General features: G+C 54.9%; 105 protein-coding genes and 1 pseudogene (2 of these 106 cut by a window edge). 51 read left to right on the forward strand and 55 right to left on the reverse strand.

Translation table 11 applies throughout. The features are described from left to right. Both fecD and fecE read left to right on the forward strand, forming a co-directional pair. Positions 1-21, forward strand: the 3' portion of a protein-coding gene (fecD, locus tag F3J30_RS06795; protein WP_166716750.1) for a Fe(3+) dicitrate ABC transporter permease subunit FecD. The gene continues 936 nt to the left of window position 1, outside the view; the window shows 21 of its 957 coding nt (coding positions 937-957); its start codon lies beyond the left edge, outside the window; its stop codon occupies positions 19-21. After that, on the forward strand, positions 22-789 hold the full coding sequence (gene fecE, locus F3J30_RS06800) for a Fe(3+) dicitrate ABC transporter ATP-binding protein FecE (RefSeq protein ID WP_166716751.1): 768 nt from the start codon (positions 22-24) through the stop codon (positions 787-789). Positions 790-893: 104 nt separating this feature from the next. Here fecE and F3J30_RS06805 read toward each other — a convergent pair whose 3' ends face one another. The 26 genes and pseudogenes from F3J30_RS06805 to F3J30_RS06930 form a co-directional block, all read right to left on the reverse strand. Then, on the reverse strand, positions 894-2,279 hold the full coding sequence (locus tag F3J30_RS06805) for a VasL domain-containing protein (protein WP_166716752.1): 1,386 nt from the start codon (positions 2,277-2,279) through the stop codon (positions 894-896). A gap of 102 nt (positions 2,280-2,381) precedes the next feature. Further along, positions 2,382-2,852, reverse strand: a complete 471-nt coding sequence (locus tag F3J30_RS06810) for a hypothetical protein (RefSeq protein WP_166716753.1) — start codon at positions 2,850-2,852, stop codon at positions 2,382-2,384. A 14-nt stretch (positions 2,853-2,866) separates the two neighbouring features. Further along, positions 2,867-3,322: a type VI secretion system baseplate subunit TssE gene (gene tssE / locus F3J30_RS06815; RefSeq protein WP_014070089.1), complete on the reverse strand. Its 456-nt coding sequence runs from the start codon at positions 3,320-3,322 to the stop codon at positions 2,867-2,869. Next, a complete protein-coding gene (tssJ, locus tag F3J30_RS06820; RefSeq protein WP_166716754.1) occupies positions 3,322-3,867 on the reverse strand; it encodes a type VI secretion system lipoprotein TssJ in 546 nt (181 codons plus the stop codon). The genes tssE and tssJ overlap by 1 nt, the downstream gene beginning before the upstream one ends. Next, positions 3,845-4,930: a type VI secretion system baseplate subunit TssG gene (gene tssG, locus F3J30_RS06825; protein WP_166716755.1), complete on the reverse strand. Its 1,086-nt coding sequence runs from the start codon at positions 4,928-4,930 to the stop codon at positions 3,845-3,847. The genes tssJ and tssG overlap by 23 nt, the downstream gene beginning before the upstream one ends. Beyond that, positions 4,894-6,648 (reverse strand): type VI secretion system baseplate subunit TssF, encoded by a 1,755-nt coding sequence (gene tssF, locus F3J30_RS06830; RefSeq protein ID WP_166716756.1) that lies wholly within the window; start codon positions 6,646-6,648, stop codon positions 4,894-4,896. Before tssF ends, tssG begins: the two co-directional genes overlap by 37 nt. 43 nt (positions 6,649-6,691) lie before the next feature. Beyond that, entirely contained in the window at positions 6,692-8,293 is a 1,602-nt protein-coding gene (gene tssA / locus F3J30_RS06835) for a type VI secretion system protein TssA (protein ID WP_166716757.1), read from the reverse strand. Next, complete coding sequence (locus F3J30_RS06840; RefSeq protein WP_166716758.1) at positions 8,293-11,730, reverse strand: ImcF-related family protein; 3,438 nt, start codon at positions 11,728-11,730, stop codon at positions 8,293-8,295. The genes tssA and F3J30_RS06840 overlap by 1 nt, the downstream gene beginning before the upstream one ends. After that, positions 11,714-12,853 (reverse strand): hypothetical protein, encoded by a 1,140-nt coding sequence (locus F3J30_RS06845; RefSeq protein ID WP_348771114.1) that lies wholly within the window; start codon positions 12,851-12,853, stop codon positions 11,714-11,716. Before F3J30_RS06845 ends, F3J30_RS06840 begins: the two co-directional genes overlap by 17 nt. Beyond that, a complete protein-coding gene (locus tag F3J30_RS06850; RefSeq protein ID WP_014070082.1) occupies positions 12,850-13,107 on the reverse strand; it encodes a PAAR domain-containing protein in 258 nt (85 codons plus the stop codon). Before F3J30_RS06850 ends, F3J30_RS06845 begins: the two co-directional genes overlap by 4 nt. An 18-nt stretch (positions 13,108-13,125) precedes the next feature. Further along, positions 13,126-15,576 carry a DUF2235 domain-containing protein gene (locus F3J30_RS06855; protein ID WP_166716759.1) on the reverse strand — a complete coding sequence of 817 codons (2,451 nt, stop codon included), beginning with the start codon at positions 15,574-15,576 and terminating at the stop codon, positions 13,126-13,128. After that, complete coding sequence (locus F3J30_RS06860) at positions 15,564-16,097, reverse strand: DUF3304 domain-containing protein (protein WP_166716760.1); 534 nt, start codon at positions 16,095-16,097, stop codon at positions 15,564-15,566. Before F3J30_RS06860 ends, F3J30_RS06855 begins: the two co-directional genes overlap by 13 nt. 96 nt (positions 16,098-16,193) lie before the next feature. Then, entirely contained in the window at positions 16,194-16,343 is a 150-nt protein-coding gene (locus tag F3J30_RS06865) for a hypothetical protein (protein ID WP_166716761.1), read from the reverse strand. Continuing rightward, the gene (locus tag F3J30_RS06870; RefSeq protein WP_166716762.1) at positions 16,331-16,864 is read right to left on the reverse strand and encodes a DUF3304 domain-containing protein; all 534 of its coding nucleotides are present in this window, start codon (positions 16,862-16,864) and stop codon (positions 16,331-16,333) included. The genes F3J30_RS06865 and F3J30_RS06870 overlap by 13 nt, the downstream gene beginning before the upstream one ends. A 96-nt stretch (positions 16,865-16,960) precedes the next feature. Beyond that, a complete protein-coding gene (locus tag F3J30_RS06875; protein WP_166716763.1) occupies positions 16,961-17,110 on the reverse strand; it encodes a hypothetical protein in 150 nt (49 codons plus the stop codon). Beyond that, positions 17,098-17,630 (reverse strand): annotated as a pseudogene (locus tag F3J30_RS06880) (DUF3304 domain-containing protein). The gene F3J30_RS06875 and the pseudogene F3J30_RS06880 overlap by 13 nt, the downstream one beginning before the upstream one ends. Before the next feature lie 57 nt (positions 17,631-17,687). After that, on the reverse strand, positions 17,688-18,473 hold the full coding sequence (locus F3J30_RS06885) for a DUF4123 domain-containing protein (protein WP_166716764.1): 786 nt from the start codon (positions 18,471-18,473) through the stop codon (positions 17,688-17,690). After that, complete coding sequence (vgrG, locus tag F3J30_RS06890) at positions 18,474-20,852, reverse strand: type VI secretion system tip protein VgrG (protein ID WP_166716765.1); 2,379 nt, start codon at positions 20,850-20,852, stop codon at positions 18,474-18,476. It abuts the gene before it with no gap. Then, positions 20,849-23,503, reverse strand: coding sequence for a type VI secretion system ATPase TssH (tssH, locus tag F3J30_RS06895; RefSeq protein WP_166716766.1), 2,655 nt, complete (start codon positions 23,501-23,503; stop codon positions 20,849-20,851). The genes vgrG and tssH overlap by 4 nt, the downstream gene beginning before the upstream one ends. Before the next feature lie 173 nt (positions 23,504-23,676). Continuing rightward, complete coding sequence (gene hcp, locus F3J30_RS06900; protein WP_166716767.1) at positions 23,677-24,168, reverse strand: type VI secretion system effector Hcp; 492 nt, start codon at positions 24,166-24,168, stop codon at positions 23,677-23,679. Between the two features lie 4 nt (positions 24,169-24,172). Continuing rightward, complete coding sequence (locus tag F3J30_RS06905; RefSeq protein ID WP_166716768.1) at positions 24,173-25,885, reverse strand: OmpA family protein; 1,713 nt, start codon at positions 25,883-25,885, stop codon at positions 24,173-24,175. Beyond that, complete coding sequence (gene tssL / locus F3J30_RS06910) at positions 25,882-26,571, reverse strand: type VI secretion system protein TssL, short form (protein WP_166716769.1); 690 nt, start codon at positions 26,569-26,571, stop codon at positions 25,882-25,884. The genes F3J30_RS06905 and tssL overlap by 4 nt, the downstream gene beginning before the upstream one ends. Further along, positions 26,568-27,908, reverse strand: coding sequence for a type VI secretion system baseplate subunit TssK (tssK, locus tag F3J30_RS06915; protein WP_166716770.1), 1,341 nt, complete (start codon positions 27,906-27,908; stop codon positions 26,568-26,570). Before tssK ends, tssL begins: the two co-directional genes overlap by 4 nt. Positions 27,909-27,925: 17 nt before the next feature. Continuing rightward, complete coding sequence (gene tssC / locus F3J30_RS06920) at positions 27,926-29,473, reverse strand: type VI secretion system contractile sheath large subunit (protein WP_041162054.1); 1,548 nt, start codon at positions 29,471-29,473, stop codon at positions 27,926-27,928. A 33-nt stretch (positions 29,474-29,506) separates the two neighbouring features. Next, the gene (gene tssB, locus F3J30_RS06925; RefSeq protein WP_014070066.1) at positions 29,507-30,004 is read right to left on the reverse strand and encodes a type VI secretion system contractile sheath small subunit; all 498 of its coding nucleotides are present in this window, start codon (positions 30,002-30,004) and stop codon (positions 29,507-29,509) included. A gap of 366 nt (positions 30,005-30,370) precedes the next feature. Then, positions 30,371-31,255: a LysR family transcriptional regulator gene (locus tag F3J30_RS06930; RefSeq protein WP_166716771.1), complete on the reverse strand. Its 885-nt coding sequence runs from the start codon at positions 31,253-31,255 to the stop codon at positions 30,371-30,373. Between the two features lie 113 nt (positions 31,256-31,368). Here F3J30_RS06930 and F3J30_RS06935 point away from each other — a divergent pair, with 113 nt between their 5' ends. The 3 genes from F3J30_RS06935 to F3J30_RS06945 all read left to right on the forward strand — a co-directional run bounded on the left by F3J30_RS06935 (position 31,369) and on the right by F3J30_RS06945 (position 34,483). Next, the gene (locus F3J30_RS06935; RefSeq protein ID WP_166716772.1) at positions 31,369-32,496 is read left to right on the forward strand and encodes an alpha/beta hydrolase; all 1,128 of its coding nucleotides are present in this window, start codon (positions 31,369-31,371) and stop codon (positions 32,494-32,496) included. A 48-nt stretch (positions 32,497-32,544) separates the two neighbouring features. Then, positions 32,545-33,723 carry an MFS transporter gene (locus F3J30_RS06940; protein ID WP_166716773.1) on the forward strand — a complete coding sequence of 393 codons (1,179 nt, stop codon included), beginning with the start codon at positions 32,545-32,547 and terminating at the stop codon, positions 33,721-33,723. 136 nt (positions 33,724-33,859) lie between these two features. Next, positions 33,860-34,483 carry a glutathione S-transferase gene (locus F3J30_RS06945; protein ID WP_014070062.1) on the forward strand — a complete coding sequence of 208 codons (624 nt, stop codon included), beginning with the start codon at positions 33,860-33,862 and terminating at the stop codon, positions 34,481-34,483. A 31-nt stretch (positions 34,484-34,514) separates the two neighbouring features. On the opposite strand, the gene F3J30_RS06950 is transcribed toward F3J30_RS06945, so the two are convergent. Beyond that, positions 34,515-35,015, reverse strand: coding sequence for an Lrp/AsnC family transcriptional regulator (locus tag F3J30_RS06950; protein WP_014070061.1), 501 nt, complete (start codon positions 35,013-35,015; stop codon positions 34,515-34,517). An 83-nt stretch (positions 35,016-35,098) separates the two neighbouring features. On the opposite strand from F3J30_RS06950, the gene F3J30_RS06955 reads away from it, so the two are divergent. Then, on the forward strand, positions 35,099-36,268 hold the full coding sequence (locus F3J30_RS06955) for an MFS transporter (protein WP_014070060.1): 1,170 nt from the start codon (positions 35,099-35,101) through the stop codon (positions 36,266-36,268). A 13-nt stretch (positions 36,269-36,281) separates the two neighbouring features. On the opposite strand, the gene F3J30_RS06960 is transcribed toward F3J30_RS06955, so the two are convergent. Continuing rightward, the gene (locus tag F3J30_RS06960) at positions 36,282-36,680 is read right to left on the reverse strand and encodes a MerR family transcriptional regulator (protein ID WP_166716774.1); all 399 of its coding nucleotides are present in this window, start codon (positions 36,678-36,680) and stop codon (positions 36,282-36,284) included. A 101-nt stretch (positions 36,681-36,781) separates the two neighbouring features. Between F3J30_RS06960 and F3J30_RS06965 the strand changes: the two genes are divergently transcribed. The 6 genes from F3J30_RS06965 to clcB all read left to right on the forward strand — a co-directional run bounded on the left by F3J30_RS06965 (position 36,782) and on the right by clcB (position 42,852). After that, positions 36,782-37,723, forward strand: coding sequence for an NAD-dependent epimerase/dehydratase family protein (locus F3J30_RS06965; RefSeq protein ID WP_166716775.1), 942 nt, complete (start codon positions 36,782-36,784; stop codon positions 37,721-37,723). Between the two features lie 280 nt (positions 37,724-38,003). Continuing rightward, on the forward strand, positions 38,004-38,717 hold the full coding sequence (gene osmY, locus F3J30_RS06970; RefSeq protein WP_166716776.1) for an osmoprotectant ABC transporter permease OsmY: 714 nt from the start codon (positions 38,004-38,006) through the stop codon (positions 38,715-38,717). A gap of 18 nt (positions 38,718-38,735) precedes the next feature. Then, a complete protein-coding gene (osmX, locus tag F3J30_RS06975) occupies positions 38,736-39,635 on the forward strand; it encodes an osmoprotectant ABC transporter substrate-binding protein OsmX (RefSeq protein ID WP_166716777.1) in 900 nt (299 codons plus the stop codon). A gap of 8 nt (positions 39,636-39,643) precedes the next feature. Continuing rightward, positions 39,644-40,291 (forward strand): osmoprotectant ABC transporter permease OsmW, encoded by a 648-nt coding sequence (gene osmW, locus F3J30_RS06980; RefSeq protein ID WP_166716778.1) that lies wholly within the window; start codon positions 39,644-39,646, stop codon positions 40,289-40,291. Beyond that, positions 40,291-41,439: an osmoprotectant ABC transporter ATP-binding protein OsmV gene (osmV, locus tag F3J30_RS06985; RefSeq protein ID WP_014070054.1), complete on the forward strand. Its 1,149-nt coding sequence runs from the start codon at positions 40,291-40,293 to the stop codon at positions 41,437-41,439. Before osmW ends, osmV begins: the two co-directional genes overlap by 1 nt. Before the next feature lie 102 nt (positions 41,440-41,541). Beyond that, positions 41,542-42,852, forward strand: a complete 1,311-nt coding sequence (clcB, locus tag F3J30_RS06990; RefSeq protein ID WP_014070053.1) for a voltage-gated ClC-type chloride channel ClcB — start codon at positions 41,542-41,544, stop codon at positions 42,850-42,852. On the opposite strand, the gene bioD is transcribed toward clcB, so the two are convergent. The 3 genes from bioD to F3J30_RS07005 all read right to left on the reverse strand — a co-directional run bounded on the left by bioD (position 42,787) and on the right by F3J30_RS07005 (position 45,860). Further along, complete coding sequence (gene bioD / locus F3J30_RS06995; protein WP_166716779.1) at positions 42,787-43,482, reverse strand: dethiobiotin synthase; 696 nt, start codon at positions 43,480-43,482, stop codon at positions 42,787-42,789. The genes clcB and bioD overlap by 66 nt on opposite strands. Before the next feature lie 131 nt (positions 43,483-43,613). Then, positions 43,614-44,834, reverse strand: coding sequence for a sugar metabolism global transcriptional regulator Mlc (mlc, locus tag F3J30_RS07000; RefSeq protein ID WP_014070051.1), 1,221 nt, complete (start codon positions 44,832-44,834; stop codon positions 43,614-43,616). A gap of 120 nt (positions 44,835-44,954) precedes the next feature. Then, positions 44,955-45,860 (reverse strand): LysR family transcriptional regulator, encoded by a 906-nt coding sequence (locus F3J30_RS07005; RefSeq protein ID WP_166716780.1) that lies wholly within the window; start codon positions 45,858-45,860, stop codon positions 44,955-44,957. A 122-nt stretch (positions 45,861-45,982) separates the two neighbouring features. Between F3J30_RS07005 and F3J30_RS07010 the strand changes: the two genes are divergently transcribed. The 5 genes from F3J30_RS07010 to F3J30_RS07030 all read left to right on the forward strand — a co-directional run bounded on the left by F3J30_RS07010 (position 45,983) and on the right by F3J30_RS07030 (position 51,305). Further along, positions 45,983-47,236, forward strand: coding sequence for an MFS transporter (locus F3J30_RS07010; RefSeq protein WP_166716781.1), 1,254 nt, complete (start codon positions 45,983-45,985; stop codon positions 47,234-47,236). Positions 47,237-47,370: 134 nt separating this feature from the next. Continuing rightward, on the forward strand, positions 47,371-48,858 hold the full coding sequence (locus tag F3J30_RS07015; protein WP_166716782.1) for a carboxypeptidase M32: 1,488 nt from the start codon (positions 47,371-47,373) through the stop codon (positions 48,856-48,858). A gap of 162 nt (positions 48,859-49,020) precedes the next feature. Further along, complete coding sequence (locus tag F3J30_RS07020; protein WP_166716783.1) at positions 49,021-49,563, forward strand: thioredoxin fold domain-containing protein; 543 nt, start codon at positions 49,021-49,023, stop codon at positions 49,561-49,563. A 178-nt stretch (positions 49,564-49,741) separates the two neighbouring features. Beyond that, a complete protein-coding gene (asr, locus tag F3J30_RS07025) occupies positions 49,742-50,206 on the forward strand; it encodes an acid resistance repetitive basic protein Asr (protein WP_166716784.1) in 465 nt (154 codons plus the stop codon). Positions 50,207-50,483: 277 nt separating this feature from the next. Next, positions 50,484-51,305, forward strand: coding sequence for a serine protease (locus tag F3J30_RS07030; protein ID WP_014070042.1), 822 nt, complete (start codon positions 50,484-50,486; stop codon positions 51,303-51,305). Between the two features lies 1 nt (position 51,306). Here the strand turns inward: F3J30_RS07030 and F3J30_RS07035 are convergent, their stop codons facing one another. The 3 genes from F3J30_RS07035 to mdtJ all read right to left on the reverse strand — a co-directional run bounded on the left by F3J30_RS07035 (position 51,307) and on the right by mdtJ (position 54,230). Further along, complete coding sequence (locus tag F3J30_RS07035; protein WP_166716785.1) at positions 51,307-53,469, reverse strand: EAL domain-containing protein; 2,163 nt, start codon at positions 53,467-53,469, stop codon at positions 51,307-51,309. An 82-nt stretch (positions 53,470-53,551) separates the two neighbouring features. Continuing rightward, positions 53,552-53,881 (reverse strand): multidrug/spermidine efflux SMR transporter subunit MdtI, encoded by a 330-nt coding sequence (mdtI, locus tag F3J30_RS07040; RefSeq protein ID WP_014070040.1) that lies wholly within the window; start codon positions 53,879-53,881, stop codon positions 53,552-53,554. After that, complete coding sequence (gene mdtJ / locus F3J30_RS07045; protein ID WP_166716786.1) at positions 53,868-54,230, reverse strand: multidrug/spermidine efflux SMR transporter subunit MdtJ; 363 nt, start codon at positions 54,228-54,230, stop codon at positions 53,868-53,870. The genes mdtI and mdtJ overlap by 14 nt, the downstream gene beginning before the upstream one ends. A gap of 423 nt (positions 54,231-54,653) precedes the next feature. On the opposite strand from mdtJ, the gene F3J30_RS07050 reads away from it, so the two are divergent. Further along, the gene (locus F3J30_RS07050) at positions 54,654-55,688 is read left to right on the forward strand and encodes an AI-2E family transporter (RefSeq protein WP_166716787.1); all 1,035 of its coding nucleotides are present in this window, start codon (positions 54,654-54,656) and stop codon (positions 55,686-55,688) included. A 24-nt stretch (positions 55,689-55,712) separates the two neighbouring features. Here F3J30_RS07050 and F3J30_RS07055 read toward each other — a convergent pair whose 3' ends face one another. The 8 genes from F3J30_RS07055 to F3J30_RS07090 form a co-directional block, all read right to left on the reverse strand. Then, entirely contained in the window at positions 55,713-56,660 is a 948-nt protein-coding gene (locus F3J30_RS07055; RefSeq protein WP_166716788.1) for a zinc-dependent alcohol dehydrogenase family protein, read from the reverse strand. A gap of 126 nt (positions 56,661-56,786) precedes the next feature. After that, positions 56,787-58,049 carry a translesion error-prone DNA polymerase V subunit UmuC gene (gene umuC / locus F3J30_RS07060; protein ID WP_166716789.1) on the reverse strand — a complete coding sequence of 421 codons (1,263 nt, stop codon included), beginning with the start codon at positions 58,047-58,049 and terminating at the stop codon, positions 56,787-56,789. Next, a complete protein-coding gene (umuD, locus tag F3J30_RS07065; RefSeq protein ID WP_166716790.1) occupies positions 58,033-58,518 on the reverse strand; it encodes a translesion error-prone DNA polymerase V autoproteolytic subunit in 486 nt (161 codons plus the stop codon). Before umuD ends, umuC begins: the two co-directional genes overlap by 17 nt. A 134-nt stretch (positions 58,519-58,652) precedes the next feature. Then, complete coding sequence (locus tag F3J30_RS07070; RefSeq protein WP_166716791.1) at positions 58,653-60,176, reverse strand: cyclic diguanylate phosphodiesterase; 1,524 nt, start codon at positions 60,174-60,176, stop codon at positions 58,653-58,655. Between the two features lie 132 nt (positions 60,177-60,308). After that, a complete protein-coding gene (locus tag F3J30_RS07075; RefSeq protein WP_166716792.1) occupies positions 60,309-61,697 on the reverse strand; it encodes an aminopeptidase P family protein in 1,389 nt (462 codons plus the stop codon). 42 nt (positions 61,698-61,739) lie between these two features. After that, on the reverse strand, positions 61,740-62,756 hold the full coding sequence (locus F3J30_RS07080) for an ROK family protein (RefSeq protein WP_166716793.1): 1,017 nt from the start codon (positions 62,754-62,756) through the stop codon (positions 61,740-61,742). After that, positions 62,746-64,134 carry a glycoside-pentoside-hexuronide (GPH):cation symporter gene (locus F3J30_RS07085; RefSeq protein ID WP_166716794.1) on the reverse strand — a complete coding sequence of 463 codons (1,389 nt, stop codon included), beginning with the start codon at positions 64,132-64,134 and terminating at the stop codon, positions 62,746-62,748. The genes F3J30_RS07080 and F3J30_RS07085 overlap by 11 nt, the downstream gene beginning before the upstream one ends. Positions 64,135-64,206: 72 nt before the next feature. Then, positions 64,207-65,751 (reverse strand): DUF1593 domain-containing protein, encoded by a 1,545-nt coding sequence (locus tag F3J30_RS07090; RefSeq protein ID WP_166716795.1) that lies wholly within the window; start codon positions 65,749-65,751, stop codon positions 64,207-64,209. Positions 65,752-66,041: 290 nt separating this feature from the next. Here F3J30_RS07090 and F3J30_RS07095 point away from each other — a divergent pair, with 290 nt between their 5' ends. Then, complete coding sequence (locus F3J30_RS07095; protein ID WP_166716796.1) at positions 66,042-66,257, forward strand: hypothetical protein; 216 nt, start codon at positions 66,042-66,044, stop codon at positions 66,255-66,257. Positions 66,258-66,315: 58 nt separating this feature from the next. Here the strand turns inward: F3J30_RS07095 and F3J30_RS07100 are convergent, their stop codons facing one another. Continuing rightward, entirely contained in the window at positions 66,316-67,182 is an 867-nt protein-coding gene (locus tag F3J30_RS07100) for an aldo/keto reductase family oxidoreductase (protein ID WP_166716797.1), read from the reverse strand. Positions 67,183-67,324: 142 nt separating this feature from the next. On the opposite strand from F3J30_RS07100, the gene F3J30_RS07105 reads away from it, so the two are divergent. Beyond that, entirely contained in the window at positions 67,325-68,989 is a 1,665-nt protein-coding gene (locus tag F3J30_RS07105; protein ID WP_166716798.1) for a methyl-accepting chemotaxis protein, read from the forward strand. Positions 68,990-69,016: 27 nt separating this feature from the next. On the opposite strand, the gene F3J30_RS07110 is transcribed toward F3J30_RS07105, so the two are convergent. Continuing rightward, on the reverse strand, positions 69,017-69,916 hold the full coding sequence (locus tag F3J30_RS07110; protein WP_166716799.1) for a LysR family transcriptional regulator: 900 nt from the start codon (positions 69,914-69,916) through the stop codon (positions 69,017-69,019). 110 nt (positions 69,917-70,026) lie between these two features. Between F3J30_RS07110 and F3J30_RS07115 the strand changes: the two genes are divergently transcribed. Continuing rightward, on the forward strand, positions 70,027-70,647 hold the full coding sequence (locus F3J30_RS07115; RefSeq protein ID WP_166716800.1) for a LysE family translocator: 621 nt from the start codon (positions 70,027-70,029) through the stop codon (positions 70,645-70,647). Here the strand turns inward: F3J30_RS07115 and smrA are convergent. Next, positions 70,644-71,207, reverse strand: coding sequence for a DNA endonuclease SmrA (gene smrA / locus F3J30_RS07120; protein WP_166716801.1), 564 nt, complete (start codon positions 71,205-71,207; stop codon positions 70,644-70,646). The genes F3J30_RS07115 and smrA overlap by 4 nt on opposite strands. A 351-nt stretch (positions 71,208-71,558) precedes the next feature. Beyond that, positions 71,559-72,470 (reverse strand): LysR family transcriptional regulator, encoded by a 912-nt coding sequence (locus F3J30_RS07125; RefSeq protein WP_014070022.1) that lies wholly within the window; start codon positions 72,468-72,470, stop codon positions 71,559-71,561. 175 nt (positions 72,471-72,645) lie between these two features. Here F3J30_RS07125 and F3J30_RS07130 point away from each other — a divergent pair, with 175 nt between their 5' ends. From F3J30_RS07130 to fnr, 5 genes are all read left to right on the forward strand, one after another. Next, positions 72,646-73,956: a M20 family metallo-hydrolase gene (locus tag F3J30_RS07130; protein WP_166716802.1), complete on the forward strand. Its 1,311-nt coding sequence runs from the start codon at positions 72,646-72,648 to the stop codon at positions 73,954-73,956. Continuing rightward, on the forward strand, positions 73,956-75,401 hold the full coding sequence (locus F3J30_RS07135; RefSeq protein WP_166716803.1) for a M20 family metallopeptidase: 1,446 nt from the start codon (positions 73,956-73,958) through the stop codon (positions 75,399-75,401). The genes F3J30_RS07130 and F3J30_RS07135 overlap by 1 nt, the downstream gene beginning before the upstream one ends. A gap of 41 nt (positions 75,402-75,442) precedes the next feature. After that, the gene (gene abgT, locus F3J30_RS07140; protein WP_014070019.1) at positions 75,443-76,969 is read left to right on the forward strand and encodes a p-aminobenzoyl-glutamate transporter; all 1,527 of its coding nucleotides are present in this window, start codon (positions 75,443-75,445) and stop codon (positions 76,967-76,969) included. Positions 76,970-76,979: 10 nt separating this feature from the next. Continuing rightward, complete coding sequence (ogt, locus tag F3J30_RS07145; RefSeq protein WP_014070018.1) at positions 76,980-77,495, forward strand: methylated-DNA--[protein]-cysteine S-methyltransferase; 516 nt, start codon at positions 76,980-76,982, stop codon at positions 77,493-77,495. A gap of 183 nt (positions 77,496-77,678) precedes the next feature. Further along, positions 77,679-78,431: a fumarate/nitrate reduction transcriptional regulator Fnr gene (fnr, locus tag F3J30_RS07150; protein ID WP_014070017.1), complete on the forward strand. Its 753-nt coding sequence runs from the start codon at positions 77,679-77,681 to the stop codon at positions 78,429-78,431. A gap of 59 nt (positions 78,432-78,490) precedes the next feature. Here the strand turns inward: fnr and F3J30_RS07155 are convergent, their stop codons facing one another. Next, positions 78,491-79,675 (reverse strand): hypothetical protein, encoded by a 1,185-nt coding sequence (locus F3J30_RS07155; RefSeq protein ID WP_166716804.1) that lies wholly within the window; start codon positions 79,673-79,675, stop codon positions 78,491-78,493. 249 nt (positions 79,676-79,924) lie between these two features. Between F3J30_RS07155 and uspE the strand changes: the two genes are divergently transcribed. Further along, entirely contained in the window at positions 79,925-80,875 is a 951-nt protein-coding gene (uspE, locus tag F3J30_RS07160; RefSeq protein WP_014070015.1) for a universal stress protein UspE, read from the forward strand. Positions 80,876-80,997: 122 nt separating this feature from the next. On the opposite strand, the gene pntB is transcribed toward uspE, so the two are convergent. Together pntB and pntA are read right to left on the reverse strand one after the other, a co-directional pair. Further along, the gene (gene pntB / locus F3J30_RS07165) at positions 80,998-82,386 is read right to left on the reverse strand and encodes a Re/Si-specific NAD(P)(+) transhydrogenase subunit beta (RefSeq protein WP_014070013.1); all 1,389 of its coding nucleotides are present in this window, start codon (positions 82,384-82,386) and stop codon (positions 80,998-81,000) included. Positions 82,387-82,396: 10 nt separating this feature from the next. Continuing rightward, positions 82,397-83,926: a Re/Si-specific NAD(P)(+) transhydrogenase subunit alpha gene (pntA, locus tag F3J30_RS07170; RefSeq protein ID WP_166716805.1), complete on the reverse strand. Its 1,530-nt coding sequence runs from the start codon at positions 83,924-83,926 to the stop codon at positions 82,397-82,399. 534 nt (positions 83,927-84,460) lie between these two features. Between pntA and ydgH the strand changes: the two genes are divergently transcribed. The 3 genes from ydgH to folM all read left to right on the forward strand — a co-directional run bounded on the left by ydgH (position 84,461) and on the right by folM (position 87,734). Next, the gene (ydgH, locus tag F3J30_RS07175) at positions 84,461-85,405 is read left to right on the forward strand and encodes a DUF1471 family protein YdgH (RefSeq protein WP_166716806.1); all 945 of its coding nucleotides are present in this window, start codon (positions 84,461-84,463) and stop codon (positions 85,403-85,405) included. Between the two features lie 185 nt (positions 85,406-85,590). Next, positions 85,591-86,973 carry an amino acid permease gene (locus tag F3J30_RS07180; protein ID WP_166716807.1) on the forward strand — a complete coding sequence of 461 codons (1,383 nt, stop codon included), beginning with the start codon at positions 85,591-85,593 and terminating at the stop codon, positions 86,971-86,973. A 38-nt stretch (positions 86,974-87,011) separates the two neighbouring features. Beyond that, entirely contained in the window at positions 87,012-87,734 is a 723-nt protein-coding gene (gene folM / locus F3J30_RS07185; RefSeq protein ID WP_166716808.1) for a dihydromonapterin reductase, read from the forward strand. Here folM and F3J30_RS07190 read toward each other — a convergent pair. Beyond that, complete coding sequence (locus tag F3J30_RS07190) at positions 87,731-88,066, reverse strand: GlpM family protein (RefSeq protein ID WP_014070008.1); 336 nt, start codon at positions 88,064-88,066, stop codon at positions 87,731-87,733. The genes folM and F3J30_RS07190 overlap by 4 nt on opposite strands. A gap of 128 nt (positions 88,067-88,194) precedes the next feature. On the opposite strand from F3J30_RS07190, the gene rstA reads away from it, so the two are divergent. The 5 genes from rstA to tus all read left to right on the forward strand — a co-directional run bounded on the left by rstA (position 88,195) and on the right by tus (position 92,767). Continuing rightward, entirely contained in the window at positions 88,195-88,911 is a 717-nt protein-coding gene (rstA, locus tag F3J30_RS07195) for a two-component system response regulator RstA (RefSeq protein ID WP_041162223.1), read from the forward strand. Positions 88,912-89,304: 393 nt separating this feature from the next. After that, positions 89,305-89,562 carry a YjhX family toxin gene (locus F3J30_RS07200; RefSeq protein WP_166716809.1) on the forward strand — a complete coding sequence of 86 codons (258 nt, stop codon included), beginning with the start codon at positions 89,305-89,307 and terminating at the stop codon, positions 89,560-89,562. 21 nt (positions 89,563-89,583) lie between these two features. Beyond that, complete coding sequence (locus tag F3J30_RS07205; protein ID WP_166717140.1) at positions 89,584-90,330, forward strand: class I SAM-dependent methyltransferase; 747 nt, start codon at positions 89,584-89,586, stop codon at positions 90,328-90,330. 133 nt (positions 90,331-90,463) lie between these two features. Further along, positions 90,464-91,762 (forward strand): two-component system sensor histidine kinase RstB, encoded by a 1,299-nt coding sequence (rstB, locus tag F3J30_RS07210; protein WP_014070004.1) that lies wholly within the window; start codon positions 90,464-90,466, stop codon positions 91,760-91,762. A gap of 75 nt (positions 91,763-91,837) precedes the next feature. Continuing rightward, the gene (gene tus / locus F3J30_RS07215) at positions 91,838-92,767 is read left to right on the forward strand and encodes a DNA replication terminus site-binding protein (RefSeq protein WP_166716810.1); all 930 of its coding nucleotides are present in this window, start codon (positions 91,838-91,840) and stop codon (positions 92,765-92,767) included. Here the strand turns inward: tus and fumC are convergent, their stop codons facing one another. Both fumC and fumA read right to left on the reverse strand, forming a co-directional pair. Next, positions 92,768-94,162: a class II fumarate hydratase gene (gene fumC / locus F3J30_RS07220; protein WP_166716811.1), complete on the reverse strand. Its 1,395-nt coding sequence runs from the start codon at positions 94,160-94,162 to the stop codon at positions 92,768-92,770. 184 nt (positions 94,163-94,346) lie between these two features. Next, positions 94,347-95,993, reverse strand: a complete 1,647-nt coding sequence (fumA, locus tag F3J30_RS07225) for a class I fumarate hydratase FumA (RefSeq protein WP_166716812.1) — start codon at positions 95,991-95,993, stop codon at positions 94,347-94,349. A 198-nt stretch (positions 95,994-96,191) separates the two neighbouring features. Here fumA and manA point away from each other — a divergent pair, with 198 nt between their 5' ends. Then, entirely contained in the window at positions 96,192-97,367 is a 1,176-nt protein-coding gene (gene manA / locus F3J30_RS07230; RefSeq protein WP_166716813.1) for a mannose-6-phosphate isomerase, read from the forward strand. Positions 97,368-97,466: 99 nt separating this feature from the next. Continuing rightward, positions 97,467-98,999, forward strand: a complete 1,533-nt coding sequence (locus F3J30_RS07235) for a YdgA family protein (protein WP_166716814.1) — start codon at positions 97,467-97,469, stop codon at positions 98,997-98,999. 28 nt (positions 99,000-99,027) lie between these two features. Here F3J30_RS07235 and F3J30_RS07240 read toward each other — a convergent pair whose 3' ends face one another. Next, a complete protein-coding gene (locus tag F3J30_RS07240; protein WP_166716815.1) occupies positions 99,028-99,543 on the reverse strand; it encodes a phospholipase D family protein in 516 nt (171 codons plus the stop codon). A gap of 140 nt (positions 99,544-99,683) precedes the next feature. Beyond that, entirely contained in the window at positions 99,684-100,712 is a 1,029-nt protein-coding gene (locus F3J30_RS07245; RefSeq protein WP_014069997.1) for a Mal regulon transcriptional regulator MalI, read from the reverse strand. Between the two features lie 178 nt (positions 100,713-100,890). On the opposite strand from F3J30_RS07245, the gene malX reads away from it, so the two are divergent. The 3 genes from malX (at position 100,891) to add (ending at position 104,802) form a co-directional block, all read left to right on the forward strand. Continuing rightward, complete coding sequence (malX, locus tag F3J30_RS07250) at positions 100,891-102,483, forward strand: maltose/glucose-specific PTS transporter subunit IIBC (RefSeq protein WP_166716816.1); 1,593 nt, start codon at positions 100,891-100,893, stop codon at positions 102,481-102,483. Between the two features lie 48 nt (positions 102,484-102,531). Beyond that, a complete protein-coding gene (locus F3J30_RS07255; protein WP_166716817.1) occupies positions 102,532-103,704 on the forward strand; it encodes a MalY/PatB family protein in 1,173 nt (390 codons plus the stop codon). Between the two features lie 96 nt (positions 103,705-103,800). Next, positions 103,801-104,802, forward strand: coding sequence for an adenosine deaminase (gene add, locus F3J30_RS07260; RefSeq protein WP_014069994.1), 1,002 nt, complete (start codon positions 103,801-103,803; stop codon positions 104,800-104,802). 40 nt (positions 104,803-104,842) lie between these two features. Here the strand turns inward: add and F3J30_RS07265 are convergent, their stop codons facing one another. Next, a complete protein-coding gene (locus F3J30_RS07265; protein WP_166716818.1) occupies positions 104,843-105,883 on the reverse strand; it encodes an oxidoreductase in 1,041 nt (346 codons plus the stop codon). 243 nt (positions 105,884-106,126) lie between these two features. Here F3J30_RS07265 and blr point away from each other — a divergent pair, with 243 nt between their 5' ends. From blr to dtpA, 11 genes are all read left to right on the forward strand, one after another. Next, positions 106,127-106,252 (forward strand): division septum protein Blr, encoded by a 126-nt coding sequence (gene blr, locus F3J30_RS07270; protein ID WP_168162139.1) that lies wholly within the window; start codon positions 106,127-106,129, stop codon positions 106,250-106,252. 234 nt (positions 106,253-106,486) lie between these two features. Further along, positions 106,487-106,702: a transcription modulator YdgT gene (gene ydgT, locus F3J30_RS07275; RefSeq protein WP_006174966.1), complete on the forward strand. Its 216-nt coding sequence runs from the start codon at positions 106,487-106,489 to the stop codon at positions 106,700-106,702. Positions 106,703-106,789: 87 nt separating this feature from the next. Beyond that, on the forward strand, positions 106,790-107,230 hold the full coding sequence (locus F3J30_RS07280) for a DUF2569 domain-containing protein (RefSeq protein WP_014069991.1): 441 nt from the start codon (positions 106,790-106,792) through the stop codon (positions 107,228-107,230). Between the two features lie 76 nt (positions 107,231-107,306). After that, complete coding sequence (gene rsxA, locus F3J30_RS07285; RefSeq protein WP_008500564.1) at positions 107,307-107,888, forward strand: electron transport complex subunit RsxA; 582 nt, start codon at positions 107,307-107,309, stop codon at positions 107,886-107,888. Beyond that, a complete protein-coding gene (gene rsxB / locus F3J30_RS07290) occupies positions 107,888-108,466 on the forward strand; it encodes an electron transport complex subunit RsxB (protein WP_166716819.1) in 579 nt (192 codons plus the stop codon). Before rsxA ends, rsxB begins: the two co-directional genes overlap by 1 nt. Continuing rightward, complete coding sequence (gene rsxC / locus F3J30_RS07295; protein ID WP_166716820.1) at positions 108,459-110,579, forward strand: electron transport complex subunit RsxC; 2,121 nt, start codon at positions 108,459-108,461, stop codon at positions 110,577-110,579. Before rsxB ends, rsxC begins: the two co-directional genes overlap by 8 nt. Beyond that, the gene (gene rsxD / locus F3J30_RS07300; RefSeq protein ID WP_166716821.1) at positions 110,580-111,632 is read left to right on the forward strand and encodes an electron transport complex subunit RsxD; all 1,053 of its coding nucleotides are present in this window, start codon (positions 110,580-110,582) and stop codon (positions 111,630-111,632) included. It begins immediately after the preceding gene. A gap of 9 nt (positions 111,633-111,641) precedes the next feature. Further along, positions 111,642-112,262 carry an electron transport complex subunit RsxG gene (gene rsxG / locus F3J30_RS07305; RefSeq protein WP_166716822.1) on the forward strand — a complete coding sequence of 207 codons (621 nt, stop codon included), beginning with the start codon at positions 111,642-111,644 and terminating at the stop codon, positions 112,260-112,262. 2 nt (positions 112,263-112,264) lie between these two features. Continuing rightward, positions 112,265-112,951 (forward strand): electron transport complex subunit E, encoded by a 687-nt coding sequence (locus F3J30_RS07310; RefSeq protein WP_166716823.1) that lies wholly within the window; start codon positions 112,265-112,267, stop codon positions 112,949-112,951. After that, positions 112,948-113,583 (forward strand): endonuclease III, encoded by a 636-nt coding sequence (nth, locus tag F3J30_RS07315; RefSeq protein WP_014069985.1) that lies wholly within the window; start codon positions 112,948-112,950, stop codon positions 113,581-113,583. Before F3J30_RS07310 ends, nth begins: the two co-directional genes overlap by 4 nt. Positions 113,584-114,197: 614 nt before the next feature. After that, a protein-coding gene (gene dtpA / locus F3J30_RS07320) for a dipeptide/tripeptide permease DtpA (protein ID WP_166716824.1) crosses the window boundary here: on the forward strand, positions 114,198-115,343 show its 5' portion. Its footprint extends 363 nt past the window's final position; the window shows 1,146 of its 1,509 coding nt (coding positions 1-1,146); its start codon is at positions 114,198-114,200; its stop codon lies beyond the right edge, outside the window.

The raw sequence follows: 115,343 nt of genomic DNA on the forward strand, positions 1-115,343 counted from the left end.
CTGCTTGTGAGAATGCGATAAATGACATTACGAACTGAAAATCTGACAGTCAAGTACGGTACGAACACAGTGCTTGACGGCATTTCGCTCGTACTGCCAGCGGGGAAGATTACCGCCCTGCTCGGCCCAAACGGTTGTGGGAAATCGACGCTGTTAAACTGTTTTTCGCGGCTGTTAACGCCACAGTCCGGCAGCGTATTTCTCGACAATAATCCGATCAACGCACTTTCATCGCGCCTGCTGGCTCGCAGGCTGGCTCTGCTGCCACAGCACCATTTAACGCCAGAGGGGATCACTGTCCGGGAGCTGGTTTCGTACGGTCGCAACCCGTGGTTGTCACTCTGGGGACGTCTTTCCGCTGAAGACAATGCGCGGGTCAATGCCGCCATGAGCCAGACCCGGATCCATCATCTTTCCGAACGTCGGTTAACCGAACTTTCCGGCGGTCAGCGCCAGCGCGCCTTTCTGGCGATGGTCCTGGCCCAGAATACACCCGTCGTACTACTCGATGAGCCAACCACCTATCTCGATATCAATCACCAGGTGGAACTGATGCGGTTGATGGGCGAACTCCGGGATCAGGGGAAAACGGTGGTCGCAGTGCTGCACGACCTTAATCAGGCCAGCCGGTACTGCGATCATCTGGTCGTCATGGCGAACGGACAGGTTATGGCGCAAGGCACGCCAGAAGAGGTGATGAACCCTGGATTGCTGAGAACCGTATTCAGCGTAGAAACGGAGATACACCCCGAGCCAGTATCTGGCAGGCCGATGTGTGTTGTGAGGTAGATGGTGCAGGCCGTAATTCAGCCATTAACATGCCAGACAGGTTCAGTCCCCTATGGTCTGCCTGGCACGATGACGATGGTATCAGACTGAATCACTGATAATTTTCACTCTGATGCCTTCTGTTTTATTTCAGCATAGCGGGCTGCCAGTTGTTTCAGATGCATCTCCAGTTGAGACTGCGCTGCGGCAGATAAAGGGTCTCCAGCGGGGTTTTCTGACAATACACGCAGTTGCTCTTCCGCCGGAATGGACTGGTTAAAAGACTGTCGGATGGAAAATACAACGGACTTCAGTTCGCTGACCGTCATGTATTTGCCCTTCTGCTCATCAAGCCCGTTCAGGCGGTCACTCAGTTTTTGTAACGTTGTCATCCCCTGATACCAGCCATTGAGTTGTTCTGTGGGTAGTGCGGAAGCATGAAGTTGTTGCTGCCACTGTTGAACCAGGGGCTTAGCCTGTTCCGGCCACAGCATCAAAGCCTGTTCTGTCAGTTTTCGGCTGTAAGTAATATTCCAGTCAGGCGGTAATTTCGCCAGTCGGGCAAGCTGCTGCTGGGTTTGTGTAATCACGGTTTGTGATAATGGCGACTGCTGACGCAACACACCCAGCTGTTCAGGGGTGAGCGTCGCAGGTAACGGTGTCAGAGATGCGGCAAGCTGAGTTTCTAACGGATCAGGCCGGTGAAGAGACAGCCAGCCCCACACGGCAAGGGAGCCGATCACCAGCATGGTACCCATGCCGGCAACAAAGGATTTCCACTGTTTTACCGGCGCGGGCAGTGCCGTCAGCACGTCCACGTTCGCTTGCTGTGGTTGCTGCGCAACGTACACCCACTTCATGGCGTTGCCTGGCGTATCGTCAGGCGTACTACCGGCGTGGGCGCCTGACGAGATCCCGACACCATGTATTTCGGTAGCAGGCAACACGTTACCCGACTGAATGGCCGCCCCGGAGCCGGTTACGTCATCGAGGTTTTCCAGCCTGACAGCACTGTTGTGCATCAAAGTACGCAACGTATCGAGCTGACTGAGATGCTTAAGCTCCAGGCGCTGCAGCACCTCTCCCAGCCCCGTAAGTAACTGCTCTGCCCGGTACAACTGGCTAAGGTCGTTGTAATTGAGCGGAAGCGAGCGCATCCGTTGCTGCAGGCGCTGACTCAGACTGCTGAGGATTTCCATGCGGGCATGGACGGGCTGCGGCCAGAGTACGCCCCACTGATGGCTAATCAGTGCCTCGAGTATCGCCAGCCCTTCATTTAGCCCGAATAAACCGGCCAGCTGCGTCCGCGCCAGCGTATACCATGCCGCTGTCTGTAGCTCCACCCCGTTCTGCTCAAACAGTGAAAGACAGCGTTTTTCGACAGACTGCCAGTTCACATCCGGACGCGCCGGATGGGCCAGCTTACTCAGTTCATCACGCAGGGCGGCATAATCCGGCAGCGTGCGCGGATCGCCACCGGTTTTTAATTTACGTGGAATAATGTCATTCATGACCCGTTGTCCATTAGGTATATCAGGAATTGTTGAACGTTGTCGTTTATGCAGCGTCGCTTTCTGCATATTCAGAGGGGACGGGTACTGCAATACCCGCAGCTATGGCAGAAGCCTCAGGATCAAACTGAAAAATGTGCTTTCATCAAAACCCTGTCCAGAGCGGGATAACGCACCGGATGGAGCAAAGGTCCAGGCACTCACGGTACCTGACCGCATGAATAAACGCCCCAGTGACGTCACATGCCCTCCATCATGGAAGGTCGCCTCCACGCCCCCGGTCACGCTTTGTCCGTACAAAAAAACTGGCGAAAATTTTACAAACCGACCATCGACACGCAGAACGATACCGGCAATCTCAAAAGCCCCGCACCCCACCAGCAGATCTGTAACAGAGACGGTTAACATCTCCACGTTCAGTCCGGAGCCCTCCAGCCACGCGTCCATCTGCTCCTGAAGTTGCGTCATTCGCAGGCGAAACTCTGCAATATCAGCCTGAGTCTTGCTGACAGATGAAGCCGGAGCAGGTTGTCTGGCTTGCAGTTTTTTGAGGAACTGTGATTTTACTGACATGATGTTATCTGACCTCACAGACGGGTAGTCGTGTCTAGATACTGCTGTTGCCTGAGATGCCTCAACAGGACACGTCCTTCGGGCATAAACTCGGTGCCGTAACGCACAAGGCCAATCCCCTTAAGCTCAGCATCAATGGCATAACGCAGCTCGCCCGGGACACTCTGCTCCAGCAGGACAACGGCTATTTTTTTCAGTCGCGGCTCATATCTGAGCAGAACAGCCGACAACGTGCCCATTAACTCATGGGCGGTACCTGGCATACCCTGAAGGATTTTGGTCATATCCGGTAGCCCGAAGTCCGGCAGATGCGCCAGCGTACCGGCGCGGCAGTTGAGGATACGTTGCATGTTATCGAGTACGGACAGAATCACCTGGTTCTGTTCGCTGACCTGATGGAGAGCAAGGCCGCCGGTGAAGTTGCCGGTCAGCATTTCATACAGTGAAGGTGTGTTATGTCTCTGGGGCATCAGTCGTCCTTGAGCGGTTGCAGCGTCAGATGATTGTTACCGGCTTCCAGAATGCGCGGCGTATCCGGGTCAAGGTCTTCGCGCCCTATCACCAGCTTCCAGGTGTTGTTGACCATATCCGGGTGACGGAACAGCCCCACCACTGCCACAAACTGTGCATCGGCCTCCATCGGCATATTCAGGTTCGCATCACCACCCGGCTTCACCACCACATCACGGCTCGCCAGCAGGTCAGCTTTCAGAATGGTCTCCCCATCTTTCAGCAACTGCGGGTAGACCGTTTTGTCGAAGGTTTTGCGGTCTTTCAGCTGATAGATTCGAATCATTACCGGCTCAGACAGTGAATGACTCTCGCGGGAATCGGTGTTTAGCGCTTCACGCGCCGTGAAGTCCAGGTGCAGCACCTTAATCTTTTTGTAGAACACGGCGTTAAATGCCGATTTAGTGCCATCGGTGATGCCCTGCGTCACCCCGCACCCCACCAGGCTGAATGCCAGCAGGGGTAACAGCCAGCGCGCTGTTTTAGTTAAACTTGTACGTAACACGTCGGTTTCCTTGTTGTGGTGTCGCAGGCTCCAGCCCGGCGTAGTAACCCAATTCGGTGGTAAAGGTCTGTGGAATATCCTCGGGGAGGTCTTCGTCTTCTGCGCCCAGCACACCATTCATGCCGAGCCAGAAAGGACCGTCACCAAGCGGCGGAGCGGCCAGCAGGCGGGTTCGGGCGGTCAGGGTGATTTTGGCCTTGAATCGCCAACCGAGGTAGACCCGTAGCATCACCAGAAAGTCCTGATAAAGCAGGCTATCCGGTTTCCAGCCCTGTGATTCCTGCTCGTTATCGGTGAACAGGGCAATCAGCAACTGGCTGTTGGCATCCATTGCTTCGTCACCCAGTGGCGTATTGCCGTCCAGCAGGAAATCATCGTCACCGTAAAAACCCAGAGGTCGACTGACCTCCACCGGACGCAGACAGTAAGGACTGACCCTGACGGTGGTCTCTGGGGCCAGCAGACTCACCAGGGCCTGCATCCCCTCCTGGGTTTTCCCGGGCTGCTGTAGCACACCCAGCAGCGACAGAAAGCGCGACACCGGTGTGGCAATATGGTTTGCCGTACCGGGAATACCCAGCCCCACCAGGCCAAGCAGTGACTGTGAAATGCTATCGGTGCCGCCGGGTTCAAACGTAGCCGGATAAGAGTATTTACGCCAGATGCGGTAAAACTGCGTCAGGATGCGGTGGCTGAAGATATCGAGGAAACTCTGCAACGCCTCGTGCCCTTCCCGGCGCTGGGTGATGTCGTCGAGATAGGCTGTCGGCAGCGGCGAATCCACGCCGTACATCCCCATAAAGGTGGTGCGTACTACCGGCGGCTTGCCGTCATCCTCTTCGTCATATTCCACCGCTTTCAGCTCGCTCGCCGGAAAGCCCATCCCGGGGTGCGGTGCAAAGCGCACCGGGTCGTCACCAGGATGGCTAGTTGAGCCCATCAGCGGCCGGTTCGGATTCAGTTTCTCCAGCAGCTGGCAGAAACGGTAAAAGTTTATCCGGTTAAGATCAGCTTCCAGCCGCGGGGTCAGCCGGGAATACGGCGATTGTGCTTCTCTTCCCATTCCAGGCGTTCTCCGGTCGGTTGCAGGATGATAATCAGGCGGTTAAACAGATAGATATCGGTGTACAGCGCAAAGAAGCGACTCAGCATTTCACCAAACAGGCAGATATCCCCACGTCCGGCAAAGCCGTGACTATCGAGCGTCACCTCAATCTGCACGCCGCGCACCAGGTAACCCTGCTCAAAGCGCTCGGTTTCGCTGTGCTTTACGTCGATAATCGCTTCCAGACGGCGGCGGTTCATCTCGCTATCAGTCCACTCATACAGCGCCAGGGTGCCTCGAAGCACGTCAGCGTTGTCCATCATCGACAGAAAACTGCTGCCAAGGTGGCTCAGCACGCGCCAGTGGAAGCGATCCTGATCCGGCGGGTAACAGGGCAATGTCGGTGCACAAAGGTTGCGCACGGCAATACTGGCTGAGGTCGTTTTCATCACCGTATCCAGCACTGTGCTTTGTAGCGCGCGACGTGGCAGCTGGCCGTTAGTGCCGGTGAGCATCAGCGACAGGCTTTCATTTTCCGGTACCGTGTGGTTATCAAAGGCTTCTCCACCAAGGATAAGCCAGGTGTTATGCAGCCCGGATGGACCCCGTCGCACGCGGGTGTGGTAGTAATATTCCGGGGCCTCATGGCGCATCATTCCACCCTTGTGGCGGAAGCTCGAGAACGGCACGTAGGTATGCTGGCTTGATGACATTACCGAATCGACCGCATATATCTCGGTATGGCCATCCTGCACCCGCATCGGGCGCAATATGTATTCGGTTTGCAGGGAGTTGAGCGTCAGCGGGTCAGATTCCAGCGGGAACAGGTTAATTACCGGCACGCAGTTCAGGCGCAGATGCTTTTCGGTAAAGCTGAAGTCATGCTCCCAGCGATCCGCCAGTACCACGTCGATTTCAAACCAGGGGAGCTCAGCCGGGAAGTCCACGCTCTCCAGGCCACGCAGGCCCGTAAACATGAACTTCTCGCGGAAGGTGAAATACTCCAGCAGCAGCTGATAGCCGCTAAAGCTGCTGCTTACCTTCGGCCACAGGTCATCGTCATCGCCAAATCCCAGCGCAGTGAAATATCCGTCGAGCGGCCTTCTGTCCGTGTCACCCGGCATACGCAGCCAAAGGCGCGCAGTGTTCATGGTAAAGGCTTCATGCATGGCGCAGGCCAGCGGCGCGTCGGCATTGAAGTAGAACGGGATTTGACTGAGATCGACACGACTCCAGTCGGCAAGGTGGCTGCAGTTAAACCGCAGGCTGATAACCGAACGCCCGTCAGAGTCAGTCGACAGGCGAGCGTGTTCCAGCGACAGCGGCTGAAGAGTGATCTCTTTGGTGGTGGTGTAGCGGCAACGCGTGCCCTTCTCCCCTATCGGACGCGAGTTCACCTCAAAGCCTTTGACGATACGCATCTGCTCTTTCATTTCGCGCCAGTCAGGGGTGAATTCCACCACCGACATCGACGGAATGGTGCGCAGGTAATGCGGCCACAGTAAGCTCACCAGCCCTTCGGTCAGTTCCGGGAGGTCGTCGTCAAGCTTCTCCCGCAGGCGACCCATCAGGAAAGCAAAGCCTTCGAACAGGCGCTCTACGTACGGGTCGCGCGCCCCCGCTTTATCGAGATTGAGCATTGCCGCCTGCTCGGGGTGAGCGCGGGCGAACTCTTCGCCAGCTTCCAGCAGGTATCGCATTTCTGCGTCGTAGTAACGCAGGGTTAAGTCGTCCATAAAAAACCTGAATATATGAATTTTAAAAGTAGGCCAGGCGTTTTTACCCGCACAGCACCGCACTGCTTGCCGGGTCGAGCGCAATCAGACCGGCCAGAAGCTGGTCCATCTCCGGCTGAAGGCGTGATTTATCGGTTTCACTGCGTGTTGCTTTCATACGCAGTAGTCTGAGGCGACGGGATTTCACTTCAAATAACAGCGCCGGTGTCCACTGCGTGAGGGTGATGGACTGTGCAGCGCTATCGAGCGCCCCCAGCAAATGCAGCGCCAGCTCATTCTTACCTTTCTGCTCGGCCACGCGGGCCATCAGCAGACGCAGCAGCCATTTTTCTTTTGTGGAGTCGGTGCCCGGACGCGTCTGCAGCCATTGGAGTGTGGCATCCAGACCTTCGCTGTCTGCTTTCTCCAGCGCTTCAGCTTCAAGCGCCAGAATATCGTTGTCACCCGTGCTGATAGCGCTGACAGGTTCATCGCGCCAGCCGGACATATCGTCCAGCACGCTCAGGTTTATCCAGTTCAGCGTGACCTCATCGGCAAACGGCGTCCCGTCGTTAAAAGCCAGGGTTTCAAGCCCGTGGAGGCGGAGCAGCAGTCCTTTCAGGTCAGCTGTGATGATGTCGGCCAGCACATCCTGCCCTGACTTCATCAGAGCCTGGTGGGTATACCACTGCAAATCCAGCCAGAGGTGATTAGCGCCGCGCGAGAAGGTATTGTCCACCTGCTCCAGGATCTCCAGCCAGCTCTGTTGCAGGTACAGGCGTTTGAGCATCGCCCGCTGGTCAGCCCGCGGTGGTTCGATGCGCGTTTTCCCCTCTGCATCCGGTGCCGGAATAGCGCTCAGGGTGTCATGCCGCAGGCTTTTCATCAGCCGGTGCGCCGCAAGCCAGCCACCGGGTTGCTCACGCAGGTACCCCGTCAGGGTGCGAGCCTGAGCCAGCAAATCCTGACCGGAGGTAATGCGGCTCAGAACCGGCGCGTCCTGCTCTGTCGTGTGAGATGGCTGCTGAGTACGTGTCTGATTGCTGGCGTTCTGTGGTACCACGGCATCCACGCCCCCGCCTTTCATCAGGCGAGACTCAAGAGCGATGTACAGGGCATTCAGCTCCGCCCGTGACGCTTCAGGCTCTGTCTCCAGGCTGTCAGAAATGAGCAGTAGCGCCCCGGTGGTACGCTGCGCATCCTCGCGTACGACCTCCGGGTACAGTGACAAACTGTCCAGGACGCGGGTACCGCCGAGCCATTCCAGCGCGGCCTTGCGGCTGCGGTCCCGCTGCGGGTGAAGCTGCATGCCGTAGCGCTGCAGTAATCCCGCCAGCAGTTCAAGCCCTTCGGCAAAGCCGGCTTCGCCATCCTGGTGGAGACGCGCCCAGCAGTAGTAGGTAGCAATCCGGATGTCTTTTGCCGTGGTGGTCAGCAGTTTTTCGGCAAGCGTACAGATCAGTCCGGTATCAATGCCGGAGAGCTTATTGACCTCTTCGCGGATGCGCTGAAAATCATCGTCATATCCTGGGTCTTCCCCGGTCGGACTGGCAGCGCTTACCGGAGTAAGCCAGGGCTGCCAGTTATCCGTGCGCGTCTGCGCCTGTTCCCGAAGCTGAGCATTGTCAGCCTGACAGGCGGCAACCAAATTCTGCAGTGTGCTCATTACTCGACTCCCTCCATGTCATTGTTTTCCGTATTAGCCATCAGCGCCTGAGCGGTGGCCGCGCTGTCGACACTGAAAATTTGATCCGGCAGCGTAAAACCACGCAGATCCAGCAGCGCGAGCGGACCTTTTCCAAGCTGTGAACGCAGTATCCACTGCAGGGTACGACCATCCGGAGCAGTGAAGCTCATCATCCACTGGCTGCGGTCAAGCTGCTGTCGCTTGCCCTGATCCAGCCAGCGAATAAAGCCCCAGGTGCCGCTGTAATCGCCGAACAGGCGCGCGCCCGCGCTGGTTGAAGTCCAGGTAAGCATGGTGCCCGGCTTATAGGTATCCCCCGGCCAGCGGAAGGACTGCCAGTCAGCCATCTGGTTGAAATAATGTAGCTGCTGTCCGTCAATCGTCAGTTGGGTTTCCACCACCTGTGCTGCCGGGCGGGCCTGTAACTCGAAGCTAATCCCCTGGCTGCCGTCGGTGAAGAGGATGTCGGACAGCTGACTCAGTTGGTTAACCGCCCGCAGGAAGACCGGGTTGAACGTGAGACCCTGGCTGTGGGCGCTATCCGGCACCCACTGGCTGCCCTCTTTGTGCAACACACCGTTTAACTCCGTGGTCAGGAACCTGTCGATGCGCCCACTATCCTTACGAATAAACTCTGCCAACATGGGTAAAGAGGCATCGCTTTTGCTTGCCGCGAACGGGAAGCGACCGTCAAAGGCCGTACGCCAGTTCGCCACCACCGAGCGACTCCAGCGGTCATTTAGGCTGGCCGCAGAGGGCTGTAAAACCGTTTCCCAGGCCTGGGTCAGCGGCTGTACGAACATCGTGCGGCCAAATCCGCTCCACTCTTCACCGAGGCTTGCCGCCACCAGGCTGCCGTACTGCTGAGTATCGGTCAGATCGACGCTCTTGCCCTGAAACACGGTCTGGGCGAGAGTCTGCATCATCTCCTGTGGATCAGAAGCACTTGCCACCTGCTGCAGGCGTAAACGCACGCGGGTGATGCGGGTCAGGTAGGTTTGCAGACTCAGCGAGCTATCCGCAGACATAACGCTGCTGGCTTTGTTTTTACCCATCAACGTCAGCAACGGACCGAAGGTGTCATCCAACGGCCCCTGCGGCCCGGCGGCGGTTTGATCGATAGCGGGCTTGTCTTTGCTGCCGATAAGATCTTTTGCCGACTTGATGAGCGAATCAGACAGCCCTTCCGTCTGCTGCCCGGTCTGCCCCTGCCACGCCAGGGTGTTCATCAGGGCAATCATCGGCGACTGGCGCACGTCGCTCATCAGCGTCAGCTGGTCGGTCACGTCCGCAATATTCTGCACCGGGTTCCACTGCAGGCTGTTGAGGACGTTCAGCCAGCTTCCGGCAAAATCGATGAAATAGCGCTGGGTCAGGCGGGCTTTCAATGCGTCCGGCGAGAGGTCAGCAGAAATGGCTTTGCGGCTGTCGCTCAGCACCCAGTCAATTTCATCGCGGCGGGAGTTTGCAGCCTTTTCGATAGCCTGCTGAATGCCGCCTTCCCAGGCCTGACGGGTGAACATCCCCGGTACCACTTCATCTGTGGTGAACAGGCGGCGGGCGTCAGTACCGCTGGTCATGTCCTCTAGTGATACATCGGCAAAGTTACGGCGCACCGATTTAAGCATGTTTTCATACAGCGTGCTTTCCGCGTTTCGGCGGCCTATCTGCTGCAACAGCACCTGACGACTCTGGCTGACCAGTTGCGCATCAGGCGTAATTTTCCACTGCGGCTGTTTTGGTAATTCTGAGATATAGAACGCCCATAAATCCGGCGACAGGCTCTGCCACAGGCCAGTTGAGATGCCCATGCGCGTCGGCTGTACGGTTTTCAGGGTTTGAGCGTAAAACGCGCCGTCGACTTTATCCGGGCGGGCCATCATCAGCCAGGCCTTCAGCTGTTCATAGCCGGGTTTCGCAAGCTGAGCGCGACGATCACTGTTCGGTTCTGAATTAGCCAGCGCATGGAGTTTTTGAGTCAGCGCAGCATTAGCCGGATCGCGGATCAGGCGATTGTTTGCCACGCCGTACCACGGCAGCATCGCGTCGAGCAGTTGTTGATTATGATCAAGCCCAAAACGCTGATACCAGGGGGTGCCCTTCTGAATATGGTTTTGCAAGCGACCGGCGTCGTTTCGCAGATCGTGCAGCGCCGTCAGCTGGTAATCGGAGACCGAAGCATGATCCACTAAATCATGCGCTTTACTTGCCACAAAGGAAATCTGGCTGTAGTTCAGGATAAAGGAAAGCAGCATGCCCGCGCCCCAGATGCCGATCGCCCCCATTAGCCCCCAAGCCAGCATCTGTTCCCAGGCCATACCGACACGATGACCACGTACGCGAGTGCAGTCGTCAACGATACCCTGCCAGGCCACCGGCAGAGTCAGAGCATGGAGCTGAGATTCCGGAACATATTTCTCAGCGCTGGATGTTCCCCCTGACGTATCAGCAGGTTTATTCTCCGGCAAACTGAACATCAGGCCGCGCAGCGGAACGCGCTGTTGGGAAACAGAAAGCCATGGCAGAAGTTGCTGAACCCAGCGGGCGATGCCGCCGTCTTTCAGGTGCTGACTCAGACGCAGCAGGAAGTCGTGGCTGTTGTTCTCTGCGACCTGACTCACCCCCTGCGTCCGCAGGGTCGGCAGCATAATTTCAAGCTGGCGGGTAATATCGTCAGGCTTAGCACGCAGCGGGAAAGTAGCCCCCACCGCCTGTTCAGTACGTTTTGCCTGCGGCCAGTCGCTGTCGCACAACTGCCACAAATAAACCGGGACGGAATAACGCAGCAGCTCGCTGATTTTTTCCAGGCTGCGCAGATCGCTATCACTCATCTGCGGCGTAATACTCTGTCCTTCGCCTATTACGCGCACGATGCCGTCCAGAGGACGACCACGTCGCAGCTTGCACAGGGCGGTATATTTTTTTTCGTCGGGTTCAGCGGTCAGGCTGCCGCCATAAATCAAGACCGTGCGGTTACCTTCCAGCCACTGACGGGCTTGTAGGTTGGGCACCAGCTGAGCGATGGCGTTCTCATCGCCTGTAACTAACAGCAGACGGACTTTACGTCGCCAGAAGAGGTTATAGCGGCGACGGAGATGGCTGCTAATGTCCGCCTTGAGCGGCAGCGGGTGCGTCCTTTTCTTTTTGACCGGTCTGGAAGATGCCTCTCCCATCACTTTATCCCGAATCATTAAATGAAAAGCGATAAACCCTAGCACCAGTAAGCAGAGCGACACTCCCCAGACAACAAAACAGGCCGTCATGATTCGACGTATCACGTCCCATTCTGTGGAGAGATCCTCCCCCCAATACCACCACAGCAACCCACCTGCCAGCACAAGCAGCGTGACAGTAGCAACAAACAACACCGCCGTGGCAAGCACAGAAAATTCAGCGGGTTTATTTTCCTTCACCATAAGGTTTAATAATTCCAAGTGCGAGAGTGTGTAGAGGATCTTTGGCTATCCAGCCGCAGGGTTCTTGATAATTTTTTGCGTAAAGGGCCGCCAGAACCAACGCGATGAGCATTTCCATATCGCCGGGGTTCCCCCAGTTGAGGTCCTGAACGTGATGGGTCACATTCCAGCCACTTTGCGCCAGGGCGGGGAGCGCTGGCTGTGAAAACAACATACAGGCGTCAGGCGGCTTTTCGAGTTCGCTTTGCTGTTCCGCTCGCTCGCAGACTGCGGTTAAAACCTCTTTCCCGGCGATATCGTAAACCTCTCCCCGGGTGAGGCTGACCAGCCCTTTCCGCGCGACCAGACACAGTGCAGCAGACTCACCGGCAGGCTGCGCAGAATCAAACGAGGCCGCTATCGAATGACACCCGGCGACCAGAATGGCCTCTGTTTCAGGGAGCGTTTGCGCCGTTGCGGCAAGTACAGACAGCGTCTCTTCGCCTTGCCATGTCTCCGGTTTTTCAGGAAGTGCTACGCCCGGAAATGAAACCTGCATTTGGGTACAGAATGCACGCCAGGCATCCAGAGAACCCTGCCAGTAGCAGCGCCATAAGTGTGGGAGAGAGGCATCTGCGCGTTGCGTCTGCCATTGCAGCACCAGCATTTTTGCCAGCAAAGCCTCGCGTTCAGCCACCGTATCGACCAGCGTTCGACCGATACGCAGCGCTTTCCCGCTCGACTCATTTTTTATCTCAGGAACACGATGCTCCCGTTTTAGCAGCCGCAACCAGTGCGGCGTATCGGTTCCGGCCGGTCCCAGCAGTACCATTTCACTGAGCGCGAAGCGGTGTTGATGCTGCTGCCACCAGGCCTGCTGCCGCTGTTCAATCAATTGTTCATAATACCGGGCGTTATGTGCCGAAGCCCGGTAATACAGCAGGCGTAGTAACCAGAGCACGCCCATCAGAACCACCGCGCCAGCCATTCCTTTTATCACCAGCCCGGCACCGCTCCCGGCAGGATGAAGCAGCGCGCCGCCGCCCCCACACAACAACACCATCAGCGCACCCGCTGACAGCCATCGTTTGCCATCAGGAGGACGCGCAACCCGGTAGGGTGGATACTCCGGTAACGGCCTCACAGCTCAATGCCGCAATCGGGAAAGGAACTCACCAGCGTGCAGCCACAGGCACAACGGTGGCCGTGCAGCGCCACTGGCTGTCCGTCCACTTCCGATAACGAACTGCCTTCGCTGATGACCGTCATGCCATGTTTATTGCACTTCACCGCATCGCCTTTGCAGGCAATCCCTTTCCCGAAGCAAAGATAATGCCCGCCCAGCACTTTCCCGCCGTACTCCCGCAGGGTATCGCCCTCGCGTATCACTGCTTTCATCCTTCATCCCTCCCTGAATCAGGCCGTTACGGTCGCCTTAAGATTTTCCGCCCAGTTGGACTCAATTATCGATTTTGCCAGCGCCAGCCTCTGCTCGCTGATGACCTGCGTTTGCTGTGCAACCACCGTGCCTGGCTCCATCGTTGGCGCCTGCAGCTGTGCGGCATTAGGCAACATCGGCAGCGGTTTGCCGGAAAGCAGATCGATGGCCTGTGTTTCGAGATAAACGGCCCCCACGGTACCGGCAAGCCCCGCGAGTTTGCCCTTCGCGCTTTTCTGTTTGATGATAACGGCCGCGCCTGCGGCAAGGGTCGCGACCCCCACCACCGCCCCGGCAATCATCAACGGCGTCATTGGCTTACTGCTGCAGTTGCCGAAATAGATCATCCGGTAGAGGAAATAGCTCCCCCAGGGTTCGCGGGAGCCGAAGGCGTTGTGCATAAACCACGCGCGGGAGTCATGGACCTGATCGTCAAACAGCGCCCGCACCAGCCCGGCAGGCTGCGTGGCGTTGCTCGCTTCGCCGGCCGCCGGGAAAAGCACTTCTTTGCGATCGTCTCCGGCGGTTTTTATTTTCAGCCACTCGCCGTACTCATTGTCGTTATTCAGCAGGAAGATGGCGTTACTCATTGAATCAACAGCAGTAAACAGCCAGTTACCGGTACCCGACCGGGAGAGGCCGCTGTAATCTTCCCTGAACTCCTCGGCGGCCTGGCGCAACTGGGTTTGCCCCAGCGCGGCGTCGAAATCCTTCGGCCCCGGCGGGAGCATCAGGAATCCCTCTTCAGGTTTATGTTCGGCAATTTTTTTCTTGCGCTCTTTCTCGACATCCTCCTGCAAAGCGTCTCTGTCTTCCTCAGCCTTCTTCCTGACCAGTGGATCGCTGTCTTTATCCAGCCCGTTTGCCGCCGAATCAACATAGAAGCGCTGGGTCTTGTAAGTTCCCCCTGCATAGCGTTTGATACGCCACGCGGTGATCCAGCCCAGTTGATTTTCAAGGGCTTTTTCCAGACTGACCGGCGCGCGCGGCGGATCGTATTTTGCGGCTTGTTCCGGGGGGATGGGTTTATCTAGAGCTGTCTGACCGAGGGTTATTTTGCGCCAGGCGTTGAAACGACTGGAAAGAACCTCATCGATAAAAAACTCTTTACCTACGCTCAAAGGCATTTTCCTCCAATCGTCACTTTTTAATTCACTTGGCAAAGAATCTTCTGGGACTTTTAATGGTGCTCCAGCCTGGAACGCCGATGAATACATATCGTGTAAAGCAATCTGTGATAATAAAAAACCGTCATCTTCAGCATTCGCCTTTCCCTGATCCCCTGGCGGGTAGCCTCCCCCAAGATCCGAGTGCATTCCCGGATAAACCACCTCCAGGCTATTCGCCGGATAGTGACCATCCGGGCGGCGGATCGAATCCAGCGGGAAGCACAGCCGTTGCTCGTGGGAAGAAACCAGATGGATGCACTTTTTAATCAACCCGCCGTAGATCTTCTCTGCCGGCAGCTCCTGGGTTCCGTCCGCCCAGCCCATATGCCCTTCCGCCACCGGGGCGATATGCGCTACCCCTACCGAGGCCACCGTATCCAGCAGACCAAGAAACTCCACGCTGAGCGGAATTTTCAGCCCGCCCACCGCCAGACACTGCTCGGGCTTGTCCTTTCCCTCTTCAGGCTTTGGCAACAGCTCACTAAGCCAACGGACAAAGGCCCGCGCCGCCGCTGCCCCGCGCGAAAAGCCGTACACGTAAAGCTTGACACTTAACAGCTTCGGCTTTCCAGGATCAACAGGCACCAGGGCCTTTTGCAGGTTTGGTATCATATCCTTTAGCAGGCTCTGGAAGGTTTCAAAACGGTTAGCGCTGCCGGTCAGCCCAAAAGACGCCATAGAGGTCGCCATTTTGTCCACCGCCGTCCAGCTTTCGTCGTCCGACAGCGTATCCAGGCCCATCGTTCGCTTCAGAGCATCGATAATCCGCAGCAGCCCCCAGTTGATTCTGTCCTCCCCGTGGGTTGCTGCCGCCAGCCCCATCATGCTGAAATCCAGATCGTTCACCTCGGGGAAAGGTGTCCCAACGCCAGGAACATAATATTTGTAGTACTTGTCATCACCGCTGCCGCTGGCATCCAACAGCTCTGCTGTTTTATTCGCCAGTCCCCCGGCATAGCCCTGCCCGATAGTGGCGCGAAACAGACGGGCAATATTAGTGGGATGCTTTATTTTAGAAATATACAAGTCGTGATTGAGGTTATTGCCGGTGCCGTCAAAAAACAGGCTGATATGCAACGTTTTACAACAAGGGGGCTCCACGCGTCGCCCGGCGGCCAGGCACAGTTCCTGCCGGTAGGCCAGCTCGTGGTTGTCCTGCTGCGCGCAGTTTGTGCCAACCAGCGCAGCCTGAGTGGGTAAACGCCCCTGAGCCGGAAATGCCGGCGGGAACCACGCCAGATCGGTGATTATTTCGGACATACTTTTGGCTCCGGCATCTGCAGCGGCTCATTGATTGGATAACCCGGCCGGCCAGGGCTCACACAGCTGGTGGTCACTTTCACCTCATCACAGGGCATAAAGTGCACCGTGATCCCGCAGGTTTTTTGCCCCGTATAGTCCGGTACTGGTACCACCGTGCTGTGTTGCCGATTATTAGCACTCATTTTTTTTTCCCAGGCCCGATACTTAGCTGTATCCGCAAACCCAGGAAAACCTTTCATTGAGGCTTCTCCACTTTCCCAGTCCACCCTTACAGTCAAACCCGGTCGCCATTTCGCTGGCACACCATAGCAGCAGCCACCACCCCCGCCCTGATACGGCCCGATAGCATCAATACCCGACTGGCCGTCGACGCTGAAATGGTTGATCGCCCACTTGGTGTGGTTGATGGCGACAATAACCCCGCCACCGCCACTTCGGGTTTCAGCCTTCGCCGTCGGCTGGCTACAGCCCGCCAGCAGCAGGGCACCCAGTACCACGAGGTAATGTCGTATTTTCATTTTGCATTCCTTTTATGAATTAACAGGTTACGTCCACCTTGCTTAGCCATGACTTTTCGGGATGGCATGGCTAAGCATTACTGAAAGGAAAAAACGTCAAACGGTGATTAGCTCCTGCCGGTAGGCCAGCTCGTGGCTGTCTTGCTGCGCGCAGCTTGCGCCAGCCAGCGCAGCCTGGGTGGGTAAACGCCCCTGAGCCGGGAACGCCGGCGGGAACCATGCCAGATCGGTGATTATTTCGGACATACTTTTGGCTCCGGCATCTTAAGAGGCTCTTTAATCGGGTGTTCAGGATGGCCATAGTTGGCACAACTGGTCGTCACTTTCACCTCATCACAGGGCAGAAAATGCACCGTGATCCCGCAGATTTCCTGTCCCGTATAGTCCGGCACCGGTACCACCGCGCTGTGCTGCTTATTTTGGACCTGCATATCTTTTTTCCATTTTTTGAACTTCTCTCTATCTGCAAAACCTGGAAAACCCTTCGAGCCACCCACTCCTGTCTCCCAGTCGACCCTTACCGTCATTCCGGGCCGCCATTTCGCCGGCACGCCATAGCAGCAGCCGCCGCCGCCGCCCTGCCAGGGACCAATAGCATCAATCCCCGACTGACCGTCGACGCTGAAATGATTGATTGCCCATTTGGTGTGGTTGATGGCGACAATAACCCCGCCACCGCCACTTCGGGTTTCAGCCTTCGCCGTCGGCTGGCTACAGCCCGCCAGCAGCATGGCACCCAGTACCACGAGGTAATGTCGTATTTTCATTTTACATTCCTTTTATGAATTAACAGGTTACGTCCGCCTTGCTTAGCAATGACTTTTCGGGATGGCATGGCTAAGCATTACTGAAAGGAAAAAACGTTAAACGGTGATTAGCGCCTGCCGGTAGGCCAGCTCGTGGCTGTCCTGCTGCGCGCAGTTTGTTCCAACCAGCGCAGCCTGGGTGGGTAAACGCCCCTGAGCCGGAAACGCCGGCGGGAACCACGCCAGATCGGTGATTATTTCGGACATACTTTTGGCTCCGGCATCTGCAGCGGCTCATTGATTGGATAACCCGGCCGGCCGGGGCTCACGCAGCTGGTGGTCACTTTCACGTCATCACAGGGCATAAAGTGCACCGTGATCCCGCAGGTTTTTTGCCCCGTATAGTCCGGCACCGGTACCACCGCGCTGTGCTGCCGATTCTGAGCCTTTATTTTTTTTTCCAGGCAAGATATTTATCCCAATTTTCATAACCGGGGAAATCCATTGAGTATCCCACACCAGTTTCCCAGTCCACCCTTACAGCCAAATCCGGCCGCCATTTCGCCGGCACACCATAGCAGCAGCCACCACCCCCGCCCTGATACGGCCCGATAATATCAATCCCCGACTGACCGTCGACGCTGAAATGATTGATTGCCCATTTGGTGTGGTTGATGGCGACAATAACCCCGCCACCGCCACTTTGGGTTTCAGCCTTCGCCGTCGGCTGACTACAGCCCGCCAGCAGCAGAGCGCCCAGTGCCACGAGGTAATGTCGTATTTTCATTTTGCATTCCTTGTATGGCTGCTCCTCCCGAAGGCGAGCAGCCTCATGATCCCACTTTCAGGCTTCTGCTGAAGACTGTCCGATCAGGGTCCCAATCACCCAATCCTCGCGCTCTTTATCCACTATCATCCCTTTGGCGGTGGCGGAAAGCATACCGTTGAAGCAGGCAGTAAACCGTTCATCCTGCGAGATAAATCCAGCATCAGGAACATCCCGGTGGCGAAGCATCAGCTTGACATCGCAGATGCACATCAGGGCTTCAAACTGGCTATCACATAAAGCGATGTTCTGACACTTCTCGTTGATTGCGGGCTGTGCACCCTGCCCCATCAGCAATCCCGGCTTCTCGTCAAGATCCAGCCAGCTCCAGAACAGTGCCGGACGCTGCAGCTGGGCCTGCTGATCCAGCTCCAGAATATGAGAAAAGAGGTAAGGGAAAATACGGGCATCAAAGTATCTGAACAGCCCTGCACGTCCCTCATGTGTCGCATCGGTGCAGGCAGTTAACCATTCAGCCAGCGTAGCGAAAGGCCAGGGAGAACAGAGCACCAACAGCGGGGCTGTCTTTTGTACTTTCTGAGCCAGCTCAATAAACCACTGCTTCTGCAGAGGATCGTTTAAAGCGATCCTGATCAACAGCGGAGACTCTTCAGGCAGGGCATCTTCCGGCAAGCCCTGATAGAGAGACTGCCATACCAGAGGTGGTGAAAAATCACTCAGCACAGGGATGACGGTAAAATCGATACCACACTGGTCGAGAATAAAATCAAGGTGAGTCATTTTTATATCAGCGCAGGTTTGCTGAAGAAGATTCACCCAGTCAGTGATATGGGTCGTGTTCACTTATGCCCCCCTTGGCACAAAGCCCTGTGCCAGCCGCTGCGCCTTTTTCAGACACTCTTTGCATACTGACGAAGGCAATTCTGGCAGCGGATAATCCTCACTCGCCGGGCCCTGTAATTTGTGCTGCCCTTTCAGGCTTAACAGGCCTGGGCCATGCACGTTGATTTCGCCCTGTGGTGTGAGCTTGATGTAAGCGCCACCGCAGGCAAGCGTGATCCCATTCTTTGCCGTCAGTTGCAGGTGCCCTTGGGTAGACTGCACCGTGACATCCTTCATTGATGTGAGCGACAGCGTATCCGCGTGAGATTCCACCGCCAGCGGGCCTTTGGCAGAGACCAGGCGAATGCCTTCCTGATGCGCCATCACCGAAATGGCCTGTTTGGCATTGACCGAATAGCGCTGTGCCGTGTTGAGATTAACTTCACCCAGGCTTTGCAGGTACAGACCTTTCCCTGTATGCACCACTGCCGTTTCCGGTGTGACGGCGGCAATACCTTTCGGCGCAGACATCAACAAAGTCGGTTCTTTGAGTTCGCTGGCTCCTGAAACAAGCGCCTGAAGGGGTTGTGTATCCGGTGCAAAGTTTTGGTGGGTCCTTGCAAGCTCCTCCCATTCTGCAACCTGATTTACCGCACCTTTCAACAGGCTAATCGCTTGCTCCATCGCCAGAACGTTGCCCTGCGCCTTCGCCTGCCCATCCGCACTGATGAACAACCCTTTCTGTGCCCGAATCGCGCCCCAACTGTCCGTGCGCAGTTCGAAGCCCTCACCGCGCTTCTGTTTCTCGCTGTCGACCAGATGCCCGAGATTCAGCTGGCTCTTGCCGCCGTACTCCGTGCTGACCTTGATGTGCTCCTGGCCACGGCTATCATCGAGGCGGATTTTGTTGTTCGCAGGCGTCCGCAGGACGTTGCGCTTGTAGTTCTGAATAGTGACGTGGTCGCCGTGGGCCGAGTCGTGCAGCACACCGGAGATGTACGGCCTGTCCGGATTACCATCCTCAAACCCAATCGCCACTTCGGTACCCGCCAGCAGCGGCAGGTGCAGGCCATACGTGTCACCGGCGTACGGTCGGGACTGCCGCACCCACAGGCTTTCGAACCCGGTCTCCCAGTTATCACGGTCGAACAGCATGTTGACGCGGTAGCGGCCGTCTTTATCGATATGCCCGTAGGTATCGTTTTCAGTAGTGCTGGTGACGCGCGCGGGCAGCGTGCCTGCCATCACCGGGCGTGAGCCTGGCTCCGGACGAAAACTAAAATCAGTGCTGTCCGGTATCCCCTCAAAATGCACACCAAAATCTTCATCACGCCTTGCGTGAGTGTGCATGCGGGTAATAACAACACCCTGACTGAACACCTCTGCCACTTCATAGCCGCCGGTGACTTTCAACTGCATCCCCGGGGCCAGCGTCGGACAGCTGGTGATGGCCTGCGCCTTCGTCTGGCCATTCAGGTAGCGCTCATGACGAACGCGCGCATAAAACGCACCGGACTCCGGGGCTGGGTTGCGGTCATACGCACTTCCCTGTATCAGATAGTTATCCGCATAGTGATAAGCATCGCCGTAGGTGGTGATATCCCCACTGGTTGCGTCCACCAGGGTGTTCATGTCATCCGTCGCCTGCCGGTAGTTATAGTCACGGGTGCTAACCTGCTTCTGCACCACATTGTGGTGGCACTCCATGCCCCAGACTGAATCCACACCCTTTGAATGCTGGCCGGACGGCGGCACAGATGGCAGGGTCAGACCTTTCTCGTAACCCTGCTGACTGTCGTAAAACTCCACCACGTCGATGTTCAGACGTGTGTCGGTGGTAAAGCGGAACCAGATACCGACTTCACCCAGCAGGCGGGTAATAAAGTGCAGGTCGTCCTCGCCGTACTGCATCACCTGCTCTCGGCGCGGGTACTCTTTTGCAAGCGAGAACAGAAAATCCTGGCCGCGCATACTGTGGCGCTCGCGCAGAATTTTTTCCACGATTTGTGGGACCGATATGTCCTGATAAATGGCGTTCTGGTGCGAACGGTCAAGCAGCGCCAGGCGGGGCTGCAGCGTCAGCGCGTAATGAGTTTCATCCTTTGAGGTGTTGAGACGTTCAAAGCCACTCACCACCCCCTGAAGAGTACGCACAGCCTGCTGAATTTTGATGCCGTAACCCTGATCAACCGGAGCCTGCAACGTCAGGGAGGCCGCCTTCATCAGCATCATCTCTTTGCTGATGGCATGGTCAGAGCTTGTGAATTCGATACGGTAGCTGAACGGCGTGCTCAGGGCTTCATCGCCTTCAAACGCCAGTACATCGAGTTCTGCTTCACATCCCTTCACCGACAGCTGGTGATGGTTGTGACTGAATCTGATCGGGAGATGACTGCTCATACGTGCACTCCTTGTGTACGGTCAAACTCCAGCCCGATACCCTCTTCCTCACTCCAGCGAAGGCATAGCGACTGTGGTTTCTGTCTGGCGGCCATATGGGTCAGCAGCTGCTGGCTCAGCACCGGCAGAATTTGTTGATTAAGCAGACTGTCAACGTTGCGTGCGCCGGTATCCGGCAGCAGGCAGGCGGCGGTCAGCGCGTCATACAGGCTTTCATCAATTGTGGTGGTGAGACCGTAGTGACGGTGCAGGCGTTTGCTGACCTGTGACAGCTTCATTTCGACAATAGTGCGCATAGCCGCTTCCGCCAGCGGGCGGTAAATCACGGTCTGGAAGCGGGCCAGCAGTGCCGGCTGGAAGTGGTCGCGTAAAATCGGGCGCAGCAGTTCATGCAGGTCGCCTTCAGTGGCTTCAGGTTGTTCATCCAGCAGCTGCATCAGGGGGTCGCTGCCGAGGTTGGAGGTCATCAGGATAACGGTGTTGCGAAAGTCGATTTCGCGCCCTTCGCCGTCACGCATAAAGCCGCGGTCGAAAACCTGGTAGAACAGGTTCATCACGTCGCGGTGCGCCTTTTCTACTTCATCCAGCAGCACCACGCTGTACGGACGCTTACGCACCGCTTCGGTAAGAATGCCGCCCTGACCGTAACCGACGTAGCCCGGAGGCGAGCCTTTCAGCTGGGAAACGGTGTGCGGCTCCTGGTACTCGGACAGGTTAATGGTAATCAGCGATTTTTCACCGCCGTACAGCACGTCCGCCAGCGCCAGCGCTGTTTCGGTCTTACCTACACCACTCGGACCGACAAGCAGGAACACGCCCTGCGGCCCGTTTTCGGAAGTGAGGCCGGTTTTCGCCGCGCGAAGACGCTGGGCGATGGCCTCAAGGGAAACATCCTGCCCGACCACACGTTTGCCAATTTCATTTTCCAGGATCAGCAGTTCGGTCTGTTCATCTTTCATCAGCGAAGACAGCGGCACGCCGGTCCAGTCGGCGATAACATTCGCGACCGTACGGGTGTCCACATCCGCCTGAACCAGCACGTCGCCCTGTTGTGCCTGTTCGAGTTGCTGCTGCAGCTCGGAAATCTCAGCCTGCTGGCTGATGTCCTGGCGGCTGGCCATCAGCTGCTGTACCAGCGCCTTTTCGTGGCTGAAACGCGCTTCCTGCTCCTCGATACGCGCTTCAAGTTCGGTCCGCTGCTGCTCAATGGCCCCAAGGCGATCACCATGGCGGTTGCTGCCAGCGGCGATATCTTCGAGTAACGCCTGCTCTTCCAGTGCCAGTGCGGTCAGTTGTGCTTTCAGGCGCACAATTTGTTCTGGCACCGTATCGAGACTCATACGCACACGTGCGGCCGCGGTATCCAGCAGGTCAACGGCCTTGTCAGGCAGCTGGCGACCCGTCAGGTAACGACGGGACAGCGTAACGGCCGCACGCACCGCATCGTCAGTGATGTGTACGTTGTGGTGTTCGGCATAGCGGGATTTGAGGCCACGCAGCATCAGGCACGCTGTGTCATCATCCGGCTCGTCCACCTTCACCATCTGGAAGCGACGTTCCAGCGCGGCATCGCGCTCGAAATACTGTTTGTACTCGCTCCAGGTGGTCGCGGCAATGGTGCGCAGCTCACCGCGTGCAAGTGCTGGTTTCAGCAGGTTGGCCGCATCCGCGCCGCCCGCCTGGTTACCTGCACCAATAATGGTGTGGGCTTCGTCGATAAACAGCAGAATCGGCACCGGTGACTGCTGCACCGCGTCGATAACGTTTTTGAGGCGCTGCTCGAACTCGCCTTTCACCCCTGCGCCAGCCTGCAACAAGCCGAGATCAAGGGTGCGCAGGATGACCGGTTTGAGGGACTCAGGCACATTGCCCTCGGCAATACGCAGCGCCAGCCCTTCGACCAGCGCGGTTTTACCGACGCCTGGCTCACCGACCAGGATTGGGTTGTTCTTTCGACGGCGCGAGAGAATATCCACCATCTGGCGGATTTCGGTATCACGGCCGAACACAGGATCAATCTTGCCCTCTTTCGCTTTGGCGGTGACATCGAGGGTGAATTTATCCAGCGCGTTCTGTAGCGCCGGGTTCAGTTCGCCCTCTTTCAGCTCTGCACCAACCGGACGGCCAACAAACTCCACCTCACTGCCGTGAACCTGGGCCAGTTCAGCCTCAAATTGCAGCTCCGGGCGTTCATCAGACTGTGCATCCAGCAGCGGGCGTAGTCGGGAAAGCTGACTCATCCCGAGCGTCAACAGTGGCCACAGCCCGTCGCAGTGAGCAAGTCGTGGGTTTTCCGTCAGCGCCATCAGCAGGTGCTGGCTTCGGATACTTTCCTCTCCGGCAAGTGAGGCTTGCATCCAGGCTTCCTGCATCAGTTTCTGAATATCTGCGGACAGTTGCGGGCGGCTGCGTACCGAACGCGGTTGATTATCCAGCCAGCCGAGCAACGCCTGCCACAACGCGTCCATATCCCACTCGTAGCGACGTGCCAGTACCGTCAGGTCACCTTCCCCCTGTTCGAGCAACTTCAGCAGCCAGTGCTCCGGCAAAATTTCCGCATGGGCACGGGTCTGGCAGAGCGAAGCTGCCCCTTCCATCGCACGGGCACAGTAAGGGTTCAGACGTCGCAACAGGATGGCTGGATTTTCCATGAATCTCTCTCTTTGTCGGTTCCTGGACACGCTACCGCCCATCGCTGTTTCCCGGAATGGGGTCCAAAGCGCATAAGGTCGGGCTGGCAGTTTGTGGGTTTCTTTGCTGAAAGCCCGTTTCAGACAGGCACTCAGCAAAAAACTGCGGACAGGAAACCCCGTCCGCATCGGGCTTACGCGGTGGCGCGTTCGTTCCAGGAATCGGAATGAATGATGTTGCCGTCTTTGTAGGTCCAGGTGATTTTTTCGTAGCGCAGTTCAATGCGCTCAAGGTGGTTGTGCTTCTCGTAAGAAGGATCCTTAATGTCGTGCATCACCGGATTCACTTTCACCACTTTCACGTTTTCCAGTTTGGTGTTGAAGTACTCCACTTCCTGGCCCGCGTCGTTGATTTTGTACCACTTGAACTCCGCAGACTTGAGGGTCTGACCGGTGGTCACCGCCTTGTACAGGTACGGGCTGGACGAGTCGATTTCCTTGGTGAACAGGAACGGGGTGTGGATACGGGTACCGGTCAGCTTGCCGGTGTTGTTATCGGTCGGGATGTACAGGTTATGCTGCTGTGCAACCACTTCGATGCTGCCTTCGCGATCCTGAACGTCCACAGACCCTTTAATGTCCGCGCCGCCGTCGTCTTTCAGCCAAAGATAAACAGGAATTGCCATGGAATTACTCTCCATTGTGTTGTGATACGCCATCATCCTGCGATGACGCCTGGGTGTGGCCCGGTATCTGACAGGCATTGGCCTGCGGTACCAGACTGATTTCGACACGGCGGTTGAGCGCACGCCCATCCGGGGTGTCATTGATTGCGATCGGGCGGCTCTCGCCATAGCCCTGTACCGCAAAACAGCTTTCCGGCACATCACCGGTATCTCGCATCCAGTCACGCACCGCTTCGGCACGTTTCAGGGACAGCGTCTGGTTCAGTTGCGGATTGCCGGTGTTATCGGTATGCCCGGACACGACAATCAGCCAGCCCGGTTTCGCCTTGATGCCAACCAGTGAATTCACCAGCATTTTGGTCGAGCCTGCCTTCAGCACGGATTTGCCGGAATCGAATAGCGACATGCTGTCGAGGCGGACAATTTTCGGTACCAGTTTGGGTTTCGGCTGTGGTTCAGGCGGCGGTGGTGGCGGCACATACGAACGGATCGCATCCAGCACAGGCATTCGCAGACGCTCACCCTGATACAGACCGAGGCCCATCCGCGCCGGTACGCCATTGCGTGCCTGGTCATCCAGCTCTGCCGCGTCGTCACGCAGGACAGCAACGGCATCGGCTTTTGGGCCGAAATCCTGCATCGGGATACGGTCATAGCGGGCAATATCGAAGCTCACACGCTGCAACAACTGGTGATTGTTCCAGCCACTACTCAGTAGCGCCGCAATCGCCGCCAGCGTGAAAATCCCGAGCGCACAACGGAAGGCTCGTCCACGCGGCGTCATGCCTCGCCCTTCAGGCAGCAGCGGCAGGATAAAATCCGGGAAGGGGGAGATAACCGTACTGTCCGTTCCTACCGGCTGCCAGCCCGCTACCTGCTGCATCGCAGTGTGACGGGAAAGCCACGCAGTCCAGGCAGATGTCGCCAGGCTTCCGGCAAGGATCGGTCCCATGCCCCACAGCACCGCGCCAGGAGCAATGACAGGAACGTCGGGGTTCTCATCCATAAAGACAGCCTGGACATGCTGATGGAACCAGCTCATCAGGTTGTTCATCAGCACCTGTTGCTGCACCGCCAGCGTTCCGCCGGTGGTGACCCATGCAGCAATTGAACTCGGCGCGGAAGACTCACGCCAGACCCTCACGCCTTCCCCCGGAATAGCTGCCTGCCAGAGCAAGTCATTCGTCATCGCGCTGCCAACCTGACCATTCAGAACCAGCGGCACAGAATGACCCGTTTCTTTACGCAGTTGACTGATTTGCCAGCGCAGGGCGAGCAGACGACGGGCTAGCCGCTCGCTGTCGGCGTGTTTCTGCGGACAGACGCTGACCATCACCGACAACTGGCGGCCCCAGTCGGGTCGCAACCACAGTACCTGGCGGGCTGCCTGCACCAGATCCTGATGATCCTCCACGCGGATCCAGCAGCCCTGTGTGACCGTAAGCACCGGTGACTGCTGCATACATGCCAGCGGCAGATCGCCACAGACCAGCACCACGGGCTGACGGTAAGTGGCTTCCGGGAGGTCATCCAGACACAGGGTGACGTCATGCTCCGCACGACGACTGGCGACAGTCCAGAACGCCAGGATTAGCCCCAGAACGGTAAGCAGAATGAGCACAGAAACCAGTCGGGATACCGGCAGGAACCCCAGGCAGACCACTGCACTCAGCAGGGCGGCCCACAGCGCAAGCCCGCGCTGTTGTGCAGGACTCATTTCACGGCTCCCGGTAGCAGGGTCAGCAGCGTCTGATCCAGCCACTGACCCAGTCCCCACCAGAGTGCGACGAGCACCATCACGCTCAGGCCAATACGCACGGGCCATGACGCCAGCCAGCCGCCCATTCCACGCCCGGCACGGCTTTCTGCCAGTACCGGGTGAGTCTGCGGATAGCTGAACGGCGTGACATGTTCACTGAGCGCGTTGGCGAGTTTTTGGCGCTCCGGATCGTTCAGCGAGCGAAAACTGCCGAGGAACCCCAGCATCATGACCCGCTGAAAGCAGGTCACAACAGCGTGGTCAGGCGCCGGTTCACGCAGCACTTCACACATTCGATCGCACAGCGTATCACCGGCATCCATGGTGCCGAGGAAGTGTCCCTGTAGGGGAATGTCATACCATTGCACACAAGCGTCATCCTCCACACCACGACCTTTGACCGCTTCATCAAGCAGTGCACACTGGGCAGTGAGAATATGCTGGCAACTGGCTTCATCGAGTTCGCTCGCTTTCAGCTCACGCTGCACGCGCTCAACATCAGCAATGCAGCGCTCCCACAGCGTGCGCCCTTCTCCATCCTGAAACGTCGGACCATGACGCAGGCTGATCACCTGCAGCCAGGTGTCCTGCAACAGGGCATCAATATCAATCGACGCGGCCACGCCGCGTTTGCGCTCACTCATGTTCTCAGTACCGCAAAGAGTTCAAGTTCCGGCTCGCCGAGCATCCCCGGCACGTAAAACATACAGGTGCCACTCTGAAGCATTTCGGTTGCCAGAGGATGAGAGACATCGAGGCTGAAATACTGGTTTTCCAGACGCAGTGGAATGGCGGCCGGCACATGGCGCAGCGGCGTCAGGGGCACCCCCACCCGTGATGAATTGACGATACTCCTGACATGATCGGGGCTGCCGACCTTGCACTGGCGCGGGACCTGCTCCTGAAGTTGCGCCACCGGAATCGATGAACGTATGGAAAGGTAGTAATCCGCCCCTTCACGCAGACGTGGGTCATGCAGACGAGCCTGCCAGAAGTGCAGCCGCGCATCATGCTCAAGCTCAATAGCGACCACCCGCGACGGCAGGCTGGCTTCCAGCAGGTCGCCCAGTAATTCAAACAACGGCGGGAAGACATTATTCAGTTGCTCATGTTGCCAGACCGGAATAGCACTCACCTGGTGTTCCAGTGAGAAGGTCAGCAGGCTGCCCGCAAGACGTGCCAGCTCCGGATACAGACGCTCAGGCGGACTTTGCGGGTGGCACAGGAACTGTCCGAGCACGGGTTCCGCGCTGTTCAGGGCATTGAGCAACCAGAACAGTGACACATCAGCCACGGCAAAATCGGCCATGCGTTCGTTACTTTCACGACGCATGGCCATCAGGCGACTCAGACGGGCACGCAGCTGTGTCATCAGCTGTTCCAGTTGGGTCACCAGCCAGCGACTGCCCTGGATGGTAAGGAGCGGGGGGAGAAATGTTTCATCCAGTAACCACGCCCCCTGCGAATCCTGCTGCAGGCGGGCGACCGGGCAGGCCAGGTAATCGCTGTTGTTCTGATGTGCAAACCGCAACGTCAACTCCGGGCGCATCACAGCAATCTGACGGGTATCTTCTCCGAAGGTATTGCGGACATCCCGCCAGCGCTGACGGAAACGTACCGGGCGTTCAGCCACCTCATCGGGTTTAAGGCAGTTGCCGCCATTCGCCCGAAGCAACGGAAGGGCCAGAACCACCACCACTTCCTGCGATTCGCCCTCAAGCGCCAGCACCGGCGGCAGGTCGTCAGCATTATCCGTGTCGATAAGCGTGCCATCGGGAAAACGGATGTGCAGATGACGGGCCTGCAGGCGGCCCATTTTCAGTGCATCCGGTTCGAAAATGGCCTCAATCATTCCCCAGGGATGGGAGAGACCCAGTCGGGCAATGCATTCCGCAGACCAGGCCGCATACGCGGCCTGTTGCTGGAAGTGCTGGGGAGAGACCATCACGCCCCTACCCCATAACGGTTGTTCCGTTTTCATTGGCTTCCTGCCTTAGCTTATGATTTCGCCTTCGGCATCTGAGAGACCAGTGACAGATTGACGTCCATCCCTTCCACCTGGAAGTGCGGGATCGCATACAGTTTCACACGGAAGAATCCCGGGTTGTCTTCGATGTCTTCCACCACCACTTTGGCGTCGCGCAGCGGGTGAGAGGCCTGCAACTCATCGCCCGGGTCGGTCATTTCCGTCACCAGACTGCGAACCCAGGTGTTCAGCTCCAGCTCCAGCAGGCGACGATCTTTAGTGGTACCGATGTTTTCACGCTGAATCAACTTCAGGTAGTGTGCAATACGTGACAGCAGGAAGATGTAGGGAAGACGCGCATTGATACGGCTGTTGGCCGTTGCATCGGCGGTATCATACAGGGCTGGTTTCTGGGTCGAGTTTGCCGAGAAAAAGCAGGCGTAGTCGCGGTTTTTGTAGTACGACAGGGGAATGAAGCCCAGGTTGGCAAATTCAAATTCGCGGGTTTCCGGGATCATCACTTCACTCGGGATTTTTACCTGATTACCGGTACCCAGGTCGTACAGATGGATAGGCAGATCCTGGACGGCACCACCAGCTTGCGGGCCACGGATTTGTACACACCAGCCGTTATTGATAAAACTCTTCACCATGTTGGATGCAAAGGCAAATGAGGCGTTGGTCCACAGGTATTTGTCATGATCCGGACCTTTCACTTCTTCGACATAATTGAAGCTACGCACCGGTACGGTGTCCGGGCCATACGGCAGACGACCCAACACTCGCGGCATCACCAGACCGATATAACGGGCATCGTCCGTCTCACGGAAGGATTTCCACTTGATGTATTCCGCACGGTCAAAATAGTTACCGATATCCTTGATGGCCGCCACATCCTCCATTGAGTCCTTCAGGAAGAATTTCGGGCCGGCAGAGCCGATAAACGGCATGTGCGCTGCGGCAGACACTTTAGAGATATTGCGCAGCAACGCGACATCCTGCGCAGACGCATCAAACTCATAGGCCGAAATCAGCGCGGCGATCGGCTCTCCCCCCGGGGTGTCATACTCATCGATATAGGTATGTTTATACAGTCCACTCTGGATGATTTCCGGGCTGTCTTCGAAGTCCTGACGCAGGTCTTCTTTGGACATGTCCAGCAGCTCAATCTTCACGTTCTGGCGGAAATCGGTTTTGTCGACCAGCGATTTCACGCCACGCCACAGACTTTCTACCGCCTGGAATTCTTCACTGTGCATGACCGCATCCAGCTGACGGCTAATCTGATAGTCCAACTCCGCGATATGGTGATCAATCAACGTTTTATCGAGTTTTTCAATTTTGGAGCCCGATTTTGTCAGGCACTCAAGGAACACCTGCATCCCCGCCGTTAAACGTTCATCTGCAGTCGCATCCGACATCGCCTGTGCGTCCTGCCAGATATCCAGCGCACTCAGCTCGGACACCGGGTTCAGGTTGATTTTTTCAAACAGGGACGCATAAACGCCACCTGCTGCAGGACGTTCCAGCACCACACTCTCACCACCCGCAGCATTTTCATTTTTTACAGACATCAGCATCTTCCTTATTAATCCGTTAAATCATCGTGACCGTTATGGCTGTTTCGGGGCCAGGGCAGACAGCTCTGAGCGAAGTTCTGCGCTTAACGCAGGGTCGAGCAGAATCTTTTCCAGTTCCTTACGGAAAGCCTGGTTATCAAGCAGGTTCGCTTTTAAATCACGAAGCAGATTGCGCATGGAAAGCATGGCCTTCAGCTGAGGTATTTGCCGGGAGACCTGTTCAGGAGTGAAATCCTTCATGCTCTGGAAAGTCAGACTGATATTGTCTTCGCTGCCGTCATCAGCAAGTGTGTTTTTAACGGTCAGGTTTACGTCTGGGGAATAATCGGAAAGCACTGCGTCAAAGTTGTTTTTATTCAGAGTAACTTTTTTACGCTCTGATAATGGTGCGGACTCGCGACCGTTACTGAAGTCACCTGCCACCAGTAATTTCAGGGGAAGTTCCGTTTTCTTGCTGGCTCCCCCTGTATGCAGGTCAAGTTTTAGATTAATACGTGCCTTCGGTACTTCATTCTGGAAACTGTCAGCCATCTCATCATCCCTCGGTTTATCGCTGTGTATCATTTTCACGCTACATTTCTTTACCGGCGATAATAGAATAATGATCGTCACAAGATCAAATTTACAGATCTTTAATCCGTAATAAGAAAATACTTAAGAATTTTCTTCCAATTGTTAATGGTAATTTGTCCTGCCACACCAGCAAATTGAACTACTGGCAATACAATAAACAAACATTTATATCGAAAGAGTTAAAACAAACGCTAAATTGTTAACAAATCGATCTTGAATTGACTCAAATCAATACGTAAGAACAGAAAATACTCATCCGTTATGAAGTTATGGCTTGAGGATTAAAAGGGATAAGAGATATTGGGGGCGCTGAGCTTGCCCGGCCTACATTTTCAGCGTATCGATCACCGCTCTCAGCGCGGGCGACACGTTGCGATGCGGGTAGTAAAGGAACAGCCCCTCCATGCGCAGGCTGTAGCGTAGCAACACCCGGATAAGCGTGCCGCGCTCAAGGTCGTCCTCCACCAGCTCTACCGGCACATACGCCAGCCCCAGACCCAGCCGTGCGGCTTCGGCTTCCATATAGCTGTCGGATAACGCCCACTGTCCTTCTGGCCGATGGGTAATTGTTTTCTCGTCCTGCACCAGTTCCCAGTGGTAAAGACTGCCGTCGGCAAACTGGTAAGCAATGCAGGGGTGAGCCGTCAGTTCGGCAGGCGTTTGCGGGAAGCCGTAGCGGCGAAAGTGCTCCGGCGTGCCCACCACCGCCATCTCCATATCGGGCGTGATACGTACAGCGATCATTCCCTGCCCCACTTCCGGCCCCAGCCGCACGCCCGCATCAAACCGCTCGGCGATGATGTCGACAAAGCGGCTCTCGTTCATTAGCTCCAGCCGGATATCCGGGTAGCGCTGCTTAAATACCGCCAGTTTCGGCAGCAGACATTTGTCGATAGCGTGCTGGCTGGCATTAATACGCACCGTGCCGGAGGGTGTCTCGCGAAAATGCGCCAGGGTGGCAAGGCCGTTATCGAGCGCATCAAATCCCGATTCAGTGGTGCGATAAAGCTGCTCGCCGGCCTGAGTCAGGGACAGTTTTCGTGTGGTGCGTACCAGCAGCTGAACGCCCAGCCGCGCTTCCAGTTCGCGCACCGAACGACTGATCCCGGATTGTGCCAGCCCAAGCCGTTGCGCGGCTGCCGTAAAGCTCCCTTCCCGCACCACCTGCATAAACAGGTACAGCTCATTGTAGTTTTCTCGCTTCGCCATCCCACCCCCAGATTTATAACAACATGATATGAATCCTAGCAGTTTTAGCCCTCTAATCAGCACTATTTCTGCTAACTATAATGGCCGCATCACAACAACACACGGTACCGCTTATGAAAATATTCACTCAAAAACTATCAGTTGCGATGCTGCTCTGCGCATCATTAAGTGGAGTTACGACAATGAGTTATGCAGAAACCACCAACCCCAACGCCCCTGTTTCAATGGTGAGCACCTGGGACAAAACCTTCGCCGAAAGTGACAAGGTCGACCATCGCAAGGTGTCATTCCAGAACCGCTACGGGATAACCCTGGTGGGAGATTTGTATCTTCCTAAAGATCGTGGCGACCGCAAACTGGCGGCAATTGCCGTCAGCGGGCCGTTTGGCGCGGTTAAGGAGCAGTCCAGCGGCCTGTACGCGCAGACTCTGGCTGAAAACGGATTTGTGACCCTGGCGTTCGACCCGTCCTATACGGGTGAAAGCGGCGGTCAGCCACGCAACGTTGCCTCCCCGGACATCAACACCGAAGACTTTAGCGCGGCGGTGGATTTCCTCGGTATTCAGAAAGAGGTGGACCGGAACCGTATCGGTATCCTCGGCATCTGCGGCTGGGGCGGCATGGCGCTCAACGCGGCATCCATGGACACCCGCGTGAAAGCGGTCGCCACCAGCGTAATGTATGACATGAGCCGCGCCATGGGTCACGGTGTGGGCGACGGGAAAGATCGCTACACCACGTCGGACCGCCATGCCGTGTTGCAGTATCTGAACGAGCAGCGCTGGAAAGATGCCGAAAGCGGCACATTCGCCCATGCGGGCCATGACATTTATGTCGATGAGAACGGTAAGGTGAGCGCTGCCGACCGTATCCTGCCGGAGTCATTACCTGCAAACCCGCATCCGGTGCTGAAAGAGTTCTTTGATTACTACCGGATGCCGCGTGGCTACCATGCGCGTTCCGTCAACTCAACCGGCGCATGGACGGCGACAACGCCGTTATCCTTTATGAACATGCCGCTGCTGAGTTATGCCAAAGAGATAACCATCCCGACGCTTATCGTCACCGGTGAGAAAGCGCACTCCCGCTATTTTGCCGAAGATGCGTTCAACGCCGTAGGCAGCAAACAGAAAGAACTGGTGATTGTCCCGGGCGCAAACCATGTTGATCTCTACGACAACGTTGCCGGAAAAATTCCGTTTACCCGCTTTGAGCAGTTCTTCAAAACCAGCCTGAAATAACCTGCTATGCCACCCGTTTTTACGGGTGGCTCTTTGTGAAATCTGACTATGTCCACACTGAACCACACCTCATCAGCAAACGCTGAGCCTGCGCACTGGGGCGGTATTTTTGCCATGACCCTGTGCGTGTTCGTCCTGATCGCCTCGGAATTTATGCCCGTCAGCCTGCTCACCCCCATTGCCCGGGATCTGGGGGTGACAGAGGGGGTCGCAGGTCAGGGGATTGCCATCTCCGGTGCGCTGGCGGTACTGACCAGCCTGAGCCTTTCTCAACTTGCCGGGAAGTTGAATCGCAAATATCTGCTGCTGGGCATGACGATGCTGATGGCGATATCGGGGATTATTATTGCCTTCGCGACTGGCTATCTGGTGTATATGGCAGGCCGTGCGCTCATCGGCATCGCGATCGGCGGATTCTGGTCGATGTCCGCCGCAACGGCACTCCGTCTTGTGCCGCAACATCAGGTATCCCGCGCGCTGGCCATCTTCAACGGCGGTAACGCGCTGGCGACGGTCATCGCCGCCCCGCTTGGCAGCTATCTCGGGGCGACCATTGGCTGGCGCGGTGCCTTTCTGTGTCTGGTACCTGTCGCCATCGTCGCCGTTATCTGGCAGTGTTTTAGCCTGCCTGACATGAAGAGTCATCAGAGCCCACGCGGAAGTGTGTTTCGCCTGTTCCGCCAGCACGTGGTTGGTATAGGGCTGATGGCCTGTGGCCTGTTCTTTATGGGACAGTTTGCGTTATTTACCTATATCCGGCCATTCCTGGAAAACGTCATCCGTATCAGCCCTTCCGGCTTATCGCTGATCCTGCTCGCCATCGGTATCGCGGGTTTTATTGGCACGTTGATCGTTGCCCGGGTTCTGAACGCCGCGTTTTACCCGACGTTAATGGCGATCCCGCTTCTGATGGCAGCCATTGCTGGCGCGTTAATCCTGGCCGGACACAGCGTGTGGATGGTGGCAGTGCTCTCCGCCGTTTGGGGGATGCTGGCAACGGCGGCGCCAACAGGCTGGTGGACATGGCTTGCCCGCACGCTTCCCGATGACGCAGAGGCAGGCGGCGGGCTGATGGTTGCCGTGATCCAGCTCTGCATTGCGCTGGGCTCAACGGTGGGCGGCATGGTGTTCGACCATTCTGGCTGGCAGAGCACCTTTGCAATGAGCGCCCTGTTACTGCTGAGCGCCGTTGTACTGACCTTTTTCACGTCACGGCCATGTGCATAAAATACTGCAACATATTCGTGAAGGGTCCGTCAATTTGACCTTCCCGTTGTACTCTGCCATTTCTGGTAGCTTTGCGGCAAAAACGCAATCTGGCCTATTGTCTGAATGAATTCATCCCCTAAAGGACACCTGCATCATGCTCAAGATCCTCGGCAAAACGACGTCGATAAACGTTCGCAAAGTACTCTGGACCTGTGAAGAAGCCGGCCTGGACTATCAACAGGAAGATTTCGGCATCGGTTTTGCCTCAACGGAAACTAAAGAATTTCGCGCCCTGAACCCGAACGCGATGGTGCCGGTGCTGATTGATGAAGATTTTGTATTATGGGAATCCAACTCCATTTGCCGCTATCTGGCGCGCAAAGCCGGGCGCGATGATCTTCTCCCTGCTGAGCCAAAAGCCTGCGCGAATGTCGAACACTGGATGGACTGGCAAGCCACGGAATTCAACAACGCCTGGCGCTACGTCTTCCCGGCGCTAGCGCGCAAGAACCCGGACTATAACGATCCAGAACGTATTGCTGCGGGCATTAAAGAGTGGAACCACTGCATTGGCATCCTTGAACAACAGCTCCAGCGCACAGGGGCGTGGGCAGCGGGCGATAGTTTTACCCTTGCGGACATCGTGCTGGGATTGTCCGTGAACCGCTGGAAAATGACGCCGTTCGAGCACCCTTCAGTCCCGGCCATTGATGCCTGGTTTGCGCGCCTTAACCAGCGTCCGGCATTTTTACGCCACGGCAATAACGGTATGGTGTAATTCTAATGCGCCGTCTTCTGATTGCCGCAAATCAGTCCGGAGACGGCCCGCGCTCCAGGAAGGTAGAGAGCGCGATATAACTGCGCACGGAACGCACGCCGTCAACACTCTGAATTTCCATCAGGAAGTTCTCCAGCGATTCGGTATCGGCAGCCCGCACCTTAATCAGCACGCAGCCATCCCCGGCGACAGTATGCAGCTCTTCAACCTCTTTTCGGCTGGTGAACTGGAGCAGATCCCGGGTGGCTTTATAGGTACTGGTGTCGATGACCAGAAAGGTCAGTAACGTCCTGCCAAGCTTGCAGCCATCCAGCACCGCAACCGTGTTTTTAATTACCCCGTCGCGTTTCAGGCGCTTCACACGGTCGTGAACCGCCGGGGCTGAAAGATGAACAATTTCACTCAGCTCGACGTAACTCCGCCCGGCATCTTCCGCCAGCGCGCCTAATATTTTTCGGTCAATCGCATCAAGATCCGCCGGTTTGTGTCTCACCGGCTTAATGCCATCTTTTTCTTTATCAACGTCACCCATACAGCCTCGATTGCAGAATAAAAATATGAATATACTCGATTCTACTTAATAGCATTCATCCTGCAATCATTACCGGAGTTAACATGCCTGTCGCACTTTTCGCCCTCGCCATCGGCGCATTCGGGATCGGTCTTACCGAATTCGTTATCGCAGGGATCCTCCCACAAATCGCCGCTGAATTTGCTGTCAGCATTCCCGCTGCCGGGCAAATGGCCACCTCCTACGCGCTCGGCGTGTTTATCGGTGCGCCGCTGCTGACCATTGTGGGTTCACGCGTTCCGCGTAAAACTATGCTGATGGGCCTGGCGCTCATATTCACGCTCGGCAACATCATCACCGCACTCGCCCCGACACTGTCCCTTGCCGTGACGGGCCGGATAATCACCTCCTTCAACCACGGTGCTTTTTTTGGTATCGGCTCGATTATTGCGGCTTCGCTGGTTGCGCCAGGGCGTCAGGCCAGCGCTATTGCCTTTATGTTTTCCGGGCTGACGCTGGCCAATCTGGTGGGTGTCCCGGTGGGAACCTGGCTTGCTCAGACATTCAGCTGGCGTTTGGTTTTCTGGGTGATTGCCGGGATTGGTCTGGTCACTATTGCCAGCATTGCCCTGCTGGTGCCGCGCATCGAGAAAGGTAAGCCGATCGCCCTGAAAACGGAGCTGCGGGCGTTTGTTGATCCTCAGGTATTGCTGGTGATGGGCATTACCGTGTTCGGGCCAGCCGCTTTTTTCACCTCCATTACCTACATCGCGCCGATGATGGTCGAAGAAGCCGGTTTTTCTGCCGGTGGCGTCGCCTGGCTGATGGTCCTGTTTGGCCTTGGGCTGGCAGTCGGAAACTGGATCGGTGGACGCTTTGCGGACCGTTCGCTGTTTGGCACCCTTTTCGTCACCCTCGCCGCTCAGGGAATTGTCCTGATGGTGTTCTGGGCGGGCGTCGATAACCCGATTGTCGCGGCAGGCTCTGTATTCCTGATGGCGGCCTTCGGTTTTGCGACAGTGTCACCGATTCAGAAACTGGTGATGGATCGCGCAAGCCATGCCGGTGCGCCCACAATGGCGGCATCCGTTAATATCGGCATGTTCAACCTGGGGAATGCGCTGGGTGCCTGGGCGGGCGGTGCCGCCATCGCGGCCGGTTTTGGCCTGGCATCACCCAACTGGGCTGGCGCTATCCTGTCGGTTATTGCGCTCGGGCTTGCGCTGATTGCATGGCAGAGTGCGCGCAAAGAATATGCCTTACAGGTGGAATAAACACCGTTCGCTGTTAAAGCAACTGCCCCAGTAAACGTTGCATATTGTCGTCGCAGGAGATCTCGTCAGGCCGGTTCACGATACTGGCGGCCAGGTTCAGCAGAGCCTGTTTGTTCTCCTCGAGTTGCTTCTGCATCGTCTCAATTTCCGCAATACGTGTGTTCAGGGACTGGATCAGTCCCTCATGATCCCACTGTTTTTGCGGCTGGGGCAGAAAGCGGCGAATTTGCTCAAGTGAAAAACCGGTGCGCTGCGCGTTGTCGATAATCTTCAGCAGATTTGCCGCTTGCGAAGAATAGGTGCGATACCCGTTGCCTTGTCGCGAAGGTCTCGGAAGCAGGCCTTCCGCTTCGTAAAAACGAATACGCGATGGCGTAATTCCCGTCATTTTTGCCAGCTCGCCAATTTTCATTTCATCCGCTCTTGCCTGTTGACCTTAAAGTTCACTTTAAACTTATACTTTTTGCACGGTCAACTGACGATCGCGATATAAGTTTTCACTGAGGAGCTGAAATGCAAACCATTCTGGGTGCCAGCGGGCAAATTGCCCGCGAACTGGCCCGCGAGTTAAAGCGCAATTACACCGATGACCTGCGACTGGTCAGCCGTCATCCGCAGAAAGTTAACGACAGCGACATGACGTTTGCCGCCGATCTGCTTGATGCGCAGCAAACCCGGAACGCGGTGAAAGGTAGCGATACGGTCTATTTTGCCGCGGGTTTGCCGCCCGACTCCGCCCTGTGGGAGCGACAGTTCCCGGCCATGCTGAAAAACGCGCTTGAAGCCACCCGAATGGCCGGGGCGAAATTCGTCTTTTTTGACAATACCTATATGTACCCCCAGAGCAACGCACCGCAAACCGAAGAGACGCGCTTTGCCCCGCGCGGGCGAAAAGGAAAAGTGCGGGCTGCGATGGCTGACAAGGTGCTTGATGAGATGAAACGTGCAGAAATCCCCGTTCTCATCGGCCGTGCGCCCGAGTTCTACGGGCCCGGTAAGACGCAAAGCTTCACCAATGCGCTGATCCTCGACAAGCTCAAAAGCGGCAAACAGCCGCGCGTTCCGGTACGTGACGATAAACTCCGCACGCTCATCTGGACACCTGACGCCAGCCGCGCGCTGGCGGTTCTGGGCAATACGCCCGACGCCTACGGACAGAGCTGGCATTTGCCCTGCTGCGATGACCGTCTCACCTACCAGCAGTTTGTCACGCTTGCCTGTGACATCTTCGGCCAGCAGGCGGATTACAGCGTCATCAGCAAACTGGCATTTACTGCGGCGGGGTTAGTGTCGAAGGGCGCCCGTGAAATTCGTGAACTGATGCCGAGGTATGAATTTGATAACCTGTTTGAGTCAGCAAAATTTAAACAGCGCTTTCCCGATTTTGCCGTCACTAGCTACCGCGAAGGGCTGGAGAAAATCTGGCAAGAATGGAATAAGTCCGGCACGTTGTAAGGTAAAACGCGTCGCCCGCACACCGGGCGCGCGGCCTGAAATGTGACGGTGTCACATGTCATTTTCGTCTTTAGGACTATTCTGCCTCTCCCATAGCCAGCCCTTACCCCCTCTGGCCTGACACAAGGTTTACTCATTAATCATAGGGTTACTGATTTTCCCCCTTCGCTGGAACCCTTCCCGATCCCTTGCTATAGCTCAAATACCCCTGCCAAAACATGGCATAACAACAGGCAACCGGTGGTTGCTATAACGCATGAGCACAGGGAGACACACCGCAATGCACGCGTCATTACTAAAACGTTCTCTGCTTTTTATCGCCGCCATTATCGCAATACTTGCCCTTCTGACCTGGGGCATCGGGCTTGAAACAATCAAAGCGCGCCAGGTTGATTTGATTTACCTCGGGCAACAGCACCTGATACTGGTTTTCTCGTCGATGTTTTTCGCTCTGCTGATCGGTATCCCAAGCGGGATACTGCTAAGCCGCCCCGCTGCACGCGGGATAGCCGAATACGTGATGCAAATCTTTAACGTCGGCAATACCCTGCCGCCGCTGGCCGTGCTGGCACTGGCGATGGTGGTGATCGGTATTGGCGATAAACCCGCCGTTATCGCGCTGTTCCTGGCGTCCCTGCTGCCGATTGTGCGTAACACCTACGCCGGATTGTGCTCGGTGCCAGCATCCTTGCTGGAAGCCGCGAACGGCATCGGAATGACCCGGTGGCAGCGCCTGCTTCAGGTCGAAATCCCGAACGCCTGGCCGGTAATGCTCTCCGGTATTCGCATTGCGACAGCGATCAACGTCGGTACTGCACCCCTGGCCTTCCTGATTGGTGCCAGCAGCTACGGCGAGCTGATTTTCCCCGGCATCTACCTTAACGACTTCCCGACGCTGATTTTAGGCGCAGCGGCCACCGCCCTGTTCGCCCTTATCCTCGATACCCTGCTGGCTGCGCTGGGTCGCGTGATGAGTCCGCATCTCGCTCGATAACAATAACAAGGAGCTTTTATGAGATTACTTTCCGGCCTCACGGCCCTGTGTGCTGCGACGCTGTTCTCCAGCCAGACGCTTGCCGCCCCGCTGATTCTGGCGACCAAGAGCTTTACCGAGCAGCACATATTGTCGGCCATGACGGTGCAATACCTGCAAAAGAAAGGTTTTCAGGTGCAGCCGCAAACCAATATTGCGACGGTGATTTCCCGTAATGCGATGATCAATAAGCAGATTGATATGACCTGGGAGTACACCGGTACCTCCCTCATCATCTTTAACCACATCAACAAACGCATGTCGCCGCAGGAGTCTTACGAGACGGTAAAACGCCTGGACGCGAAGCACGGTCTGATCTGGCTCAAACCCGCGAATATGAACAACACCTATGCCTTTGCCATGCAGCGTAAGCGCGCCGAGGCCGAGCACATCAATACTATGTCGGAGCTGGTGGCGAAGATTGAGCAGATCCGCAAAACCGACCCGGACAACAACTGGCTGCTGGGCTTAGACCTGGAATTTGCCGGGCGCAGCGACGGGATGAAGCCCCTACAGGCGGCGTACAACATGGCGCTGGATCGCCCGCAAATCCGTCAGATGGATCCGGGGCTGGTTTATAACGCCGTGCGCGATGGCTTTGTCGATGCCGGGTTGATTTACACCACCGACGGGCGCGTGAAGGGTTTCGACCTGAAGGTACTGGAAGACGATAAAGGCTTCTTCCCGAGCTACGCGGTGACTCCGGTGGTGCGCAAAGACACGCTGGCGGCCAATCCCGGGCTGGAAGAGGCGCTGGATAACCTATCTGGCCAGCTCAACAACGACGTTATCACCGAACTGAATAAAAAAGTGGATATCGATCATCAGTCACCGCAGCAGGTCGCCCGTGATTTCCTGCGTAGCAAACAGATGCTGTAGGAGGCGCTATGGATACCGTTCATTACATCCTTGATAACTGGAGCTACCTGTTAACCCTGACGCTACAGCACCTGTGGCTGGTGGCGCTCGCCGTTGGCTTAGCCATCATCACGGGCGTGCCGCTGGGTATTTTGATTGTCCGCCATAAATGGCTGGCCACGCCCGTGCTCGGTGTTGCCACACTTGTGCTGACCATTCCGTCTATTGCCCTGTTCGGCCTGATGATCCCGCTCTTTTCGCTGATCGGTCAGGGTATTGGTGCCCTGCCCGCCATTACGGCAGTGTTCCTCTACTCGTTACTGCCGATTGTGCGTAACACCCATACCGCACTCGACAGCCTGCCGCCGGGCTTGCGGGAAGCAGGACGCGGCATCGGTATGACCTTCTGGCAGCGTCTGCGCTGGGTCGAAATTCCGATGGCGCTGCCGGTGATTTTTGGCGGGATCCGCACCGCCGTGGTGATGAACATTGGGGTCATGGCGATTGCCGCCGTCATCGGCGCGGGCGGGCTGGGCCTGCTGCTGCTTAACGGCATTGGCGGCAGCGATATCCGAATGTTGATTGCGGGCGCACTGATGATTTGTCTTTTAGCAATTGTGCTCGACTGGCTGCTGCATCGCCTCCAGATCGTGCTGACTCCGAAGGGGATTCGATAATGATAAAACTGGAAAACCTCAGCAAACACTTTTCACAGAAACAAGGGCAGACCGTGAAGGCTGTCGATAACGTCAACCTGAACGTCCCCGAAGGGGAAATGTGTGTTCTGCTTGGCCCTTCCGGGTGCGGGAAAACCACCACCCTGAAGATGATTAACCGCCTGATCGCCCCGAGCAGCGGGACGATCCTCATCAACGGCGAAGACACCAGCGGGATGGATACCGTCACTCTGCGCCGCAACATTGGTTACGTCATCCAGCAGATAGGTCTGTTCCCGAATATGACCATTGAAGAGAACATTACCGTGGTGCCGCGCATGTTGGGCTGGGACAAAGCCCGCTGCAAAACCCGCGCGCAAGAACTGATGGACATGGTGGCAATGGATCCGCATAAGTTCCTGAACCGCTATCCCCGTGAAATGTCCGGCGGGCAACAGCAGCGTATCGGCGTGATACGCGCTCTGGCGGCAGATCCACCGGTGCTACTGATGGATGAACCGTTCGGCGCCGTCGACCCGATTAACCGTGAGGTGATCCAGAATCAGTTCCTGGAGATGCAGCGTAAGCTGAAAAAGACGGTCATGCTGGTGAGCCATGATATCGATGAAGCGCTAAAGCTTGGCGACCGGATCGCCGTCTTCCGTCAGGGGAGGATTGTTCAGTGCGCCAGCCCGGACGAGCTGCTGGCGAAACCGGCGAATGAGTTTGTCGGCTCGTTTGTCGGGCAGGACAGAACCCTGAAGCGCCTGCTGCTGGTTTCTGCCGGTGATGTGACCGATCAGCAGCCCACCATCACGGCGCGTGAAGCAACACCACTCCCAGAGGCCTTTGCCACAATGGATGATAATGATATCCGCGCCATCACCGTGGTGGATGACCAGGGCAAACCGCTGGGCTTTGTGAAGCGTCGTGAAGCGCGGAACGCCAGCGGAACGTGCCGGGATATCCTGCATCCGTTCCGCATGACCGGCAAAGCCGAAGATAATCTGCGCGTGGTGTTGTCCCGTCTGTACGAGAGTAACGCCAGTTGGATGCCGATCGTCGATGAAGATGGGCGCTATAACGGCGAAATTTCTCAGGATTACATTGCGGAATACCTGAGCTCAGGCCGCACACGTCGGGCGCTGAATATTTCTAGCGAGAGCTAATACCAGGCCGGGCAATGCCCGGCTTTTTTTCGCACGCATACCTTTTGCTAACCTCACGATTTCCCATCACAATATTGTATCTTTCCCGTTTACGCGTGCCCCATGCAACGTCTTCATACTTACCCCGACATTCGCGCCATGTTTCGCCGGCTCCTGATTGCCACCCTGACAGGCGTGCTGGCCGCGCTGGCCGTGGCCGTTTTTCGCCACGCGATGTTCCTGCTCGAATGGCTGTTTCTGGGTAATCAGAGCGGCAGCCTGGTGAATGCTGCGGGCGAACTTTCCCCCTGGCGACGGGCACTCACGCCGGCACTGGGTGGGCTGGCGGCAGGATTACTGCTCTGGGGATGGCAACGGCTGACCGCGCAACGTCCTCAGGCGCCTACCGATTACATGGAAGCCCTCGAAACGGGTGACGGGCAGTTCGACTACGGCGCCAGCCTTGTTAAATCGCTGGCATCATTGCTGGTGGTATCCAGCGGCAGCGCCATCGGCCGTGAAGGTGCGATGATCCTGCTCGCGGCGCTTGCCGCATCGTTTTTTGCCCAACGCTTCACCCCGAAATCAGAATGGAAATTGTGGATTGCCTGCGGTGCCGCCGCGGGGATGGCCAGCGCCTACCACGCGCCACTGGCCGGAAGCCTGTTCATCGCCGAGATTTTGTTTGGCACGCTGATGCTGGCCTCGCTTGGCCCGGTGGTGATTGCGGCCGTGGTGGCGTTGCTCACCACACGCCTGCTCAGCCCGGGCGCCAGCACGCTCTATGAGGTGCATCTTAGCGACACGCTGACCGCCGTTGATTATGCGCTCATGCTGGGGATGGGGCTGCTGGCCGGTGTGTGTGGCCCGTTGCTGATGTGGCTGATGGACGCAAGCCACGCTCTTTTTCTGCGGCTCAAGCTCTCGCCGCCGTTCCAGCTTGCGCTTGGCGGCCTGATTGTCGGGTTGTTGTCGCTCCTGACACCAAAAGTCTGGGGCAATGGCTACAGCGTGGTACAGGCGTTTCTGCTCTCCCCGCCGTTGCTGACGGTGATTGCCGGGGTCTTTATCTGTAAATTGCTGGCGGTGCTGGCAAGCAGCGGTTCGGGCGCGCCGGGCGGGGTGTTCACCCCGACGCTGTTCGTCGGTATGGCGACAGGAATGCTGTTTGCGCAGATCTTCGCGCTGTGGTTCCCTGGTTCGGAAACCGCTATTTTGCTGGGGCTGGCGGGAATGGCAACGCTGCTGGCGGCCACCACACATGCGCCGATCATGTCGGCGCTGATGGTCTGTGAAATGACCGGGCAGTATTCGCTGTTGCCCGGTTTACTGGTTGCGTGTGTGATTGCCTCGGTGCTGTCGAGGACGTTACGCCACGACTCTATCTACGGACAACACGCTACCGAGCGCGGAGAGATTGATATACTGCGATAGCTCACGCTGTTCGGCACGGGGCAGATAAGGCAGCTCGCCAACTAATGGCCCCGGCAGTTTTTTGCTCAGCACATCGATAATTTCAGCGTAATGCGCCAGCCCCGGGTTGATGCGGTTTGCCACCCACCCCACTAATGGCAGGCCGTCATTGGCAATCGCCTGCGCTGTCAACAACGCATGGTTGATGCACCCTTCCTGAATGCCCACCACCATAATGACCGGCAGTTGTTCCTGAACAACCCATTCTGACAGCGGACGCAAATCGTTCATCAGGCTGCGCCAGCCGCCCGTCCCCTCGACAACAACGTGGTCAACCTTTTCGCTCAGGTTTGCCAGGCCGTCTGACAACAGGGTGTAATTGATAAGGCCGCTGTGCGCCACGCTGCTTTCATCTTCGCTTAACGCGATAGGATTTACGGCGTGATACGGCAATTCCAGCGTTGAGACACTTTGCAGGACCAGCGCATCTTTATTACGCAGTCCTTCAGGCGTCTCTTTACTGCCTTTTGCGACCGGTTTGTACCCTGCAACACGTTTACCGTTTGCCGCCAGGGCTTGCAGCAAAGCGCGGGACACAACGGTCTTTCCGACAGAGGTATCAGTACCCGTTACAAAGAAACGCTTAAGCATGACTCATCCCACCTCTTGGTGATGCTTCTAAAATATAAACCAGGTAAATAATTCAGTGGGGGGAAGTCTACGGGATGCATACGCTACCCGGCTTGAGATAGCGCAATTTTTCTTACATCTGTGGAAATGAGTTAGCCCTGGAGCAAGCGAATCAGTAACGAACCGTTGTACATGGCATCTTTTACCAGCGCCGCACCGGCCATGGTTCCCTGATTAGAGAACTGGGTGCTTTCAACCACGATATTCTTACTGTACGCCGGGAGTGACTGCTGACGAATGCAATCGGAGATAGCCGGGAACAGGATTTCCGCCGCCTGGCTGAGCGGTGAGCCAATCAATATCTTTTGCGGATTAAACAAATTCACCATGATGGCGAGAATACGGCCGACGTTATTGCCGACACCGGTGATGATATCTTTTGCCAGCAGATCGCCCTGCCTCGCCGCCGCACACAGGGCATCCACCGTTAACGGCTGACCATGCAGCGTCGAACTCATCGACTGGCTCAGCCGCACCTGCGCCAGCTCCAGCACGCTTTCAACGCTGGCGATGGTTTCCAGGCACCCGTGGTTACCGCAGTAGCAGCGCTTACCATAAGGGTCGACCTGGGTATGGCCAATTTCCACCAGGCTGCTACTTCCGGCATGAAGCAGGCGGCCGTCGGTGATAACCCCGGCGCCCACGTTATGATCGATAACCACCTGAATAACATCGCGTGCGCCGCGGGATGCACCAAACAGCGCCTCTGCCATCGTCCAGGCACTGATATCGTGCTGAATGTAGACCGGCACGCCGGTGTGGTTTTCCAGTACTTCGCCAAGCGGCATCTCTTTGACACCATCGTAAAACGGCATCCGGTGCACAATGCCGTTTTCCGTATCGATAATACCCGGCATGGTGATGGCAATTGCCGTCAGGCGTTCAAGACGCTGCTGATGGCGAATAAAGAACTGATCAATATGCGTGAGAATAGCGTCCAGGAGGGATTGATCAATATCGAGCGGCAGCTCAAGACGGTCTTCAACCACCAGCTTGCTGCTCAGATCGCGCAAAGCGAGGAAAATTTCACCGCGGCTGATTCGCAGCGACAGGTAGTGCCACGCCTCAGTTTCCACCACCAGCCCTACCGCAGGGCGGCCACGGCTGCCCGGCTCCTGAATTTCGGTCTCCTGAACCAGGTGTGCTTCCAGCATTTCACGAACAATTTTGGTAATACTGGCAGGTGCCAGTTGTGCCAGGCGCGAGAGATCGATACGCGAAACCGGACCAAGCTGATCAATCAGGCGATAAACCGCGCCAGCGTTGGTCTGCTTAATCTGATCAATATGCCCTGGCTGACTATCAGCAACCACCTCGTACTCCCTTATTTTCGAGCTTCGAAATAAACTGTGGGCTATGGTGAAGCACTTCAATGGTGCTCGTCAAATATTTACTTAGCCATGTGATTTACTGCACATTTTTGCCCACTTTCCTTATACATTTCGCCCCCGCGACGCCGTCATCAGCTGCGTTTTGAAACGCTGTGCCGCATGACTGAGTTCCCGATGTTTTGACCATACCAGCCACATCTCAGAAATGGCATCTTTTTCCTCAATGGCCACCCAGCGCATTTCACGCAACTGTACCCGCTTAAATGAGGCCGGAAGGATTGAAACCCCAAGCCCGGCGGCCACCAGGCCAATAATGGTCATCGCCTCGCCCACTTCTTGCGTCATTGTCGGGGTAAGACCGTAACGACGCATCAATCCCAGGATGTCGTCATACAGCCCGGTGCCCACCTGCGGGTCGAAAAACACGAACGGCTCGTTAGCCAGTTCCGCCAGTGAAACCGTGGGGCGCGAGGCCAGCGGATGGTCATGCGGGATCATCGCCATTAGCGGCTCGCGCAGGATTACCTGCCACTCAAGCGAGTCCGGCAGTTGAGTGTTTCGCATCAGGCCCAGATCGAGCGAGCCTTCATTCAGCGGGGCAATTTGTTCGCGGGTGTTGATTTCACGGGTCTGGAGATGCACATCCGGGAAATGACGGCGAAACGACGACAGCGTGGCCGATACCGCGCTAATAAAGGGTGCGGATGAGGTAAAACCGATACGCAATTCACCGGCCTCCCCCAGGTAGAGCCGCTCAGCTCGGGCGGCAGCGTCATCGACCATGCTCAGGATCTGGCGGCTGTCGATAAGAAACTGTTTCCCCGCTGCCGTCAGGCTCACGCTGCGGTTGGTCCGTGCCAGTAAGCGCGCCCCAATCTGCTGCTCCAGGATCTGAATTTGCTGGCTTAGCGGTGGCTGAGAGATGTTCAGGCGGGCAGCAGCACGACCAAAATGCAGCTCTTCGGCCACAGCAATAAAGTAGCGCAGATGACGCAGTTCGATATTCATATCTTTAAAGTATCATTTGAGATTATTAATATATTAGACAGAATATTTACATTTTCCTACCCTGAGTATGTGGTCATACCCGTCACCAGCCAATCACGGGGATGTTTAAGCAAGGAAACTGTGTGAGTCGTACAACAACCATTGATATCGCGCCGGCAAGCGACATCGATGATTTACCCCCAGCATCACAGCCGGTTCAGTTCATTAAACGTGGTACTCCTCAATTTATGCGCGTCACGCTGGCGCTCTTCTCAGCAGGCCTGGCAACCTTTGCCCTGCTGTATTGCGTTCAGCCTATTCTGCCGGTTTTGTCCCATGAATTTGGCGTATCCCCTGCCAGCAGCAGTATTTCACTCTCTATTTCCACCGGGATGCTGGCGATCGGTTTGCTGTTTACCGGGCCACTTTCAGATGCCATTGGCCGCAAGCAGGTCATGGTAACGGCATTAATGCTGGCCTCCGTCTGTACGCTGCTTTCCACCATGATGACCAGCTGGCACGGCATCCTGGTGATGCGCGCCCTGATTGGGTTATCGCTTAGCGGAGTCGCCGCGGTCGGGATGACCTACCTCAGCGAAGAGATCCACCCCAGTTTTGTCGCCTTCTCAATGGGGCTGTACATCAGCGGGAACTCGATCGGCGGAATGAGCGGACGCTTGCTGAGCGGGGTATTCACGGACTTCTTTAACTGGCGTATTGCGCTGGCGGTCATTGGCTGCTTTGCCCTGGCCTCTGCGCTGATGTTCTGGAAAATTCTGCCGGAATCACGCCATTTCCGCCCGACATCCCTGCGCCCGAAAACGCTGTTTATCAACTTCCGTCTGCACTGGCGCGATAAAGGGCTGCCGCGGCTGTTCCTGACCGGCTTCCTGTTGATGGGTTCGTTCGTGACCCTGTTCAACTACATTGGTTATCGGCTGATGCTCTCTCCGTGGCATCTTAGCCAGGCGGTGGTCGGCCTGCTCTCTGTTGCCTATCTCACCGGCACCTGGAGTTCCCCTAAAGCCGGGGCGATGACCGCACGATTTGGCCGTGGCCCGGTCATGCTGGTCTCAACCGGCGTGATGCTGCTCGGCCTGCTGATGACGCTGTTCTCTTCACTGTGGCTGATTTTCGCCGGGATGCTGCTCTTCTCCGCAGGCTTCTTCGCTGCGCACTCGGTCGCCAGCAGCTGGATTGGCCCGCGCGCGCGCCGCGCCAAAGGCCAGGCCTCTTCGCTGTACTTGTTCAGCTATTATCTGGGATCCAGTATCGCCGGGACACTCGGCGGTGTGTTCTGGCATAACTACGGCTGGAACGGCGTGGGCGGATTTATTGCGCTGATGCTGTGTATGGCGTTGCTGGTGGGGAGTAGCCTTCACCGGCGTTTGAAATAACCTAACTCTTTGACTGTTGTGTCGTCTTTCTTGCCGGGTGGCGCTGCGCTTACCCGGCCTACGCCTCTCGTATCAAACCTCTGAAAATCACGTTAAACTCCCAGGACACATCAAACCGAACGAGAACAATAACTATGCCAAAAAATGTTGCTTATCAGGAACTCACCCGCACCTTCCAGCGTCTCTCCCGCTTCTCGCATCTCTCCTCCATCGCCAGTTGGGATATGTTCACCATGATGCCGCCAGGCGGTAGCGCTGCCCGGGGTGAAGCCCTGGCTGAAATGAGCGTCTTGCAGCACCAGATCCTGACAGACAAGAAAGTGGGTGACTGGCTGGCCGCAGCGCAAAGCGAAGATCTGAATGATGTGGAACAGGCGAACCTGCGTGAAATGACGCGCCACTATCAGCAGGCGTCCCTGCTGCCTGAATCGCTGGTGGAAGCGAAGTCTCTGGCGGGCAGCAAATGTGAGCACGCCTGGCGTTCGCAACGTCCAGCAAATGACTGGCAGGGTTTTTCTGCAAACCTTAAGGACGTGGTCAGGCTGAGCCGGGAAGAAGCCCGCCTGCGTGCAGAGGAAAAAGGCTGCTCACCTTACGATGCCCTGCTGGATATTTTTGAGCCGGATATGACCAGCGCCCGTCTGGACGTGCTGTTTGCTGACATGAAATCCTGGCTGCCAGACCTGCTGGCGAAGGTGGTGGAAAAACAGTCCCAACAGTCGTTTGTCCCGCCGCAAGGCCCCTTCGCGACCGCCGATCAGCGGGAGCTGGGTCTGGAAGCCATGAAAATGCTCGGCTTCGATTTTAACGCCGGTCGTCTGGACGTTAGCGCGCATCCGTTCTGCGGGGGCGTGCCAGAAGATGTGCGCATCACCACTCGCTATGACGAAGACGAACTGCTGAGCGCGCTGTTTGGTGTGGTTCACGAAACCGGCCATGCCCGCTATGAGCAAAACCTGCCGCGTGCCTGGGCGGGCCAACCCATCGCGCAAGCTCGCTCCACGGCAATCCACGAATCCCAGAGCCTGTTCTTTGAAATGCAGCTTGGACGCAGTAACGCGTTTCTGAAACATCTGCTCCCTGCCGTACATGCCCGTTTTGGCAGCCAGGCCGCCTTTAGCGAAGAGAACTTTATTGCCTGGAACCAGCGCGTGAAGCCTGGCTACATTCGTGTCGATGCCGATGAAGTGAGTTATCCGGCGCATGTTGTGCTGCGCTATGAGATTGAACGCGCACTGATTAATGGTGAGATTGAAGTTGATGATATCCCGGCCCTGTGGGATGAGAAAATGCAGGCCTGGCTTGGGTTGTCCACCAAAGACAACTACCGCAATGGCTGTATGCAGGACATCCACTGGACCGACGGTGGCTTTGGTTACTTCCCGTCTTACACCCTCGGGGCAATGTACGCCGCACAGCTCTTCCACGCAGCGAAAACCGCGCTGCCAGGGCTTCAGGCGTCTGTTGCAGACGGCGATTTTTCTGCCCTGTTTGACTGGCTGCGCCAGAATATCTGGCAGCATGGCAGCCGCTTTAGCACCTCGCAGTTAATTACCCAGGCGACCGGGGAAGATCTGAATATCCGTTATTTCCGTGAACACCTGACCGCGCGTTATCTGTAATGCATTCTGCCGGAGTTCGCTCCGGCACATTTCCTCTCCCTTTACGCACTAAGAATATGATTTTGTGCATATCCTGACGCTTGCGCTTAATGCCATAATTCTTTTTCTGGCTCAGAAATAAACCGTTATCAGGCCAGGCATAAAAAATAAATAAAGGGATGAATGATGAAAGGCAAAATGAAAACGATGGCCTTAGCCATGCTGTGTGCGACGAGTCTGAGTACCTTCGCCGCCACGGATAACACGCCAAAAGAAGCGTACGACGATATTACACACTCTCTGGCTGACCTCCAGCCCATCACGTTTCAGGCTCCCGCCGAAAAGTACAAGCTGCTGGTGTTTATTGATAACCAGTGCATCTACTGTAGCAATGTGGTGAAAAACGTTAAGCAATATACGGATGCCGGTTTGACGATGTCGTTTGTGACCGTCGCCCCCGACTCTATTCGTGATTCTGTGATTGAAGATATGGGGCGCGTCTGGTGTTCCGCCGATAAGGTGAAAAGCCTGCAAAAAGCGATGACCGGTTTTTTACCCGATAACGACGCGACTCCGGCCTGTTCTGCGCTGGTCGAGCGGCAATCAGCGCTGGCCGAAAGGCTGGGTATCCGCATCACGCCAATCATGGTGGTGATCGAACCTGAATCACGTTCAATTATAGGCAGCCAGCCACCTGCGGCCATTCTTGCCGCCCTGAAGAAATAAGCCTCGGGGTGTACGAACAGGTGCGCGCTGCCTTGTTCGTACACCTTGTACCTGCCGTTGTACATTACGTTACACGCCGATACCAATCACTCACGGAAACCTCGGGTTTACAGGGATATAGTTCTTTCAACGGCCCCGCAGTGGGGTTAAATGAAAAACCAAATTCGAGGGTATGAGAATGAATAAAGTATTAGCTCTGGTTGTTGCCGCTGCTATGGGTCTGTCTTCTGCTGCATTTGCTGCTGAAACTACTGCAACTCCTGCACCAGCTGCTGCTCCGGCTGCAACTACCACCGCAGCGCCAGCTAAAGCGGTTCACCACAAGAAACATCATAAAGCCGCTGTGAAAAAAGAAGCAGCAGCTCCAGCAACCGCAGCGCCAACTGAACAGAAAGCGCAGGCTGCTAAAAAACACCACAAAAAAGCCGCTAAACCAGCTGTAGAGCAGAAAGCTCAGGCTGCTAAAAAGCATCACAAAAAAGCCGCTAAACCAGCGGTAGAGCAGAAAGCTCAGGCTGCTAAAAAGCACCACAAAAAATCCGCTAAACCGGCTGTAGAGCAGAAAGCTCAGGCTGCTAAAAAGCATCACAAAAAAGCAGTAAAACACGAAGCTGCTAAACCAGCTGCACAGCCAGCTGCGTAAGAGTACAAGCTTAACCGTGCCCTTCGGGGCACGTTGGTAAACCGGCGCTGAACCGGAAAGGTCCAGCGCCGTTTTTTTATCCGGAGGGCGTATGCTGCGACGCTATCGGTTTGAGCTCATTCTTATTCTGCTTATTTTATGCGCGCTCATCGCAAGCCACTTTTATCTTTCCTGAATGTAGCACGCTGATTTTACTCCCACTTTAACGCCGTCCCGTCTATAGTATTTTCATAGGGTTCACTTTTAATAATCATAATTACCCCCACCAGAGTGTGATATGCGTAAATCTGTAGTGTTGTTACTGGGAACGTTTACTCTTTTTTCTGGCTTTTCACATGCGGATGATGGTGGCGATGACACCATGAGCGCCAAAGATGTAAAGACGCTTTTTTTTGGTCATGACGATCGTACGCGTGTTGCCAACCCTACTCAGCCCCCATGGGATGCTATTGGCCAGCTGGAAACCGCCAGCGGCAATTTATGTACTGCCACCCTGATTACCCCTCAGCTTGCGCTTACCGCAGGTCACTGCCTGTTAACACCGCCAAACGGCAAACCGGATAAAGCCGTTGCGTTGCGCTTTGTGTCGCAAAAAGGGGTGTGGCGCTATGAGATCCACGGAATTGAAGGCCGGGTCGACCCGTCGCTGGGCAAGCGCCTGAAACCGGATGGTGATGGCTGGATTGTGCCACCAGCTGCGGCGTCCTGGGATTTTGGTCTGGTGGTGTTACGTTACCCGCCGTCTGGCATTACGCCACTGCCGCTGTTTGACGGTGATAAAGCCGCACTGACTGCTGCGCTGAAGGCCGCCGACCGCAAAGTGACACAATCGGGTTACCCCGTTGATCACCTGGATTCGCTGTACACCCATTCAGACTGCATTGTCACAGGCTGGGCGCAAAACAGCGTATTGTCGCATCAGTGCGATACCTTACCGGGCGATAGCGGTTCGCCGCTGATGCTGAAAACAGACAACGGCTGGCAGCTGATTGGTGTTCAAAGCTCTGCGCCTGCCGCTAAAGACAGATGGCGTGCCGATAACCGCGCGTTGTCCGTTACCGGTTTTCGCGACAGACTCGAAGCGCTGGCGCAGCAGTAAGTCAGCACTGTCTGACCTGACGTAATTCAATAATTTCCTCAATCGGCATCGGCTGGCTGAACCAGAATCCCTGCAACTGATCGCAGCCAGCCAGCCGTAAAAGTTTCATCTGTTTTTCGTTTTCCACACCTTCCGCCACCACCGCCATCCCCAGCGCGTTAGCGATTCGCACCGTACCACTCACTAGTGCGGCGGCCTGTTCGTCGTTATCCACCAGCCCGGCCAGCGATTTGTCTATTTTGATGGTGTCAAAATTGAAACGGCGCAGATAGCCAATGCTTGAATACCCCGTGCCAAAATCATCCAGTGCAACCGCCGTACCCAGCGCTTTCAGGTTAACTATTGCTGAACGCGCACGCTCCGGGTTTTCCAGGACGTAGGTTTCCGTCACTTCGAGCTGGAGTCGGTTCGCCGGGAAATGGGTGATATCCAGCACGTTGGCGACCTTATCTTCAAACTCAGGATCGCGGAACTGCGCCGGAGAGATATTGACGGATAATTTTAAATCACCAAAAGGCTCCAGATCGCTACAGGCCCGGTGCAGGACAAACTGGCCGAGCTTATAAATCAGGCCACTGGTTTCAGCAATCGTAATAAAGGCATCCGGGCCAAGTTCCCCTTGCGGGCGGCGTGGCCAGCGCACCAGCGCTTCGACGCTGGTCATTTTCTGGCTCCGCGCATCAATAATCGGCTGATACCAGACATCAAATTCATCGCGTTCAAGACCGCCACGGATCTGGTCTTCAAGTGCCAGCTGCTGTTCCCGCGCGCTGTTGAGCTCTGCATCGTAGTGGGTGACCCGCCCTTTTCCGGTCATTTTGGCGTGATACATGGCAATATCGGCCCGACGGAACAGCTCGGAGCTGGTGCACTCAATCAGGGTTCCACTGGCGATCCCGATGCTGGCGCTGATATGGATGGTGCGATCCCCCAGGCGAATCGGGGCATTCAGGAAGTCGAGCACCGCCCCGGCAAACGCTGACGCCTGCGCCTCTGAGCGATCGCCGCCAATGGTCATAGCAAACTCATCGCCCCCCATACGCGCCAGCATCCCGCCATGCGGGACCCGTTCACGCAGTGTTTTTGCAATAGCGATGATGAGGTCATCACCTACGCTGTGGCCATAGATATCGTTCACATCTTTAAAGCCATCCAGATCGATAAAGACCACGCTTTTCACGTCAATATCACCGCGCAGGCTGACCTGCTCCAGCGCTTCTATCAACGCGCGTCGGTTGGGTAAGTGGCTCAGCCAGTCCGTTCGTGCCACCAGCCGGGCCTGACTTTCCCCCCGGGCAAGCTTATACAGCCCCACACTACTCACCAGAATAAACAGCAAGATCAGGGCGGCCGCCAGGGTTACGATTTGCGTGATGTCTGACGATGCCGCCCTCGCCGCCTGCGCCCCCGGCAACCTCGCCTGCCAGTTGAGATAGCCCAAAAGCTCCCCAGCCGAACTGTTAAGCGGCATACTCATATCGTTGATTTTATTGGGCGTATAGTTGAGGCGATCTATCTGAAACGTTGCCCCCAGATCGGACAAAATCTGGGGATTAAGATGACGGGTAATGACCAGATAACGCCGCATATCACCACTGACCTGGAGCGGCCCTACCATCGGGCGGACAAGCCCGATACCAATAAAAGCCACGCCATGACGTGTACGGGTGATCCCGGCGTAAATATTCTTTTCTTTGGATAGTGCATTGCTGTGCTTATCAATCAGCGCTTTCAGTCCGTCCCCAAAAAATGAGAGATCGTTTTCCGTAAAGGGTTGGCTCTGAAATGACCCCCACAGCACATTGAAATGTTCATCCAGCACAAATGTGCCGTCGTAGAGATAATTGATTTTAAATCCCGCGCCCCAGGTGTTATACAGCCATTCAGTATCCAGCTTAGGGCTATAAAGCTCACGCACGGCATCGTCCCAGACGGCATTATCGATCACCAGCGAGGAGACACGATTAACGGAGGTCTGGATCGCGCCCTGAACCGATAGCGCGGTGCGGTGTTCATCAATTTCATTGGTTTTGGTGCTGATAAGATGCAGAGACAGGTAAAGCAACGCAACGATAGACACGATTAAGCCAATCCCCGCCATAAATATCATGACGAACAGCGTTTTTGCGGTGGGGATATTGCGCCAGCTTAAGGTGAGATGCATCAGCCATCCTCTTCAAAGTCATGCTTTTATAAGAGTAATACAGGCAGCAGATTTCGCTGCCTGTAAACGCTGGCTGTATTCGTCAGGCGAGTTTGATCATCACCATGCCTGCCAGCAATAACGCCAGCCCTATCCAGCCTTTGTTATTTAAACGCTGACCGAAAAGGATCCAGCCGGCAGCAAGCGTTGCGGCGATACCAAACCCGCCCCACAACGCATAGGCCACAGACAAATCGATACCTTTTACCGCCTGCGACAGCGCACTGAACGCGCCCAGCACGGCGGCAATGGACATCAGGCCGTAAAACTTACGGCGAAAACCATCGGAAAACTTCAGAAAGACGTTAGCCACAATTTCCAGCACAATGGCAAACGCCAGCCAGGCCGCGTGGATCCATTCAAACTGCTGCATGGGTCTTCTCCTTCAGCTGTTTTGTCGGTTTGCGTGTACCCGATTTAATCAGCACAATCCCGGCAACCAGGGTCGTCAGTCCGGCAATTTTCATGGTTGATAATGCTTCGTCAAATAACATGACGCTGAACAGCGTAATCAACAAAATGCCGACACCTTCCCACAATGCATAGGCCACACCCAGCGCGATTTTCTTTACCGCAAAGGACAGAAAAATATAGGAAAGTGAAATCATCACCAGCATTAAAATAAAGCCGGTGTTGCCATCACTGACACTTGCCCATTTCATAGACAAGGTGCCGGTAATTTCAGCGACGATAGCCAGAGCTAATAAAATCCAGTAAAACATGTTCTTCTCCTGCTTGAGAATATAATCCATCGTGGCTCGCCTCAGACGGCAAACCAAAAAAATATGAAATTAAGTCAGACAGCTAAGCGCATAGCGCCAGCTCAGGCAGAAGACGTGACTATAGCGCGGTGCGCCAGTGTTGCTCACCAGACAGAAGGCAGAGGGAGGTAGAAAATACAGCGGTGTTTTTTGAAATGTACGTCCTGAACAAATTGTCCATAAAATTACAATTATCCGCGATCTTGCTTCTCGTCTTTGCGGATGAAAATTGTCCTCGGTAGTTGAACACGCCTGATTTGTACCATAAGCCAGGAATTTACTCAAAGTCTTTTCATTTCTTTACCCACCCTGTTTGACTTCGGTTAGTTTATTGAATCGGCATTCACATCTATTATAAATAAAAGAATTATTTCAGGAACTTCCATGGCTAAACCCATCATTACCCTGAACGGGCTTAAAATTGTCATCATGCTGGGCATGTTGGTGATCATTCTGACGGGCGTCCGTTTTGCGGCGGACATCATTGTGCCCTTTATTCTCGCGCTTTTTATTGCCGTAATTCTCAACCCGCTGGTTCAGCGCATGGTCCGGCTCCGCGTCCCCCGTGTGCTGGCCATTACGCTTCTGATTGGCATCATCATTGTCGCCATGGTGCTGTTGGTGGCGTATCTGGGAACCTCCCTGAACGAACTGGCACGTACGCTGCCTAAATACCGTTCATCACTGGTGATCCCGCTACTGCAAATTGAACCCTGGCTGCAACGTGCAGGTATTGAGGTGTCAGTTGAGGAGCTGCTGAAGTATATCGATCCCAATGCAGCAATGACCCTTGTCACCAGCCTGCTGGCGCAGCTTTCGAATGCCATGACGTCTATCTTTCTGCTGTTTTTGACGGTGGTCTTTATGCTGCTTGAAGTGCCGCAACTGCCGGCAAAGCTGCAACAGATAATGATCCGTCCGGTGGAAGGTATGGGTGCTATCCAACGCGCACTGGACAGCGTTTCGCACTATCTGGTGCTGAAAACAGCCATTAGTCTGGTCACGGGGCTGGTTGTCTGGGGGATGCTCGTCGCGCTGGATGTCCGTTTTGCGTTTGTCTGGGGGCTGCTGGCCTTTGCACTTAACTATATTCCCAATATCGGCTCTGTACTGGCGGCTATTCCGCCCATCCTTCAGGTGCTGGTCTTCAGCGGGCTTTATGATGCGCTCATTTTACTGGCGGCCTATCTGGTGATTAACCTGGTCTTCGGCAACATACTGGAACCCCGAATGATGGGGCGCGGACTTGGGCTTTCCACCCTGGTGGTATTTTTGTCCCTGATTTTCTGGGGCTGGCTGCTCGGCCCGGTCGGTATGTTGCTTTCCGTACCGCTGACCATCATCGTGAAAATTGGTCTGGAGCAAACGGCGGGTGGGCAAAGCATCGCCATTTTGCTCAGCGACATGAGCCATAAGTAAGCGTGGCCTCTGCCTGTCAGGGGCTTACAGGTTCATATCCAGCAGCGGTTTACTGACTCTCCCGGCCTGGCGGTAGCATTGTAGCGCCGCCTGCCATTGCGTCAGAGGATAGACCGTGACATCGCTGTACTGACTTGCACACAGCATCGGCCAGATGTGCCGGAATTCCGCCTGCCACGCCTCCACGCTCAGCGCATCCAGGTAATTGCGAATGTGGAACCATTCCACGCGTGGTAAGGCCCGGCGCTGCCGGAACGTTTGCCCGCTGAGCAGGCCATAACAGACAAAAACGCCCTCTTCTGGCATCACGCCAAGAAGGGTTTCAGCCAGGCTGCCGCCCATGGCATCGTACACCACGTCCGCACGCGCGGCGACGGTGGTCACCATCGCCGTATTACCTTGATCTATCGGGATAATGCCCATCGCAGCCAGCCGTTCGCCATGAACAGGCGAGCGGTGAATGCCGTATACCTCTTCCGCTCCGGCACTGCGCGCCCACTGCCCAAGCAAAATGGCGCAATCCGAACCTGCTGCCGTTAGCAGCACCCGTTTCCCCTGCGGCGGATAGAGATTCAGCATCATCCTGGCGGCCAGCGGGTTAATGTATGCCCGCGCGGCAAGGTGCGAGTGAACTTCGTCCGGTACCGGGATTGCATATTCCGCCGGGCAATCAACATACTGTTGCCAGGTACCTTGCCCCCGCAGCGGTAGCACGCGCTTGCCCAGAAGATGCGCGAATGCAGCGGGCGCTTCAGTCACCTCTCCCACCCCTTCATAACCCGCCACCGCCGGTAATGGCGTGCGGTGACGATAAGCACCGGTAATGGGGATAAGGTCGGAGGCATTGACCGGGGAATAGCGCATACGTACCCGAAGTTCGCCTGGCTTCAGTGCACCAGGCGCAGTGAGTTCAGGTTGCAGTACGGACGCAGGTTCGCCAAAACGGCGATACCAGAGAGCGAGGTTATTCATTGCGATCCCGGCCAATAGAGTCAGGCGGCAAAGCTTAGCGCTTCTGCTCTGGCAGATCACGAAAACATTCCTGAACAGCCCTCATTTCCTTACATGAGTTCTGCATTTTTTTGTCATATTCAGTGACTACCGTACCACCGGCAAATCCGCATACGTTGTCGTATAAGACGGGGACAGCATCTCACGCTTCATCGACCAGGCTTTCTCGATCCCCTGCCCGGCAAACCAGACTTTCCCTTTCCCGGAATGGTTAAGCCTGTCTATCGCCTCCATCAACGCCATGCTATTGGCTCGCGGGCGGTTGTCATCGAACAAATTAAGCTGTGCGACCCCGCTACTGAAAAAGTCTGCCAGCATCACCCCCGCTTTCATATAGCGATATCCATCAAGCCATATCCGCTCTAACGCTTGCGTGGCGGCGCGGATGATATCGCGTGAGTCGTTGCTCGGCGTCATCAGGGTGACAGAAGCCTGATTGCCGTAATACACCTCATTATCCGCATGAGGACTGGTCCGCAGAAATACGCTGATGAAGCGACAATACTGGCGCTCGCCGCGCAGTTTTTCCGCTGCGCGTTCGGCGTAAGCGCAAACCGCCTGATGCATCTCAACGTATTGCGTAATGCGGTGCCCAAAAGAGCGGCTACAGATGATTTGCTGCTTCGTGGGGGTAAATTCCTCCAGGCTAAGGCAACGCTCGCCGCGAAGTTCACGAACCGTGCGCTCCAGAACTACGTTGAAATGTTTCCTGATGACCCACGAAGAGCTGTCGGCCAGCTCAAGCGCCGTGGTAATGCCCATCGCATTTAGCTTTTTGGTGATCCGCCGCCCAACCCCCCATACCTCTTCCACCGGCACTGCGCCCAGCAGCTTGCGCTGACGATCGTGGTCTGACAAATCAACAACGCCGCCCGTGCTGCGCCATTTCTTCGCCGCATAGTTCGCAAGCTTTGCCAGCGTTTTCGTCTGCGCAATCCCCACGCCCACCGTCAGCCCGGTATTTTTCAGTACCTGGTTGCGCATCTGATGCCCGAAAATATCCAGTGGCATACAGCTGTCGATGCCCGAGACATTCACGAACGCCTCATCAATGGAATAGATCTCTATCGCCGGGGAAAGATCGGTTAACGTCTGCATCACGCGGCTGCTGAGATCGGCATACAGCGCGTAATTCGAGCTAAACACGTAGACCCGCGACGGATAGCGTTTCTCTTTAAATTTAAAGTACGGCTCGCCCATTTTGATCCCCAGTTGCTTTGCCTCGCGCGAAAGCGAAATAATGCAGCCATCGTTATTGGACACCACCACAATGGGCTTTCCCTGAAGGTCGGGACGAAAAACCGTCTCGCAGGACGCGTAAAAGCTGTTGACGTCAACAAGTGCGAACATGGTTTTGCATTTCCGGGTCACCCACGCGATGGCTTTTTACCCCGCCCGACTGTTTATGTGTTTTCAGCGTATGCGTCACCACGCCGAAGATTTGCAGCTCCTCTTCGGAGTGAAACGTAATAGGCTGATAGCGGGTATTGTGGGGAAGCAATCTTAAGACCGGCCGGGTTTGTAGCTCTTTTACCGTAAACTCTCCGTCCACCGCCGCCACGACAATGTCGCCATGTCCCGCCGTTAACGAACGATCGACCACCAGCAGATCGCCATCGCCGATCCCGGCCCCGATCATGGAATCCCCGCTGACTTTCACAAAATACGTTGCGCTGGGGTGTTTTACCGCCAGCTTATTCAGGTCGATACGGTCTTCAACGTAATCCTGTGCAGGGCTTGGGAAACCACAGGCAACGCGCTCCAGAAACAGCGGTAATTCCATGTCCTGCCGGGGATAATACGAAAAGAGAGTGCTCATAATTACCTTTCCTGCCATATACTGTATATAAATACAGTATTACGGGTTATGGGTAAGGATCAAGGCACTTTCCGGGAGATCGCGCAAACACGTTGATGTTTGGAGGGATTTAATTCTGCACCTCACCCGGCCGGTTACTCCACCATGACTTTCACGTTAGGTTTGGATAACAAGATTTTTATCAGCCCGGTGAACGGAACAGGCTTAAAGAAGTAGTACCCCTGCTGGAAGACAATATTATTCCGGTTGAGGTAATCAAGCTGCGCTTTGGTTTCCACGCCTTCGGCGACAATACTTATCGAGAGCTTACGCGCCAGATCCAGCACGCAATCCAGGATCCGGGTGGATTCCTCATGCTCATTGACCCGGCTGACAAAGCTATGGTCAATCTTGATGTAATCGATATGCAGATCGTGCAGATAAGAGAGCCCTGAATACCCGGTTCCGAAGTCATCCAGCGCGATGGCAAAACCATTTTCGTGCAGCGCATTCAGGGTATGAACCAGGCGTTCGTCAATATCCAGCGGTTCACGCTCTGTGACTTCAAGCACCAGGTTTAAATCTTTGCGCTCAAAGCGACTTTTGTAGTCCAGGCACTCATCCACAAAGGTGGGCATGGCAATATGGGATGCGCTGAAGTTAATCCCCACATGAAAACCTTCCGGCAGCTTGCTGGAAATGGCGTTCATCTGCATGACCACCTGTGCCATCAGGCTGCGCGTCAGCGGCACTATCAGGCCGGATTTTTCAGCAAGCGGGATAAACGAGGCCGGGGAAATATAGCCCGCTTTCGGGTGTTTCCATCTCGCCAGTACCTCCACGCCCCGCAGGGTGCCCTCACGGCCATTAACAACGGGCTGATAAAACGGGATGATCTCCCCCTTTGCGATGGCGCGTTGTAGCGATTCTTCAGGCGGCGTACTTTTATTCAGATACTTATACAGGGCGTAAGCGCCAAGACAGGCGATCAGCAGTAAAAAAAGCAGGATGCCTGCCCCCTGGCTTACCAGCCTCTGCACGCTGAATAACGGAGGATAGTTGTACTCGATACTGTAGGGGTAATTTTTGGCGTCAAGCCGCCCGACATGCTTACCTTTATCGTTTACCGGTGTAGCATCACCAGACAGGCCAAGCACGGTGTCGCCGACCCTTAACCGGTAACTGATGCCTTTTATCGAAATACCCAGGGCGTCGCGGATATGGCGATCGCTGACCGTGATCCCAATACGGCTGCCATCAGATACCGTCTGGTACAGCAGTACGGGCAAACCATTTACCGTCTCTTTTGCTGGCAGCAGCATCAACGGCGAATCAGGTAATATCATCACGTTAACCAGCAGCACACGTTTATCCGGCAGGGATGAACACACAATTTGCCCATGCGTGAGAATAAAAATAGTCCTGAGATGAGGTTGTAGCGCCGCCTCCGTGCCCAGCCGGTATTGCCCTTCCTCATCACAGCCCGCCGCGGCGACATTCATCGCTGTCCGGGTGGCACGCTGCGCTTCACCCAGGATCGTATTCATATTCTTTACGACAAACTTCGCCCCCGTCATGCTGTCGGCCCGTGCGGAATACCAGAGCTGGGTATTCAGAATAAAAATACCCATGATAAACAGGGCCAGAGCGGCAGCAACAGGGACAAGAATATGGCGCATTAACGTCTCCTGGGCACAAGTGAGTACGATGACGCTGACGGCATTTACGGCGCTTAATGGTATAAGTACAAAGAGCATGGTCGACAAAAGAAAAAATAACCATGCTCCCTCAATCAGTTCTCCAAAAATTGTTTAGCAGGTGAACGCTTTATCCTTCGCCAGGAAGAAAGGCCGTAAATAAGCAACGGCACTGGAAAGCGGGATCACATCCGCGCTCAGTTCAATCTTAAGCACGTCCTTAAGATAACGCTTACGGGTTTCAATTCTTGCCCATAGCTCAGGGTACTCGCGTTTTATCTCGGCCTGGAGTACGAAATCCGCCAGCGCAACGCTCTCCTCGGCGCTGGTGCCGGTATAGCCCGGTACTGACGGAATAATATCAATCTGCAAAATCATTCCGCTTTTCAGGGTTTGCATCGAATGTTTATAAATGGGCGATGACATCCACTCTTCATCGGCACTGAGATGCCCGGGATTCAGGTGCCAGCCATATTTATCTTTTGGCAGGACGGACTCCATCAGGGAATACATCTCCCCGCCTTCCATGCCAATTCTGATATTTTCAAGCCAGGTCACTACGCCCGCAAAATACGGTTTTGCCACGCGTTCAAGATAATCTTTCTGCGTATCGGGCAACTCACTTTCGCTGGCAATCACAAAACCGGTACGGCTGGATAATCCACCTTTAAACCCGGTGGTCATGGACAGCGGCTGGCCTCTTTGCAGCGGTTTATGCGTGGGATAAAGATTGGCTTTTTCAAAACGCTGGCCCGATGCGGCAATGGTCACCACCGTATTGTACTGCCCTTCCGCCGTCAGATACGCCCCTAACGCTGCCTCACTCATTCCCGGCTCCACCGCGTTCATGGCATTCAGGATACAGTTCGACGCCAGATTCGCACCATATTCATAATGGGCGATTTCATTGGCATTGTTGGTTGTCCGCGCGCCGTTGTCTCCGTCAATAAACAGATGTGCGGCATTTTCTGACACCGCCCCGGCAGAGAGACTGTTTTTAATGGCATCGACAATAAACCAGGGTAAATCGAAAAGCTGTTTATTATCCACCTGGCCAGACGTAAACATTTTCCAGCCCACAACCCCCACGCGGTGCATATCGCCCAGGCCCGACTCGGCGAATAACACCTCGAGCGGTTTTTCGTTATCCATTGGCTGATTTGGTAATGAGAAATACGGGCTGTGTTTAAGCGTGACCGGAATACGGGAATGGGCGGCCATTTTCAGGTTTTCATTACCGAGAATAACGGTTGCGGCGCCATCTTTCGCCAGCACCAGCACCCCTTCTTCAAAGCGGGGAATAAATCCTGTCAGGTATTCAAAGTTACTGCCGTGCTCTTTGTCGGCATAAATAATGAGGGCGTCGTACCCCTCAGCGGCCATTCGTGCCAGAAGCTTATCTTTACGCTCCTGCATAGTGTCATCGGTCAGGGGAACGGGCGCGACGCCCGAAAATTGGTGTGGAGCAACCGTCGTCTGAAGCTGAAGCGCACTAAAATCCATGTGTTTGACCTCACGTTCTGATGGGGAACCCTCGCGTAATCATCAGGCCAGCAGCTCGGTAATACAGTCCGAACTGAGCTGTACCAGCCCTTTCACGCCATAGTGATATCCCGTTTTATCATGCCGGATACGGATCTCGCGAATATGCTGGTTAGGGGTGTTATCAAGCATATCCTGTACCCGCGGTAATACCTCGTCGCCGTAATCCTCAAACAGCTCACCGGTAGCAATCGCCAGTTTGATGTTATGGATCGGCGCAGTACAACAGATAGCAAAATAGAGCGCCCGGGCCGTCGTTTGTACGGTTTCGGCTTTATTCTCTTCTTTCACATTAAAGGCTTGTTCAATGCCACCTTCATAAGGCAGATGGACAATTTCAGGGTAAAAACCGTTTTCGCCAAGTCCCGGCTCGCCGTTGGTGCAGTAACCATACCCCAGGCTGCCAAAACCGGGCATAAATGCCACATAGGACAGCCCCGGCGAACGCTTCGCCAGCAGATAGTTGGTGCAATGGGCAATATTGTAAATCCGGGTGGTGATACCGACATGTTCCTGAATACGCGCCATCAGGTTAACGTTAGTGTCGGTAAATAACGGGCAATAACGCACCACGCCGGTGAAATGTTCAATACCGCCCTGCAATGCCACGCTGACGACGTTAATGCGGGATTGCGCAATCCCCGCCGCCTCGCAAAGCGCCTTAATGCCTTGCGCAATCAGCATGACCAGCTCGTCTGGTGTCATGGACTCCGGCAGCGAAAATTGATGGCTGGCCAGCGCATCACGCTGGGTATTGTAGTCATTCAGCGTGCCCTGAAAGCTGCCCTTACGCAGCATGATATTCACGCTGAAGGCACAACCGCCCTTCACGGCCAGCAACTGCTGTGGGCGGCCAAAGGTAATATCTTTGATTTCCCGCTCCTCTATCAGCCCTTCCTGCAAAAGCTGCGAGGTCAGTTTGGTGATATAGGCTTTGGTCACACCCACCCGGCGGGTCATTTCCGCGCGAGACTCATGCTCGCTGTGCAAAATATTGAGGATCTGCTTTTTATAGTCCATGTCGTTTCGCCTCCGCCCGACCGGTTTCATCCTGTGCGCGCATCATAACATCTCTCGTTTTCTGTTCATCCAGCCGGTAAAACCGCAGGATACCTGCCGTCAGGAACAGGCAACAGGCCGGTAACCAGATATACAGCACTCTGAATGCCGGAAGCTGTTCCGGCATTGCCGCCGTCGCATTGTCCGGCTGATAGCCAAACCAGGCCAGAATGTAGCCCATCAGCGCCCCGCCCACGGCCATGCCCGCTTTGGTGGAAAACAGCATCCCACCGCCAATCATGCCGTTAATGCGCACACCGAAGCGATAAAAACCGTAGTCGGCCACATCGGCGACGCTTGCCCACAGGATCACCGCAATCAGCTCGGCCATCAGGGTGGCAGAGACAAAGAGCCACAGATGCGGCCAGACGGCGCTGGCTGGTGTAAAGCCCATCGCCAGCGTGATGACCGCGCTGGCAAGCTGGCTGTATACCAGCAGCGGGATGCGTTTTATGCGCCCGCGCCGCAGCAGATACCCGGTCACCAGCGGGGCGACAATACCAGCCACCGAGGCGGCCGTCAGCATCAGGCTTAAAAAGGTGACGGGCATCTGAAGCACATACTTCACAAAATAGGCGGCCGCCCCAAACTTTAGCGTATTCATCACCATAACGACGGCCTGCGCGGCAAACAGAATCAGGGCCTGGTCATTTTGCAGCAGGAGGCGAAACTGCTCACGTACCCCGATCGCCGGCACGCTTTGCGGGGGAACGCGCTCCTGGGTATTGAAATAACAAATCAGCACCAGCAGCGTGGACAGCACGCCAATGCCGCACATCACCGCCCGGTATCCCAGGATTTCGTTATCAAACAGCGCAATAAGTACCGGAACGAACAGCGAACAGAGCAGATAAGCCAGTTTGGCAAGCGGGAAGCGGATCGCGTTGATTTGAATGCGTTCGTCGCTATCCACTGACATCGCCCCGAGGAGCGACACATACGGCACCACCACCAGACTGAAACTGAGCACCAGCGCCATATACGTCACATAGGCGTAAACGATACGCCCTGTCGCGCTCAGTTCCGGTGAGAAAAAGACGGCGGCACAGCTCAGACCATAAGGAAGGGCAAACCAGAGTAGCCAGGGGCGATAACGCCCGCGCGGGGAACGGGTTCGGTCGGCCAGCAGGCCAATCAGGGGGTCGCCAATGGCATCGATAAAACGCGCCAGCAGAAACAGGCTGCCCATTGCCACCGGGCTAAGCCGAAACACATCGGTGTAGTAAATGGACAGGAACATCATCGTCATGCCCATAAAGATATTCGCTGAGGTATCTCCCAGCCCGTAGCAGAACTTCTCTCGCAGAGTGATGGCGGGTGCAAGAGCGGTTTTCATCATGGGTTCACCGACAATATTAACGATAACGCGAAATCGGGTGCCCACCGGCACCCGACATCACTAATACCCGAATTAATTGACGGAAACAATAATACGACGATAAGAGGTTAACGACGGTTTGCCGTTATCCGTGACGGCCAGAATCAGGTGTTCCGTCCCGGTACGCAGGGCTTTCACTTGCACGCTCTGTTTGCCATTTTCACCCAGGGTCAGCACCGCTGGCGCATTGAGATTGTCTTCCCCGCGACGCCCCTGAACGTCTTTAACCGCCACCGGCTGCGAGCTAGCTGAACCTGCTTCCGGATACAGGAACCAGTTATAGCTGAGCTTATCGCCGTCAGGATCTTTGCTGCCTGCGGCATCGACCGTCAGCGTGTCTCCGGCTTTCGCCTTAAGATAAACCACCTGCTGTCCCGCCTGACCGTTCACCACGACTTCCGGGTTGTGATTGGCATGAGCGTAGTCTTTGATGCCCCATTCCATACGGGCAGCAAAATCATGCTGGAAAGCTTCGCGCCAGCGCCAGATGGTCGCCTGATTCGAGGTGTATTGTTTCCCGTCTTTGCCGATCACCGTATCGGCGGCATTCGGGTTGCCCGGATAGAAGTCACCGCCGCTGCTCCAGATAGGGTGCGTTTCATGCTGCGGCTGGCGCACAATGTAACGCCCGCCCCAGCCGCCCCAGCCCGGGTTTCGTTCGCTATTTAAACCGTTACGGATAAGGCCGAGGAACGACGGCGTGTCCCCTTCCATAATGAACATGTACTTCAGGTAGCCTTTACCCATTGGCCCTTTGCTGCGGATATTTTCATCCAGCCAGTGCTGGGACACGGTCGTAAAATCGGCACCTGGCGCATTACGGTAATACTGGTCGCCGCTGATACCAGTCCAGGTCGCACGCGCGTAATCTTCGCCATTCTGGCTGGACGGATCGACGATCCAGGTCATTTCCGGGTAATGTTCACGGATCCAGAACCCGGCATCATCCTGATCGGAAATGGAATACGCCACCAGGTTGCGGGTCAGCGACTGAACAACATCAGCAGGATGTTTTTTAGCGAGATCCTGGAGTGCCTGCGCAAGTGTATTCGCCCCGCCCCACAGGGTAATAAACAGCGGGTGATCCGCATCGGTACTTTTCTCAATGGCTTTCACCAGCAGATCGGAACCGGCGGTGTTTTTACCTTCACCGGTTGCCGCCATACCGTAGCTGGCGAGGCCCGGTGCCACCACAGACTGAAGCTGAGATACCGTCGGGAACCCGGCCGCATGTTTCAGCAGGTTCGGCTGCACTTCACCATAGTGACCCACAACAAGGTCAATCATATCGGTGTGCACTTTTTCGCGCTGCCAGGTGGAGGTGGTCGCCACCAGCCCCTCAACGTTCATCTCATTTGAGTACAGTAAAAAACGCGTCAGGGACATCTGATCGTCGGGTTCATTACCGATGTCAGTCAGGACAAAGACGCGCGGTTTTTCCTGATAAGGCAGCACTTTACCGGCCGCTTGCGCGATCGCCGTTTCTGCCCCAATGGCCAGCGGAGCGGAAAATGCCATGACCCCTGCCATTGCCAGCAATACCCCTTTCGCGACCTTATTGATTTGTTGGTTCACCATGTTGTTCTCACTTTTTTTGCTATAGACCGAATGCCTCAACATAGTTAACACAGGAAACAAAGTAAAAAAGAAAAGATCGATTCTGTGATGACAGCGGAATTTTTAGCGCCGCCAGATCCGGAACTAAAAAGTCCCCTCACAAACACTTATCAATCACTTTTTAATGACTTAAATCAAGAGAAACCAAATGTGATATGTAACTAAAGAATCACTGCATATTGACTTAACAAATACTCTGGAGCATATTTCATAGCACGAATTAACAAAACAATTTTTGGAGGACGTTTTCTATGCCATCCCGTGATTATCCGGACAAACGCACTGCTCGCGGTTTAGCAAAGGATGCTGATCTGAAGATGTTAAGTGCCAGAGTAGAAACAGACTTAATGGAGTATGTCAGGATCACGGCGTATGAAACGCGCAAGAGCAAGCAGGAGATTGTGGCAGAAGCGTTAGCACTTCACCGGAAAAATCGCCGGGCAGAAGCCTCCTCCGAACAGGCGTAAAAGTGTAAGACATGTTGCAATAAAAAAAGCCCGAAAGTTGCTTCGGGCCTTTTCGCGCTTACGCCACCAGCGCATTCAGCGTGTCGATTGCCTCGGCTGGCAGCACCAGATCCGCCGCAGCCAGGTTTTGCTGCAAATGCACCACGGAAGAGGTCCCAGGGATCAGCAGAATATTCGGTGAACGTTGCAGCAACCAGGCCAGCGCCACCTGCATCGCCGTTGCCCCCAGCGAATCCGCAACCGCCTGAAGACCGGAAGATTGCAGTGGCGTAAAACCGCCCAGCGGGAAGAAAGGCACCCAGGCAATCCCCTGCCGGGCAAGTGCATCCACCAGAGCATCGTCCCCGCGATTCACAATGTTGTACATGTTCTGCACGCAGACCACCGACACCATTTTCTGCGCTTCGGCAACCTGGGTTGCGGTCACATTGCTCAACCCGATATGGCGCACCAGCCCCTGCTGTTGCAGTTCCGCGAGCGTAGTCAGCGGTTCGGTAATCGAGCCTTCAGCCGGACCGTGAGCGCTGAACATGATCCGCAGGTTCACCACGTCCAGTACATCCAGTTTGAGGTTACGCAGGTTATCATGCACCGCCTGCGTCAGCTCCTGGGCCGAAAATGCCGGGAGCCAGGCGGCGTCATCACCCCGCCGCGCCCCAATTTTGGTCACAATCGTAAGGTTATCCCGGTACGGATGAAGCGCCTCACGGATAAGCTGGTTAGTGATATGCGGGCCGTAAAAATCACTGGTATCAATATGATCCACACCTGCTTCCACGGCTTCGCGCAGCACCGCCAGCGCGGCGTTTTTGTCCTTCGGCGGGCCGAATACGCCAGGTCCGGCAAGCTGCATCGCACCATAGCCGAGTCGTTTAACCGTACGCGTCCCGAGCGTGTACGTCCCGCTTTTCTCAATACTGCTCATGTCTACCTTCCTCATAAAAATGATCCGGATTTACAACAGGTTCCAGAACGGAACAATTAGTTAAGCAATAGTTAAATTAAAGTTTAGTTTCGTTGCGTCGATAGTATTTGGGCAACCCCTGCACCTATAACGGACGACCGCTATGCTGAAAAATCTGCACGTGATTACCGGTATTCTCTTTGCTCTCACCATATTCTGTCTGCTGCAAGTTGTCACGGGAGGCTTGTTCTACTCTGCCGTCAGCAACGATCGCCATAACTTCCAGAACTCGGGGATGCTCAATGCCCAGCAGGAAAGCCTGAGCGACAGCGTGAATACGTTGGTGAAAACCCGCGTAACCGTCACCCGTGTGGCGATCCGCTACCTGAAAAACCAGCGCGATCCCGCGTCCCTCGCCGCCATTAACAAACTTCTGGGTACGGCCAGTACGTCATTAGGCAACGCAGAAACCTATTACAGCGCCTGGCAGAAAATGCCGCAGGTTAGCGGACAAAACGCCGCGTTAACCGAAGAGATGCAGAAAGCCTGGAGCCAGATGCATGAAGTGATGCGCCTGTCGATTGAATATCTGCGTGCCGATAACTATCAGGCTTATGGCGACCTGGATGCCCAACAGGCACAGGACAATATGGAAGCGGTCTATAACCGCTGGCGTGCTGAAAACAACACCTTGCTCAAGGCCGCTGCTGAAGAGAACCAGAGCAGCTTTACCCATATGCAGTGGACACTGGCGGCTATTTTCCTCGCCGTGGTTGCCGTGCTGGTGATTATCTGGCAGGGCCTGCAACACCTGCTGTTAAAACCGCTGAAGATCATTATGAACCATATTCGCACCATCGCAGGTGGCGATCTGACGCATAACATCACCCTGGGTAGCCGTAACGAAATGGGCCAGCTGGCGGTGGGTCTGCACGAAATGCAGCAGTCGCTGGTCAGCACGGTCAGCGCCGTACGCGGCAGTACCGACTCGATTTACACTGGCGCAGGTGAAATTGCCGCCGGGAGCAATGACCTGTCTGCCCGTACCGAGCAACAGGCGGCCTCGCTGGAAGAAACCGCCGCCAGCATGGAAGAGCTAACCGCCACGGTGAAACAGAACTCTGATAACGCGCGTCAGGCCACGTTGCTGGCGAAAAACGCCTCCGAAACTGCCGCGCGCGGTGGTCAGGTGGTGGATAACGTGGTGCGCACCATGACCGAGATTTCTGACAGTTCGCAGCAAATTGCCCACATTACTGGCGTTATCGACAGCATTGCCTTCCAGACCAATATTCTGGCGCTCAACGCGGCGGTTGAAGCGGCACGTGCTGGCGAACAAGGACGTGGTTTTGCCGTAGTCGCCGGTGAAGTGCGTACCCTGGCCAGCCGCAGTGCGCAGGCGGCAAAAGAGATCAAAGGGCTTATCGAAAACTCCGTCAGCAGGGTCAACACCGGCTCTGAGCAGGTCAGCGAAGCTGGCGAAACCATGCGCGAGATCGTCGCCGCCGTCACCCGTGTGACCGACATTATGGGCGAAATTTCATCGGCTTCTGATGAACAAAGCCGGGGTATTGAGCAGGTCAGCCTCGCGGTTTCGCAGATGGACAGCGTGACGCAGCAAAACGCCGCCCTGGTACAGGAATCTGCAACCGCAGCCGCAGCGCTGGAAGATCAGTCTGAGCAGTTGCGCCAGGCCGTTGCCGCATTCCGCCTGAATGCCAAAGACCAGGCCGCGGCACCACGCCCGACGAATGTGAAAACACCGCAGCTGTTACGCCCGGCAACCGCCACGGCAAGCGTGGCAGACGGCAACTGGGAAACCTTTTAAGGTATACGCGGGCGATGAGATCGCCCGCTATTTTACGTAGGCGCTAATATCCGGGACCCGTGCCAGCAGGAACGCACACAGCGTGGCTATCCCCTGCTGTTTCGGGCTGTTTTCCGGCCAGACCAGATAATAGCCATCACCAGTGTTAATCGCTTGGCTAAATGGCATCACCAGTAACCCGTTATCCAGCGCCGGAAGGCTTAGCGTTACATCCCCTACCGAAACGCCATGTCCACCAACGGCCGCCTGATTTCCCTGATCCAGGGTATCGAAAACCTTTCCTTTGCTGATATCCGGCATGGCCTCAGGCGAACACACTTTAAGCCAGCGCCGCCAGTCCCGGCGATCCGGTGACGGATGGATCAGCTCACAGGTCTGGAGACTGTCTCTGGCCTTATCCACCAGCCCTGGCGCGCAAACCGGGGCAAGCCATTCGTCAAACAGCAGCTGTGAACATGTCTGCTCCCCAAACTGGCCGTTGCCAAGCAAAATTGCGCAGTCGAACGGCTCCTGATGAAAATCGACTTTATCAACATCCATCCAGACGCTAGAAACATTCACCTCCGGTGTTGAGTATTTCTCAACAAATACTTTCATGGTATTCAGCAGCCAGTTCAGCGTCAGGGTTGAAGGCGCTTTTAAGCGCAACGCGTGTCGGGTGGCCCGAAATGCGTCGCAGGCGCTCTCCAGGGTGGCGAACCCCTGCCTCAACTGGCTGGCTAATGCGCGCCCGGCATCGGTCAGCTCTACAGCCGGCCCTTTGCGCACGAATAGCTGACACTGAAAACTCTCCTCCAGCGTGCGGATATGTCTGCTGACGGCGCCAGGCGTGACGTGCAGCGTTTGCGCGGCCCGGGTGAACGAACCGTACAGGGCCGCGACATCAAATGCCCGTAGCGCATACAAAGGGGGAAGTGGTGATGGCATCGCATTGCTCATTGTGAGTTTAACTCACATTAAAGCGCAGGATTTTCCGTTTTTCAATGCAGCGAATTTTACCGACACTACCTGCCACTCTTCACAAAAGGATCCCCTTCATGGCGATGTCGCTACTGGGTACATATCTGCTGGCGGTGGTGCTGTTGCTTATCACCCCCGGCCCTGTTATTGCGTTAGTCACCCACACTGCGGTACGGGACGGTTACAGACGTGCCTTTATTACGCTTGCCGGAACCAATCTGGCGTCTCTGGTTTTACTGGCGATGGCGGTGATGATACTGGCGGGTATCGTGGATATTCACCCGTTAAGTCTGGCGGGGGTGGGTTTTATCGGTGCGCTGTTTATTGGCTGGATGGGGATTGGGATGCTGACACACCCGCAGCCCACAACGGCAACATCGGCGCGGCAAGGCGGCTTTCTTACCGGTTTTTTAACCGCTATCGCCAACCCAAAAGATATTCTCTTTTTTGTCGCTTTCTTCCCGCAGTTCGTGCCGGTTACGCGCAATTTTGCCCAGAGCATTACCCTGTTGACGCTCATCTGGATTGCGCTGGATCTCCTGATCCTCACCTTGTGGATCATTGCCGTCAGGCGCTACGTGTCGCTTCGCTACGAGCGCGCCATCCGGCTGGCAACCGCGCTGTTTATGCTTGTCGTCGCCATCTATGGCGCCGTGTGGAATGGCAATGCGATATGGGCCGCCTTCAGCGCGGGCTAGCGGCTGCGTTTGGCGTGTCGCTCCCGGTTGTCCAGTCTGGCTTCATCTGATTTTCGCAGCGCCACATAACAGGCGCCACTGCCGCCGTGGTGCGGCAGTGCAACGCAGAATGCCTGCACGGAATCGAACTCAGTCAGCCAGCGCGCCAGATAACTGCGCACCACATTCGGGTGCGACTGCTCTTCACGCCCTTTACCGTGGACAATCACCAGGTTGCGCAGCCCGTCACGTTCGGCCTGACGGATAAACGAAAACAGCATCTGACGGCACTGTTCAACAGGCTGGCGTAACAAATTGATGCTGGCCTGACGGGAATATTTACCGGAGCGGAGCTTATCAATCATCCCCTGCTGGACCCCTTCCCGCTGAAACGCCAAAGGTTCCGCAAGCGGGAGCAGCTCCAGAAACCCCAGCGTTAAGAAGTTATCGAGCTGTTCAGTATTCAGCGTCTGCCGGGTGCGGGTATTGCGGCTCGGCTGCCAGTGAATATCCGCACAACGCTTGAGTGACTGGACATCCTCCATGGCGTCAAGAAAAAGTGATTTGTCGTCAGGGTTCATGGCAATCCTCCGGCTACATCTGAGCCTGTACTATACCCGCGCCTGACAAGCGTCTCAACGACCTCTGCCTGGAAACTGCTCCGTGGAAATAAGATATATTTACCCGATGAATAAAATAATAGTGCAGCTAAAAAGTTAAATTTAACTTAACTAAAATTTAGCCACAATTAAATACCTGTATTTAAGTTAAATTTTTGTGAACTTGAGCAGCCTGAATACTACCATTTTGAAAAAAGTCTGTTATAACTTAATAAACCTGCCCCACGGATAAAACATGCGGGATTCGCGAAAGGAAACACTGCTGTGTGTACTATAGGGTCTGTTGATGTCGGCAGTCCCTGTTTTTTTATTTCATTCTGAAATTAATGCCCGGGCTTCTCGTCTGAATTGTGTAATTAACGATTCAGTCAATGGCGTCTGTCGGGAATCACGGCGCTGAATTAAATAATAAGCGGCTTTAGGTAATGATTCGACAACAGGCAGCATCACCAGACGGTGCGCCAGCAGCGGGTCACAGCCAAGTTCTTGTGGCAAAATGCTGATAAAATCACTCTGTGCAACCAGGCTAATACAGGACGAAAACGTTTCGCAGACAATACCAATACGCGGTATTTGCGAGCGGTGATGAAACACATCTTCCAGTTGCTTATAATAACTTCCCCGCGGCGTTGGCATCGTCCAGTTATAATGCAAAAGTTCGTTAATTGATTTTACCCCTATCGCCGGATGCCCTTCCCGGCAAAATATCGCAAAGGGTTTTTCAAATAATTTTTCAAACGTAAACTCATGGTCATACGGCCCCTGACAATAGGTATTAATGGTGAAGTCCAGTTCCCCCTGGCGTAATTCATTTATCATCGATACCAGTTGCCCTTCCATAATACGGACCTTCACCAGCGGGTGCTGCGCGTGAAAACGGGTAATCACCGCAGGCATCAGCGTACGTGAAATACTGGCACCCATACCGATATTGATCTGCCCCGCCAGTTGCCCCTGCCGCTGACGAATGTCGTCCTGCGCCGCACGCAGCTCTTCCAGGATCAAATTGGCATGTTGATAGAAGCTCTCACCGCATTCGGTCAGCGCCACGCCTTTGCTGCGCCGGACAAAAAGTTGCGCGGCAATGCCCTCTTCCAGCTCCTTGATCGATTTGGTCAATGCCGGTTGTGAGAGGTTAAGCGCCCTGCTGGCACCGCGAATGCTGCCCTGGCGTGCCACTTCCACGAAGGCCCGAATCTGATGAAATTTAACCTGAAATGACATAGCCCGACCGATAACCGTTGTTTATCAGAGTAAAGAAATTGTCATCTACTTTAATGGAAATGGATGTGCGAGGGTAATTCCTGAACGGTTAAAACTGTGAAAAAACGGTTAGTGATAAGTAAAAACTATCACAGCGTGAAGCAGTTCACATATTTTAATGATGACAGGAAGAGATATGGACTCACTGGCACACGACATTCAGACATTAACCCCGCAACTGACCGCATGGCGTCGCGATTTCCACCACTTTGCTGAATCTGGCTGGGTGGAGTTTCGTACCGCAGCCAAAGTGGCGGAAATCTTAGACCGCCTGGGTTATGAGCTGGCGATGGGGCGTGATGTGGTTGACGCCGAAAGCCGCATGGGCCTGCCGGACGCACAGACGCTGGCAAAAGAATTTGCCCGTGCGCGCGAGCAAGGTGCGCCCGAGAAATGGCTCGCCGCGTTCGAAGGTGGATTCACCGGCATTGTCGCCACGCTGCATACAGGGCGTCCGGGGCCGACACTCGCCTTTCGCGTGGATATGGATGCGCTGGATCTCAGCGAAGCGCTCGATGAAAGCCATCGCCCATTCCGCGACGGCTTTGCCTCCTGCAATCCAGGGATGATGCACGCCTGCGGCCATGACGGGCATACCACTATTGGTCTGGGTCTGGCTCAGGTGCTGAAACAAAACGCAGCTCAGCTCAACGGCACCATCAAACTTATCTTCCAGCCTGCGGAAGAAGGCACGCGCGGGGCGCGTGCAATGGTGGCAGCAGGCGCGCTGGACGGCGTGGATTACTTTACCGCGGTCCATATTGGTACCGGTGTTCCTGCCGGGACGGTTATTTGCGGTAGCGATAACTTTATGGCAACCACCAAGTTTGACGTGCGCTTTACCGGCGTGGCGGCCCATGCGGGCGGCAAACCGGAAGAAGGCCGTAACGCGCTGCTCGCCGCTGCTCAGGCCGCTCTTGCCCTGCACAGTATCGCCCCTCACAGCGAAGGTGCCTCACGCGTCAACGTGGGCGTGATGCAGGCCGGTAGCGGGCGTAACGTCGTTCCGGCCAGTGCCTTGCTGAAGGTGGAAACCCGTGGCGAAAGCGAGGCTATCAACCAGTACGTGTTCGAACGCGCGCAATCCGCGATCGCAGGCGCGGCGGCGCTGTATGGCGTGAGCGCAGAAACGCACCTGATGGGAGCGGCAACGTCCAGCACGCCATCTCCTGCGTGGATAAATTACCTGCGCGAACAGGCGGGTCAGGTCACTGGCGTGCTTCATGCCATTGATAAGGTCAAAGCCCCGGCAGGATCAGAAGATGCCACCCTGATGATGGCCCGCGTGCAGCAGAACGGCGGCCTGGCTTCCTATATGGTGTTTGGCACCGATTTGAGCGCCGGGCATCACAACGAAAAATTCGACTTCGACGAGCAGATAATGAACGTGGCCGTCGAAACGCTGGCGCGAACGGCGCTTAACTTCCCGTGGGCGCGAGGTGTGTGATGCAGGAAAACTACGCGTTTATCGCAGATGCCATCGACACACGATGTCAGACATTCACCGATATTGCCGACGAAATCTGGGATCATCCCGAAACACGTTTTGAAGAGTTCTGGTCAGCCGAACGGCTCGCCTGCGCGCTGGAAGCCGAAGGTTTTAGCCTGACGCGCGAAGCCGGTGGCATTCCAAATGCATTTATTGCCAGCTTCGGCAGCGGCAAGCCGGTTATCGCGCTGCTGGGCGAATACGATGCTCTGGCGGGGCTGAGCCAGCAGGCGCACTGTGCCAGCGCGCAGTCGGCAACGCCGGGCGAGAACGGCCACGGTTGCGGCCATAACCTGCTGGGTACGGCCGCAGTCGCAGGAGCCGTCGCTGTGAAAAGCTGGCTAGAGCAGCGCGGCGGCAGCGGGACGGTGCGCTTTTATGGCTGCCCGGGTGAGGAAGGCGGTTCAGGCAAAACCTTTATGGTGCGTGAAGGGTTGTTCGATGACGTCGATGCGGCTGTCACCTGGCACCCGGAAGCCTTTGCCGGGATGTTTAACGTCAGCACGCTCGCCAATATTCAGGCCGCATGGCGTTTTCACGGCGTGGCGGCTCATGCCGCGAACTCCCCGCATCTGGGGCGGAGCGCGCTCGATGCCGTGACGCTGATGACCACCGGCACCAACTTCCTTAATGAACACATCATCGAGAAAGCGCGCGTACATTACGCCATCACCGATACCGGCGGCATTTCACCAAACGTGGTGCAGGCGCAGGCCGAAGTGTTGTACCTGATCCGTGCCCCGGAAATGGCCGACGCGCAACAGATCTACGAACGCATCGAAAAAATCGCCCAGGGTGCGGCCATGATGACGGAAACCACCGTTGAATGCCGTTTTGATAAAGCCTGCTCCAGCTACCTGCCAAACCGCACGCTCGAAGCGGCGATGTATCAGGCATTGCAACATTACGGCACGCCAGCCTGGACGGAAAAAGAGCGCCAGTTCGCCAGTGAGATCCGCGCCACGCTGACCTCTAACGATCTGCAAAACAGCCTGAAAAATATCGCCGCGACGGGTGGTGAGGCGGGTAAAGCCTTTGCCCGGCGTCACCAGGAAACTCTGCTGGTCGATGAAGTCGCGCCGTATGCCATCACCGATAACGTGCTGGCAGGCTCAACGGACGTGGGCGATGTCAGCTGGAAAATGCCGGTCGCGCAGTGCTTTAGCCCCTGCTTTACCGTCGGTACGCCGCTGCACACCTGGCAACTGGTGGCTCAGGGACGCACCTCGATTGCCCATAAAGGGATGCTGCTGGCCGGAAAAGTCATGGGCGCAACCGCCCTGAATCTGCTTCTGGATGCTGCGCTGCTTCAAAAATGCCGTGACGAGTTTGAACAAAAAATAACAGAAAGACCGTACGAGTGTCCGATCCCTGCGGGCGTGACACCGTCACCTTTAAAATAAAAACACATAACACAACAACACAACAGTCCCGAGGAACGCCCATGAGTATGTCATCCATACCTTCGCATTCCCCAACCGGTAAGCTCTATGGCTGGGTTGAAAGGGTCGGCAATAAAGTGCCGCATCCTTTCCTGCTTTTTATCTATTTGATTGTGATTTTGATGGTGGCAACCGCCGCGTTGTCTGCCTTTGATGTGAGCGTGCGCAGCCCTGCTGATGGCAGCATGGTGGCGGTAAAAAACCTGCTGAGTGTCGAGGGGTTGCACTGGTTTTTACCCAACGTGATTAAAAACTTCAGCGGATTTGCACCGCTGGGGGCGATCCTGGCGCTGGTACTGGGTGCAGGTCTTGCCGAGCGCGTGGGGCTACTGCCCGCGTTGATGGTGAAAATGGCCTCCAACGTGAGCGCGCGTTACGCCAGCTATATGGTGCTGTTTATCGCCTTTTTCAGCCACATCTCGTCTGACGCCGCGCTGGTGATCATGCCGCCGATGGGGGCGCTGATTTTCCTGGCCGTGGGGCGTCATCCGGTGGCCGGACTGCTGGCGGCGATTGCCGGCGTGGGCTGCGGATTTACCGCCAATCTGCTGATTGTAACCACCGACGTGCTGCTTTCGGGGATCAGTACCGAAGCGGCGAAAACCATTGATACCGCGATGCACGTCAGCGTGATCGACAACTGGTACTTTATGGCCAGCTCAGTGATTGTGCTGACGATTGTCGGCGGGCTTATCACCGATAAGCTCATCGAGCCGCGTTTAGGGAAATGGGAAGGCCGCAGCGACGAAAAGCTCGAGACGCTCAGCAAAGAGCAGCAGTTCGGCCTACGGGTAGCCGGGATTGTCTCGCTGGCATTTATCGCCGTTGTGGCGCTGATGGTGATCCCTGAAAACGGCGTACTGCGCGATCCGGTCAAACACACCGTCCTGCCCTCGCCGTTTATTCAGGGCATTGTGCCGCTGATTATTCTGTTCTTCTTTATAGTGTCGATCGCCTATGGCATCGCTACCGGTAAAATCCGCAACCAGGCTGACCTGCCACAGCTGATGATTGAGCCGATGAAAGAGATGGCCGGTTTTATCGTGATGGTGTTCCCGCTGGCGCAGTTCGTGGCCATGTTCAACTGGAGCAACATGGGCAAATTCATGGCCGTGGGGTTGACGGATGCCCTTGAAGCGGCGGGGTTAAGTGGTATTCCGGCGTTTGTCGGTCTGGCCATTCTGTCGTCGCTGCTGTGTATGTTTATCGCCAGCGGCTCGGCAATCTGGTCGATTCTGGCACCCATCTTTGTGCCGATGTTTATGATGCTGGGGTTCCATCCGGCGTTTGCACAAATTCTGTTTCGCGTCGCCGATTCCTCCGTCATCCCGCTGGCCCCGGTGTCGCCGTTTGTCCCGCTGTTTTTAGGTTTCCTGCAACGCTATAAACCGGAAGCAAAACTGGGTACCTACTATTCGCTGGTCTTGCCCTATCCGCTTATCTTTTTAGGGGTATGGTTGGTGATGCTGGTGGCGTGGTATCTTGTCGGCCTGCCAATTGGACCGGGAATTTACCCAAGGCTGCACTAAAGGAGAGAGGATGCTGAGGTTACTCGAAGATAAAATTGCGACCCCGCTTGGGCCACTGTGGATCATTACCGACGAGGCGTTCAATCTGCGCGCCGTAGAGTGGGAAGAGCACAGCAACCGGATGGAGGAATTGCTTGAGATTCATTACCGCTCACAGGGCTATGAGCGCATCAGCGCCACCAACCCGGGCGGATTGAGTGACAAGCTTGCGGCCTATTTCGAGGGCGATCTCAGCATTATTGACACTCTGCCAACCGCGACGGCGGGAACACCTTTTCAGCGTGAAGTCTGGCAAGCACTGCGCCAGATCCCCTGCGGGCATGTGATGCATTATGGTCAGCTCGCAGAGCAGCTAGGTCGTGCGGGTGCGGCGCGTGCGGTTGGGGCGGCTAATGGCTCCAACCCCGTCAGTATTGTCGTGCCCTGCCACCGCGTGATTGGACGCAACGGCACCATGACGGGCTATGCCGGCGGCGTGCAGCGCAAGGAGTGGTTGCTGCGCCATGAAGGCTATCTTTTACTGTAGTATCCAGGCTTTTAGTGCTTAATTTTCTTCCGGTTAGGTTAAAAATCCATAATCAAGCTGTGGAATTTCAAGAAGATGCCCGCACGATGTCGACTCTTGTCCTTATTGATGGTTTGCCAGGCTTACGTACTCTCCAAAAAGATGTTAAAATTGACCAATATCAATTAAGGCTTGAGCAAACCTATGATCCCGGAAAAGCGAATTATACGACGCATTCAGTCTGGCGGTTGTGCTATCCATTGCCAGGATTGCAGCATCAGCCAGCTCTGTATCCCGTTTACCCTGAATGAGCATGAACTTGATCAGCTTGATAATATTATCGAGCGCAAAAAGCCTATTCAGAAAGGGCAGACGCTGTTTAAAGCGGGAGACGAACTGAAATCGCTCTATGCTATCCGTTCTGGCACCATCAAGAGCTACACCATCACCGAACAAGGCGATGAGCAGATCACCGGCTTCCATCTGGCAGGCGACCTGGTCGGCTTTGACGCTATCGGTACCGGGCATCACCCGAGCTTTGCTCAGGCGCTCGAAACCTCAATGGTTTGCGAAATCCCGTTTGAAACGCTGGATGACCTGTCAGGGAAAATGCCTAACCTGCGTCAGCAGATGATGCGTCTGATGAGCGGCGAGATCAAAGGCGATCAGGACATGATCCTGCTGCTTTCCAAAAAGAATGCAGAAGAGCGCCTGGCGGCATTTATCTATAACCTCTCCCGCCGTTTCGCGGAGCGCGGTTTCTCTCCACGTGAATTCCGTCTGACCATGACCCGTGGTGATATCGGTAACTACCTGGGCCTGACCGTTGAAACCATCAGCCGTCTGCTGGGTCGTTTCCAGAAAAGCGGAATGCTGGCGGTTAAAGGTAAGTACATCACCATCGAAAACGGTGAAGCGCTGGCGGTACTCGCCGGACATTCCCGCAACGTAGCCTAGTTTCCCCCGCATAACTGCCACCCGATCGTGTCTCATTTTGAGTCCTCAATTGGGTGGCATTAATCTTTGTTCTTCGGCAGGTCAGTAAACCAGGTCAGCGTTGCGGTTTGATACCGCGTGCTGTCTAACAACGGTTTCGCCTCAAGCCAGCCATCATTATTTTCTCTCTGCCACTCGTCACCCCAGCTATTAACCACTTTCAACACATCCTGACAGTGATTGCTTTTATCGCATAGGGTTTTAAATCCGCTGATCACAACGGCATGGGCATTATTACAGGATTTACCTCTCATTTTTTTATCCATGCAAATACCGCTCAGGGCGATGGGCCTGCCGTCGTTAAGCACTGATTTAATTATAATCATTGCGTCAGCATAATTTCCTGAGAGAGGCGTTTTCTGTTTTGTCTGACCCTCCTTTTTGTCCTCAACAGAATCAGGGTAAATTGACATTTTTACCTTGCCCATACTTTCAAATAGCACACTTGCAGACAGGCGATAGCACGCTTTCGGTACAACCAGTCCCCCTAAAAAACGATGGTAGGTTGATTCAGCCATCAGTTGAACCTGTTTTCGTTTATCGTCCGGTAACTGGGGGAATATGGCTTTAAGCTGAAGAAAGTCGGTCTGATGTGCCTTCAGGAAAGATTCAATGCAATCGGGGCAATCCAGGTCAACCTGACTGGCCTTTGGGTTGAGCGACACGTATATTTTACGAACGTCCTGCCACATCTCGTATTCCCGCATCGTTGCGGCATCGTCGGTAAAATTTGGCATCACCTTTTCTTTCGCGGCGCAGGATAAGCTTCCCCCCATACCAGTATCCAGGGCAACCACCTGCATGATCGTTGCCGAATTGCCACCTTCGTCTGGCATTATTTTATTTTTCTGGCCAGTGACTGCTTTTTGATCAGCATTATCGTCATCGTGATAATCCATAAACTTCACGAGAGAAAACGGGGAAAATATCTGGTCTGGCTTATATTGCGTGCAATCTTCATGCAGTGCGCGGCAATTTTCAGCGGTGAGCATCACAGCCGAGACATAGGCATAACAAATGCCAATCGCCCCTTGCCCCGGTATTTTGGGCAAATTCGTAATCTCAACCCTGTCATACTCAGTCACAAATTGTGGCGGCGGCGACACGAACATCTTTAATGAAATTTCAGGGGCTGCGGCTCCGGCAGAACCCAATGCCAACAACCACACCATAATGATACATTTCATTTTATTCACTTTGTTCATTATTCAGGGTTCTTTACGAGTCGCGGCATGATCAGAACATAGCACATACACGAGCTGTCAGAGGTCATACGCCAGTTGGGGCCCGAATGCTTTAAAACGAGGAAACGCTTTTAAATCAGTATGCAACCTGATTACACGATATTTTTTCGTGATTTATTGATCTGGTAAAAGCTACCCCCCTGTTTCATTCAAGATATATAGGTTACTCTTTTAATTACAGACTGTGGTGACAGTAGTAAGGAGACCTGTATGGCAAAGTATCAAAACATGCTGGTGGCCATCGATCCTAATCAGGACGATCAACCGGCGTTACGACGTGCTGTGTATTTACATCAACGGATTGGTGGCAAAATCAAAGCGTTTTTGCCGATCTATGACTTCTCATATGAGATGACCACCCTTCTGTCGCCTGACGAGCGTACCGCTATGCGTCAGGGAGTGATCAGCCAACGAACCGCGTGGATCCGCGAACAGGCGAAATATTACCTGGAAGCGGGCGTTCCTATCGATATCAAAGTGGTCTGGCATAACCGGCCTTTCGAAGCCATTATCCAGGAAATTGTCAGCGGCGATCACGATCTGCTGCTGAAAATGGCGCACCAGCACGACAAACTGGAATCGGTGATCTTCACCCCAACCGACTGGCACTTACTGCGTAAATGTCCTTGCCCGGTGTGGATGGTGAAAGACCAGCCCTGGCCAGAGGGCGGTAAAGCGGTTGTGGCGGTGAACCTTGCCAGCGAAGAGGATTACCATAATTCGCTCAATGAAAAACTGGTAAAAGAAACCCTTGAGCTTGCCGATCAGGTTAACCATACCGAAGTTCATCTGGTGGGGGCTTATCCGGTCACACCCATCAACATCGCCATCGAATTACCTGAATTTGACCCAAGCGTTTACAACGATGCCATTCGTGGGCAGCACCTGCTGGCGATGAAAGCGCTGCGCCAGAAATTCGGCATCGATGAGAAAATGACTCACGTTGAAAAAGGTTTACCGGAAGAAGTCATTCCTGACCTGTCTGAACATCTTCAGGCCGGGATTGTGGTTCTGGGTACAATTGGTCGTACAGGTATTTCCGCTGCGTTCCTGGGGAATACCGCCGAACAGGTGATCGACCACCTGCGCTGCGACCTGCTGGTCATCAAACCGGATCAGTATCAAACACCGGTCGAGCTGGATGACCCGGAAGACGATTAAGCAGTAAAATGAAAAAAACCGTCGGGAAACCGGCGGTTTTTTTTTGCCGGGTGGCGGCTTCGCCTTACCCAGCCTACGGGTTTGGTAGGCCCGGTAAGCTTGCGCCACCGGGCTTTACCCTGTCAGAGCGCTTTCAGAATCGCATCCACGCTGGCTTTGGCGTCGCCAAACAGCATGTGGGTGTTCTCTTTGAAGAACAGCGGATTCTGAACGCCAGCGTAACCGGTGTTCATTGAGCGTTTGAAGACAATCACGTTCTGCGCCTTCCACACTTCCAGAACCGGCATCCCGGCAATTGGGCTACCCGGATCATCCTGCGCCGCCGGGTTGACGGTGTCGTTGGCGCCAATGACCAGTACCGTGTCGGTATCGGAGAAATCATCATTGATTTCATCCATTTCGAGCACGATGTCGTAAGGCACTTTCGCTTCCGCCAGCAGCACGTTCATGTGGCCTGGCAGACGACCGGCAACCGGATGAATACCAAAGCGAACCTTAATACCGCGCGCACGCAGCTTCTCGGTGATTTCCGCAACCGGATACTGGGCCTGTGCCACCGCCATGCCGTAGCCAGGGGTGATAATGACCGTGTGCGAGTTTTTCAGCATGTCTGCGGTATCTTCCGCAGAAATTTCACGATGCTCACCCACTTCTTCATCAGCACCGGAAGAAGAACCATCGGTCCCGAAACCGCCGGCAATTACGCTGAAGAAGGAACGGTTCATAGCCTTACACATGATGTAAGACAGGATCGCACCGGACGAACCGACCAGCGCACCCGTTACGATCAGCAAATCGTTGCTCAGCATAAAGCCTGCTGCCGCCGCTGCCCAACCGGAGTAGGAGTTCAGCATTGACACCACGACTGGCATATCTGCACCACCGATGGACGCCACCAGATGCCAGCCAAACGCCAGAGCAATGATGGTCATCACCAGCAGCGCCAGCACCTGCATCCCTACGCTTTCGGTGCGTACAAAGACAACCAGCAACACAAATGAGACCACCAGCGCAGCCAGGTTCAGCTTATGGCGGTTAGGCAGCATCAGCGGTTTAGAGGAGATCTTACCGCGCAGCTTACCAAACGCCACAATAGAGCCAGTGAAGGTTACCGCACCAATGAAGATGCCGAGGAACACTTCGGTCAGGTGGATATTGACCAGAATCGGCTCCATGCCAGGTTCGTGATACAGGTAGCTGTTGAAGCCCACCAGCACCGCAGCCAGGCCGACAAAGCTGTGCAGGATCGCAACCAGCTCTGGCATTTCGGTCATTTCAACACGTTTTGCCAGACGAATACCGATAGCACCACCGATAATCATCGCCACCAGGATCCACGCAACGTTGCCGGTGTCCGGCCCGAAGATGGTGGCAATCAGCGCAATCGCCATCCCGGCGATACCAAAGTTATTACCCTGCTGAGACGTTTCGTGTTTAGAAAGCCCCGCCAGACTGAAAATAAACAGGATCGCAGCAACAATGTATGCGGCTGTTACTAATCCTCCAGACATATGCTACCCCTTAGCCTTTACGAAACATTTTCAGCATTCGCTGAGTCACGGTGAAACCACCGAAAATATTAATGCTGGCGATCAGCACCGCAACAAAGCTCAGGAAGCTAACCCAGCCGCCGTGACCAATTTGCAGCAACGCCCCGACCACGATAATCCCGGAGATGGCGTTAGTGACCGACATCAGCGGCGTATGCAGCGCGTGCGATACGTTCCAGACCACGTAGTAACCCACCACGCATGAGAGCGCAAAGACGGTGAAGTGTCCGAGGAACTCTTTCGGTGCGACATCGGCCAGCCAGCCAAAGAGAATAATCACCAGCGCCATGATGGCGTATTTACGCCACGGCGAGGCCGGTTTTGCCGGTTCTTTTGGCGCAGGGGCCGCTTTCGGTGCCGCCTGAGGCTGTGCCGATACCTGAATTGGCGGCGCAGGCCAGGTGACTTCACCTTCACGGACTACGGTAACGCCACGGACAACCACATCCTCAAAATCAACGGTGATATTGCCGTCTTTCTCTTTGCAGAGCAGTTTCAGCAGGTTAACGAGGTTGGTGCCGTACAGCTGAGAAGACTGGGTTGGCAGGCGACCCGGCAGGTCGGTATAACCGATCACTTTCACGCCGTTGGCCGTCGTGGTGACCTGGTTTGGCACCGTATATTCGCAGTTACCGCCGTTTTGCGCCGCAAGATCAACAATCACACTGCCCGACTTCATGGAATCAACCATTTCACGGGTGATCAGCTTCGGTGCTGGTTTACCAGGGATCAGCGCCGTGGTCACGATAATGTCGACATCTTTCGCCTGAGCGGCGAAGAGTTCCATTTCGGCTTTAATGAAGGCTTCTGACATCACCTTCGCATAACCATCACCACTGCCCGCTTCTTCCTTGAAATCCAGTTCAAGGAATTCTGCGCCCATACTTTGCACCTGCTCTTTTACTTCCGGGCGGGTATCAAATGCACGCACAATCGCGCCGAGGCTGTTTGCTGCACCAATGGCAGCCAGACCGGCAACACCTGCACCGATAACCATCACTTTCGCCGGAGGAACCTTGCCCGCAGCGGTGATTTGGCCGGTAAAGAAGCGACCAAACTCGTGAGCCGCCTCAACGATGGCGCGGTAGCCCGCAATGTTCGCCATTGAGCTCAATGCATCCAGAGACTGCGCACGCGAAATACGCGGCACGGAATCCATCGCCATTACGGTCACACCGCGCGCCGCCAGCTTTTCCATCAGTTCCGGGTTTTGTGCCGGCCAGATAAAGCTCACAAGCGTCGTGCCCGGATTCAGCAGAGGGATTTCGCTCTCTTCCGGCGCATTCACTTTCAGAATGATCGGCGACTGCCAGACGTCAGCACCTTCTACTATTTCTGCGCCAGCCTGAATAAAGGCCTCGTCATCGAAACTCGCCAGCTTACCCGCGCCGCTTTCAACCGCGACGGTAAAACCCAGTTTAAGCAGTTGCTCCACCGTTTTCGGTGTAGCCGCTACGCGGGTTTCATTGGCTAACCGTTCTTTTGGTACCCCAATACGCATAGTTTTCCCTTCCATCGGTTTTTGATGATGGTTTGTCGATAAATGCCCGTGGTTTGTATCAACTTTCGCCAGTTGTTAGCGCCGACACATGATTAACCCCGGAAAATAAAACAGTAACAAACTTTCTATAACCTACTGAAAATAGCGCCTGTGATCCACCGCCTGAAAACACTATTTCTTACTTTATTTGTGAAAAATAAGTGATCCGCATCGCTGACAGAGATATTTACCTTAAATTCGCCGCCAGAACCGATAAATAGCGTAAGCGAAACGGCAAAAAGATGATATATCGCCATAAGAGAACAACTTATTAACATTAAATTAACTTGTAAAAGTCATATGCTTTATCAGTTTTGCTTGTCAAACGTGTGTTTTTTCAACATATCACTAAATGTTATCGAAAAGGGTCCTGCACTTCGCACGGGCTGTGAAAAATGGCGCAGACAGCGACGGGTTTTAAATGCCATAATCGAGGCCGTTTCAAATTAACAACAATACCAGTATATGGTTTGCGCAAGGCGAAGGATTATTTTTATGAAGCTTAAGAACACACTCCTGGCGTCCGCACTTCTTTCTGCGACCGCCCTGTCCGCGAATGCCGCGACAGAGTTAACGCCGGAGCAAGCGGCAGCGTTAAAACCTTTTGACCATACGGTCATTGTGGGTCGTTACAACTCAATTGGCGATGCCGTCGCCGCCGCAACAAAAGCCGCCGACAAAAACGGTGCGGCTTCCTTTTATGTTGTTGACCAGTCTGATTACGGTAACAGCGGCAACCAGCGCGTAACTATCGCGCTGTATAAAGACGATGCGCCAAAAGCTGACGCACCGAAAAACCGCGTCATTAACGGCATTGTCGAACTGCCAAAAGATCAGGCAATCGAACTGGAACCGTACGACACCGTTACCGTGCAGGGTTTCTATCGCAGCCAGCCTGAAGTGAACGACGCCATCACCAAAGCCGCTAGAGCAAAAGATGCTTACGCGTTCTACATTGTACGTCAGGTTGATGCCAACCAGGGCGGCAACCAGCGCATCACCGCGTTCATCTATAAGCAAGATGCGAAAAAACGCGTTCTGCAAAGCCCGGATGCTATTCCAGCCAACTCTGACGCTGGCCGTGCTGCCATCGCGAAAGGCGGTGAAGAAGCGAAGAAAGTTGAGATCCCAGGCGTTGCAACGTCCGCAGCACCAAGTGCTGAAGTGGGTCGTTTCTTTGAAACGCAATCCACCAAGGGTGGTCGCTACTCTGTAACGCTGCCAGACGGCACTAAAATTGAAGAGCTGAACAACGCCACTGCTGCGCAGATGGTTCCGTTCGACAGCATCAAGTTTAGTGGCAACTACGGCAACATGACGGAAATCTCTTATCAGGTAGCGAAGCGCGCTGCGAAGAAAGGGGCGAAGTTCTACCACATCACCCGCCAGTGGCAGGAACGTGGTAACAACATCACCATCAGCGCTGACCTGTACAAGTAAGCAAACTGTTGAACAAGGGCGGCGTAATGCCGCCTTTTTTGTTACTTTTTTTCGAATTTCCGCCCCACGTCATTGCATGACTTCGTGACACTCCGTAAAATCCCGCGCCTTAGTGTGATCCACCATTTTTATGCGCCTGTGCGAAATAATTATTCTGGATTTGGAACTTTCATAACAGGAAGCCAATGGAAAAGAAACTTGGCCTGAGTGCTTTAACTGCACTCGTTTTAAGCTCAATGCTGGGTGCGGGTGTATTCAGTTTGCCGCAAAATATGGCGGCCGTAGCAAGCCCTGCGGCGTTACTCATTGGCTGGGGCATCACCGGGGCCGGAATTTTGCTGCTGGCCTTTGCCATGCTGCTGTTAACCCGCATTCGCCCGGACCTCGACGGCGGGATTTTCACCTATGCGCGGGAAGGTTTCGGCGAATTGATTGGCTTCTGTTCAGCGTGGGGCTACTGGCTGTGCGCGGTTATCGCCAACGTCTCTTATCTGGTGATTGTCTTCTCTGCCCTGAGCTTCTTTACCGACACGCCAGAGTTGCGTTTATTCGGTGACGGCAATACCTGGCAATCGATTGTGGGTGCATCGGTACTGCTGTGGTTTGTGCACTGGCTGGTGCTGCGTGGCGTGCAAACCGCAGCAAGCATCAACCTGGTGGCAACACTTGCCAAACTGGTGCCGCTCGGCCTGTTTATCGTGCTGGCCTTTATCGCGTTCCGCCTGGATGTGTTTAAACTCGATTTCACCGGTATCGCGCTGGGCGTCCCGGTCTGGGAACAGGTGAAAAACACCATGCTGATCACCCTGTGGGTGTTCATTGGTGTTGAAGGCGCGGTGGTGGTTTCTGCCCGTGCACGCAATAAGCGCGACGTTGGCCGTGCCACGCTGCTCGCGGTTCTCGCCGCGCTGGGCGTGTATCTGCTGGTGACGTTACTTTCGCTCGGCGTCGTCGCGCGTCCTGAGCTGGCCGAAATGCGTAACCCGTCAATGGCCGGGCTGATGGTGAAAATGCTCGGTTCCTGGGGCGACGTGGTGATTGCGGCGGGTCTGATTGTGTCCGTGTGCGGTGCCTACCTGAGCTGGACCATCATGGCCGCCGAAGTGCCGTTCCTGGCCGCCACGCATAAAGCGTTCCCGCGTCTGTTTGCGCGCCAGAATATCAACAATGCGCCGTCGGCGTCGCTGTGGCTCACCAACATCAGCGTACAGGTCTGTCTGGTGCTGATCTGGCTCACAGGTTCTGACTATAACACTCTGCTGACCATCGCATCTGAAATGATTCTGGTACCCTATTTCCTGGTCGGTGCGTATTTATTAAAAATCGCTACCCGCCCGGCACACTATGCCGTGGGCGTAGGTGCCTGTATTTACGGGCTATGGTTATTGTATGCTTCGGGGCCTATGCACCTGCTACTATCTGTGGTGTTATATGCGCCGGGTCTGCTGGTGTTTATCTACGCCCGCCGCACGCATCAGCTGGATAATGCGCTTAAGCGCCGTGAAATGGCGTTAATTGGATTACTACTGGTTGCTGCCGTACCAGCAACGTGGATGTTAATGGGATAGCATCGTCTTTCCCATTGTTGAACTGAAAGGAGACTACGATGGGAAATACACAGCAACGCCCTATTCTGATTACTGGTGGAGGCCGCCGTATCGGCCTCGCCATCGCCCATCATTTTCTCAACCTTCACCAGCCGGTGATCGTCAGCTATCGCAACGAATATCCTTCCATTGAAGGGCTACGCAAAGCCGGTGCCGTCTGTATTCAGGCCGATTTCTCAACCGACGAAGGCATTCTCGCTTTTGCTGAGAAAGTGAAATCCACCACCAGCGGGCTGCGGGCGCTTATCCATAACGCCAGCGCATGGCTTGCGGAAAAACCTGGCATGTCACTGAGCGATACGCTCTCTGGCATGTTGCAAATTCACGTTAACGCCCCTTATCTGCTTAACCACGCGCTGCTGGATCTGCTGCGCGGGCATGGGCACGCCGCGGCCGATATTATCCACTTCACCGATTACGTGGTGGAGCGCGGCAGCGACAAGCATATCGCCTACGCGGCCAGTAAAGCGGCGCTGGACAACATGACACGCTCCTTTGCCCGCAAGCTGGCACCTGAGGTTAAGGTTAATGCCATAGCCCCGGCGATGATTTTATTTAATGAAAGCGATGACGCGGAGTACCGTCAGCAGGCGCTGAATAAGTCGCTGATGAAAATCGCCCCCGGCGAGAAAGAGGTGATCGATCTTATCGATTATCTGCTGACCAGCTGCTACGTGACCGGCAGAACCTTCGCGGTGGATGGTGGCCGTCCGCTGCGTTAGTGGAAACGACTCCAGAAGAAGATAAGCACCCAGGCGCTGAGGCTCCAGCAGACAACGGCTCCGCCCAGCGCCAGCGGTAAACGCAGAAACCCGGTGAAATACCACAGCGACAGCAGATAAAGAAAATACGGAATGATCGACCACATGCCGAAGACAATGGTGGTTCTCAGGGCTTCAGTGCCCCGCTCAGAGGCAACGATATAGTGTGCGATAAGCGCAAACGTCGGGAAAAGCGGAATCAGCCCGGCGATGTAATAGTTCTTCGTTTTCGCCAGAATACCAATCAGTAGCACCACCAGCGCACCCAACGCCGCTTTAATCACCAGCCCCATCTTTTTTCCTATAACAATCAAATAACAATGTGAACCAGAATAACGGAACTGACGTTAATTTTGAAAGATTAATGGAAGGTTAAGGTTGCGCGGTGTATGTTGGCTTTTTTCGCGATAACAGACGCTGTATGAATAAGATTGTTTATGTAGAAGATGAACCCGAAGTTGGGCAGTTGATCGCCGCTTATCTGGGTAAACATGATATGGACGTCATCGTCGAACCTCGTGGCGATCGTGCTGAAGAGGTTGTGATCCGCGAAAATCCCGATCTGGTGTTGCTGGATATCATGCTGCCGGGCAAAGATGGGATGACGGTGTGTCGCGACCTGCGCGCGCAGTGGGATGGCCCGATTGTGCTTCTCACCTCTCTGGACAGCGATATGAACCATATTTTGTCGCTGGAAATGGGGGCTAACGACTACATTCTGAAGACAACGCCTCCGGCGGTGCTCCTTGCGCGTTTACGGCTCCACCTTCGCCAGCGTGCAAGCGTTGAACGCGAAGCGCCGGCACCGTCACTTACGCCGCATAAAGCCATGCGCTTCGGTACGCTATCCATTGACCCGATTAACCGCCAGGTCCTGTTATCCGGTGAGCTGATTGCCCTCTCAACGGCAGATTTTGACCTGCTGTGGGAGCTGGCAACCCATGCCGGGCAGATCATGGACCGGGATGCTCTGCTGAAAAACCTGCGCGGTGTCAGCTACGATGGCATGGATCGCAGCGTGGATGTGGCCATTTCGCGCCTGCGCAAGAAACTGCTGGATAACGCCACTGAGCCATACCGTATCAAAACCGTGCGTAACAAGGGCTACCTTTTCGCCCCACACGCCTGGGAAACCTGATGATGTCGCCATCAAAATTACAACGACAGTAAGTGATGGTTGCATAAGCGTGTAGTTAGACAACAGCAGACATTTGGGGCCAGTTCAGCGCCCCTTTTAACCTCCCCATCATGTATTTCTCCTCCTATTTTCACCCCAGGACTTTCTACCGGTTTAATCGGATATCGATCACATTTACACCGGCCAAATATATCCATGCCATCTATAGGTGATATCATCCGTCGCGTTAAACACTGCAAATCTACCGAGGTTTCGATGCTGGAGAATGTAATCATCTGATAATCAGCTTTCCGACCGATTATGGCCGGACTGGTTATCAATGCGCCGAAAATGAATGTGAACACGTCTTCGTGTTCGCAAGTAAGCTCATGATGATTATAAAGGTTTTCCAGTATGAATTTATCCCGTCAGGAACAGCGTACCCTGCACGTTCTCGCAAAAGGTGGGCGCATCGTCCACGTCCGTAATTCTTCAGGCCGTATTACCGCAGTCGAATGCTATAGCCGTGAAGGCTTACTGCTTACCGACTGCTCTCTCGCCGTATTTAAAAAACTCAAAACGAAGAAACTCATTAAGTCCGTGAAGGGTCAGCCCTATCGAATTAATGCTTCCGGACTGTGCAACGTACGAGCCCAGGTCGACAACCGTTAGGAGTCAGCGATGAAAGACGCAATAGATATCCCACGTATCTTTACCATTAGTGAAAGAGAACATCGCATCCATAACCCTTTTACACCTGAAAAGTACGCAACACTGGGACATGTTTTACGTATGAAATCAGGGACACGAATTCTCGATCTTGGCAGTGGCTCTGGTGAAATGCTTTGCACCTGGGCAAGAGACCATGGTGTTACCGGAACTAGCATAGACATGAGCCCGTTGTTTACCTCTCAGGCGATAACACGCGCCGAAGAACTCGGTGTAGCTAACCACGTACAATTTATTCATAACGATGCCGCGGGTTTCGTCTCGGAAGAAAAGTGCGATATAGCGGCGTGTGTGGGGGCGACATGGATCGCTGGCGGCGTGCCTGGAACAATAGCTCTGCTACAACAAAGCCTGAAACCGGGAGGGATGATGCTTATTGGCGAACCTTTCTGGCGTAAGGCTCCGAAGACTGAAGCGGATGCACAAGCTTGTGGTGTAACATCTATCACTGATTTCCTGACACTTCCTGGGCTGGTCGCCTCATTTGGGGAACTCGGTTATGACGTGGTAGAAATGGTGCTGGCCGACCAGGAAGGCTGGGACCGGTATGAGGCCGCTAAGTGGATGACGATGCGGAGGTGGCTGGAAGAAAATCCAGATGATGATTTTGCGAGCGACGTTCGTAATGAGCTAACGTTGTCGCCAACACGTCATGTCACCTGGACGCGGGAGTACTTCGGCTGGGGTGTTTTCGCCTTGATGTCACGATAAAATGAGTCAGCCGGTATAGTTGAGAAACTATACCGGCACTGAATCAGCGCATTGGTGGATATACACATGCCCCCACAGTGCCCCTGAAGGTAAAAACCAGATAGTTAACATATTGATTTTTCGGTGAGATTTAATGAAAAAACTGTTTGTGCAGTTTTACCTTCTGCTGTTTGTCTGTTTCCTGGTAATGACCATGCTGGTCGGACTGGTCTATAAATTCACCGCCGAACGTGCGGGAAGGCAGTCGCTGGATGATTTGATGAAAAGCTCGCTCTATCTGATGCGCAGCGAATTACGCGAAATCCCGCCACACGACTGGGCGAAAACCTTAAAAGAGCTGGATCTGAATCTGTCCTTTGATCTGCGTATCGAGCCGATGAAGGATTTTGACTTAGAGCCACCGGCCATGCAGCGACTGCGCGACGGGGATATTGTCGCACTCGACGAAAAATACACCTTTATCCAGCGTATTCCTCGCAGCCATTATGTGCTGGCAGTGGGGCCGGTGCCCTATCTCTATTATCTGCATCAGATGCGGTTGCTGGATATGGCGCTGCTGGCGTTTATCGCCATTTCTCTGGCTTTCCCGGTCTTTATCTGGATGCGCCCACACTGGCAGGATATGCTGAAACTCGAATCCGCGGCGCAACGCTTTGGTGAAGGGCACTTGACCGAACGTATCCATTTTGACAGCGGTTCCAGCTTTGATCGTCTGGGCATCGCGTTCAACCAGATGGCCGATAACATCAATGCGTTGATAGCCAGTAAGAAACAGCTGATCGACGGCATTGCCCACGAATTACGTACTCCGCTGGTGCGCCTGCGCTATCGGCTGGAAATGAGCGAAAATCTTACCGAGGCGGAGTCTCAGGCGCTTAACCGCGATATTGGCCAACTCGAAGCGCTGATTGAAGAGCTGCTGACCTACGCACGCCTCGACCGCCCGCAAAACGAACTGAATCTCAGCACCCCCGACCTTCCCGTCTGGCTGCAAACCCATATTGATGACGTGCAGAGCGTTAACCCGCAACGTGCACTGCTGACGACCATTACGCCTGGTGATTACGGCGCGCTGGATATGCGCCTGATGGAGCGTGTTCTCGATAACCTGATGAACAACGCCATGCGTTACAGCGAAAGTACGCTGCGTATTCGTTTAGATTTGCAGGGCAGTCAGGCCAGTTTATCCGTTGAAGACGATGGGCCAGGTATTGCCCCGGATGAACGAGAAAAAGTCTTTGAGCCGTTTGTGCGCCTTGATCCAAGCCGCGACCGTGCAACAGGCGGCTGTGGGCTGGGGCTGGCCATTGTCTATTCTATCGCACAGGCGATGGGCGGTACGGTTCACTGTGGCGAGAGCGAACTGGGCGGTGCGCAGTTCTGCTTTAGCTGGCCTGTCTATCACAACATCACCCTTCCCGTTCCTGCCTGACATTAACCGCACGCTGGCCTGACCCGGCGTGCTGTGCTATATCATTAAGTATGTTGTAACTAACAAAGGGTAATCATGGCGACCTACGACCTTATCGAACGGCTAAACACCACATTTCGGGAAATGGAGCACGAGTTACTCACTCTGACCGAGCGTTTGCAGACCTGCCGCTTACTGGCGGCGCGCGTGTTTACCCTGCCGGAGGTTGGCAAAGGGACTGAACACGACCCGCTCGACACCATCGAGGTGAAACAGCACATCGGTAAAGACGCGCTGGAGCTCACCCTGCTTCACTATCGTCGCCTGTTTATCCAGCAGCAGTCAGAAAACCGCAGCAGCAAGGCTGCCGTCCGTCTGCCTGGGGTTATCTGCCTGCAAACCGATACCGCCACACGGGAGGCGCTGGAAACCCAGATTGCGCATATCAATGCCCTGAAAGCGGCGTTTGAGAAGATTGTCACTGAAGAGTCGGGGTTAGCCCCTGCCGCCCGTTTTGAATGGGTCCACCGCCAGTTGCCTGGGCTGATTACCCTGAATGCCTACCGGACTCTGACGGTATTGCGCCAGCCTGCCACACTGAGGTTTGGCTGGGCGAACAAGCACATCATCAAAAACTTCACCCGCGATGAGATCCTCGCCCAGCTTGAAAAGAGCCTGAAAGCCCCGCGTACGGTGGCTCCGTGGTCACGGGAGCAGTGGATTGAACGCCTGGAACATGAATATCACAGCATTGCATCTTTACCGGCGGACACGCGCCTTAAGATTAAGCGCCCGGTAAAAGTGCAGCCTATCGCTCGCGTCTGGTATTCGGGGCAACAAAAACAGGTGCAATACGCCTGCCCGACGCCGCTGATTGCACTTTATGATGCCGATCAGGGCGCGGTGGTACCGGATATTGGTGAACTGCTGAATTACGACGCCGAAAACGTTCAGCATCGTTATAAGCCTCAGGCGCAGCCGCTACAGCTGATCATTCCACGGCTGCACCTGTATGTGGCGGAGTGATTATTTCAGGCTGCCGACCATATCCTGCGGACGAACCCAGGTGTCGAACTCGGCTTCTGTCAGATAGCCGAGCGCCAGCGCCGAGGCCTTGAGCGTCAGCCCCTCTTTATGCGCCTTTTTAGCAATTTCAGCCGCTTTATCGTAACCGATATGGGTATTGAGCGCGGTGACCAGCATCAACGACTCATTCAGCAGCTGGCTGATACGATCGTGATTTGGCTCAATCCCCACCGCACAGTGCTCATTGAAACTTTCCATACCGTCTGCCAGCAGGCGAACCGATTGCAGCACGTTGTGGATGACCATCGGGCGGAAGACGTTCAGCTCAAAGTTACCGGATGCGCCCCCCATATTCACGGCCACATCGTTACCCAGCACCTGACAACAGAGCATGGTCATCGCTTCGCACTGGGTCGGGTTCACTTTTCCTGGCATGATCGAGCTGCCCGGCTCATTCTCCGGGATACTGATTTCGCCAATACCGCAGCGCGGGCCAGAGGCCAGCCAGCGCACGTCGTTGGCAATTTTCATTAACGAGGCCGCCAGCCCTTTCAGTGCACCGTGGGTATGCACCAGTGCATCGCAGGTGGCGAGCGCCTCAAATTTGTTTGGCGCGGTGACAAACGGCTGTCCGGTAATATCCGCCAGCTCTTTGGCCACGCGCACTGCATACTCAGGATGCGTATTTAACCCGGTGCCAACCGCCGTACCGCCCAGCGCCAGCTCCGCCAGGTGCGGCAGGCTGTTATCAATGTGCTTAAGATTATGTTCGAGCATCGCGACCCAGCCTGAGATCTCCTGGCCGAGGGTCAGCGGCGTGGCATCCTGAAGATGTGTACGGCCAATTTTGACGATCGTACTGAAAGCCTGCGATTTTTCGTTGAGGGTCTTTTTCAGCACATTCAGCTGCGGGATAAGCTGCTCGCGGATAGCGATTACCGCCGCCACATGCATTGCCGTCGGGAAGACATCGTTAGAGCTTTGACTCTTGTTCACGTCATCGTTCGGGTGAACCTTGCGCTCCATGCCGCGCACGCCGCCCAGCAGTTCGCTTGCGCGGTTTGCCAGCACTTCGTTCATGTTCATGTTGCTTTGCGTGCCGGAGCCGGTCTGCCAGATGGCAAGAGGGAATTCATCGGGGTGTTTACCTGCCAGCACCTCATCAGCCGCGTTGATGATGGCCGAGGCTTTTTCTGCCGCCAGCAGCCCTAAGTCCTGATTTACTTTGGCGGCGGCGCGTTTGGTCAGTGCCAGCGCCTGAATCAGCGAAACGGGCATTTTCTCTGTTGAGATGCGGAAATGCTCCAGCGAACGCTGGGTTTGTGCACCCCATAGCTTATCGGCCGGGACGTCGATCGCGCCCATAGAATCTGTTTCGCGACGATGCGTTGTCATTACTTTCTCCTTGATAACAAAGATGGGATTACTCACATGCTTAAGAGATAAGTATTGATGGCTTCTGAATTACTGTATGGCGCTTTGTGCGCTCTTTAATGTGCCGGGTGGCGCTAACGCTTACCCGACCTATCAGATTCGTAGGCCGGGTAAGGCGCAGCCGCCACCCGGCATTTTCTTCAGACTACTTCACACAGGCCGAACACTGGGAAGACTGGATCTGTTTGAAGAAGTCATTGCCTTTGTCATCCACCAGAATGAATGCCGGGAAATCTTCAACTTCAATTTTCCAGATAGCTTCCATACCCAGTTCCGGGTACTCCACGCACTCCAGGCTCTTGATGCTGCCCTGCGCCAGTACCGCTGCCGGGCCGCCGATACTGCCCAGGTAGAAGCCGCCGTGTTTGTGGCAGGCATCCGTCACCTGCTGGCTGCGGTTACCTTTCGCCAGCATGATCATGCTGCCGCCGTTGGCCTGTAACTGGTCAACGTAGGAATCCATACGGCCTGCGGTGGTTGGGCCTAACGAGCCGGAAGCATAACCTTCAGGTGTTTTGGCCGGGCCTGCGTAGTAAATCGGGTGATCTTTAACGTACTGCGGCAGACCTTCGCCATTGTCCAGGCGCTCTTTCAGTTTCGCATGGGCGATGTCACGTCCAACAATAATGGTGCCGTTCAGTGACAGACGGGTCGAAACCGGATACTGCGAAAGCTGCGCCAGGATCTCACTCATCGGGCGATTCAGGTCAACGTGTACCGCTTCACCCTCGCCAGCTTTACGCAGCTCTTCCGGGATATATTTGCCCGGGTTGTTTTCCAGTTTTTCGATCCAGATACCGTCGCGGTTGATCTTCGCTTTAATGTTGCGATCCGCAGAACAGGAAACCCCCATCCCTACCGGACAGGATGCACCGTGACGCGGCAGGCGGATCACGCGGATATCGTGGGCGAAGTATTTACCGCCAAACTGCGCGCCCAGCCCCAGATGTTGTGCTTCCTGCAACAGTTCCTGCTCAAGCTGCACATCGCGGAACGCCTGGCCGTGTTCGTTACCTTCCGTTGGCAGGCCGTCGTAGTATTTGGTCGAGGCGAGCTTCACGGTTTTCAGCGTGCTTTCGGCAGACGTCCCGCCAATCACAAACGCAATGTGATACGGCGGACATGCCGCAGTACCCAGCGTACGCATTTTCTCCACCAGGTAATTTTTCAGCTTGCCCGGCGAGAGCAGCGCTTTCGTTTCCTGATAGAGGTAGGTTTTGTTGGCAGAACCGCCACCTTTGGCGATGCACAGGAATTTGTACTCGTCGCCGTCCACGCTGTAGAGATCGATCTGCGCAGGCAGGTTAGTGCCGGTATTGACCTCTTTGTACATATCCAGCGCCGCGTTTTGCGAATAACGCAGGTTGTCTTCGATATAGGTGTTATACACGCCGTGCGCCAGCGCCGCTTCGTCACCACCGCCGGTCCAGACACGCTGGCCTTTTTTACCGGTGATAATGGCCGTGCCGGTGTCCTGGCAGGTCGGCAGAATGCCTTTGGCGGCGATATCGGAGTTACGCAGGAATTGCAGTGCCACGTACTTGTCGTTTTCGCTGGCCTGCGGGTCGCTCAGGATATCGGCAACCTGCTGCTGATGCGCCGGACGGAGCATAAAAGAGGCGTCATGAAACGCGTGTTGCGCCAGTAAGGTCAGCGCCTGCGGATCCACTTTAAGGATCTCCTGTCCTTCGAATTCAGAGACAGAAACATGATCGCGGGTTAACAGGTAATATTCGGTCTGATCCTTACTGAGGGGAAAAGGATCTTGATAATGGAAGGGTTTGTTCGACATTGTTCTCTCACTTACTGCTTCGGTCTGATTATTTGGGCAGGCGTTCCGCTGCCCGCTTAAAAGCGAGTTAGCCTATCCTACACAATTTTTTAACAAAAACTGAGACTAGTACGACTTTTTACATCCGAAGGTTACTTCCACACGGTTTATTGCTTTAATACCCGGAGTTAATTCCACCTTTTGAATCAGGGCTTGATAATGCAAAAACTCATCAACTCAGTGCAAAACTACGCCTGGGGAAGTAAAACTGCGTTAACGGATCTCTACGGTATCGCGAACCCTAACAACCTGCCGATGGCAGAGCTGTGGATGGGCGCTCACCCGAAGAGCAGCTCAAAAATTGAAGACGCCAGCGGTCAGACACGTTCCCTGCGTGACGTGATCGACGCCGATAAAGCGGCGTTGCTGGGTAGCAAGGTTGCCAGCCGTTTTGGCGAATTGCCGTTCCTGTTTAAAGTGCTGTGTGCCGACCAGCCGCTTTCCATTCAGGTTCACCCGAACAAGAAAGCCTCTGAAATTGGCTTTGCGAAAGAGAACGCCGCGGGTATTCCACTGGATGCCGCAGAGCGTAACTACAAAGATCCTAACCACAAGCCTGAGCTGGTTTTTGCATTGACTCCGTTCCTGGCAATGAACGCATTCCGCGAATTCTCAGAGATTATTTCTCTGCTGCAACCGGTCGCAGGGGCGAATAAAGCCATCGCCCACTTCCTGCAAAATCCGGACGCTGAAGGGTTGAGCCAGCTGTTTGCCAGCCTGCTTAACATGCAGGGCGAAGAAAAAGCGCACGCGATCGCGGTACTGAAAGCCACACTGAATAGCCAGCAGGGTGAGCCGTGGGACACCATTCGCGTGATCGCAGAGTTTTACCCGGATGACAGCGGTCTGTTCTCCCCGCTGCTGCTGAACGTAGTGAAGCTGAATCCAGGCGAAGCGATGTTCCTGTTTGCTGAAACCCCACACGCCTACCTGCAAGGTGTGGCACTGGAAGTGATGGCAAACTCCGATAACGTGCTGCGCGCTGGCCTAACGCCGAAGTACATTGATATCCCGGAACTGGTAGCTAACGTGAAGTTCGTCGCTAAACCTGCGGCAGAGCTGCTGACGCAGCCGGTGAAACAAGGTGCGGAACTGGACTTCCCTATCCCGGTGGACGATTTTGCGTTCTCTCTGCATGACCTGAGCCAGGCTGAAACCGCCATCGCCCAGGAGAGCGCCGCGATTCTGTTCTGCGTGGAAGGTGAAGCCGTTCTGCGTAAAGACACGCAGCGCCTGGTGCTGAAGCCGGGTGAGTCAGCGTTTATCGCCGCCAGTGAATCACCGATTAGCGTAAGCGGCACTGGTCGACTGGCGCGAGTTTTCAATAAGCTATAAGCACTTACTGAATTTTTTAACAACTCTTGCTAAGCTAGTTGAAGACTTTATATCACCGGGCGGTTTTTACCGCCTGGTTTCATTTTAGGGATAGTCGCAATGAAAAAATCGGTCGTAGCGGTTGGGGTTATTGTTGCATTAGGCGTGGTCTGGACAGGGGCATCCTGGTTCACCGGAAAACAGCTGGAAGGTCGTCTGGCTGAGATGGTGGCGCAGGCCAATGGCGAAATCAAACGTAGCGCGCCAGAAGCTGGCGTGGAACTGAGTTATCAAAACTATCAGCGCGGCGTGTTTACCAGCCATATGCAGCTGGTCGTCAAGCCGGTGGCAGGTAATGACACCGCGTGGCTGAAACCCGGCCAAAGCGTGGTACTGGACGAAGTCGTGAGCCACGGTCCCCTCCCGCTGGCACAGCTGGCCTCTTTCAATCTGATCCCGTCGATGGCGTCGGTAAAAACCGTTCTGGTGAATAACGACATCACAAAACCGCTGTTCGATATTGCGAAAAATACCTCACCATTTGAGATAGATACCCGCATCGGTTATGCCGGAGACACCAGCTCAAATATTGTGCTGAAAGCGCTGAACTACGAAAACGGTAACGAGAAAGTGGCCTTCAGCGGCGGCCATTTCCAGCTGGACGCCGATCGTGACGGCAACGTCTTCACCCTGACCGGTGAAGCACAGAGTGGCCTGGTGAATGCGGTTAACGAGTACGACCAGAAGGTTCAGCTCACGTTCAACAACCTGAAAGCCGACGGCAACAGCCGCATGACCAGCTTTGACGAGCGCATTGGCGACCAGAAAATCAGCCTGGAAAAGCTTGCCATCGCGGTTGAAGGTAAAGAGATGGGCGTGCTGGAAGGTATGGACCTGAACGGCAAAACCGATGTATCCAAAGACGGTAAGAGCATCAATACCCAACTGGATTACAACCTGAAAAGCCTGAAGGTACAAAATCAGGATCTGGGTACCGGTAAACTGTCGCTGAAAATTGGCAACATTGACGGTGCCGCATGGCACGAGTTCAGCCAGAAATACAGCAAAGAGAGCCAGGCGCTGTTGACGGATGCCGCACTGAAACAAAACCCTGAAGTTTATCAGCAGCAGGCGATGGCCGTGCTGTTCAACAATCTGCCGATTCTGCTGAAAGGCGATCCGGTGATTACCGTTGCGCCGCTGAGCTGGAAAAACAGCAAAGGTGAAACCAGCTTTAACCTATCGCTGTTCCTGAAAGATCCGTCCACCGCCACAGGTGAGCCACAGACGCTGGCCCAGGAAGTGGACCGCACCGTGAAATCGCTCGACAGCAAGCTGACGATTCCGATGGATATGGCCACCGAGCTGATGACCCAGGTCGCGAAGCTCGAAGGTTATGGTGATGAGGATGCCAGTAAGCTGGCGAACCAGCAGGTGAAAGGCCTGGCGGCGATGGGCCAAATGTTCCGCATCACCAAACTGGAAGACAACACCATTTCAACCAGCCTGCAATATGCAAACGGCCAGGTGACACTCAACGGCGATAAAATGCCACTGGAAGATTTTGTCGGAATGTTCGGGATGCCTGCGTTGGGAATGCCAGAACCGGCGGAACCAGCCGATCCGGCAGCGCCAGCAGCACCGCAGCAGTAATCGAAAAAGCCCCTCCCAAGGGGCTTTTTTATGGCTGGAAATCAACGCCCTGCTGCCAGCGATTTTCCCAGTGTGCCAGGTACTTCTGCGCCAGTTCAGGCGCATGGTGGATAACAATGACATTCTCGGAATTCAGATATTCGGCTGATTTCGCGAAGTTAAACGAGCCGGTTTCAACCGTGTCCCCATCAACAACGATCGTTTTGTCATGCTGAATGCGGTAGTGATTATCCGTGCGCAGCTTTACGCCGTTTTGAGTGATATAACGCATGGCCGCCAGGCTTTTGGCACCGGTGTTTCCCTCTTCATCAATCACCACCCGCACATCCACCCCGCGCTTTTGCGCGTCCACCAGCGCGGTCATCACATCAGGCGCGCTAAAAGAGAACGCCATCATACGAATCGACTTCTTCGCCTTATTGATGGTTTTAAGTACAAGCGCCTGCGCCCCGCCTTCAGGAGAAAATCCAACGTCGATATCGCTGGAGGCGTAAGAAACAAGCGGGATAAAGGTTAATGCCAGAAGAGTCGTGAGGATCCGCATGGGCAAGCCTGGTGAAAAAATGAGGTGGAGAATATGCCTCGTTTTGATGCGCACACGGTTGATCCGGATCACACTTTATTGCCGGGTGGCGGCTGCGCCTTACCCGGCCTACGAACAGCAAACGTAAACCGGGCTGAAGGCTACTTCACCGGCACCAGACGTGCTGCCACAATCTGATGCCCGGCCTGTACCTCGGTGTTGTCGATTCGCTGCATGATTCGGTCAGCCAGCGTGTGCCCCATCTCGCGTGCGGGTGTGGTTGCCCAGACAATAGGCAGGTCGTCCAGGGCATTTTCGCCGACATCAGCAAAGGCCCCTAACGCTACCTGCTGGCCAAAGAAGGTTTCAACGCCTCCTTCACCGCTCTGACGCCCCGCACGGATAAGGCCAAACCATGCCCCCATCGCGATGGTGTCGTTGTAGCAAATTACGGCGCTAATCGTTGGGTTACGGCGCAGCATGGCCCCAATCACTTCGGCGGCCTGTTTCTGGCTGGATTCGCACTCCACCACCCATTCACTGTGGAACGGCAGCCCATATTTAATCAGCGTGGCACAATATCCCCCCACCCGTTCAGCCCGCGTCAGGGAGGAGCTTTTCCCGCCCAGCCAGGCGATGCGCTGATGGCCGCGACGAATAAGATGTTCGGTCAGCATTTGTGCGGCCTGCATATTGTCGGGCCGCAGCGTATCGGCTTCGTCAAGGTAACTGGCGCGTGATGCAAACACCAGAGGTACGCCTTTTGCGGCGGCCCGCTCGCACAGTTCACTGCCGACACCGGAAGCCCCGGCGATAATCACACCATCAACACCCTGCGTCAGCAGCATATCCAGCCGCTGAAGAAGCTGGTCGGCCTCGCGCCCGCCGTGCAGCAAAAATACCATCCGCCCCTGCGCTTCCAGCGCTTCAGTCAGCCCGGCGGTCAGTTCGGCGTAAAACGGTGAGGTCAGATCGCGCACAATCAAACCAATCACACCGCTTTGTCCGCCGCGAAGCGCCGATGCCTGGCGATTACGCACAAAACCCAGCTGCTCGACAGCCTCGTTAACTCGCTGACCCGTGGCGGAAGAGATGCGCCCTTTTCCGCTCAGAACCAGCGAAACGGTGCTGACAGACACGCCAGCCGCCAGTGCGACATCGTTGATGGTGATTTTTTTCGCTACAGCCATGTGTTGGCGTGACTCCCTGATAATGAGATCGGTAAAACGTTTTATCAATACGTTATCTTTATACTCTCTGCCAAAGCCTGAGAATGTGATTTAGCGCGCACTAAAGTTTGATAAAACGTTTTATCTTCTCGCAGCATTGAAGCAGATAAACTTATTTTAACAATAAAGGAGTCGTTTTATGACGGCGAAAGCAGCACAAAAAATATCGCTGTGGGAATTTTTCCAGCAACTGGGTAAAACCTTTATGCTGCCCGTGGCACTCCTCTCCTTCTGCGGGATCATGCTGGGGATCGGCAGCTCACTGAGCAGTAATGATGTTATTACGCTGATCCCGTTCCTCGGCAACCCTGTGTTGCAGGCGATCTTCATCTGGATGAGTAAGGTCGGCTCCTTTGCATTTAGCTTCCTGCCGGTGATGTTCTGTATCGCTATCCCGCTGGGGCTGGCGCGCGAAAATAAAGGCGTTGCCGCCTTCGCCGGGTTTGTCGGCTACGCGGTGATGAACCTCGCCGTAAACTTCTGGCTGACGGCAAAAGGCATCCTGCCAACAACCGATGCCGCCGTACTGAAAGCGAACAACATTCAGAGCGTCATTGGTATTCAGTCTATCGACACCGGTATTTTGGGTGCGGTGATCGCGGGCGTCATTATCTGGATGCTGCACGAACGCTTCCACAATATCCGCCTGCCGGATGCGCTGGCGTTCTTCGGCGGCACGCGCTTTGTCCCGATCATTACCCTGGTGGTGATGGGCCTGTTTGGTCTGATCATTCCTCTGATTTGGCCAGTCTTTGCGCTGGGCATTAACGGGGTCGGGCGCATCATTAACGGTGCCGGTGATTTTGGTCCGATGATCTTCGGTACGGGTGAGCGTCTGCTGCTGCCGTTTGGTCTTCAGCATATCCTCGTGGCGCTGATCCGCTTTACCGAAGCAGGCGGTACCATGGATGTGTGTGGTCACGATGTCAGCGGTGCATTGACCATCTTCCAGGCGCAGCTGAGCTGCCCGACCACTCACGGCTTCTCTGAGAGCGCAACCCGCTTCCTGTCGCAGGGCAAAATGCCAGCCTTCCTCGGCGGCCTGCCAGGTGCGGCGCTGGCAATGTACCACTGCGCACGCCCAGAAAACCGTCATAAAATTAAAGGCCTGCTGATTTCCGGCGTGATTGCCTGCGTGGTGGGTGGCACAACCGAGCCAATCGAATTCCTGTTCCTGTTTGTTGCGCCGGTGCTGTATCTCATCCACGCGGTGCTGACCGGTCTGGGCTTTACCGTTATGGCGGTGCTGGGCGTGACTATCGGTAACACCGACGGCAACGTGATCGACTTCGTAGTGTTTGGCATCCTGCACGGCCTGTCGACCAAATGGTATCTGGTGCCGGTAGTGGCGGCTATCTGGTTCGCGGTGTACTACGGGATCTTCCGCTTTGCCATCACCCGCTTTAACCTGAAAACTCCGGGTCGCGATGCGGATACTGCCACCAGCATTGAACAAGCCGTTGCCGGTACGGTGGGCAAATCCGGCTATAACACCCCTGCTATTCTGGCGGCGCTGGGCGGTGCGGATAACATTACCTCACTGGATAACTGTATTACCCGCCTGCGTCTGTCGGTTAACGATATGTCGAAGGTCGATACCAATGCCCTGAAAGCCAACCGCGCCATCGGTGTGGTACAGTTAAATCAGCATAATTTGCAGGTTGTCATCGGCCCGCAGGTGCAGTCAGTCAAAGATGAGCTGGCGACCCTGATGCGAACAGTAGAAGCCTGATGCCTCACCCCCTCTTCGTGAGGGGGTTTTACTTTAAGGACCAACGCGATGTTTGATTTTTCTACCGTTGTAGACAGACACGGCACCTGGTGCACCCAGTGGGATTATGTTGCCGACCGTTTCGGCGCCGCCGACCTGCTGCCGTTTACCATTTCGGATATGGATTTTGCCACCGCGCCCTGCATAACCGAGGCATTACATCAACGCATCAGCCACGGTGTATTCGGCTACAGCCGCTGGAAAAACGATGAGTTTCTTGCCGCCGTAGCACACTGGTTCCAGCAGCGTTTTAACAGCCGCATTGATACTGAGTCCATTGTTTATGGCCCATCGGTCATTTACATGGTGTCGGAGCTAATTCGTATCTGGTCAGACGCGGGCGACGGCGTTGTGGTACATACTCCGGCCTATGATGCCTTTTACAATGCCATCAACGGCAATCAGCGCACCGTGGTGCCCGTGGCGATGGAGAAAGATGCCGCAGGCTGGCAGGGCAATATGGCAGCACTGGAAGCCGCTCTCGCCAGGCCGGAAAACAAAATCCTGCTGCTGTGCAGCCCGCAGAACCCAACGGGTAAAGTATGGACGCGGGAAGAACTGCACATAATGGCAGAACTGTGCGCGCGATATGACGTGGCGGTCATCAGCGATGAAATCCATATGGATATGGTGTGGGGTGAGCACCGCCATACCCCGTGGAACGAAGTTGCACTCGGGAAATGGGCGCTGCTGACCTCTGGATCCAAGAGCTTTAACATTCCGGCGCTTACCGGTGCATACGGTTTGATTGGCGATAATGATAGCCGTAATGCCTACCTGAGCGCGCTGAAAGGCCGCGATGGGCTCTCTTCCCCTTCCGTGCTGGCGCTGACCGCGCACATTGCGGCTTATGAGCAAGGAGCCCCCTGGCTGGATGCTTTACGCCGTTATATGGAAGAAAACCTGCACTATGTTGCGCGTGAATTGAACAGTGCTTTTCCGAATCTGAACTGGCAGCCGCCTCAGGCGACTTATCTTGCCTGGATAGATCTCAGCCCTCTGGGGATTGATGACAAAGCACTGCAAAAAGTCCTGATTGAGCAGCAAAAAGTTGCCATCATGCCGGGATATACCTACGGCGAAGAGGGCAACGGTTTTGTGCGCCTTAACGCCGGATGCCCGCGCAGCAAGCTTGAGCAAGGGGTTCAGCGGCTCATCGCCGGGATTAACACGCTGCGCTAATTGATTTGCGCAACGGAATATTCCATTGCGCAAATAGCTTTTTGCCTCGTTTTGTTTTTATAATATGGCGCACTTTAACCAGAAAAGAGTGCGACCATGATTGATACAAGCCTTCCTTTAACTGATATTCATCGTCACCTTGACGGTAACATTCGTGCCCAAACCATTCTCGATCTTGGCCGCCAGTTCAATTTAACTCTTCCTGCTCAAACACTTGAAACCTTGATCCCGCATGTTCAGGTCACGTCGAATGAACCGGATCTGGTCAGTTTCCTGAGCAAGCTCGACTGGGGTGTGAAGATGCTGGCCTCCCTGGATGCCTGCCGCCGTGTTGCTTTCGAAAACATTGAAGATGCTGCGCGTAACGGCCTGCACTACGTCGAACTGCGTTTTTCACCTGGCTATATGGCGATGACCCACAACCTGCCAGTGGCTGGCGTGGTTGAAGCGGTAATTGCAGGCGTGCGTGAAGGCTGCAAGGCATTCGACGTCCAGGCCCGCCTGATTGGTATTATGAGCCGTACGTTCGGTGAAGCGGCCTGTTTGCAGGAGCTGGAAGCGCTGCTCGCGCACCGGGATCAAATCACCGCCATTGACCTGGCGGGCGATGAACTGGGCTTCCCGGGCAGCCTGTTCCTCTCCCACTTCAACCGCGCACGTGATGCTGGCTGGCACATTACCGTCCATGCGGGGGAAGCTGCTGGTCCGGAAAGCATCTGGCAGGCTATCCGCGAGCTGGGCGCTGAGCGTATTGGTCACGGCGTTAAAGCCGTTGAAGATCGCGCTCTGATGGATTTCCTTGCCGAACAGCGCATCGGGATTGAATCCTGCCTGACCTCCAACATCCAGACCAGCACCGTGCCAACGCTTGCGCAGCATCCGCTGAAAACCTTCCTGGAGCACGGCGTACTGGCATCGCTGAACACTGATGATCCGGCGGTACAGGGTGTCGATATTATTCACGAATATACCATTGCCGCACCGCAGGCTGGTCTGAGCCGCGAACAGATCCGCCAGGCGCAGATTAACGGGCTGGAAATTGCCTTCTTAACGCCTGCGGAAAAACAGGCGCTGAAAGATAAAGTGGCTCGCGGCTAAGCCATGTGCCGGGTAGCGTGTGCCTGCCCGGCCCTTAGCGTTATGCCAGACAAAGCGTTGCGCGATGTTTGGCAGATTCAATCCCCAGCTCAATCAGCTCCATAATCTGAATGGCCTGGCTTGCCGGAACCGGATTTTCCCCCGTGCCATTTAGCGCATCGCGGATCCCCGCATAATAAGCCGGGTAGTTGCCGGGCATCGTCAGTAAGGTTTCCTGAACCTGCTCCTCACCTTCGAAGCGTATGAATACGCCATCGCGCATATCGTAGCCCCAGTCTTCCTGCGGCAGACGCTCACCATTTTTCAGACGGTCTTCTTGCGGGTCTAGACCAAACTTCACGTAGCTGCCGCGCGTACCGTGGATGATATAACGCGCAGATTCCGCAGCCGCCAGCATGGTGGCGTGCAGGACAATGCGCCGTTGCGGATAACTTAATATCGCGTGGAAGTAATCTGTTGTCTGCGCTCCCGGCCGCAGCTGTGCCAGGTCAACGGTCAGGCTCACCGGCAAACCAAACAGATTCACTGCCTGATCGAGCAAATGCGGCCCTAAGTCGTACCAGATACCGCTCCCGGGGCCAGCCTGCTCGCGCCAGCGGTCACGTACCTGAGGACGGAAACGGTCAAAGTGCGATTCGAAATACGCAATTTCGCCGAGCACGCCTTCGCTTATCAGCGATTTGACGGTGAGAAAATCACTGTCCCAGCGGCGGTTATGAAATACCGAAAGCAACCGACCCGCACTTTTCGCCTGCGCATCCAGCTCTCTTGCTTGTGACAACGTCACAGTAAAGGGTTTATCCACCACCACATGTTTACCCGCTTCCATTGCGGCTTTTGCCAGCGGGAAGTGGGTATCGTTTGGCGTGGGGATCACAATCAAATCAAGATCCGGATTGTTAAACAGATGCTTTGGCTCAGAAACCACAGGAACCGATGGCCAGTCGGCATGGACTTTTGCTGCATCGCTGCTTGAAATCGCGGCCAGTTCCATTCCTGAAGTTCCGGCAATCAGAGGGGCGTGAAATGTTTTACTCGCGTACCCATAACCAATAAGCCCGACACGGATGTTGTCATTCATATTGTTACCCTCTCAGCTGATGTTCTTATTTCACACTGGCTATTCTGATGTCTGAACAGATTAATAATGTGCCATATGACTTAAAATAGCATCCTGTGCCGGTTATTTTTGTTACATAGATTTAACCTGCTGATTTTCTTTAAGGAAACCGTTCCCAAAGCGCTTGCCGTGACGAATGTTGCGCTGTAACATTTGCAATCTGTATTTATGGATAAATTACAAACACGAATCATGACGTCAATAATTAATCGAATCATTGAATTAGCGGGATGGATTGTCCTTGGAGTTTCGGTCGTGCTGCTGGGTGTTGCCAGCCATATCGATAACTACCAGCCGCCGGAGCCTGTCACAGTCGCACAACCGAAATAACCTCAACGCGGTAATAAAGAGTGACATATTATGTCAGTTTCATATTGCCAGCCGTGTTGAACAGGGTTAACCTTCTCATCCAGGCATCGTCTGATGCCTGAATCATTCAGCAAAGAAAACTCCTAATTTAGTCGCATTACCTGAGTGGGCAGTTTACGTCTTTATTAATCCGTTTATTATTCGAACGAATTACCTTCACTGGTATTACTCACTTTTATATGGAAACTCATTAATATGACAGTTCAGGACTATTTATTAAAATTTCGCAAGATCAATTCGCTTGAGAGCCTGGAAAAACTGTTTGACCATCTGAACTACACGCTGTCGGATAATCAGGAAATCATCAATATGTATCGCGCAGCCGATCACCGCCGTGCAGAGCTCGTCTCTGGTGGCCGGTTGTTCAATGTTGGCGAAGTCCCTAAGTCTGTATGGCGTTACGTACTATAAGAAAGTAGCCATCCGCGCGAAATGTTATATACTCTGCGCCCTGCAAATTGGCTATATAACGTTTCGCGCAGACTTATGGGAGAGAACATGACCGCATCGCCTGGAGAAAAAATCGGAGGCTGGTTAATCGCCCCGCTGGCATGGCTGCTGGTTGCATTATTAAGCGCATCTCTGGCGCTTCTGCTCTACACCACCGCACTGATTACCCCTCATGCGATCCAGACCCTGATGTCTCAGAGTACGGGCAAAATTGCGCTGTGGTTTGCGTCGTTCGTCTTCGCGATTGGCATGTGGTATTACACACTGTGGCTGACCATCGCCTTCTTTAAGCGCCGTCAGAGTGTGCCGAAACACTACATTATCTGGCTGCTGATCTCTGTGCTGCTGGCGGTGAAAGCCTTTGCTTTCTCACCCGTGTCTGATGCGCTGGCCGTTCGTCAGCTGCTGTTCCCGTTACTGGCGGCATCACTGTTGGTCCCCTATTTCAAACGCTCATCGCGCGTGAAAAAAACCTTCGTGAACCCGTAATAACCTTACAGTTATCCTGTTGTCGCCTGTTCTGGTTTATCAGATAATGGGCGGCTTTTTTATTTCAGGCTGAATAATGACCGATTACTTACTGCTCTTTGTCGGAACTGTGCTGGTTAACAACTTCGTACTGGTGAAGTTCCTTGGCCTGTGCCCATTTATGGGCGTATCCAAAAAGCTGGAAACAGCAATGGGCATGGGGCTGGCGACCACCTTCGTCATGACGCTGGCGTCTATTTGCGCCTGGTGGATTGATACCTGGATACTCATCCCGCTGGGTTTAACCTATCTGCGTACGCTGGCTTTTATTCTGGTTATCGCGGTTGTGGTGCAATTTACCGAAATGGTCGTGCGCAAGACCAGCCCGGCGCTTTATCGCCTGCTGGGCATCTTCCTGCCGCTGATTACCACCAACTGCGCCGTACTTGGCGTGGCGCTGCTGAACATCAACCTCGGGCATAATTTCATGCAATCGGCGCTGTACGGTTTCTCCGCAGCGGTCGGTTTCTCTCTGGTCATGGTGCTGTTTGCCTCTATTCGTGAGCGCCTGGCGGCAGCGGATATCCCTGCGCCGTTTCGCGGAAATGCCATTGCGCTGGTGACCGCAGGTTTAATGTCTCTGGCCTTTATGGGCTTTAGTGGTCTGGTGAAGTTGTAATGAATGCTATCTGGATTGCCATCGCTTCTATCAGCGTACTGGGATTAGTGTTTGGCCTTATTCTGGGCTATGCCTCCCGCCGCTTCGCGGTTGAGGACGATCCGGTTGTTGAAAAAATTGATGAGCTTTTGCCGCAAAGTCAGTGTGGCCAGTGCGGCTATCCTGGCTGCCGCCCTTATGCCGAGGCGGTCGGTGTGCAGGGTGAGAAAATCAACCGTTGTGCGCCGGGTGGCGAAGCGGTGATGCTGAAAATCGCCGCGTTGCTTAACGTTGATCCACAGCCCACTGATGGCGATGCGGATGTGCAGGAGCCCGTTCGCGCACTGGCGGTTATTGACGAAGCAAACTGTATTGGCTGCACCAAATGTATTCAGGCGTGTCCTGTCGACGCCATTGTCGGCGCAACCCGCGCCATGCACACCGTTGTGGCGGATTTGTGCACCGGCTGTAACCTCTGCGTCGCGCCTTGCCCGACGCAATGTATCGAGTTACGCCCGGTCGAAACGACTACCGATAGCTGGAAGTGGGATCTTCAGACCATTCCGGTTCGCATCATTCCTGTGGAACAACATGCTTAAGTTATTTTCTGCTTTCAGAAAAGAGAAGATTTGGGACTTTGATGGCGGCATTCATCCGCCAGAAATGAAAACCCAGTCTAACGGCACCCCGCTGCGTCAAATTCCGCTGGCGACCCGCTACGTTATGCCGCTGAAACAGCATATTGGCGCTGAGGGTGAGCTGTGTGTGAAAGAAGGCGATATTGTCCTGCGCGGCCAGCCGCTAACCTTTGGTCGCGGACGTATGCTTCCCGTACACGCGCCAACCTCCGGTAAAGTGGTGTCGATTGCGCCGCACACCGTTGCGCACCCTTCTGCTCTCTCTGAGCTGAGCGTCATTATCGAAGCTGATGGCGAAGACCGCTGGATCGACCGCGATGGCTGGAGCGACTACACCGCCCGCAGCCGCGACGCGCTCATTGAACGTATCCATCAGTTTGGCGTGGCCGGTCTTGGCGGCGCGGGCTTCCCGACGGGAAGCAAACTGCGCGGCGGCGGCGACAAAATCCAGACCTTAATTATCAACGCTGCGGAATGCGAGCCTTACATCACCGCGGATGACCGTCTGATGCAGGATTGTGCTGCGCAGGTTGTGGAAGGTATTCGCATCCTCGCCCACATTCTGCAACCGCGTGAAGTGCTGATCGGCATTGAAGATAACAAACCGCAGGCGATTTCCATGCTGCGTGCGGTGCTGGCAGGCAGCCACGACATTGGCCTGCGCGTTATTCCAACCAAGTATCCTTCCGGCGGCGCAAAACAGCTGACGCAGATTTTGACCGGCAAACAGGTTCCGCACGGCGGGCGCTCGTCCGACATCGGCGTACTGATGCAAAACGTGGGTACCGCCTATGCAGTGAAACGCGCGGTTATTGACGGCGAGCCGCTGACTGAGCGTGTTGTCACCCTGACCGGTGAATCGGTTTCTCGCCCGGGTAACGTCTGGGCACGTTTAGGCACACCGGTACGTCACCTGCTGGAGCAGGCCGGTTTTTGTGCCGGTAGTGAACAGATGGTGATCATGGGCGGTCCGCTGATGGGCTTTACCCTGCCCTGGCTGGATGTCCCGGTCGTTAAAATTACCAACTGTCTACTCGCTCCTTCTGCCACAGAGATGGGTGAAGAGCAGGAAGAGAAAGGCTGTATTCGCTGTAGCGCCTGTGCTGACGCTTGCCCGGCGGATCTTTTGCCACAACAATTGTACTGGTACAGCAAAGGCCAGCTGCACGATAAAGCCACAGCACACAATCTCGCCGACTGCATAGAGTGCGGCGCCTGTGCCTGGGTATGCCCAAGCAACATTCCGCTGGTGCAGTATTTCCGCCAGGAGAAGGCCGAAATTTACGCCATCTCGATGGAAGAGAAACGTGCGGCAGAAGCAAAAGCCCGCTTTGAAGCGCGTCAGGCCCGTCTTGAGCGCGAGAAAGCGGCGCGTCAGGAACGCCATAAACAAGCAGCCGTGCAGCCTGCAGAGAAAGATCAGGATGCGATTAACGCCGCTCTGGCGCGCGTTCGCGAGAAAAAAGCCTCGGCCACTCAGCCCGTGGTGATCCCGGCGGGGGCAAAACCGGATAACAGTGAAGTCATTGCCGCACGCGAGGCGCGTAAGGCAGAAGCCCGTGCTCGTCAGGCGGAAAAAGCGCAAAATGCACAGCCGGAAACAGCAGCCGACCCGCGTAAAGCGGCCGTCGAAGCGGCCATTGCCCGGGCCAAAGCGCGTAAAGCTGAACAACAGGACGTTGTAGTGGCACCAGAAGCACCGGTTGATCCGCGCAAAGCCGCTGTTGAAGCCGCTATCGCCCGGGCCAAAGCACGCAAAGCTGAACAACAGGACGTTGTAGTGGCACCAGAAGCACCCGTTGACCCGCGCAAAGCCGCTGTCGAAGCCGCTATTGCCCGGGCCAAAGCGCGCAAAGCAGAACAACATATACAACAAGCAGAGCCTGAAGCCCCTGTTGACCCGCGTAAGGCGGCTGTCGAAGCCGCCATCGCCCGGGCAAAAGCCCGCAAAGCGGCACAACAGGAAGAGCAGCCTCAAGCCGCAAATGACGATCCACGCAAAGCCGCAGTCGCTGCCGCGATTGCGCGCGTTCAGGCAAAGAAAGCCGCGCAGCAAGCAGTTAACGAGGATTAAATGGTTTTCAGAATCGCAAGTTCCCCTTACACCCATAACCAGCGCCAGACATCGCGCATTATGATGCTGGTTTGCCTGGCGGCCCTGCCGGGTATCGCCGTGCAGTTTTGGTTTTTCGGCTGGGGAACCCTTTTCCAGTTAGTCCTGGGTTGTGCTACCGCATTAGCGGCCGAAGCGCTGGTTCTGAAATTGCGCAAGATGGATGTCACCCGCATCCTCAGCGACAACTCAGCGCTGTTGACCGGCCTGCTGCTGGCCATCAGTATCCCGCCCTTCGCTCCGTGGTGGATGGTGGTACTGGGCACCGTGTTTGCCGTGATTATCGCAAAACAGCTTTATGGCGGCCTGGGGCATAACCCGTTTAACCCGGCGATGATCGGCTATGTGGTGTTGCTTATCTCTTTCCCGGTGCAGATGACCAGCTGGCTGCCACCGCATGAAATTGCTGCAACCGTGCCTGGTTTTATGGATGCGTTCCACGTTATTTTCACCGGCCACACGGCGCTGGGAGCGGATATGAACACACTACGTATGGGTGTGGATGGCATCAGCCAGGCGACTCCGCTGGATACCTTTAAAACCTCACTTCACGCCGGGCACAGCGTTGAGCAGATCATGAAATCGGCCATCTACAGCGGCGTGCTCGCCGGTGCAGGCTGGCAGTGGGTGAATCTGGCTTATCTGCTGGGTGGCGTGTTCCTGCTGTGGCAGAAGGCAATTCGCTGGCATATTCCGGTCAGTTTCCTGGTGACACTCGCCATCTGCTCCACCCTGGGCTGGGTATTTTCTCCGGAATCCCTTGCCAGCCCGCAGATGCACCTGCTCTCGGGTGCGACCATGCTGGGTGCCTTCTTCATTCTGACCGACCCGGTGACCGCATCGACCACCAACCGTGGCCGTTTGATCTTCGGTGCCCTGGCGGGGCTGCTGGTGTGGCTTATCCGCAGCTTTGGCGGCTATCCTGATGGCGTGGCGTTTGCTGTTCTGCTCGCCAACATCACCGTTCCGCTTATCGACTACTACACGCGTCCGCGCGTGTACGGCCACCGCTAGGAGCCTGCTATGCTGAAAACGATGCAAAAACACGGCGTCACGCTGGCCATCTTCGCTGCGGTGCTGACCGGGCTGACGGCGCTGGTGAATGCGCTGACCAAAACGACCATTGAAGAACAGGCGACAAAGCAACAGAAGGCCCTGTTCGACCAGGTTATCCCGGCAGAATTCTACGATAATGACCTGCAAAAAAGCTGTTTTGTGGTTCAGGCAGCTCCGTTAGGGAAAGGTTCGCACCGGATTTTTATCGCTCGTAAAGGGGATAAAGCAGTGGGTGCCGTGATGGAAGCCACCGCGCCAGACGGTTACTCCGGGGCCATACAGCTGCTGGTCGGCACTGATTTCTCTGGTACGGTTCTGGGTACGCGTGTGACAGAGCACCACGAAACACCCGGTCTTGGTGACAAAATTGAGCTGCGCTTAAGCGACTGGATTTTGCATTTCGCAGGCAAAGTGATCCATGGTGAAGATGATACCGCCTTTGCGGTGAAGAAAGATGGCGGCGAATTCGACCAGTTTACCGGCGCCACCATCACCCCGCGTGCGGTGGTCAACGCCGTAAAACGTGCCGGGCTGTATGCCGAAACGCTGCCCGCGCAGATCAACAATCTTCCGGCCTGTGAGGAGTAATCATGAGCCAGGTTAAAGAGGTTATTGTCCAGGGGCTGTGGAAGAACAACTCCGCACTGGTGCAATTACTGGGGATGTGTCCGCTGCTGGCGGTAACATCGACCGCTACCAACGCACTCGGTCTGGGCCTTGCGACAACGCTGGTGCTGACCCTGACGAACCTGTCCATCTCTGCACTACGCCGCTGGACACCGTCGGAGATCCGTATTCCGATTTACGTGATGATCATCGCCTCGGTGGTGAGTATCGTGCAGATGCTGATTAACGCCTACGCGTTTGGTCTGTACCAGTCGCTCGGGATCTTCATTCCGCTTATCGTGACCAACTGTATTGTGGTTGGGCGTGCTGAAGCCTTTGCGGTGAAAAATAGCCCGGCGATGTCTGCGCTGGACGGTTTCTCCATCGGTATGGGCGCAACCTGCGCCATGTTTGTCCTCGGTTCCATCCGTGAAATTCTGGGGAACGGTACGCTGTTTGATGGCGCGGACGCGCTGCTGGGTGGCTGGGCAAAAGCATTGCGCATCGAAGTGTTCCACACGGACACACCGTTCCTGCTGGCCATGCTGCCACCTGGCGCATTTATTGGCCTTGGAATGATGCTGGCGATAAAATATCTCATTGATGAGAAACGTAAACGCCGTGCCGCTGAGCGCAGCGTTCAGGAAGGGATACCCGAGAAAGCCTCATGAACAAAGAGAAACGCATTGCAATCCTGACCCGGCTGCGGGATGAAAACCCTCACCCGACAACAGAGCTGAACTTTAACTCACCGTTCGAGCTGCTGATTGCCGTGCTGCTCTCTGCACAGGCCACGGACGTGAGCGTCAACAAAGCCACTGCCCTGCTCTACCCGGTCGCCAACACGCCACAGGCAATGCTGGAGCTCGGTGTAGAGGGCGTTAAGTCCTACATCAAGACCATTGGTTTGTTCAATAGCAAGGCCGAGAACGTCATTAAAACCTGCCGGATCCTGCTTGAACAACACGGTGGTGAGGTGCCGGAAGATCGCGCAGCGCTTGAGGCATTACCCGGTGTTGGCCGGAAAACCGCCAACGTTGTGCTTAACACGGCATTTGGCTGGCCAACCATCGCTGTCGATACCCATATCTTCCGCGTTTCAAACCGCACTAACTTCGCCCCCGGCAAAAATGTCGAGCAAGTTGAAGAGAAACTGCTCAAAGTGGTTCCCGCCGAATTTAAGGTTGATTGTCACCACTGGCTGATCCTGCACGGACGTTATACCTGCATTGCGCGCAAGCCACGCTGCGGCTCCTGCATTATTGAAGACCTCTGCGAATTTAAAGAAAAAGTGTATCCCTGAATCCTTTTTCGCTTTCTGAGCTCATATCAAATGGTTATGAAAGGAAGCTCTCACTGTGAACCTTCCTTTCGACCACTTATTGTCCGCATTAGCCATCCTTGATCCTGTCGATTGTTCGGTCATTTAACACTCAAACAGGTTAATTGTTTTTTCATCACCAAAAATTTCTATACATCTGTGATCGAGATCACTCTGATAACTCCATGTTGGATTTTTGTTGTGAAAAGCTGTGTAAACCCTTTGCCAGACAATATTTAACCGTTCTTTTACCGCAGATAAGACCAGTCATTTTTCAGAATATGGGCTATATCACTGGCCATGAGGTCAAATAGCAGAACATATTGCCGAATACGGGTTTTTTGGGGTTTGTGGCAGTGAAAAAAACCAACAATCCTTAACCAATGAAATTTAACGCTGAATAACATTTGCATGACCCGAGTATTATACCGCCCCAGATATATGTAACAGATCATTACAAACGTATTGCCAGATGGGTCAGGATAGTGAACATTACCCGCCGTTTCCCCTCCCAATATAACTATAAGGCGGATGGACTACGGTCATCACGCTATGAACACCCCCCGTTAATATGGGATGTAAAAAAAGAGGTATATGTGTCTACTGCAAACAATAAACCAACAGATGAGAGCATAAGTCTTAACGCTTTCAAACAACCTAAAGCGTTCTATCTCATCTTCTCTATCGAGTTATGGGAGCGTTTTGGTTACTACGGCCTGCAAGGGATCATGGCGGTTTACCTGGTTAAACAACTGGGTATGTCCGAAGCAGATTCCATCACGCTGTTCTCTTCATTCAGTGCTCTGGTGTACGGTCTGGTCGCTATCGGCGGCTGGCTGGGTGATAAAGTTCTGGGTACCAAACGTGTCATCATGCTGGGCGCGATCGTCCTGGCAATCGGTTATGCACTGGTTGCATGGTCCGGTCACGATGCGGCTGTGGTCTACATGGGTATGGCGACTATTGCAGTCGGTAACGGTCTGTTCAAAGCGAACCCGTCTTCACTGCTTTCTACCTGCTACAGCAAAGATGACCCGCGTCTGGACGGTGCATTCACCATGTACTACATGTCCGTGAACATCGGTTCCTTCTTCTCTATGCTGGCAACACCATGGCTGGCCGCGAAATTCGGCTGGAGCGTTGCGTTCTCCCTGTCTGTTGTCGGGATGCTGATCACCGTTGTTAACTTCGCCTTCTGCAAGAAGTGGGTTAAAGACTACGGTTCAAAACCAGACTTCGAACCTGTGCATGTGGGCAAACTGCTGGCAACCATCGTGGGTGTTGTGATCCTCGCGGCAATCGCCACCTGGCTGCTGCACAACCAGGGCGTGGCACGTGCTGTGCTGGGCGTGGTTGCACTGGGTATCGTCTGCATCTTCGCGAAAGAAGCATTCGCCATGCAGGGCGCTGCTCGCCGTAAGATGATTGTTGCGTTTATCCTGATGCTGGAAGCGATTATCTTCTTCGTGCTGTACAGCCAGATGCCAACGTCTCTGAACTTCTTCGCTATCCGTAACGTTGAGCACTCTATTCTGGGTATCGCGTTCGAGCCGGAGCAGTATCAGGCCCTGAACCCGTTCTGGATCATGATTGGTAGCCCGATTCTGGCCGCTATCTATAACAAGATGGGTGACCGTCTGCCAATGCCGCACAAGTTCGCGATTGGTATGGTGCTGTGCTCTGGTGCGTTCCTGGTGCTGCCACTGGGTACCAAATTTGCGACCGACGCAGGTATCGTCTCC

Origin of the sequence: Enterobacter sp. Tr-810 (assembly GCF_011752765.1) — a bacterium.
GTDB lineage: Bacteria > Pseudomonadota > Gammaproteobacteria > Enterobacterales > Enterobacteriaceae > Enterobacter > Enterobacter soli.

Bases quoted from the DNA above. Each gene is read 5' to 3' on its own strand.
- fecE (WP_166716751.1), top strand. From the start codon at position 22: ATGACATTACGAACTGAAAATCTGACAGTCAAGTACGGTACGAACACA.
- F3J30_RS06805 (WP_166716752.1), bottom strand. From the start codon at position 2,279: ATGAATGACATTATTCCACGTAAATTAAAAACCGGTGGCGATCCGCGC.
- F3J30_RS06810 (WP_166716753.1), bottom strand. From the start codon at position 2,852: ATGTCAGTAAAATCACAGTTCCTCAAAAAACTGCAAGCCAGACAACCT.
- tssE (WP_014070089.1), bottom strand. From the start codon at position 3,322: ATGCCCCAGAGACATAACACACCTTCACTGTATGAAATGCTGACCGGC.
- tssG (WP_166716755.1), bottom strand. From the start codon at position 4,930: ATGGGAAGAGAAGCACAATCGCCGTATTCCCGGCTGACCCCGCGGCTG.
- tssF (WP_166716756.1), bottom strand. From the start codon at position 6,648: ATGGACGACTTAACCCTGCGTTACTACGACGCAGAAATGCGATACCTG.
- tssA (WP_166716757.1), bottom strand. From the start codon at position 8,293: ATGAGCACACTGCAGAATTTGGTTGCCGCCTGTCAGGCTGACAATGCT.
- F3J30_RS06840 (WP_166716758.1), bottom strand. From the start codon at position 11,730: ATGGTGAAGGAAAATAAACCCGCTGAATTTTCTGTGCTTGCCACGGCG.
- F3J30_RS06850 (WP_014070082.1), bottom strand. From the start codon at position 13,107: ATGAAAGCAGTGATACGCGAGGGCGATACCCTGCGGGAGTACGGCGGG.
- F3J30_RS06855 (WP_166716759.1), bottom strand. From the start codon at position 15,576: ATGTCCGAAATAATCACCGATCTGGCGTGGTTCCCGCCGGCATTTCCG.
- F3J30_RS06860 (WP_166716760.1), bottom strand. From the start codon at position 16,097: ATGAAAATACGACATTACCTCGTGGTACTGGGTGCCCTGCTGCTGGCG.
- F3J30_RS06865 (WP_166716761.1), bottom strand. From the start codon at position 16,343: ATGTCCGAAATAATCACCGATCTGGCATGGTTCCCGCCGGCGTTCCCG.
- F3J30_RS06870 (WP_166716762.1), bottom strand. From the start codon at position 16,864: ATGAAAATACGACATTACCTCGTGGTACTGGGTGCCATGCTGCTGGCG.
- F3J30_RS06875 (WP_166716763.1), bottom strand. From the start codon at position 17,110: ATGTCCGAAATAATCACCGATCTGGCGTGGTTCCCGCCGGCGTTTCCG.
- vgrG (WP_166716765.1), bottom strand. From the start codon at position 20,852: ATGAGCAGTCATCTCCCGATCAGATTCAGTCACAACCATCACCAGCTG.
- tssH (WP_166716766.1), bottom strand. From the start codon at position 23,503: ATGGAAAATCCAGCCATCCTGTTGCGACGTCTGAACCCTTACTGTGCC.
- hcp (WP_166716767.1), bottom strand. From the start codon at position 24,168: ATGGCAATTCCTGTTTATCTTTGGCTGAAAGACGACGGCGGCGCGGAC.
- F3J30_RS06905 (WP_166716768.1), bottom strand. From the start codon at position 25,885: ATGAGTCCTGCACAACAGCGCGGGCTTGCGCTGTGGGCCGCCCTGCTG.
- tssL (WP_166716769.1), bottom strand. From the start codon at position 26,571: ATGAGTGAGCGCAAACGCGGCGTGGCCGCGTCGATTGATATTGATGCC.
- tssK (WP_166716770.1), bottom strand. From the start codon at position 27,908: ATGAAAACGGAACAACCGTTATGGGGTAGGGGCGTGATGGTCTCTCCC.
- tssC (WP_041162054.1), bottom strand. From the start codon at position 29,473: ATGCTGATGTCTGTAAAAAATGAAAATGCTGCGGGTGGTGAGAGTGTG.
- tssB (WP_014070066.1), bottom strand. From the start codon at position 30,004: ATGGCTGACAGTTTCCAGAATGAAGTACCGAAGGCACGTATTAATCTA.
- F3J30_RS06930 (WP_166716771.1), bottom strand. From the start codon at position 31,255: ATGGCGAAGCGAGAAAACTACAATGAGCTGTACCTGTTTATGCAGGTG.
- F3J30_RS06935 (WP_166716772.1), top strand. From the start codon at position 31,369: ATGAAAATATTCACTCAAAAACTATCAGTTGCGATGCTGCTCTGCGCA.
- F3J30_RS06940 (WP_166716773.1), top strand. From the start codon at position 32,545: ATGTCCACACTGAACCACACCTCATCAGCAAACGCTGAGCCTGCGCAC.
- F3J30_RS06945 (WP_014070062.1), top strand. From the start codon at position 33,860: ATGCTCAAGATCCTCGGCAAAACGACGTCGATAAACGTTCGCAAAGTA.
- F3J30_RS06950 (WP_014070061.1), bottom strand. From the start codon at position 35,015: ATGGGTGACGTTGATAAAGAAAAAGATGGCATTAAGCCGGTGAGACAC.
- F3J30_RS06955 (WP_014070060.1), top strand. From the start codon at position 35,099: ATGCCTGTCGCACTTTTCGCCCTCGCCATCGGCGCATTCGGGATCGGT.
- F3J30_RS06960 (WP_166716774.1), bottom strand. From the start codon at position 36,680: ATGAAAATTGGCGAGCTGGCAAAAATGACGGGAATTACGCCATCGCGT.
- F3J30_RS06965 (WP_166716775.1), top strand. From the start codon at position 36,782: ATGCAAACCATTCTGGGTGCCAGCGGGCAAATTGCCCGCGAACTGGCC.
- osmY (WP_166716776.1), top strand. From the start codon at position 38,004: ATGCACGCGTCATTACTAAAACGTTCTCTGCTTTTTATCGCCGCCATT.
- osmX (WP_166716777.1), top strand. From the start codon at position 38,736: ATGAGATTACTTTCCGGCCTCACGGCCCTGTGTGCTGCGACGCTGTTC.
- osmW (WP_166716778.1), top strand. From the start codon at position 39,644: ATGGATACCGTTCATTACATCCTTGATAACTGGAGCTACCTGTTAACC.
- osmV (WP_014070054.1), top strand. From the start codon at position 40,291: ATGATAAAACTGGAAAACCTCAGCAAACACTTTTCACAGAAACAAGGG.
- clcB (WP_014070053.1), top strand. From the start codon at position 41,542: ATGCAACGTCTTCATACTTACCCCGACATTCGCGCCATGTTTCGCCGG.
- bioD (WP_166716779.1), bottom strand. From the start codon at position 43,482: ATGCTTAAGCGTTTCTTTGTAACGGGTACTGATACCTCTGTCGGAAAG.
- F3J30_RS07005 (WP_166716780.1), bottom strand. From the start codon at position 45,860: ATGAATATCGAACTGCGTCATCTGCGCTACTTTATTGCTGTGGCCGAA.
- F3J30_RS07015 (WP_166716782.1), top strand. From the start codon at position 47,371: ATGCCAAAAAATGTTGCTTATCAGGAACTCACCCGCACCTTCCAGCGT.
- F3J30_RS07020 (WP_166716783.1), top strand. From the start codon at position 49,021: ATGATGAAAGGCAAAATGAAAACGATGGCCTTAGCCATGCTGTGTGCG.
- asr (WP_166716784.1), top strand. From the start codon at position 49,742: ATGAATAAAGTATTAGCTCTGGTTGTTGCCGCTGCTATGGGTCTGTCT.
- F3J30_RS07030 (WP_014070042.1), top strand. From the start codon at position 50,484: ATGCGTAAATCTGTAGTGTTGTTACTGGGAACGTTTACTCTTTTTTCT.
- F3J30_RS07035 (WP_166716785.1), bottom strand. From the start codon at position 53,469: ATGCATCTCACCTTAAGCTGGCGCAATATCCCCACCGCAAAAACGCTG.
- mdtI (WP_014070040.1), bottom strand. From the start codon at position 53,881: ATGCAGCAGTTTGAATGGATCCACGCGGCCTGGCTGGCGTTTGCCATT.
- mdtJ (WP_166716786.1), bottom strand. From the start codon at position 54,230: ATGTTTTACTGGATTTTATTAGCTCTGGCTATCGTCGCTGAAATTACC.
- F3J30_RS07050 (WP_166716787.1), top strand. From the start codon at position 54,654: ATGGCTAAACCCATCATTACCCTGAACGGGCTTAAAATTGTCATCATG.
- F3J30_RS07055 (WP_166716788.1), bottom strand. From the start codon at position 56,660: ATGAATAACCTCGCTCTCTGGTATCGCCGTTTTGGCGAACCTGCGTCC.
- umuC (WP_166716789.1), bottom strand. From the start codon at position 58,049: ATGTTCGCACTTGTTGACGTCAACAGCTTTTACGCGTCCTGCGAGACG.
- umuD (WP_166716790.1), bottom strand. From the start codon at position 58,518: ATGAGCACTCTCTTTTCGTATTATCCCCGGCAGGACATGGAATTACCG.
- F3J30_RS07070 (WP_166716791.1), bottom strand. From the start codon at position 60,176: ATGCGCCATATTCTTGTCCCTGTTGCTGCCGCTCTGGCCCTGTTTATC.
- F3J30_RS07075 (WP_166716792.1), bottom strand. From the start codon at position 61,697: ATGGATTTTAGTGCGCTTCAGCTTCAGACGACGGTTGCTCCACACCAA.
- F3J30_RS07080 (WP_166716793.1), bottom strand. From the start codon at position 62,756: ATGGACTATAAAAAGCAGATCCTCAATATTTTGCACAGCGAGCATGAG.
- F3J30_RS07085 (WP_166716794.1), bottom strand. From the start codon at position 64,134: ATGATGAAAACCGCTCTTGCACCCGCCATCACTCTGCGAGAGAAGTTC.
- F3J30_RS07090 (WP_166716795.1), bottom strand. From the start codon at position 65,751: ATGGTGAACCAACAAATCAATAAGGTCGCGAAAGGGGTATTGCTGGCA.
- F3J30_RS07095 (WP_166716796.1), top strand. From the start codon at position 66,042: ATGCCATCCCGTGATTATCCGGACAAACGCACTGCTCGCGGTTTAGCA.
- F3J30_RS07100 (WP_166716797.1), bottom strand. From the start codon at position 67,182: ATGAGCAGTATTGAGAAAAGCGGGACGTACACGCTCGGGACGCGTACG.
- F3J30_RS07105 (WP_166716798.1), top strand. From the start codon at position 67,325: ATGCTGAAAAATCTGCACGTGATTACCGGTATTCTCTTTGCTCTCACC.
- F3J30_RS07110 (WP_166716799.1), bottom strand. From the start codon at position 69,916: ATGCCATCACCACTTCCCCCTTTGTATGCGCTACGGGCATTTGATGTC.
- F3J30_RS07115 (WP_166716800.1), top strand. From the start codon at position 70,027: ATGGCGATGTCGCTACTGGGTACATATCTGCTGGCGGTGGTGCTGTTG.
- smrA (WP_166716801.1), bottom strand. From the start codon at position 71,207: ATGAACCCTGACGACAAATCACTTTTTCTTGACGCCATGGAGGATGTC.
- F3J30_RS07125 (WP_014070022.1), bottom strand. From the start codon at position 72,470: ATGTCATTTCAGGTTAAATTTCATCAGATTCGGGCCTTCGTGGAAGTG.
- F3J30_RS07130 (WP_166716802.1), top strand. From the start codon at position 72,646: ATGGACTCACTGGCACACGACATTCAGACATTAACCCCGCAACTGACC.
- F3J30_RS07135 (WP_166716803.1), top strand. From the start codon at position 73,956: ATGCAGGAAAACTACGCGTTTATCGCAGATGCCATCGACACACGATGT.
- abgT (WP_014070019.1), top strand. From the start codon at position 75,443: ATGAGTATGTCATCCATACCTTCGCATTCCCCAACCGGTAAGCTCTAT.
- ogt (WP_014070018.1), top strand. From the start codon at position 76,980: ATGCTGAGGTTACTCGAAGATAAAATTGCGACCCCGCTTGGGCCACTG.
- fnr (WP_014070017.1), top strand. From the start codon at position 77,679: ATGATCCCGGAAAAGCGAATTATACGACGCATTCAGTCTGGCGGTTGT.
- F3J30_RS07155 (WP_166716804.1), bottom strand. From the start codon at position 79,675: ATGAACAAAGTGAATAAAATGAAATGTATCATTATGGTGTGGTTGTTG.
- uspE (WP_014070015.1), top strand. From the start codon at position 79,925: ATGGCAAAGTATCAAAACATGCTGGTGGCCATCGATCCTAATCAGGAC.
- pntB (WP_014070013.1), bottom strand. From the start codon at position 82,386: ATGTCTGGAGGATTAGTAACAGCCGCATACATTGTTGCTGCGATCCTG.
- pntA (WP_166716805.1), bottom strand. From the start codon at position 83,926: ATGCGTATTGGGGTACCAAAAGAACGGTTAGCCAATGAAACCCGCGTA.
- ydgH (WP_166716806.1), top strand. From the start codon at position 84,461: ATGAAGCTTAAGAACACACTCCTGGCGTCCGCACTTCTTTCTGCGACC.
- F3J30_RS07180 (WP_166716807.1), top strand. From the start codon at position 85,591: ATGGAAAAGAAACTTGGCCTGAGTGCTTTAACTGCACTCGTTTTAAGC.
- folM (WP_166716808.1), top strand. From the start codon at position 87,012: ATGGGAAATACACAGCAACGCCCTATTCTGATTACTGGTGGAGGCCGC.
- F3J30_RS07190 (WP_014070008.1), bottom strand. From the start codon at position 88,066: ATGGGGCTGGTGATTAAAGCGGCGTTGGGTGCGCTGGTGGTGCTACTG.
- rstA (WP_041162223.1), top strand. From the start codon at position 88,195: ATGAATAAGATTGTTTATGTAGAAGATGAACCCGAAGTTGGGCAGTTG.
- F3J30_RS07200 (WP_166716809.1), top strand. From the start codon at position 89,305: ATGAATTTATCCCGTCAGGAACAGCGTACCCTGCACGTTCTCGCAAAA.
- rstB (WP_014070004.1), top strand. From the start codon at position 90,464: ATGAAAAAACTGTTTGTGCAGTTTTACCTTCTGCTGTTTGTCTGTTTC.
- tus (WP_166716810.1), top strand. From the start codon at position 91,838: ATGGCGACCTACGACCTTATCGAACGGCTAAACACCACATTTCGGGAA.
- fumC (WP_166716811.1), bottom strand. From the start codon at position 94,162: ATGACAACGCATCGTCGCGAAACAGATTCTATGGGCGCGATCGACGTC.
- fumA (WP_166716812.1), bottom strand. From the start codon at position 95,993: ATGTCGAACAAACCCTTCCATTATCAAGATCCTTTTCCCCTCAGTAAG.
- manA (WP_166716813.1), top strand. From the start codon at position 96,192: ATGCAAAAACTCATCAACTCAGTGCAAAACTACGCCTGGGGAAGTAAA.
- F3J30_RS07235 (WP_166716814.1), top strand. From the start codon at position 97,467: ATGAAAAAATCGGTCGTAGCGGTTGGGGTTATTGTTGCATTAGGCGTG.
- F3J30_RS07240 (WP_166716815.1), bottom strand. From the start codon at position 99,543: ATGCGGATCCTCACGACTCTTCTGGCATTAACCTTTATCCCGCTTGTT.
- F3J30_RS07245 (WP_014069997.1), bottom strand. From the start codon at position 100,712: ATGGCTGTAGCGAAAAAAATCACCATCAACGATGTCGCACTGGCGGCT.
- malX (WP_166716816.1), top strand. From the start codon at position 100,891: ATGACGGCGAAAGCAGCACAAAAAATATCGCTGTGGGAATTTTTCCAG.
- F3J30_RS07255 (WP_166716817.1), top strand. From the start codon at position 102,532: ATGTTTGATTTTTCTACCGTTGTAGACAGACACGGCACCTGGTGCACC.
- add (WP_014069994.1), top strand. From the start codon at position 103,801: ATGATTGATACAAGCCTTCCTTTAACTGATATTCATCGTCACCTTGAC.
- F3J30_RS07265 (WP_166716818.1), bottom strand. From the start codon at position 105,883: ATGAATGACAACATCCGTGTCGGGCTTATTGGTTATGGGTACGCGAGT.
- ydgT (WP_006174966.1), top strand. From the start codon at position 106,487: ATGACAGTTCAGGACTATTTATTAAAATTTCGCAAGATCAATTCGCTT.
- F3J30_RS07280 (WP_014069991.1), top strand. From the start codon at position 106,790: ATGACCGCATCGCCTGGAGAAAAAATCGGAGGCTGGTTAATCGCCCCG.
- rsxA (WP_008500564.1), top strand. From the start codon at position 107,307: ATGACCGATTACTTACTGCTCTTTGTCGGAACTGTGCTGGTTAACAAC.
- rsxB (WP_166716819.1), top strand. From the start codon at position 107,888: ATGAATGCTATCTGGATTGCCATCGCTTCTATCAGCGTACTGGGATTA.
- rsxC (WP_166716820.1), top strand. From the start codon at position 108,459: ATGCTTAAGTTATTTTCTGCTTTCAGAAAAGAGAAGATTTGGGACTTT.
- rsxD (WP_166716821.1), top strand. From the start codon at position 110,580: ATGGTTTTCAGAATCGCAAGTTCCCCTTACACCCATAACCAGCGCCAG.
- rsxG (WP_166716822.1), top strand. From the start codon at position 111,642: ATGCTGAAAACGATGCAAAAACACGGCGTCACGCTGGCCATCTTCGCT.
- F3J30_RS07310 (WP_166716823.1), top strand. From the start codon at position 112,265: ATGAGCCAGGTTAAAGAGGTTATTGTCCAGGGGCTGTGGAAGAACAAC.
- nth (WP_014069985.1), top strand. From the start codon at position 112,948: ATGAACAAAGAGAAACGCATTGCAATCCTGACCCGGCTGCGGGATGAA.